The organism is Stenotrophomonas sp. STEN035 (genome assembly GCF_056759935.1).
Genome location: NZ_JBRRDY010000020.1, coordinates 1 through 85,279, shown reverse-complemented (window position 1 = coordinate 85,279; position 85,279 = coordinate 1). Strand labels below are relative to the sequence as shown.

94 protein-coding genes are annotated in these 85,279 nt (G+C 61.3%); 57 read left to right on the top strand and 37 right to left on the bottom strand.

The features are described from left to right. Positions 1–140: 140 nt before the first annotated feature. The 13 genes from ACVOLL_RS12535 to gspE form a co-directional block, all read right to left on the bottom strand. A complete protein-coding gene (locus ACVOLL_RS12535; protein ID WP_481513173.1) occupies positions 141–476 on the bottom strand; it encodes a YegP family protein in 336 nt (111 codons plus the stop codon). A gap of 129 nt (positions 477–605) precedes the next feature. Next, positions 606–878, bottom strand: a complete 273-nt coding sequence (locus tag ACVOLL_RS12530) for a GIY-YIG nuclease family protein (RefSeq protein WP_481513172.1) — start codon at positions 876–878, stop codon at positions 606–608. A gap of 6 nt (positions 879–884) precedes the next feature. After that, a complete protein-coding gene (locus tag ACVOLL_RS12525) occupies positions 885–1,358 on the bottom strand; it encodes a hypothetical protein (RefSeq protein ID WP_481513171.1) in 474 nt (157 codons plus the stop codon). Between the two features lie 121 nt (positions 1,359–1,479). Next, the gene (locus tag ACVOLL_RS12520; RefSeq protein WP_481513170.1) at positions 1,480–2,553 is read right to left on the bottom strand and encodes a 3-deoxy-7-phosphoheptulonate synthase; all 1,074 of its coding nucleotides are present in this window, start codon (positions 2,551–2,553) and stop codon (positions 1,480–1,482) included. Between the two features lie 261 nt (positions 2,554–2,814). Further along, the gene (gene gspM / locus ACVOLL_RS12515) at positions 2,815–3,288 is read right to left on the bottom strand and encodes a type II secretion system protein GspM (protein WP_481513169.1); all 474 of its coding nucleotides are present in this window, start codon (positions 3,286–3,288) and stop codon (positions 2,815–2,817) included. Between the two features lie 35 nt (positions 3,289–3,323). After that, positions 3,324–4,478 (bottom strand): type II secretion system protein GspL, encoded by a 1,155-nt coding sequence (gspL, locus tag ACVOLL_RS12510; protein ID WP_481513168.1) that lies wholly within the window; start codon positions 4,476–4,478, stop codon positions 3,324–3,326. After that, positions 4,478–5,419, bottom strand: coding sequence for a type II secretion system minor pseudopilin GspK (gene gspK, locus ACVOLL_RS12505; protein WP_481513167.1), 942 nt, complete (start codon positions 5,417–5,419; stop codon positions 4,478–4,480). Before gspK ends, gspL begins: the two co-directional genes overlap by 1 nt. Then, positions 5,416–6,030 (bottom strand): type II secretion system minor pseudopilin GspJ, encoded by a 615-nt coding sequence (gene gspJ, locus ACVOLL_RS12500; RefSeq protein ID WP_481513166.1) that lies wholly within the window; start codon positions 6,028–6,030, stop codon positions 5,416–5,418. Before gspJ ends, gspK begins: the two co-directional genes overlap by 4 nt. Continuing rightward, positions 6,027–6,389, bottom strand: coding sequence for a type II secretion system minor pseudopilin GspI (gene gspI, locus ACVOLL_RS12495; protein ID WP_481513165.1), 363 nt, complete (start codon positions 6,387–6,389; stop codon positions 6,027–6,029). Before gspI ends, gspJ begins: the two co-directional genes overlap by 4 nt. Continuing rightward, positions 6,386–6,892 (bottom strand): type II secretion system minor pseudopilin GspH, encoded by a 507-nt coding sequence (gspH, locus tag ACVOLL_RS12490; RefSeq protein WP_481513164.1) that lies wholly within the window; start codon positions 6,890–6,892, stop codon positions 6,386–6,388. Before gspH ends, gspI begins: the two co-directional genes overlap by 4 nt. Before the next feature lie 2 nt (positions 6,893–6,894). After that, entirely contained in the window at positions 6,895–7,323 is a 429-nt protein-coding gene (gspG, locus tag ACVOLL_RS12485; RefSeq protein ID WP_481513163.1) for a type II secretion system major pseudopilin GspG, read from the bottom strand. A gap of 7 nt (positions 7,324–7,330) precedes the next feature. Further along, positions 7,331–8,536 carry a type II secretion system inner membrane protein GspF gene (gene gspF / locus ACVOLL_RS12480; protein ID WP_481513162.1) on the bottom strand — a complete coding sequence of 402 codons (1,206 nt, stop codon included), beginning with the start codon at positions 8,534–8,536 and terminating at the stop codon, positions 7,331–7,333. Between the two features lie 28 nt (positions 8,537–8,564). After that, positions 8,565–10,067 (bottom strand): type II secretion system ATPase GspE, encoded by a 1,503-nt coding sequence (gspE, locus tag ACVOLL_RS12475; protein ID WP_481513176.1) that lies wholly within the window; start codon positions 10,065–10,067, stop codon positions 8,565–8,567. Between the two features lie 316 nt (positions 10,068–10,383). Between gspE and ACVOLL_RS12470 the strand changes: the two genes are divergently transcribed. The 5 genes from ACVOLL_RS12470 (at position 10,384) to trxC (ending at position 16,856) form a co-directional block, all read left to right on the top strand. Beyond that, on the top strand, positions 10,384–10,839 hold the full coding sequence (locus tag ACVOLL_RS12470; protein WP_481513161.1) for a type II secretion system protein N: 456 nt from the start codon (positions 10,384–10,386) through the stop codon (positions 10,837–10,839). Positions 10,840–10,958: 119 nt separating this feature from the next. Beyond that, entirely contained in the window at positions 10,959–12,755 is a 1,797-nt protein-coding gene (gspD, locus tag ACVOLL_RS12465; RefSeq protein ID WP_481513160.1) for a type II secretion system secretin GspD, read from the top strand. Between the two features lie 92 nt (positions 12,756–12,847). Next, positions 12,848–15,733, top strand: coding sequence for a M66 family metalloprotease (locus tag ACVOLL_RS12460; RefSeq protein WP_481513159.1), 2,886 nt, complete (start codon positions 12,848–12,850; stop codon positions 15,731–15,733). A 123-nt stretch (positions 15,734–15,856) separates the two neighbouring features. Next, positions 15,857–16,324, top strand: a complete 468-nt coding sequence (locus tag ACVOLL_RS12455) for a type II secretion system protein N (RefSeq protein ID WP_481513158.1) — start codon at positions 15,857–15,859, stop codon at positions 16,322–16,324. Between the two features lie 85 nt (positions 16,325–16,409). After that, positions 16,410–16,856, top strand: a complete 447-nt coding sequence (gene trxC / locus ACVOLL_RS12450; RefSeq protein WP_481513157.1) for a thioredoxin TrxC — start codon at positions 16,410–16,412, stop codon at positions 16,854–16,856. A 222-nt stretch (positions 16,857–17,078) separates the two neighbouring features. Here the strand turns inward: trxC and groL are convergent, their stop codons facing one another. Together groL and ACVOLL_RS12440 are read right to left on the bottom strand one after the other, a co-directional pair. After that, entirely contained in the window at positions 17,079–18,725 is a 1,647-nt protein-coding gene (gene groL, locus ACVOLL_RS12445; RefSeq protein ID WP_303747597.1) for a chaperonin GroEL, read from the bottom strand. Positions 18,726–18,809: 84 nt separating this feature from the next. After that, positions 18,810–19,097: a co-chaperone GroES gene (locus tag ACVOLL_RS12440; protein ID WP_057626824.1), complete on the bottom strand. Its 288-nt coding sequence runs from the start codon at positions 19,095–19,097 to the stop codon at positions 18,810–18,812. 456 nt (positions 19,098–19,553) lie between these two features. Here ACVOLL_RS12440 and ACVOLL_RS12435 point away from each other — a divergent pair, with 456 nt between their 5' ends. Then, positions 19,554–20,093 carry a hypothetical protein gene (locus ACVOLL_RS12435; RefSeq protein WP_481513156.1) on the top strand — a complete coding sequence of 180 codons (540 nt, stop codon included), beginning with the start codon at positions 19,554–19,556 and terminating at the stop codon, positions 20,091–20,093. Between the two features lie 37 nt (positions 20,094–20,130). Here ACVOLL_RS12435 and ACVOLL_RS12430 read toward each other — a convergent pair whose 3' ends face one another. The 6 genes from ACVOLL_RS12430 to ACVOLL_RS12405 form a co-directional block, all read right to left on the bottom strand. Continuing rightward, positions 20,131–20,301, bottom strand: coding sequence for a hypothetical protein (locus ACVOLL_RS12430; protein ID WP_481513155.1), 171 nt, complete (start codon positions 20,299–20,301; stop codon positions 20,131–20,133). Between the two features lie 455 nt (positions 20,302–20,756). Further along, on the bottom strand, positions 20,757–23,015 hold the full coding sequence (locus ACVOLL_RS12425; protein ID WP_481513154.1) for a hypothetical protein: 2,259 nt from the start codon (positions 23,013–23,015) through the stop codon (positions 20,757–20,759). Between the two features lie 20 nt (positions 23,016–23,035). Continuing rightward, positions 23,036–23,743, bottom strand: a complete 708-nt coding sequence (locus ACVOLL_RS12420; RefSeq protein ID WP_481513153.1) for a PilW family protein — start codon at positions 23,741–23,743, stop codon at positions 23,036–23,038. Continuing rightward, entirely contained in the window at positions 23,740–24,159 is a 420-nt protein-coding gene (locus ACVOLL_RS12415) for a type IV pilus modification PilV family protein (RefSeq protein ID WP_481513152.1), read from the bottom strand. The genes ACVOLL_RS12420 and ACVOLL_RS12415 overlap by 4 nt, the downstream gene beginning before the upstream one ends. After that, positions 24,143–24,643: a pilus assembly FimT family protein gene (locus tag ACVOLL_RS12410; protein ID WP_481513151.1), complete on the bottom strand. Its 501-nt coding sequence runs from the start codon at positions 24,641–24,643 to the stop codon at positions 24,143–24,145. Before ACVOLL_RS12410 ends, ACVOLL_RS12415 begins: the two co-directional genes overlap by 17 nt. Beyond that, positions 24,640–25,047 carry a type IV pilin protein gene (locus ACVOLL_RS12405; protein ID WP_481513150.1) on the bottom strand — a complete coding sequence of 136 codons (408 nt, stop codon included), beginning with the start codon at positions 25,045–25,047 and terminating at the stop codon, positions 24,640–24,642. Before ACVOLL_RS12405 ends, ACVOLL_RS12410 begins: the two co-directional genes overlap by 4 nt. A 187-nt stretch (positions 25,048–25,234) precedes the next feature. Between ACVOLL_RS12405 and cutA the strand changes: the two genes are divergently transcribed. From cutA to ACVOLL_RS12390, 3 genes are read left to right on the top strand one after another with little or no spacing between them, the layout of a single operon-like run. Continuing rightward, positions 25,235–25,558: a divalent-cation tolerance protein CutA gene (gene cutA, locus ACVOLL_RS12400; RefSeq protein WP_481513149.1), complete on the top strand. Its 324-nt coding sequence runs from the start codon at positions 25,235–25,237 to the stop codon at positions 25,556–25,558. A gap of 3 nt (positions 25,559–25,561) precedes the next feature. Then, positions 25,562–27,922, top strand: coding sequence for a protein-disulfide reductase DsbD family protein (locus ACVOLL_RS12395; protein WP_481513148.1), 2,361 nt, complete (start codon positions 25,562–25,564; stop codon positions 27,920–27,922). Next, complete coding sequence (locus ACVOLL_RS12390; protein ID WP_481513147.1) at positions 27,922–28,512, top strand: TlpA family protein disulfide reductase; 591 nt, start codon at positions 27,922–27,924, stop codon at positions 28,510–28,512. The genes ACVOLL_RS12395 and ACVOLL_RS12390 overlap by 1 nt, the downstream gene beginning before the upstream one ends. A gap of 488 nt (positions 28,513–29,000) precedes the next feature. Here ACVOLL_RS12390 and ACVOLL_RS12385 read toward each other — a convergent pair whose 3' ends face one another. Continuing rightward, positions 29,001–29,192, bottom strand: a complete 192-nt coding sequence (locus ACVOLL_RS12385; protein WP_481513146.1) for a hypothetical protein — start codon at positions 29,190–29,192, stop codon at positions 29,001–29,003. Positions 29,193–29,194: 2 nt separating this feature from the next. Beyond that, on the bottom strand, positions 29,195–30,706 hold the full coding sequence (locus tag ACVOLL_RS12380; RefSeq protein ID WP_481513145.1) for an FAD-dependent oxidoreductase: 1,512 nt from the start codon (positions 30,704–30,706) through the stop codon (positions 29,195–29,197). 108 nt (positions 30,707–30,814) lie between these two features. Between ACVOLL_RS12380 and ACVOLL_RS12375 the strand changes: the two genes are divergently transcribed. The 37 genes from ACVOLL_RS12375 (at position 30,815) to ACVOLL_RS12195 (ending at position 60,358) form a co-directional block, all read left to right on the top strand. After that, entirely contained in the window at positions 30,815–31,738 is a 924-nt protein-coding gene (locus ACVOLL_RS12375; RefSeq protein WP_481513144.1) for a LysR family transcriptional regulator, read from the top strand. A gap of 1,450 nt (positions 31,739–33,188) precedes the next feature. Next, positions 33,189–33,752: an NMCC_0638 family (lipo)protein gene (locus ACVOLL_RS12370; protein ID WP_481513143.1), complete on the top strand. Its 564-nt coding sequence runs from the start codon at positions 33,189–33,191 to the stop codon at positions 33,750–33,752. Between the two features lie 517 nt (positions 33,753–34,269). Beyond that, the gene (locus ACVOLL_RS12365) at positions 34,270–34,737 is read left to right on the top strand and encodes a hypothetical protein (protein WP_481513142.1); all 468 of its coding nucleotides are present in this window, start codon (positions 34,270–34,272) and stop codon (positions 34,735–34,737) included. Between the two features lie 398 nt (positions 34,738–35,135). Next, positions 35,136–35,432: a hypothetical protein gene (locus ACVOLL_RS12360; protein ID WP_481513141.1), complete on the top strand. Its 297-nt coding sequence runs from the start codon at positions 35,136–35,138 to the stop codon at positions 35,430–35,432. 1,037 nt (positions 35,433–36,469) lie between these two features. Continuing rightward, entirely contained in the window at positions 36,470–36,862 is a 393-nt protein-coding gene (locus ACVOLL_RS12355) for a hypothetical protein (protein WP_481513140.1), read from the top strand. Between the two features lie 426 nt (positions 36,863–37,288). Next, a complete protein-coding gene (locus tag ACVOLL_RS12350) occupies positions 37,289–37,921 on the top strand; it encodes a DUF998 domain-containing protein (RefSeq protein ID WP_481513139.1) in 633 nt (210 codons plus the stop codon). A gap of 425 nt (positions 37,922–38,346) precedes the next feature. Next, positions 38,347–38,703 carry a transposase gene (locus tag ACVOLL_RS12345; RefSeq protein WP_481513138.1) on the top strand — a complete coding sequence of 119 codons (357 nt, stop codon included), beginning with the start codon at positions 38,347–38,349 and terminating at the stop codon, positions 38,701–38,703. Next, positions 38,673–39,509, top strand: a complete 837-nt coding sequence (locus ACVOLL_RS12340) for an IS3 family transposase (protein ID WP_481513175.1) — start codon at positions 38,673–38,675, stop codon at positions 39,507–39,509. The genes ACVOLL_RS12345 and ACVOLL_RS12340 overlap by 31 nt, the downstream gene beginning before the upstream one ends. Positions 39,510–40,251: 742 nt before the next feature. Then, positions 40,252–40,809, top strand: a complete 558-nt coding sequence (locus tag ACVOLL_RS12335; protein WP_481513137.1) for a DUF3916 domain-containing protein — start codon at positions 40,252–40,254, stop codon at positions 40,807–40,809. Between the two features lie 93 nt (positions 40,810–40,902). Then, positions 40,903–41,457, top strand: coding sequence for a hypothetical protein (locus ACVOLL_RS12330; RefSeq protein ID WP_481513136.1), 555 nt, complete (start codon positions 40,903–40,905; stop codon positions 41,455–41,457). Positions 41,458–41,487: 30 nt separating this feature from the next. Beyond that, positions 41,488–41,919 (top strand): DUF695 domain-containing protein, encoded by a 432-nt coding sequence (locus ACVOLL_RS12325; protein ID WP_481513135.1) that lies wholly within the window; start codon positions 41,488–41,490, stop codon positions 41,917–41,919. Between the two features lie 79 nt (positions 41,920–41,998). Continuing rightward, complete coding sequence (locus tag ACVOLL_RS12320; RefSeq protein ID WP_481513134.1) at positions 41,999–42,442, top strand: hypothetical protein; 444 nt, start codon at positions 41,999–42,001, stop codon at positions 42,440–42,442. A gap of 64 nt (positions 42,443–42,506) precedes the next feature. After that, a complete protein-coding gene (locus ACVOLL_RS12315) occupies positions 42,507–43,268 on the top strand; it encodes a hypothetical protein (RefSeq protein ID WP_481513133.1) in 762 nt (253 codons plus the stop codon). 58 nt (positions 43,269–43,326) lie between these two features. Beyond that, a complete protein-coding gene (locus ACVOLL_RS12310) occupies positions 43,327–43,704 on the top strand; it encodes a hypothetical protein (protein ID WP_481513132.1) in 378 nt (125 codons plus the stop codon). A 58-nt stretch (positions 43,705–43,762) separates the two neighbouring features. Next, positions 43,763–44,209 carry a DUF6678 family protein gene (locus ACVOLL_RS12305; protein WP_481513131.1) on the top strand — a complete coding sequence of 149 codons (447 nt, stop codon included), beginning with the start codon at positions 43,763–43,765 and terminating at the stop codon, positions 44,207–44,209. 397 nt (positions 44,210–44,606) lie between these two features. Beyond that, the gene (locus ACVOLL_RS12300) at positions 44,607–45,053 is read left to right on the top strand and encodes a hypothetical protein (RefSeq protein ID WP_481513130.1); all 447 of its coding nucleotides are present in this window, start codon (positions 44,607–44,609) and stop codon (positions 45,051–45,053) included. Positions 45,054–45,234: 181 nt separating this feature from the next. After that, positions 45,235–45,600 (top strand): hypothetical protein, encoded by a 366-nt coding sequence (locus ACVOLL_RS12295; RefSeq protein WP_481513129.1) that lies wholly within the window; start codon positions 45,235–45,237, stop codon positions 45,598–45,600. An 800-nt stretch (positions 45,601–46,400) separates the two neighbouring features. Beyond that, a complete protein-coding gene (locus ACVOLL_RS12290; protein WP_481513128.1) occupies positions 46,401–46,784 on the top strand; it encodes a zf-TFIIB domain-containing protein in 384 nt (127 codons plus the stop codon). A gap of 423 nt (positions 46,785–47,207) precedes the next feature. Beyond that, entirely contained in the window at positions 47,208–47,753 is a 546-nt protein-coding gene (locus tag ACVOLL_RS12285) for a hypothetical protein (RefSeq protein ID WP_481513127.1), read from the top strand. A gap of 36 nt (positions 47,754–47,789) precedes the next feature. Next, positions 47,790–48,977 carry a serine hydrolase domain-containing protein gene (locus tag ACVOLL_RS12280; protein WP_481513126.1) on the top strand — a complete coding sequence of 396 codons (1,188 nt, stop codon included), beginning with the start codon at positions 47,790–47,792 and terminating at the stop codon, positions 48,975–48,977. Between the two features lie 209 nt (positions 48,978–49,186). Beyond that, entirely contained in the window at positions 49,187–49,528 is a 342-nt protein-coding gene (locus ACVOLL_RS12275) for a DUF2834 domain-containing protein (RefSeq protein ID WP_481513125.1), read from the top strand. 457 nt (positions 49,529–49,985) lie between these two features. Then, positions 49,986–50,408, top strand: a complete 423-nt coding sequence (locus ACVOLL_RS12270) for a DUF1801 domain-containing protein (RefSeq protein WP_481513124.1) — start codon at positions 49,986–49,988, stop codon at positions 50,406–50,408. Positions 50,409–51,487: 1,079 nt separating this feature from the next. Next, positions 51,488–51,778, top strand: coding sequence for a hypothetical protein (locus tag ACVOLL_RS12265; RefSeq protein ID WP_481513123.1), 291 nt, complete (start codon positions 51,488–51,490; stop codon positions 51,776–51,778). Between the two features lie 62 nt (positions 51,779–51,840). Then, complete coding sequence (locus tag ACVOLL_RS12260) at positions 51,841–52,203, top strand: DUF1801 domain-containing protein (RefSeq protein ID WP_481513122.1); 363 nt, start codon at positions 51,841–51,843, stop codon at positions 52,201–52,203. 70 nt (positions 52,204–52,273) lie between these two features. Further along, positions 52,274–52,870 (top strand): SGNH/GDSL hydrolase family protein, encoded by a 597-nt coding sequence (locus ACVOLL_RS12255; RefSeq protein WP_481513121.1) that lies wholly within the window; start codon positions 52,274–52,276, stop codon positions 52,868–52,870. A gap of 225 nt (positions 52,871–53,095) precedes the next feature. Continuing rightward, positions 53,096–53,485 carry a hypothetical protein gene (locus tag ACVOLL_RS12250; protein WP_481513120.1) on the top strand — a complete coding sequence of 130 codons (390 nt, stop codon included), beginning with the start codon at positions 53,096–53,098 and terminating at the stop codon, positions 53,483–53,485. A 315-nt stretch (positions 53,486–53,800) separates the two neighbouring features. Then, positions 53,801–54,628 (top strand): S1 family peptidase, encoded by an 828-nt coding sequence (locus tag ACVOLL_RS12245; RefSeq protein ID WP_481513119.1) that lies wholly within the window; start codon positions 53,801–53,803, stop codon positions 54,626–54,628. Between the two features lie 163 nt (positions 54,629–54,791). Then, positions 54,792–55,169: a hypothetical protein gene (locus ACVOLL_RS12240; RefSeq protein WP_481513118.1), complete on the top strand. Its 378-nt coding sequence runs from the start codon at positions 54,792–54,794 to the stop codon at positions 55,167–55,169. A 262-nt stretch (positions 55,170–55,431) separates the two neighbouring features. After that, on the top strand, positions 55,432–55,932 hold the full coding sequence (locus ACVOLL_RS12235; RefSeq protein ID WP_481513117.1) for a hypothetical protein: 501 nt from the start codon (positions 55,432–55,434) through the stop codon (positions 55,930–55,932). Between the two features lie 73 nt (positions 55,933–56,005). Beyond that, the gene (locus ACVOLL_RS12230) at positions 56,006–56,512 is read left to right on the top strand and encodes a GNAT family N-acetyltransferase (RefSeq protein WP_481513116.1); all 507 of its coding nucleotides are present in this window, start codon (positions 56,006–56,008) and stop codon (positions 56,510–56,512) included. 258 nt (positions 56,513–56,770) lie between these two features. Beyond that, positions 56,771–57,127 carry a hypothetical protein gene (locus tag ACVOLL_RS12225; RefSeq protein ID WP_481513115.1) on the top strand — a complete coding sequence of 119 codons (357 nt, stop codon included), beginning with the start codon at positions 56,771–56,773 and terminating at the stop codon, positions 57,125–57,127. Positions 57,128–57,200: 73 nt separating this feature from the next. Continuing rightward, entirely contained in the window at positions 57,201–57,590 is a 390-nt protein-coding gene (locus ACVOLL_RS12220) for a lysozyme inhibitor LprI family protein (RefSeq protein ID WP_481513114.1), read from the top strand. A gap of 202 nt (positions 57,591–57,792) precedes the next feature. Beyond that, entirely contained in the window at positions 57,793–58,062 is a 270-nt protein-coding gene (locus ACVOLL_RS12215) for a DUF2798 domain-containing protein (RefSeq protein ID WP_481509923.1), read from the top strand. 122 nt (positions 58,063–58,184) lie between these two features. Further along, the gene (locus tag ACVOLL_RS12210; RefSeq protein ID WP_481513113.1) at positions 58,185–58,568 is read left to right on the top strand and encodes a YbjQ family protein; all 384 of its coding nucleotides are present in this window, start codon (positions 58,185–58,187) and stop codon (positions 58,566–58,568) included. Positions 58,569–58,687: 119 nt separating this feature from the next. Continuing rightward, entirely contained in the window at positions 58,688–59,119 is a 432-nt protein-coding gene (locus ACVOLL_RS12205) for a hypothetical protein (protein WP_481513112.1), read from the top strand. A 28-nt stretch (positions 59,120–59,147) separates the two neighbouring features. Further along, on the top strand, positions 59,148–59,480 hold the full coding sequence (locus tag ACVOLL_RS12200) for a low molecular weight protein tyrosine phosphatase family protein (protein ID WP_481513111.1): 333 nt from the start codon (positions 59,148–59,150) through the stop codon (positions 59,478–59,480). A gap of 215 nt (positions 59,481–59,695) precedes the next feature. Next, a complete protein-coding gene (locus ACVOLL_RS12195) occupies positions 59,696–60,358 on the top strand; it encodes a Pr6Pr family membrane protein (RefSeq protein WP_481513110.1) in 663 nt (220 codons plus the stop codon). Between the two features lie 33 nt (positions 60,359–60,391). On the opposite strand, the gene ACVOLL_RS12190 is transcribed toward ACVOLL_RS12195, so the two are convergent. Beyond that, the gene (locus tag ACVOLL_RS12190) at positions 60,392–61,024 is read right to left on the bottom strand and encodes a DUF2306 domain-containing protein (RefSeq protein ID WP_481513109.1); all 633 of its coding nucleotides are present in this window, start codon (positions 61,022–61,024) and stop codon (positions 60,392–60,394) included. 326 nt (positions 61,025–61,350) lie between these two features. Here ACVOLL_RS12190 and ACVOLL_RS12185 point away from each other — a divergent pair, with 326 nt between their 5' ends. From ACVOLL_RS12185 to ACVOLL_RS12170, 4 genes are all read left to right on the top strand, one after another. After that, positions 61,351–63,543, top strand: a complete 2,193-nt coding sequence (locus ACVOLL_RS12185; RefSeq protein WP_481513108.1) for a TonB-dependent siderophore receptor — start codon at positions 61,351–61,353, stop codon at positions 63,541–63,543. A 285-nt stretch (positions 63,544–63,828) separates the two neighbouring features. Further along, a complete protein-coding gene (locus ACVOLL_RS12180) occupies positions 63,829–64,143 on the top strand; it encodes an iron uptake protein (protein WP_481513107.1) in 315 nt (104 codons plus the stop codon). A gap of 12 nt (positions 64,144–64,155) precedes the next feature. Further along, positions 64,156–65,817, top strand: coding sequence for a PepSY-associated TM helix domain-containing protein (locus ACVOLL_RS12175; protein WP_481513106.1), 1,662 nt, complete (start codon positions 64,156–64,158; stop codon positions 65,815–65,817). Next, the gene (locus ACVOLL_RS12170) at positions 65,810–66,133 is read left to right on the top strand and encodes a DUF3325 domain-containing protein (protein WP_481513105.1); all 324 of its coding nucleotides are present in this window, start codon (positions 65,810–65,812) and stop codon (positions 66,131–66,133) included. The genes ACVOLL_RS12175 and ACVOLL_RS12170 overlap by 8 nt, the downstream gene beginning before the upstream one ends. 38 nt (positions 66,134–66,171) lie before the next feature. On the opposite strand, the gene ACVOLL_RS12165 is transcribed toward ACVOLL_RS12170, so the two are convergent. Next, the gene (locus ACVOLL_RS12165) at positions 66,172–67,068 is read right to left on the bottom strand and encodes a LysR substrate-binding domain-containing protein (protein ID WP_481513104.1); all 897 of its coding nucleotides are present in this window, start codon (positions 67,066–67,068) and stop codon (positions 66,172–66,174) included. A 99-nt stretch (positions 67,069–67,167) separates the two neighbouring features. On the opposite strand from ACVOLL_RS12165, the gene ACVOLL_RS12160 reads away from it, so the two are divergent. After that, positions 67,168–67,377, top strand: a complete 210-nt coding sequence (locus tag ACVOLL_RS12160) for a hypothetical protein (protein ID WP_481513103.1) — start codon at positions 67,168–67,170, stop codon at positions 67,375–67,377. A gap of 84 nt (positions 67,378–67,461) precedes the next feature. After that, positions 67,462–67,785 carry a hypothetical protein gene (locus tag ACVOLL_RS12155; protein WP_481513102.1) on the top strand — a complete coding sequence of 108 codons (324 nt, stop codon included), beginning with the start codon at positions 67,462–67,464 and terminating at the stop codon, positions 67,783–67,785. 268 nt (positions 67,786–68,053) lie between these two features. Here the strand turns inward: ACVOLL_RS12155 and ACVOLL_RS12150 are convergent, their stop codons facing one another. Both ACVOLL_RS12150 and ACVOLL_RS12145 read right to left on the bottom strand, forming a co-directional pair. Then, positions 68,054–68,764, bottom strand: coding sequence for a YceI family protein (locus ACVOLL_RS12150; protein ID WP_481513101.1), 711 nt, complete (start codon positions 68,762–68,764; stop codon positions 68,054–68,056). A gap of 90 nt (positions 68,765–68,854) precedes the next feature. Further along, positions 68,855–69,445: a malonic semialdehyde reductase gene (locus ACVOLL_RS12145; protein WP_481513100.1), complete on the bottom strand. Its 591-nt coding sequence runs from the start codon at positions 69,443–69,445 to the stop codon at positions 68,855–68,857. A gap of 131 nt (positions 69,446–69,576) precedes the next feature. On the opposite strand from ACVOLL_RS12145, the gene ACVOLL_RS12140 reads away from it, so the two are divergent. Both ACVOLL_RS12140 and ACVOLL_RS12135 read left to right on the top strand, forming a co-directional pair. Next, complete coding sequence (locus ACVOLL_RS12140) at positions 69,577–70,548, top strand: mitochondrial fission ELM1 family protein (protein WP_481513099.1); 972 nt, start codon at positions 69,577–69,579, stop codon at positions 70,546–70,548. A 362-nt stretch (positions 70,549–70,910) separates the two neighbouring features. After that, positions 70,911–71,396: a YajQ family cyclic di-GMP-binding protein gene (locus tag ACVOLL_RS12135; protein ID WP_481513098.1), complete on the top strand. Its 486-nt coding sequence runs from the start codon at positions 70,911–70,913 to the stop codon at positions 71,394–71,396. A gap of 21 nt (positions 71,397–71,417) precedes the next feature. Here the strand turns inward: ACVOLL_RS12135 and ACVOLL_RS12130 are convergent, their stop codons facing one another. The 3 genes from ACVOLL_RS12130 to ACVOLL_RS12120 form a co-directional block, all read right to left on the bottom strand. Next, on the bottom strand, positions 71,418–72,515 hold the full coding sequence (locus ACVOLL_RS12130) for a helix-turn-helix domain-containing protein (protein WP_481513097.1): 1,098 nt from the start codon (positions 72,513–72,515) through the stop codon (positions 71,418–71,420). Positions 72,516–72,607: 92 nt separating this feature from the next. After that, positions 72,608–73,732, bottom strand: coding sequence for an NAD(P)-dependent alcohol dehydrogenase (locus ACVOLL_RS12125; RefSeq protein WP_481513096.1), 1,125 nt, complete (start codon positions 73,730–73,732; stop codon positions 72,608–72,610). Between the two features lie 13 nt (positions 73,733–73,745). Further along, entirely contained in the window at positions 73,746–75,209 is a 1,464-nt protein-coding gene (locus tag ACVOLL_RS12120; RefSeq protein WP_481513095.1) for a benzaldehyde dehydrogenase, read from the bottom strand. A 222-nt stretch (positions 75,210–75,431) separates the two neighbouring features. Here ACVOLL_RS12120 and ACVOLL_RS12115 point away from each other — a divergent pair, with 222 nt between their 5' ends. Further along, complete coding sequence (locus tag ACVOLL_RS12115; RefSeq protein WP_481513094.1) at positions 75,432–75,995, top strand: DUF1415 domain-containing protein; 564 nt, start codon at positions 75,432–75,434, stop codon at positions 75,993–75,995. Between the two features lie 175 nt (positions 75,996–76,170). Here the strand turns inward: ACVOLL_RS12115 and ACVOLL_RS12110 are convergent, their stop codons facing one another. The 5 genes from ACVOLL_RS12110 to ACVOLL_RS12090 form a co-directional block, all read right to left on the bottom strand. Next, on the bottom strand, positions 76,171–76,848 hold the full coding sequence (locus tag ACVOLL_RS12110) for an HAD family hydrolase (protein WP_481513093.1): 678 nt from the start codon (positions 76,846–76,848) through the stop codon (positions 76,171–76,173). Then, positions 76,848–77,555 (bottom strand): pseudouridine synthase, encoded by a 708-nt coding sequence (locus ACVOLL_RS12105; protein WP_481513092.1) that lies wholly within the window; start codon positions 77,553–77,555, stop codon positions 76,848–76,850. The genes ACVOLL_RS12110 and ACVOLL_RS12105 overlap by 1 nt, the downstream gene beginning before the upstream one ends. Continuing rightward, positions 77,552–78,610: a class I SAM-dependent methyltransferase gene (locus ACVOLL_RS12100; RefSeq protein WP_481513091.1), complete on the bottom strand. Its 1,059-nt coding sequence runs from the start codon at positions 78,608–78,610 to the stop codon at positions 77,552–77,554. The genes ACVOLL_RS12105 and ACVOLL_RS12100 overlap by 4 nt, the downstream gene beginning before the upstream one ends. A gap of 94 nt (positions 78,611–78,704) precedes the next feature. After that, on the bottom strand, positions 78,705–78,998 hold the full coding sequence (locus ACVOLL_RS12095) for a DUF3247 family protein (protein WP_481513090.1): 294 nt from the start codon (positions 78,996–78,998) through the stop codon (positions 78,705–78,707). Positions 78,999–79,168: 170 nt separating this feature from the next. Beyond that, a complete protein-coding gene (locus tag ACVOLL_RS12090; RefSeq protein ID WP_481513089.1) occupies positions 79,169–81,187 on the bottom strand; it encodes an ATP-binding response regulator in 2,019 nt (672 codons plus the stop codon). A gap of 185 nt (positions 81,188–81,372) precedes the next feature. Here ACVOLL_RS12090 and ACVOLL_RS12085 point away from each other — a divergent pair, with 185 nt between their 5' ends. Further along, positions 81,373–81,942, top strand: a complete 570-nt coding sequence (locus ACVOLL_RS12085; RefSeq protein WP_481513088.1) for a DUF3016 domain-containing protein — start codon at positions 81,373–81,375, stop codon at positions 81,940–81,942. Positions 81,943–82,214: 272 nt separating this feature from the next. On the opposite strand, the gene alr is transcribed toward ACVOLL_RS12085, so the two are convergent. Together alr and ACVOLL_RS12075 are read right to left on the bottom strand one after the other, a co-directional pair. Then, the gene (gene alr / locus ACVOLL_RS12080; protein WP_481513087.1) at positions 82,215–83,291 is read right to left on the bottom strand and encodes an alanine racemase; all 1,077 of its coding nucleotides are present in this window, start codon (positions 83,289–83,291) and stop codon (positions 82,215–82,217) included. After that, positions 83,291–84,556, bottom strand: a complete 1,266-nt coding sequence (locus ACVOLL_RS12075) for a D-amino acid dehydrogenase (RefSeq protein ID WP_481513174.1) — start codon at positions 84,554–84,556, stop codon at positions 83,291–83,293. Before ACVOLL_RS12075 ends, alr begins: the two co-directional genes overlap by 1 nt. A gap of 150 nt (positions 84,557–84,706) precedes the next feature. Here ACVOLL_RS12075 and ACVOLL_RS12070 point away from each other — a divergent pair, with 150 nt between their 5' ends. After that, positions 84,707–85,186: a winged helix-turn-helix transcriptional regulator gene (locus ACVOLL_RS12070; protein WP_481509823.1), complete on the top strand. Its 480-nt coding sequence runs from the start codon at positions 84,707–84,709 to the stop codon at positions 85,184–85,186. The last annotated feature ends 93 nt before the right edge of the window (positions 85,187–85,279 follow it).

The following is an 85,279-nucleotide window of genomic DNA, read 5'->3' as shown; positions in this document are numbered from 1 at the left end:
CCCTACGGCGCGGCGAGCGCTCCGCCGTCGCCGGCTCGTGGGGCTCCCCGGCGCCCGCCCGCGGCCCGCCCGGCCCCCGCCACTACAACTGAAAAACCCCGGCTTGTCCGGGGTTTTTCAGCACAGCAGCTACAAAACCGCTACGCAGTCTTGTCCTTGATCGTGGTGCTGGGGCCGTTGCCCTTGACGCTGGTGATGCCGGCTTCGCGCGCGGCCTGCGATGAATACATCTGGCTGCTGCCGATCACCTGGTGGTTGGCCGCTTTCAGATTGAAATGGTAGCGGCCGTCACTGGCGGTCTTGCGCTCGTAGTTCGCTTCATCCGGGCTGTTCTTCTGTACCGAGGCAATACCGTTCTCCGCCCCGGACCGCGCGGTGTAACGTTCGCTGGTCAGGATGACCTCGGCGTTGCCTGCCTTGAGCACGAAATAGAACTGACCGTCGCTGCTCTTGTCCAACTCGTACCAACCTGCCATTGCAATACCCCACTTGAGGATGATGCCGGCACGCTGCCGCCCTGCTACCGCCGCCGCATGCGTGGCTGTTGCCCGGATGACCGGACGTTGGAAGCCGCTAGCTACCGCGGCTACAGGTGCGACTCTACCTCAATCTTCTGTCCGTTCCAGCCAGGCCAGCTTGCGCTCACGCGGCAGCTGCTTGATCTGCCACTCGGCGCGGGATGCGGCCGAGCGGTCGGCGTAGGCGCGACTGGCCAGGATCCGCAGCGGCGGGTGCGCGCGGGTATAGCGCGCACCCTTGCCGGCGACATGGGTCAGGAAGCGGGCCTGCACATCGGTACTGATACCCGCGTAGTAGCTGCCATCACGGCACTCCAGCAGATACAGAAACCACAGCCCCTTCACCTGAGCCTGCCCCATCCCGATTTACAGGCTGGCTGCGTCGGCAATCTTGCACAGACCTTCACCAACTGCCTTGTTGGAGGTCATCTGACCACCCTTGATGCTGAAGCGCACTTCGACGCGGACGCTCCCGTCAGGCTGACGACGCACGGTGGTGCGCAGCGGCACGGTCGAACCGCCACCACCACGGACTGGGTTCTCGGCGGCGATGTAGCCGGTGGTCTCGTTCGGGTAGATACCAATCATGCCTTCGGCTTCAATCGCCGCAACGGTCTTGGCAAACGCGACCGGGTAGCTGACACCTTCATGGTCGGTCGAGGCCAGGAACTGCTTGCCGCTGGTGAAGCCACCAGCCACCGACAGGTTCTGCAGGCAGCCACTGCCCGAATCAAAAACCTCCTTCTTGGCCAGCGCCAGCGACGGGACCAGCATCAAAGCCAGCGCCATGGTGCACATACGAAAACGCATCAGTTCCTTCTCCTTGGAGCGGTGATTCATAGGCTTTCCTGCAGGAGAAGGTGCTCCCCCTGTCCCCACGGCAGGCGGGAGGCCTACCACCTCCCGCCGCGTAAACTACTTGGACTGCCTGCTCTGCGCCAGTGAAACTGTCACGAAATCCTCAGGCTGCCGCCTCCAGCTGGGCGCGACGGCGGGCGCGTACCGCAACCGCCAGACGCTCTAGTACCAGCACGGTGCTGTCCCAATCGATGCAACCGTCGGTGATGCTCTGGCCGTAAACCAACGGCTGGCCTTCGACCAGATCCTGGCGGCCGCCAACCAGATGGCTCTCGACCATCACCCCGACAATGCGCTGCTCACCGGCTTCCAGCTGGGTGGCGATGTCGTCGATCACCTTGGGCTGGTTTTCCGGTTTCTTGCTGCTGTTGGCATGGCTGGCATCGATCATCAGCCGTGCTGGCAGCTGCGACTTGCCCAGCACTTCACTGGCAGCCTGCACGCTGGCAGCATCGTAGTTCGGGGTCTTGCCGCCGCGCAGGATCACGTGGCAATCCGGGTTGCCGCGGGTGGCGACGATGGCGGTGCCGCCTTCCTTGGTCACCGACAGGAAGTGGTGCGGGTGCGAGGCCGCGCCGACCGCGTCGGTGGCGATCTTCACATCACCGGTGGTGCCGTTCTTGAAGCCGACCGGGCACGACAGGCCCGAGGCCAGCTCACGGTGCACCTGGCTTTCAGTGGTACGCGCACCAATCGCGCCCCAGGCCACCAGGTCGGCGATGTACTGCGGCGAGATCACGTCCAGGAACTCAACGCCGGCCGGCAGGCCAAGCCGGTTGATGTCACGCAACAGGCCTCGCGCCACGCGCAGGCCCTTGTTGATGTTGAAGCTGCCGTCCAGGTCCGGGTCGTTGATCAGGCCCTTCCAGCCCACCGTGGTGCGCGGCTTCTCGAAATACACGCGCATCACGATCTCAAGTTCGCCAGCCAGCGCATCGCGCAGCGGGCGCAGACGCTGCGCGTACTCCATCGCCGCCACCGGGTCGTGAATCGAGCAGGGTCCAACCACGACGGCCAGGCGGTCGTCCTCACCGTGCAGGATGCGGTGCAGCGAAGCGCGTGCATCGGCCACGGTCTGCGAGGCCTCCTCGTCGCAGGGCAGCAACGCCAGCAGCTGCGCCGGCGAGGTCAGGGGTTCAAGTTTGCGGATGCGCAGATCGTCGGTATGGGGGGGCATGGGGGGTCTCCAGTTCAAAGCAGTGAATGGTTCGGCCCCAGCGTGGCGGCATGAAAAAAGCCGCCAGGTTCGCTGGCGGCTTTTCGGGAATGCATCTGAAAGTTTCTTCAGGGTAAGCGCAGTCCTTCCTCCGCCAGCGGCTTGGGAAAGTAATACCAAAAATAAAAGCTGGCGCGGGCTGCGTTCATGGGAAGCATTGATAACACGGTTTTTTGTGCGATGCGACAGTTTCAGCGGCAACAGACCCTGCCGCCGTCACGTTCAGGTTCGGGGAACGAGCACCGACACCTCGCCATTCCAGCTTGCATCGGGCTGCTGCGCGAGTGTCAGCTCTTCCACGGAAACGCCCATGCTCTGCAGCGCCTGCAACCACACCATCACATCAGCCGGCGCGCCACTCAACGCAAATTTGATGCGCTGATCCGACTGCTGCACCCCGTTGATTGCCAGCCCATGTTTGTCAGCCGTCGCTGTCAGCAGCGCCGGCAACTGCTCCGGTTTAGGCGTAGCAGTGCGTTGCGCCGCTGCGATCAAACGGGGCGCGTTGGCACGCATATGCGCCTGCAGCTGCTGCTCCGTGGCGACATTGCTGCGGGCCTGCTGCAGTGCTTCGCGGGTCGGCCCCCATGCAGCAAACCAGAACGCCAGCGCAGCCGCAAACGCCAACAACAGCTGTAGTGCGATGCGTTCGCGCGGTGCCAGCTGGCGCCAGCGCGCGACGATCCGATCACGCATGACCTGCATTCCAGGTGTGTTTGAAACAGCCGTGCTCATTGCGCTACTCCAACTACCAATTGCAGACCAGCTTCATCCGATCGCGCCTCCTTCACCCGCAACTGCCGGGCCTGCAGACCTTGCTGCAGCCCGTCCAATGCAGAGTGTTCGCCCTGCAGTTGCAGCAGCAGCTCGCCCTGCCCGGCCTGGTAGTGCATCCGTCGCAGCTGCAGATCCGCAGTGGCCGGCATCGCCTCGGCAACCGCTGCCAGCAAAGCCTGCAGCTGGGTGGCGGAACTGCCTTGGCGTAGATGCTGGTCGAACTGCGCTTTCAGGTCGACGATGCGCCGCTCCCGCGGGAACAAACCCTTGTAGATGGCTTCGTTGGCCTGCCGGTAGCCAGCGGCCTGCTGGTTCAACAACCACGCCTGTGCGCCATCGAATGCAAGCTGCGCCAGCAGTACAGCCGCCAGCGCCCATGCCACTGGTTTCCAGTGATGCAGCCGCATGCTTGAAGCGGGAGCAAATTCTCCCTGTGCCAGATTCAATGCATGCGCGCACTGCCCCGTCATCCACATCGGCTGTGCGCCGCCGAACATCTGTAGATCGACCCTCGCCCCAGCCGGCAACAGCGGCACGTCATCGCGCGCATGGAATACCTTGCAGGATCCCGGCAGCCGCTGCAGTACTGCAGGTAGCTGCGGTGGCGCCAGCGCGAGCCGCAGCCCATTGGCATCGGCCAACAGGCAACGGGAACTGTCCCAGCACAGGCTTGCAGATTCGTTCGGCAGCAGGTCCGCATCCACATGGATTGCACTTACCCGCACACCGTTCTCGCACAGATGGCGCAAACAAGCCTCCAGCAGAGCACGCTTGATGGCCACCACCCGATGCTGACCATCGTGCAGGCGTTCGCCCAAGACCAGATGCATGGCCTCCACCTCTTCGGCGAGCAGCGGCTCCAGCGCATAGGGCAAGGCTTTGAGCTGCCAGTGTCTGCTGCCGGCGGGCAGGCTGACGGCACAACTGGTGACATGCTCAACCGGCACGATCAAGGCGATCGTGCGGCCATTGAGAGTTGCCAGCGCCTCACGCAAAGACAGCTCTGCCGACTGCTGGCCATCGCTCCAGCTGACCAGCAGATCGTCCTGCAGGCTCGCGCTGCACCATGCAGGCAGGAACAGGCATGGCAATGGAGGTTGTCGCTTCATCAATCTTTCTCGGGAAATGCAGGGGGGGCCAACTGCCGGGCAACTACCTGCACGCTGCCCGCGTCGCGGTGCAAGGTACTCAGAAGTCGCAGGCGGCGGTCGCCGATGGCGACTTCAGTGCTGGCGAGGAACCAGTTGCTACGCACCGCCAAGCCGCTGCGTGCCACCAGCCGCCGCTGCAGCAGCGGCTGTGCCAGCACCTCATCGACAGTGGCAAAACCATTGCCAGCGCGAGCGGCGGCCAAGCGTTGGCCATCGGCAAGGCCGAGCCCATCAGCGAGACTGGCCAGCAGCAGCGGCTCGGCGGTATTGAGATTGAGCGCAGCCGTTGCCGGCAACGCACTGACATGCGGCAGCAGGCGCTGGTAAACCGCGTCATCGACGCCGGCCAGCAAGCGCAGCTCGCTGACATCCTGCAGGGCGCGGCGCGCCGGCCGATACGCCGGTTGCCGGCGCTGGTACTCGCGCTCGCTGGACAGACGGATCGCATCCGGCGCCAACGACGGCGCCAACCAGGCCACCAGCTGCCAAGACAGCTGCGGATCCAGCCGCAGCAAGCCCAGCAGACGCTGCAGGCGTGCCAATGCAGCGCTATCCAGTTCGCCGTTCTGTACAACACTGTTGAGATTGAAGCGGCCGGAGAGATCGTCGATCGACACGCTCAGCTGACCACCGTCCACTGGATACACCGGCAAGCCCTGCGCCCAAGCCTCGCCGAGATGATCGATGCCCGCACTCTCGCGCAGATCCGCCGTCAGCACGGCGCTGGCCAACTGCTCACCACCGCGCGCGTACTGCCAGGCCTGGCGCGCATGCAGCTGATTTGCACTGGCACGTATCGACAGCTGCTGACGGGTCACCAAGGCCGCGCATACGGTGGCCGCCAGCGCCACCACCAGCAGCACTGTGATCAGCGCGACGCCTTGCTGCGTCCGCTTCATGGTGACTGCCTCCCGGCATCGCCTGCGGGTAGCAACAGCACACGCCGCAGCACGCCAAACCGCGTGTGCTCAATGCGCACTTCCAACGCGCGTGGCAGTGGCTGCGTATCGGTAGCCTGCCATAGCGTGCGCCATATGCCCTGCCGATCCAGATAACGCCACTGCAGGGCAGTAATGTTCTGCAGAACCTGCTGCCGCTGCGCAACGCTGTCGTTGGCGCGGTCCAGCACCGGCCAGTACTCGCGCAGCAGATACGAGCCTTCATAGCGCCAGTGCACCCGCTGCAATTGCGCGCGCGGCATGCCCTGCGGATTGCTCCAGCCAGCACGCGTCCAGTGCAGGCCCTGTCCGTCGGGATCGCTCCAGAATGCGGGTTCATCGCTACTGTCGTTGGCCAGTACCGGCCGCGCCACGGCCTGCTCTACATCGCGTTCCAAGCTGGTCATCGCCCGCAGCAGTTGCCGCAGTTGCTGCTCCTGCTCACGAGTCTGTGAATCCACACGTATCGCGGACACCAGCAGACGATGGCTGGCAATGCCAATCAGAGCGAAGATCGCCACCGCGACCAGCACCTCCAGCAGGGTGAACCCTACTTCTGGACGCTGTTTCACTGCCCCACCCCGACGAAACCAGTCAGGCTGACGCCACCATCCTCGCTGTCCGCATCCGTCACCCGCAGCTGCACCAGCCGCAGCTGCGGCTCGGCGGTGGCCTGTATCTCGTACCGCACCCGCCAGCGTCGACCGCCCTGTTCTACGACGACATCACTGCTGCCCGGCACCACCGCGCCCTGCAACTGCAGTTCGGCCAGGGTGGTATCGGCCAGCCAGCCGGCCAACGCACGGTTCTCCAGCAGGCGCGCGTTGTGCACATGGCGCTGCAGCGTGACATGCACCATCGCCGCGACCACAGCCAGTACCGCCAGCGCCACCATTACTTCCAGCAAAGTGAATCCACGCGCCGGCTTCATTGCGACGACACCTGCTGCACCCGCGGCTCATTGAAGCCGTCGGCGATGATCCGATAGGCAAGACCGTGCTTGTCAGTGGCAATCAGCGTTGCGCTGAAGGGTGTCGACTGCGCCGAGGACGACAGCACGATCTGCGGCGGCTGTGCATCGGTGCCGGCATCCGCCAATGCAACCGGGGTGCCTTCCACGCTCAGCGTCAGCCGCATTGCCTGCGGCAGCCGACGCGATGACCAGTCCGGCTGCGCCCGCCAGCGCCCATCACGGGCGTCATAGGCGTGCACCTCGTAGCCCTGCGTGCTGATGCGTACGCCGTACTCGCGGTTGTCCTGCACGGCCTCATCGGCGAGCAGGCGCAGCACCGCAGCGAAGCGCTCGGCTTCCTCGCGCAGCACATAGCCATCGCCACGCGCCGCCCCGGACAAGCCGACCGCACCGGCCAGCACGCCAATGATCACCATCACCACCAGTACTTCCACCAGGGTGAAGCCGCGCGCATGCCGCACGCTCAGATGTCCCTGCTGTCCAGGTCAGCGTCCAGCGCATCGCCGCCTTCGCGACCATCGGCACCGTAGCTCCACAAGTCATAGGCGCCCTTGCTACCCGGTGCCAGGTACAGATAGGGCTTGCCCCAGGGATCAACCGGCAGGCGCCCGAGGTAGCCCTCGGGATTCCAGTTGTCGGCACCGCTGGGCGGACGCTGCACCAACGCTTCCAGGCCCTGCTGGGTGTCCGGATAGCGGCGGTTGTCCAGCCGATACATCTCCAGTGCCGAGGCAATGGCCTTGAGATCGCCGCGGGCGACGGTGACCTTGGCCTGGTCAGGCCGTCCCATCACCTTGGGCACCACCAGCGCGGCAAGGATGCCGATGATCACCACGACCACCATGATTTCTATCAAGGTGAAGCCCGCCAGCTGTCTTGCCGATACGTTCATTGCTGTTTCAACCCACCATTTGGTTCAAGGACATGATCGGCAGCAGGATGGCCAGCACGATCAACAACACCACCGCACCCATCAGCACCAGCATGAAGGGCTCGAACACGCCTATCAGCAGGGCGATGCGCGCGGCCAGATCGGTCTCCTGGTTGCGTGCGGCGCGTGCCAGCATCGCGTCCAGGGCACCGGATTTCTCACCTGCGGCGACCATGTGCATCAGCATCGGCGGCAGTGGCGTGTGCTGTTCCAGCGCGCGGGTCAGGCTGCCGCCCTCGCGCACGACGACTTCAGCCTGCAGCAGACCAGCCTTGATGCACTGATTGCCAACCACCTGTGCGGCGATACGCAGCGCATCCACCAACGGCACGCCGCTACGCGCCAGGATTGCCAGCGTGGAAGCAAAGCGCGCACTGTCCAGGTCGCGCAGCAGCAGGCCGAACAACGGCAGCTGCAGCAACGCCTTATCACAGCGCAGGCGCTTGGTCGGCTGCTGCAACGCACGCCAAGCCAGCACACCGGCAACAGCCAGCACGGGCAGCAACCACGGCCCCCACTGGCTGAGCGCGTTGCTGCTGGCCACCAGTCCGCGGGTCAGCAAAGGCAGGGCCTGGCCGGAATCGACGAAGACATCGATCACATCCGGCACCACGTAGCCCAGCAGAAAACCAACGATCAAGCCCGCCACCACCAACAGGATCAGCGGATACAACAAGGCCAGCTGGATCCGCTGCCGTGACTGCTGACGCTGCTCGGTGTAGTCGGCCAGTTGCTCCAGCACCACGCCGAGATGACCACGTTCGCCTGCCGCGACCATGCTCCGATAGATACCCGGGAAGGCACGCGGATACGTCGCCAGCGCCGCAGCCAGGCCGTGTCCTTCCAGAATCCTGCCGCGCACCGCCAACAAGGTCGCGCGTATGCGTGGCTTGCTGGTCTGTGCGGCGACCGCGCGCAGGGCTTCTTCCACTGGCAACGCGGCCTGCACCAAGGTGGCCAGTTGCCGGGTCAACAGAGCCAGATCGGCGCTAGCGATACGTCCGCCGCCGCTAGCACTGGCCGCGCCTTCTCGCACCGCGACCGGCTCCACCTGCACCGGTGTCAGGTTGCGCTCGCGCAACTGCTGGCGTGCCTGGCGTGCACTGTCGGCCTCGACCACGCCCTTGTGGCGGCGGCCATCGGCGGACAAGGCCAGATACTCGAACGCCGCCATCAATCACTACTCCGTACGACCCAGGCACTCACAGGTCACGTCCTACCCGCAGCACTTCTTCCAGCGTTGTCACGCCATCGAGCACCTTGGCGCGGCCGTCGTCCAACATCGATGGTCCCTGTCGCCGCGCCTGCTCAAGCAACTCGGCCTCGCCCGCACCGGCATGCACCAGCGCACGCAGTTCGGGGCCGAACTCGACCAGCTCGTAGATGCCGGTGCGGCCCCGGTAACCCTGGCCTTTGCAGTGATCGCAACCGACCGCGCGGAACAGCAGTGGCCGTTGCCAGGCTTCCATCCCCAACTGCGCGCACTCGGCGCTGGACGCCGGCGTTGCCACCCGACACTGCGGGCACAGCCTGCGCACCAGACGCTGTGCCAGCACACCGAGCAGCGAAGAGGACAACAGGAAGGATTCGATCCCCATGTCGAGCAGACGGGTGACCGCACCGACCGCGCTGTTGGTATGCAGGGTGGACAGCAGCAGATGGCCGGTAAGCGAGGCCTGCACGGCGATGCGCGCGGTTTCGCTGTCACGGATCTCGCCGACCATCAGCACGTCGGGGTCCTGGCGCAGGATCGCACGCAGGCCGCGCGCAAAGGTCATGTCGATGCGGCCATTGACCTGGGTCTGGCCGACGCCATCCAGGTGGTACTCGATCGGATCTTCGACGGTAAGGATGTTGCGCTGACGGTTGTTGATGGCGCGCAGACCGGCATACAGCGTGGTGCTCTTGCCGGCACCGGTGGGGCCGGTGACCAACACGATGCCGTGCGGGCGGCACAGCATGGCCTGCATCACCCCGACATCGCGCACCCGCATGCCCAGGTGCTGCAGCGACAACTGCCCGGATTGTTTGTCCAGCAGGCGCAATACCACCCGCTCGCCATTGGCCGCAGGCAGGGTGGAAACACGGATATCCACCTCGCGCCCACCTACCCGCACCGAGATACGACCGTCCTGCGGCAACCGCTTCTCGGCGATATCCAACCGCGCCATCACCTTGATGCGCGACACCAGCAGCGCTGCTAGCTCGCGCCGTGGCTCGACCACGTCACGCAGGATGCCATCCACACGGAAACGCACCACCAAGCGGCGCTCGAACGACTCGATATGGATATCGGAGGCATGCTCGGCCAGCGCCTCACCGAGCAAGGCGTTGATCAGGCGGATGATCGGCGCATCGTCCTGCTGGTCCAGCAGATCCTCGACCTGCTCCAGCCCTTCCACCAGACTGGCCAGATCCATGCTGTCGCCCAGCTCGTCCGCCATGCTCATCGCGCTGCCGGAATCCTGCTGATACACCTGCTGCAACAGCTGCTCGAACACGTCATCGGCCACTGTCTCCGACGCCAATGGCCGCCCGGCCATGCGCTGTGCTTCAGCCAGCGCTGGCATCGTGGCATCACCACGGCAGGCAAGCCGGGCCTCCACATCATCGATCAACAACACACCATGGCGCCGCGCGAACGCAAACGGCAGGCGCAGCGCAGGCGTACCGGCAACAGGTGCCAGCGACGCAGAGAGCTCCATTTCAGACATCAATGTTGCAAGGTGATATCGCTGCGCGGAGCGATGTCACACTTTCCCCTGTAAAAACGTGCCCGGAAAATGCCATGTTCCGGACAAAAAGGCGTGACTTTGAGCTCGCTTTCCGGATGACGATCACACTTCCGTACGTATCCGCATCGCACTCTCTTACGGACGCAGCTAGAGTACCGGCTTCGCAAAATCCGACACTGCGAAAACAGGGGAAAACCAGACACCTTTGGCGCGACGTTGCCTGAAAAGTGCAGCGAGCTAGCCCCTGTGCGCGCGGATTTTTGCCAAAGGAGATGCCGTAGCACCGATGTTCCAGTCTGATACCTCCAACCTGCTACCGAAGATAGTCGCGATCGTCATCACACTTTCCGCTGCTGCCGCACTGGTATGGCAGGCGCGTCAACTCTATCTGCAGATGAGCCGGCCACCAGTCACCGCCGACACCGCGCAAGCGAGCGTCCCTGCGCTATCACCGCAGGCGCTGCAGCGGCTGTTTGGCAATCCCGCGACGGCAAGCACGCTCAATCTGCACGGCGTGCAGCTGCAGGGCTGCATCGTCGCCGCCGACCCTGCGCAGTCACAGGCACTGATCAACATCGAGGGCGAGGGTGCCTTGAACCTGTTGGTTGGCGACGAATTCCAGCCTGGCGTCGTGCTGCGGCAGATCGCCCATGACCATGTGCTGTTCACCCGCAATGGCGTAACTGGCAGACTCGACTTTCCCGCACCTGCAACAACACAGCCTGCAGGCGGTGCCGAGTGATCCACGCACCCACACTCCAGCTGCTTCGCAGGGCGGCGCTGCTGTCCTTGCTGGCGCTTGCGCCGGCAACACTCAGTGCCGCGCCAGCCAGCGATGCTCCCCAGCAATGGAGCATCAACATGAAGGACACGGATATCCGTGACTTCATCGGTGCGGTAGCCAACATCACCGGTGACACCTTGATCGTCGACCCACGGGTGGTGGGCGAGGTCAGCGTCACTACCCAGGAGCCGATGACGTTGCCGGAAGTGCGCCGCCTGTTCCTGTCGGTGATGACGATCCATGGTTTTGCGGTGATCGAGGAGGAACGCCAGACCCGTGTGGTGCCCAATGACGAAGCGCATGTCTTCGCCGATGGCCGCGGCCGCGGCCCGGATGCGATCGAGACCCGTGTACTCACGGTGCAGCACGGCGTCGCCACCGAATTGCTGCCGATGCTGCGGCCGTTGGTGCCAGCCAATGCACACATGGCAGCGGTGCCCACCTCCAATTCACTGATCATCAGCGACCGGCGCGGCAACATCACCCGTATCGAGGCGCTGTTGCGGCAACTGGATGCACCGAAGCTGCATGGCCACGCCGACTACGAGGTGCAGTTTGCCAGCGTGGAAAGCCTGCAGAAGTTGCTGCAGGCCAGCCTCAGCGCAAGCAACGCTGCTTCCTCCACCAAAGTACTGGCCGACACCCGCACCAACCGCCTGCTGATCTTTGGCCCCGAACAAGCACGGCAGCGCTTGCTGGAGTTGGCCCGCTCACTGGACGTTGATGCCCCCCGCTCCACCACCACCCAGGTGATCCGCCTGCAGCACGGTGACGCCAAGCAGATGGCACAGACGCTGGGCGCCATCGGTGATTCGATCAAGCAGGAAGGTGCCGACAAGCCGCTCCAGACCGCCACCCTGATCCGTGCCGATGAAAGCCTCAATGCCGTCGTCATCCACGCCAAACCCGAGATGCTGCAGGTATTGACCGACATCGTCCGGCAGCTGGACATCCCACGCTCGCAGGTATTGGTGGAGGCAGCCATCGTCGAGATCTCCGGCGACATCGAAGACGCACTCGGCGTGCAATGGGCACTGGATGGCGGCTCACGCAGCAACGGTGCTGGCGGGGTCAACTTCAACAATACCGGCTTGTCGATCGGTACCCTGCTCAGCTCACTGGCCGCCGGCAGTACGCCAACAACCCTGCCATCCGGCGCCATTCTCGGCATCGGCAACAGCAACTTCGGCGCGCTGGTGACGGCGCTGTCGAGCAACTCCAAGAACAACCTGCTATCCACCCCGACCCTGCTTACGCTGGACCACGAACCGGCGGAAATCCTGGTTGGCCAGAACGTGCCGTTCCAGACCGGCTCGTACACCACTACCGGCGATGGCACCAGCAATCCGTTCACCACCATCCAGCGCCAGGACATCGGCGTAACGTTGAAGGTGACGCCGCATATCAACCAGGGCGGCACGCTGCGGCTGGAGATCGAGCAGGAAATATCCTCGTTGGCGGCCACGCCCAGCGGCATCACCCTGTCCGACGTAATCACCAACAAGCGCTCGATCAAGAGCACCATCCTGGCCAGCGATGGGCAGGTGATCGTGCTTGGCGGCTTGATCCAGGATGACGTCAGCCATACCCGCTCCAGCGTACCGCTGCTCGGCAGCATCCCCGGCCTCGGCAGATTGTTCAGCTCCACCAGCGATACCCGGGTCAAACGCAACTTGATGGTTTTCCTGCGCCCCACCGTGATTCTCGGGCAGAGCGCGGCCAGCGACCTGAGCGAACGTAAATATCTGGATCTGCGCCAAGCGCCCGGTGCGCGTGGCAAGTACGCCAATCCTTTGCCTCCCACGCCCGAACAACTGTTCGACCGCGGCCAGGGAGCGCCTGAACGCAAGGCCGCACGGGCACCCGAGCGCTGACAGGTCCATCCATGAGCAGCCCGGCGACCGGTTTGGGGCCGGAGCGCGCTGCTCGGTTTCATTGCTGTACTTCAAAACTAGGGGAGAACTACTTGAACAACGCAATCAATCTGCGTGCGCTGGCGTTGGCACTGAGCATGGTGCTGCTCGCATCCTGTGACAAAAGCGAAACACCGGAAGACAAGGACAACGGCAGCAGCGGCGGCGACACCTCGGTTCCGGTTGTGCCCGAGCAGCCCCCGGCTGGCGGCAACGGTGACGCCGGCTTCGGCAACGATATCGATGTTGGCGGCTCCGGCGGCTCCGGCGGCGATGACAACGATGGCGGCGGAAACAACGGCGGCAGCGATGCCGGCAACGGTGGCGCGACCGTGCCACCGACGCCGCCCACTCCCGATCCCACACCCACGCCAGCTGATCCCTATCCGGAACCCCATTCGGCCCGCTACGACGAAGTGGATCTGAAGGGCTTCTACGACATCGACCCCAGCGGCGCGGTGCGCGCAGTACGCAATGACCTGGTCGGACCATTGTCGGCGATGATCCAGTTCGGGCAGAGCCACACTGTCGACCCCAGTGGCAATGAAGCCAGGAACATGCCACGCCTCACCACCGAGCGCGAAGCGCTGCTGCTGGTCACCCCGGACCCTGCCCTGCAGGACATCGAGGCACTCAACGTGACGGTCTCGGTGGATGGCACGGTAATGGGTACCGCAGAACTGCTGCATCCCAATTCCATGTACCGCTCGGACTACAACAACAACGACGGCCGAGCGGACTACAACTATTCCCGTCGCGCATGGAGCACGCGCCTGCCATGGGACTGGGTCAAGCCCGGCATGAGCCTGAGCATCACCGACGACAAGGCGCGCAGCGGGAACCTGGCCGCCGACAAGATCGATTTCGGCGCACCGGCCGAGCTGGTGGTCCACAACATCCGCCTGGGCATGCTCACCGAGCCACCGGCAGAGAGCGATGCGTTCTGGCTGCTGAAGAACCCCGAGCAGGGCGCTGCCGATTATTTCCAGACCATCCCTGCCGCACGCATGACCGTTGCCTATTACGAGCCGATGAAGCTGGACAAGGTGATGATCGCCAATGGCACCATCTACGACACCGCCAGTGCAAGCGAAGGCGGTGTCTATTCCGGTGACATGCGCGAGAACACCGCCAAATCCACGGTCAGTGTCGGCATCAACCTGGCCAACGTCGGTGCGACCGCATCGGGCATGGCCGGGCAGTCACAGCCGCAGTGGTTCCAGAACGTGGTGGCACACCATGCCGTCGGCATGTACAGCAACGGCAAACAGAGCCACGGCCTGAGCGGCGGCAACGGCATGCTGACGTTGTACTCGACCAGCGGCAATGAGTTCAGCCACGAAATCGGCCACCACTACGGGCTGGGCCACTATCCCGGCCAGTCCGGCGACAACTATTTTCTGTCCGGCCACCATCACGACAGTGGCTGGGGTTACATCGCCTACCGCAAGCGCATGCGCGCCAACTTGCATTGGCGCCAATCCAAGACCGGCGCACTCAGCGGCATGCCGATCTATGACGACAGCTACAGCTTTGCCACCGATGCCATGTCCGGCGGCGGCTTCTCCAGCGGCTTGTCGCGCTATACGCATTACACCGGCTACAGCACCAAAATCGCTATCCAGCCGCGCTTGAACAAACCGGTGCCCGCGCAGAGCTCGGTCACCGGGTACCTGGGCTGGAATGCCGACAGCCGCAGGATGGAACCGGTGACCGGCAAGGTGCCGACCAGCAAGGAGCTGTTCTTCAACTCACCGGACGGCAATTACCTCAAACCCCGACTGGTGGGCGCAGCGGTGTTCACCGTGCTCGGCGGCTACGATCCTGGCACCGGCAAGGCACTGCTCTACCCGGCATTCCGTGGCAACTGGGGCAATGTCTTCGAGCTGCCAACACCGGTCGACAACGCCAGCACACGCCAATGCTGGCTGCAGGTGAGCTTCAGTGGCGGCGGCAGCAAGCGCATTGCCGTGGCCGGCACGATCCTGCAGAACAGCTCGGTCAACAAGCTGCATATCAACCTGGCCCAAGCAGACAACCCGCAACAGGCCAGCCTGCAATGCCAGGACCCCGGGGCCGCAGCCAACACCTTGGCAACAATGAGTTTCCCGCAGAACCTTGCACCCATGAAGGCGCCAGTCGTGGTCGGCAAGGAAGCTGGCTACAGCGCCTTGCGTGCGCTGGAAATACCGGAGCTCGATCAGTTGCTGATCGCGGCAGGTGGCAAGCCGCTGGTCAACCTGGGAGCGCGCGGCAACCTGCTGTATGCCAGCTGGGGCAACAACCCCAGCGGCTTGTCGGCCGAAGCCAAGCAGGTCCGTGATGCCTACATCGCCCAGGAGAACAAGGCCACGCGCCTCAACCGCTGGATGAACCGCTACCGCAGTGATCTGCAGAGCAGCAACAACGCCGCTGCGGTGCAGGCACTCAGGGGACTGCTGGGTACGCTGGGCTTGCAGCAGACGCCGTTGCTGCCCGCCGGCCAGCAGATGCTGGTCACCAACAGCAGACATTGTCTCAAGACCGAACAGGTGGATGGCAAGCTGGCGGTCTACATCGCCGATGCCAGCACCTGCAGCGGTGCCGACAATGAGCTGTGGATGGCCGATCTGCGCGGAGCGATCCACAGCGCGGCATACCCGGCCATGTGCCTGTCCGGCAATGGCGGCAACAATGGCGCGGTCACCTTGAACTCCTGCGATCGAACGTTGGATGCGCAGATGTTCGATTTGAGCGCATTGCCGAAGATCACCCGCAACGGCAGCTGCCTGGACCTGTCCGGCGGCTTCCTCACCGCCGGGCGCGGCAAGCTGATCACCTATGCCTGCAGTGGCGGTGCCAACCAGCGCTGGACCGGGCTCGGCGCCAATGACAACGCATTGCTGACACTACTCAGCCCCAACAACCTGGTTGTACTGCGCGGTTTGAACATCCAGTAACCAGCAACCGCCCGGGGCCACCGTGCCCCGGGCTTTCCACAGACCATGGCCTTTCGAACTCCTTCCCTGCGGCGGATCACATCACTGGGCATCGGCATGTGTTGCTGCCTGGCCGGCATCGCGATGGCGCAACCCCACGCGCACGACCAGCGACCGCCGTTGTACACCGCCAGCGCCACGCAGGCACCGCGACTACTGGCGACCTTCGTGCATCCACAAGCCGAGCAGTCGCTGGCAATCGTTGGTCAGGCCGGCGCGGCATCACAGACGCTGCATGTCGGTCAGGAGATGGGCAATGGCCTGCGTCTGCGTGCCATTGCCCGCGACCACGTCGTGATCGCCCGTGGCTCGCAACTGTTTACCCTGCGTCTGCTCGGCCAAACCGGCACACGCCGGCAGCCAGCGCGCGCGCCGATTCGTCCGTCAACCGGCACCGTCAACGATTCGCCATCAGCCAAAGGTGGAGCGATATTGCGCGCAGACGATCTTGATGCAGTGCGCACCGCCTGCAGCGACACCGCGATGATGGCCGCGCTACCCCACGCGCAGAAAGCCGAACTGTCCGCACTGGGGCTGTGCAACCCGCCCTGATCAAGCTGGACCGGCGGCCTGCGATGGTGGGTTCAGCATCACCGGGCATACTGTTGCCTGGTCCCGCATCCGATGGCTCTTCCAAATGAGCGACACCAGCTCCGATCTGCTGCAGATTGCCTGCCCGCATTGCAACGCGGTCAACCGCGTTCCGGCTGCACGCCTGTCACAGGCACCGTCCTGCGGACGCTGCCATCAATCATTGTTCGTTGCAGCGCCGCTTGCATTGAACGCGGCAAGCTTCGAAGCACACGCCAGCCGCTCACAGATTCCACTGCTGGTGGATTTCTGGGCCAGCTGGTGTGGCCCGTGCCGGCAGATGGCACCGGAGTTCGCCAAGGCTGCCGCGCAGCTGGAGCCGCGTATGCGTTTGGGCAAACTGGATACCGAAGCTGAGCCCGCCATCGCAACGCGCTATGGCATCCGCAGCATCCCGACGATGGTGCTGATCCAGGGCGGCCGCGAGATAGCCCGGCAATCCGGCGCGATGCCGGCCAGCAGCATCGTGCAATGGGCAAGCGCACACCTGTAGTGCCGAGCCATGCTCGGCAGGGGCTTGCCGGGCAATCCCGAACGCCTCACCTGTAGTGCCGAGCCATGCTCGGCAGAGGCCTTTATCGGTAAAGCTCCTGCCGAGCATGGCTCGGCACTACAGCCCTCCCCTTGCCTACGGCAAAGGGAGGGAGCGAAAAACAAAACCCCGCCTTGCGGCGGGGTTTTGTGTACTGCAAGCAGCGGTGAGGCTGCGGCGGACTTAGAAGTCCATACCGCCCATGCCACCCATGCCGCCCATACCGCCGCCGCCCATGGCCGGCTCGTCCTTCTTCGGAGCTTCGGCAACCATGGCTTCGGTGGTGATCATCAGGCCAGCGATCGAGGCTGCGTTCTGCAGTGCCGAACGGGTCACCTTGGTCGGGTCCAGGATGCCGAATTCCAGCATGTCGCCGAATTCGCCGGACGCGGCGTTGTAGCCGAAGCTGCCAGTGCCTTCCTTGACCTTGTTGACGATGACCGACGGCTCTTCACCGGCGTTGGCAACGATTTCGCGCAGCGGGGCTTCCATCGCGCGCAGGGCGATCTGGATGCCGTGGTTCTGGTCTTCGTTGTTGCCCTTCAGGCCAGCCAGTGCGGAAACAGCGCGCACCAGGGCGACGCCGCCGCCCGGGACCACGCCTTCTTCGACGGCTGCGCGGGTAGCGTGCAGGGCGTCGTCAACGCGGTCCTTCTTTTCCTTCATTTCGATTTCGGTCGAGGCACCGACCTTGATCACGGCAACGCCGCCGGCCAGCTTGGCAACGCGTTCCTGCAGCTTCTCGCGATCGTAGTCCGAAGAGGTTTCTTCGATCTGGGTCTTGATCTGCTTGACGCGCGATTCGATGGCAGCGGTATCGCCGGCGCCGTCGATGACGGTGGTGTTTTCCTTGGAGACCTGCACCTTCTTGGCGCGGCCCAGGTCCTTGATGGTGGCCTTTTCCAGCGACAGGCCAACTTCTTCGGAGATCACGGTGCCGCCGGTCAGCACGGCCATGTCTTCCAGCATCGCCTTGCGACGGTCGCCGAAGCCCGGTGCCTTGACGGCAACAACCTTGACGATGCCACGGATGGTGTTGACCACCAGGGTAGCCAGCGCTTCGCCTTCGATGTCTTCAGCGATGATCAGCAGCGGCTTGCCTGCCTTGGCGACGCCTTCCAGCACCGGCAGCAGGTCACGTACGTTGGAGATCTTCTTGTCGTGCAGCAGGATGTACGGGTCATCCAGGTCAGCAGTCTGCGACTGCTGGTTGTTGATGAAGTACGGGGACAGGTAGCCGCGGTCGAACTGCATGCCCTCGACGACGTCCAGCTCGTTTTCCAGGCCCGAGCCTTCTTCAACGGTGATCACGCCTTCCTTGCCAACCTTCTTCATCGCTTCGGCAATGATGTTGCCGATCGACTCGTCGGAGTTGGCCGAGATGGTGCCAACCTGGGCGATGGCCTTGTCGTCAGCGGTGGGCTTGGAGATGTTCTTCAGCTCGGCGACGGCGGCGATCACGGCCTTGTCGATACCGCGCTTGAGGTCCATCGGGTTCATGCCGGCGGCAACAGCCTTGGCGCCTTCGCGGATCAGGGCCTGGGCCAGCACGGTGGCGGTGGTGGTGCCGTCGCCCGCGTCGTCATTGGTACGCGAAGCAACTTCCTTCACCATCTGCGCGCCCATGTTCTCGAACTTGTCAGCCAGTTCGATTTCCTTGGCAACGGACACGCCATCCTTGGTGATGGTCGGGGCGCCGAAGCTCTTCTCGAGCACGACGTTGCGGCCCTTCGGGCCCAGGGTTGCCTTGACGGCATTGGCGAGAACGTTGACGCCGCGCACCATGCGCGAACGGGCGTCTTCACCGAAACGAATATCCTTGGCAGCCATTGCGATTACCTCTGAGTAGAGCCGAGCCGAGCTCGGCTGCTTTTATCGGGAAAGGGGGGTTACAGGAACAGGTGGCGCGGCAGCTCAGCCGATGACGGCAAGCACGTCGTCTTCGCGCAGCACCTTGTACTCGACGCCTTCGGCCTTGTAGGACGAACCGGCGTACTGGCCGTAAATGACCTTGTCGCCGACCTTCAGCGACGGGGCGCGCACCGAACCGTTGTCCAGCGGCTTGCCCGGGCCCACGGCCACGACTTCACCCTTGGTGGACTTTTCCTTGGCCGAATCCGGGATCAGGATGCCGCCGGCGGAGATTTCGTCGGCTTCGATCGGCTTGACCACAACGCGGTCGTGAAGCGGCTTGATGCTCATGAAGGACCTCTTAAGTAATTGATTGGCCTGAAATTCCGGCGACACCAGCTGGGAAACGGGGGAAGGCCGGCATCACGCGTAAAAAGGCCCGTCGTGCGGGCTTGTTTGGGAGATGGGGCTGGCTGGGGGTCTTTCAAGGGCAGGCAGGCAAATTGATTGGCACCTGCCAAACGGGTCCAGCTAGGCTGCTGGCGGACCTTGCCGCACCTGCCGGGCTTGCCCTGAAAGAAAACTGACGCAATCCGGCTCCATCCAGTGATTTCACGGGTGCGGCCCTGCAATCGCCCATCGCCCCAATCGCCAGCCGAACCGAGTTGGACAAAGACGATACGGCTACCTCCGACTGTCGGAAGCAGCACGTCGAGAACCGGCAGGAATACATGGCATGCGGGTGCCATGACGTTATGATCGACGGGTTGTGTACGGATGCCACCTTCAATGTCAAAGGAGAAACGAATGAAAGTGCTGTATCGCTTTGCCCCGTTGCTGCTCGTCCTGCTCGCCGCCTGCAGCCAGCTGACCGGCCCGTCCGCCAGCGAATACATGGACGCCAACATCACCACCTGGAACGGCCTGATTGCCAAGGTCAACGACTGGAGCGGCGGCAACGACGCCGAGCGCCTGACCCAGGCCATGGCAGAGCGCAAAGGCTTGGCCAACTTCAAGTCCCGCCTGGGCAATGCACGCCAGGAAGCGGTGGACATGCGCGACCAGATGAAGGTACTGAAGACCCCGGAAGATGCCACCGAGCTACACGCCAAGCTGGTGACGTCGCTGGAAGAAGCGGTGGTCTGGTACGACGCCATGCTCAAGCTGACCGACCTGCCCGATGGTTTCAGCGATGAGCAGGCAGCGCCGCTGCTTGAAGCCATGGATACGACCGGCACCAAGTTCGACAAGCTCACCGATGAGCTGGACCTGATGCAGGACGCCTACGCCAGGAAGCACCGCATCAACCTGTCCCGCACCGAAGACCCCGCAGCAAGCGAGAGCTGATCGCTGCGGCATCTGCAAACGGCGCGCAGGACGTTGCTCACATGTGAAGCAGCGCCTGCGCCGCCACTTGCTTGGCCTGGGGCGGAGCGATAGTTGGATTCAGCGAGGAGCTGGCGTTGTGGGTCACCAACGCATCCGCAGCTGCGCAGTCCATCTCCAGCTGAAACACCAGAATATGCTTGGCATACGCTTCGTGCCAACGCGCCATTGAGATCCAACAGACAATCTGTCGTCATTGCTGGCCAGGGCCTTGGCGGCGAGCTCGCCATCAATGGACTGCAAGGCGGTGTCTGCCACCTTCAACGCATTGGCCGGAGTCAGTACATCCGGGGCGGCGTTGGCAGCGACAAAGGCCTGCACAGTACCGGCCGTCGTTGCCGCTGGGGGGCGCTGGAAATTGTCTGGCATGCGGCTTCCGGCCGGGCACGGCACATAGCGAATGACGGTCTTGGGACTGCAGGCAGATTGGCATCAGGATGATTTTGGATTCATCTGAAATCTGTCTGCTATACGCCGCTAAAGGTGCTCTACGGCGAGCGTCTGATTCACCAGCTAAACCAAACAATAAGTCCGTTAAAAAAAATGGCGTACTCCGGGGGATTACGGAGCACGCCATGGAAAGAGAGAGCCGCCCAAACCTCAGGCTGAATTACTTTTTTGGAATCACAGGTACCGCGACCACTGCACCGACGCGCTGGCAGGGCTTGCCGGCAACCCGCCGCTGCCGGTGCTGCATACCGGGATCAGGTTCAAGCCACCGCCGCTGGGCACATCGACCGATATGCCTCCCGCCGAGATGGTGGTGTCTGCAGTCTGATTGCTGCCTACCGTCAGGCTGCCGTGGATGGTCACGGTGGCGCCGCTGGTGGACAACTGCTTGCCCAGCATCACGCTGCCACGCAGCTCCCAGCCGGCGATGGCGGCACCGCCTTCAGCGATGAGCGTAGTATTGGCAATCGGTAAGCCCTGGTAAGTCTGCGGCTTGCCATCGGCACCCGGCCCCTCCCACTCCACAAACTGTGACCGGCTGGCGCATAGGTTGCTTGGATAGAAGTTGCCGCCACACACCTTGGCTGCGCCTGCGAAGTTAGGCGCGATGAGATCGCGATGGCCTGCCGTGGTAAGGGTGATATTGCCGCCACAGGTGGCCTGGCTAGGGTCGTTGCAGCCGCGCACCACCACGGTGTTGAGGAGGTCCGTGCTGGTGCCATCGATCTTCACTGATTGATCGAACCACAGCACGCCGGCCGGCATCTTGCTTACGCCATTCAACAACCAGCTGCCGTCGTTCTGGCGAGCGTTCAAGCAACCCTTGTCATTGGTGTTGTTGCAGGTCATCAGCTCCTGCAGGATCGCCAGCTGCACGGCGCTTGGATTCTTCAGCGGGTACACACCGTCAATCGAATCGCCATTGGCGCGCTTGACGTTGCGGATGGTCAACTGCGGCGCGCCGTCAACCGTAGTGAAGGCGTAGTTGGCCATGCTCAGGAAGTTGTCGGCATCCACCGGTTTCACCCGCGCTTCGCAGTACGGGATGCCAGGCAGACCTGGACTGATGCCGGCCTGGTTGGCCTGCACGTTGGCCAAGGGCTTGCTGAGACTGCCGGCAAGGCGGCCCGTACCGGTCACCGTGACATCGGTGTAGGTCATGTTGCCGCCGCCCAGCAGGCTCTTCACCGTGCCCGAAGTCATTGCGATGGCGCCACCGGCCCACAGCGTTTCGTACTTGCCGCTCCAACCCGACACGGTGACGTTGTAGCCCCATAGCTGGCCTACGCTGAGCGTTGCCAACCCAACCGTGCCGCCGGCAATACGAGTGGAGCGGAAGCTCAATGCATCCGGCAAGCTGACATCATCCGCCCCCTTCAACTGCTCGGCGCCTGCGGCACCGGTTACCAGGCCGGTCGCAGGGTCAACCTTCAACAGCGACACGCCAGCGCTGTCCTTCTTGCCGAAATCCAACAGAAACTGGCTTTGATCGGTCAGCGTTACGACCACGTGGCCGCTATTGAACGGCGCAACGGTGCCGGTCACCCATGGCGTACCACCGGTCACCGTGGAGGCAATCAAGCCACCGCCTACTTCAGCCGTGCCAATCATCTGGGTGCCGGAGTAAACACCCGCCGCATAGGCACCGGCCTTGATCGCGTTGTAGTTACCACCGCTGACGCCACTGCCGATCTCAATATTGCGCGCCCACAAGGTGGTGCCACTGGGATTACCCATGCCGTTGACGCGGATGCTGCCTTCCGAATACAGATGACCGTTGTCGGTGATGCCTCCGCCACTCAAAGACACATCACCTTTCACACAACCGGAGATGCGTGCGGTAGAGCCGCCGCCAATAGTCAGGTTGCCGGCAACCACAATGTTCTCGTAGTTCACCGAGTTGGTGACGTCGAACTTGCCGCCGCTGTACTCCAGGTTGCCGTTGAATACCATCGGGGCCTTGGGCATGGATGCACAGACCGGTGGTATGCCCGGCGTGCCGTTGCCCGGCATCACGTCATAAATCACTTCCACCGTAGCGGTGGTCAAGGCGCTGCCGACACCAGCCGTGCCGATCACCTGGGCGCTGACCCGGTAGCGATCGCTGCCAGCAGCCTCCACCGAAGTCACCGTTGCCGCGCGCACGCCCAGCGCTTCCAGACCGCTGACCGGCTTGGCGTCGTTGCCCACCCAGCCCGGCCATACGCCGGTTTCCACCTGCAGCAGGTATAAGCGCAGCGCCTCCACGCCGCGCCAGGCGGCGGCCTGGGCGGCGGTGGCCGAATGGGTTGTGAGCTGTTGCGACTGGGTGCCACGCAACGAATAGATGGTTGCAGCAACCGTGACCGATACCGCCAGGCCCACCATCAATACGATCAACAACGTGGCTACACCGCGCTGTCGCTTGAATGCGGAGAAGCGATTCCTGTCCATGCGTACACACTCCTTATGCATCAGCTGGTCACTGCAAGATTGGGCAGGCAAGCCAAAAACAGATGGCTGCTGGCATCACTGCGCTCCAACGCCAATTGCTGCCCAACTGCTGCACCAGGCGTGGTACTGAAATCCTGCTGCATATAAGGCAGGCATTGGCGCTGACCTTTGAGCGAAAACACGTAGCCTGGGGCCAGAGTCATCGCGCCGACTTCCTCTTCGGCCGATGCAAAGGCGCTGCCATCTTTTTGCACTGGGGTGAAGAACGCGGCGCTGCCGGCCAGCAGCTGGCGTTCGTTGCTGTTCCACGTCGTCGCCTCGGCGTCGCTGCAGGCTTTGGGAGTGAAGCGGTACAAGCCTTCACCATCAACCAATCGCAGGCCCGAGCAGACATAGCCACTGACGGCGAGCTCGGTCTTGTAGCGCCAGACCAACTCCTTACCGGCATCGCGCACGTACAACTTGCTGTTCAAACTGTCGGTGGCCGGAACGCCGAAGCCCGCGCTCTGCAGGTCCATCTGCGCCGACAACAGCGCAGCCGATACCTGACCATCGCGTAGTGCCGAACGCGAGGCGTTGCTGGAAACTTCCACCATGGTTTTGTACAGCGTCATCATCGCGGCGATGGTGATCAGCGAGATCACCAAGCCCACCATCATGCTGATCAGGCTCTGCCCACGTTGCTGCTGGCAGCCTACCCGCGTAGTAGTGCGCTGTCGCATGTTCATTGCCTCGTGGACACCAGCAGATCGGGATCGCTTTCGCTGGCACCCTTGCTGCCGATATCGGCAGCGGCCACTTTCAGGTCTACCCGCTGCGGTGCATCCACCGTGCGTGCAACACCTGCCATGGTCACCGTTGCGGTTGTCGACTCACAGCTGACCGCTGCGTTCTTGGCATCGCCATTGGGTAGCTTGATAGCAAGGGTGTTGCTGCCGCACAAGCCCACACCTTGGGTGTGCAAGCTGTCGCGCAGACGTTCGACCATCAGGTTTTCCACCTTGGCATCGCGCTGGTTGTTCATCACGTTGGCCACCACGTGGGCCAGACCAGCACCGATGATGCTGGTGATAAGCACCCCGACCAGTGCTTCGAGCAGGACGTCGCCGCGTTGGCGACGTGGCGGATCAAAGCAGATCGACATAGAGCGGATCCTGGCTGTTCATGCCAATGGCAATACGCGAATGGGTGGCACTGGTGCTGCAACTGTCGGCACCCGGCAGGCGCTGGCCGCGGTTGTTGAAGGCCACGCAGGACAGCAGATCGGCTGAGGCTTGCAGCTCGTCGGCATCGGCGTAGTCATTGCCACCGATCAAGCGGTAATCGCCACCGCGTGGCAACTCGCCCTGCCACAGCACCTCGTTGCCATCGCCGCGCAATACCTGCAGGCTCCGCTCACTGCGCTGCAACCGCGCCGAGGTGGCGGCGCCGGTGACGTGCTCGGGATTACGCAGGGCCAACGAGCGACTCTGCGATACCGCCTCCCACAGCAGGTTGCGTGCCTGCATCTGCCGGTTGCTGTCGATCCACTGCCGCGCGAACGGCATGCCAGCCAGCGCCAATACCGCCATTACCGCCAGGGTCACCATCAATTCGATCAGTGAAAAGCCCGTGGCGCGCCGGTTCATGGCCAATCACTCACGCCGGCGCAGCTGCCCGAAACCGTGCGCCCATTGCCCGAGTCGAGCTTCAACGTGCAGCCGCTTGCCTTGCCCAGCGCACCGCCGGCGACCGCCTTGAGTTCGTAGCCGCCACTGGTGGCGGTATAGCTGTAGGTGAACTGGCCGGCCTTGGTGCCCGCACTCCAACCCTTCTTGGCTGCTGCGTCACTGGCCGGGTAGCCCAGGGTGCGCTGGCGGTGGTTTTCGACCGTGCTGGACAGCGCCATCAAATCACTTTGCGCTGTACGGATCTTGGCGCGCAGCACGTAGTTCGAATACAGCGGCATGGCGATGCCGGCCAGGATGGCGATGATCGCTACGACGATCATCAGCTCGATCAGCGTGAAACCCCGGTTGTTGTGCTGTTGCATATGCCCCCCTGTAGAGCCCTGCGAACACCTGCATCCGCCGTGAGATGGACCTTCGTAAGAATTGGCCTTCATCCTTTGTCAGATGAAAACCAGGTGAAACTGTGATCGGCCGCAATATACAATTGATGACAACGATGTCAACACTTCCATCCGAAAACGCCGCAATCGCTTCTGCCACAATGGCCGCATGGACGTAAGACTGGTCTTCTGTACCTGCCCCGACGATCAAACCGCGCAGGCATTGGCTCACCACCTGGTAGAGCAGCGTTTGGCTGCCTGCGTGAACTTGTTGCCTGCAATGCGGTCTGTGTACCGCTGGCAGGGGCAGATTGAACAAGCTGAAGAGGTTCAGCTAATTATCAAAACCTGTGTTGATCGGCTGGATGCGTTGAGCGCCGCGATCAGGCTGCACCACCCTTATGAATTGCCGGAGATCGTGGCGATCTCCCCCAGTGCCGGCTTGCCGGCGTATCTGGACTGGATCCGGGCGCAGACCCGGGAGGAAACATAATTAATGATGCTGTTGCGCCAATTTGCCGCTTTCTGCCTGCTTTCCCTGGCCGCCCTGCCGGCGCTGGCCCTCAATGAAAAAGACCTGCTGCCGGTAGACCAGGCCTTTGCCCTGCGCGCCGAGGCGCCCAGCCGCGACCGCATCGAGCTGCGCTGGGACATCGCCCCGGGTTATTACCTGTACCACCACCGCACCAGCGTCAAAGCCGGCCCGGGCTTCACTGCCGGCGCGCTGCAGATGCCGCAGGGCGAGAAGAAGCACGACGAGTTCTTTGGCGATGTGGAGACCTACCACCGCCAGCTCCGCTCGATCCTGCCGGGTACCGCCGACGCGGGCGCCACCAGCGTCACCCTGGAAGTCCGCTACCAGGGCTGTGCCGATGCCGGCGTGTGCTACCCGCCGCAGAAGCGCACCGTCGAAGTAAGACTGCCCACCGCTGGCGCTGCTCTGGCCGCTGCAGCAGCCACCGCACCGTCTGCTGCGCCCATCTTCAACCCACTGGCCGGCAACGCCGGGGGCGGCCTCAACCTGCCCGGCGCCCCGGCCGTGCAGGGCCTGCCGCTGCCCTCGGAAAAGGCCTTCGGCTTCGAGGCCATCGTCGACAACGGCAACCGCCTGCTGCTGCGCTTCTCGCCGGCGCCGGGCTATTACCTGTACCGCGACCGCACCTCGCTGGCGCTGGAAGGCGCAGATGGCGTGCGCGCCGGCCGTCCACAATGGCCGGCTGGCAAGCCCTATCGCGACGAGCATTTCGGCAACGTGGTGGTGTATTTCGACCAGGTCGACGTGCCGCTGCCACTGCGCCGCGACAAGCCTGATGCTACCCCTGCCACCTTGGTTGTCACCTTCCAGGGCTGCCAGACCGACGGCATCTGCTATCCGCCGATGACCCGCCGGGTGCGCCTGTCGCTGCCCGCTGGCAAGATTTCGTCGAAGGAAAAGGAAGAACTGGCTGTCGCCCCCTTGGTGATCCAGCCTTTGCCTGCCGGCAAGAAGGGCGGAGTTCCGCCAATGCCGCTGATCGACCCGGCCAACCCGCCGGCACCGCAACCGCTGGTGGTGCGTCCCGCTGCCGAGGCCGCCAGCTTGGCCGAGGCCGCACCGGATGCCTCGGCTGACAACACCCGCCGCAGTCAGCCGCCCGCCGATACCGCCGGCAATGGCTCGCTGCTGTGGATACTGCTGCTGGCGCTGGCCGGCGGCCTGATCCTCAATCTGATGCCCTGCGTCCTGCCGATCCTGTCGCTGAAGGTACTGGGCGTAGCGCAGAGTGGCGAGAGCCGCCAGCGCGCGCGCAGCCATGCGCTTTGGTATACGGCAGGTGTGCTGGTTGCGTTTGCCGCGATTGGTGGTCTGGTGCTTGCGCTACGCGCTGCCGGGCAAGCCGCAGGCTGGGGCTTCCAACTGCAGCACCCGTGGTTCATCGCCGCGCTGGTGTACCTGATGTTCGCCGTTGGCCTGAGCCTGTCCGGGTTGTTCACCCTGGGCGGCAACGCTGGCCAACTGGGCCAGAGCCTGGCCAAGCGCAGCGGTCCCAGTGGTGACTTCTTCACCGGCGTACTCGCCTGCGTGGTCGCCAGCCCCTGCATCGCACCGTTCATGGGCCCGGCACTGGCCTACGCCTTCACCGCACCGCCGGCCTTGGCGCTGCTGGTGTTCCTTGCATTGGGCCTGGGCCTGGCACTGCCGTTCCTGCTGATCGGCTTTGTACCGGCACTGGCAGAACGCCTGCCCAAGCCCGGCGCGTGGATGGAAACCTTCAAGCATGTGATGGCCTTCCCGATGTACCTCACTGCCATCTGGCTGCTGTGGGTACTGGGCAAGCAGCGCGGTATCGATGCGATGGGCCTGATGCTGATCGGCCTGACCCTGCTCGCACTCGGCCTGTGGTGGTTTGAACGCAGCCGCTGGCATAGCCGCAGGATCGGCATGGTGCTTGGCGCGGTGATCGCGCTGCTGGCCTTGGTGCCGGTATGGGGTGTGACCCGCCTGCCGCCGCCGGGCGCTGCCGTCGCCAGCGCAGGCACCGTGGCTTACTCCCCGCAGATGCTGGACCGCCTGCGCGCCGACAACCGCGTGGTGTTCGTCAACATGACCGCCGACTGGTGTGTCACCTGCAAGGCCAACGAGCGCAATGTGCTGGACCGCGACAAATTCCGCGACACGCTCAAGCGGGTCAACGCGGTGTACATGCGCGGCGACTGGACCAATGTGGACCCGCAGATCAGCGCCTTCCTCGACCAGCACAAGGCGGTCGGCGTGCCGCTGTACGTGGTCTACGGCCCGGGCGCACCGCCGCGCGTGCTACCGACCGTGCTGACCCAGTCCATCGCAGAAGAAGCGCTGCTGCGCGCGGCACGCTGATGCGTCGCGTCGTGTGGTGGGTAGCGGGCATTGCCGCGGCGGCTGGATTGTCGGCTGGCGCGTGGTTGAGCCGGCCCATCTCGGTGCCGTTGCCTTCGATGAGTACGCCGTCAGCGCCGCTGAAATCGGCGACACCGGTACAAGGCGTACGCGTTGGCGAGTTGATGCCGGCGTTCACCCTGCCCGATCTGGATGGCATGCCAGTGCAGTTCCCGGATCGTTTCAAGGGCAAGCCGCTGCTGATCAACGTATGGGCCAGCTGGTGTGCGCCCTGCATTGAAGAGATGCCGGAGCTGGCACGGTTTGCCGCGCGTCATGCGGATACCGGACCGCAGGTGGTTGGGCTGGCATTGGACACTCCTGATGCGGTGCTGGATTTCCTCGGCAATGTGCCGGTGTACTACCCGATCGTGATCGAGACGCCGGGGCCGAATGATGCCAGCGTCAGGCTTGGCAATTCGCAGGGCCTACTACCTTATAGCGTGTTGATCGATGCACAGGGGCGCGTTCTCAAGCAGAAGCTTGGGCCGTTCAAGGCGGGGGAGATTGATGCTTGGGTAGCAGACGTGGAGCCTGCGACAACGCGTTGAATCTGCAGCCTGGGTAAGCACAGCGCACCAGCAGTTGGATTCGCGCGGGTTGCCAAAGCATCCCCTCACCCAACTCTTCAGAGCCTGCCGCCTTTACGCTGACTGGCTCTTGTCCCCGCAAGCGGGAGAAGAAGTACGTCGCTCACGCTCTGCTTTGCACTGCTCTGCTTTGCACTGCTGTGCTTTGCACTGCTGTGCACTGCTTTGCACTGCTTTGCACTGCTTTGCTTTGCACTGCTTTGCTTTGCTTTGCTTTGCTTTGCTTTGCTTTGCACTGCTTTGCTTTGCTTTGCTTTGCTTTGCACTGCTTTGCTTTGCACTGCTGTCCCTTCTCCCGCTTGCGGGAGAAGGTGCCCCGAAGGGGCGGATGAGGGGGCTCCTGGCTTCTGCAAGGTGCTTTGCACCTCACCCTCTCCCCAACCCCTCTCCCGGTGGGAGAGGGGCTTCAAGCAAGGCTTCAAGCAAGGCTTCAAGCAACCGCTTCCGCCTTACTTCTTGAACAACAGCGCCAACACACTCGGCCTTAGTGCCAACTTCATCATCTGCCGAAACTCGGCGGGAGTCAGACTGGTCTTGCACGGCAACATGCCCGCAACACCGTCCATCACCAGCAGCCCATCTTCGGACTTCACGTCGTTGATGCGCACATCCAGCTTCATCGCGGGAGTAGCGACCTTCATGCTCAAGCCTCCCAGTTGCCAAGGCCTACGACTTCACGACCCGCAGCGCGTCCAGAGATCATTGCCTCGGTAAGGTACGAACCGTTCTGGTACAGATCGGAGAACATCGACCCCATCTCACCGGCTTCATACAGACGCGGGATGTGCTTGCCATCATGGTCCAGCACCTCGGACTTGATGTTGCGGCGTGCGCCACCACCCGTGCACACGATCACCGGATCAACCCGCATGCCATAGAACGGTGCCTGCGCGATCGGGTAAAGCGTCTCCGGGCTACGCCCGAAATCCGCATCCTTCTTCGCCGCGCAAGCCGCGTTATAACGCTCCACTTCCGCGCGCAGCTTGACCGGATCGCGGTTGATCTTCACTGCCAGCTCTTCCAGCGTATCAGCCTTCTGGATCCAGCCCTTCTCCACTTCCACCGAGTTGTCATCGGACCACTTGTAGCCACGCACCACCGGGTTCCAACTCATCACTTCCACCACCAGCTTGTTGTACTGGCAGGTGATGGCATCAAAGATCATATGCACCGGCTGCGCACGGTAGTGCGGGGTGTCCACCCAATGACCGTGCTTCTTTTCCTTGTAATGGGTGAGCTGCAGCTCCGCGGTTTCGTTGTAGAAGCGCTCGGTGTTCGCATCCACCTCGATCCAGCTGAAGCTCTGCCAGAAGAAGTTGCGCAGGAAGCCGTTGACGAAGCCCTCCGGCTTGAAGCCCGGCCAGATGCCGCCCGACTGGCCCTGGTTGCGCATATGCCACAGATCGGCGCCGGCCTTCTGCAGGATCTTGATGCCATCCCCGGTGTTGTGCGGCGTGCCCAGCGGTGCCGGGTTGGCGAGGCCGAAGTAGTTGCGCTGCATGTCCAGGTTGGCTTCAAAACCACCGGTCGCCATCACCACGCCCTTGTTGGCGCGGATGGCTACGCGCTGACCGTTCTGCTCGGCGATGACACCGAACACTTCCAGCGTATCCGGGTCCTGCACCAGGTCCTTGAGCGGCGATTCGTATGCGATCTGGATGCGTGGACGCAGGCGGATGTTCTCGCGAAATGCGAGGTATACGCCGGACGGGATCGGCAGGATGGTGGCGGTGCAATGCACGGCCTCACGCGCACCAAACTCCGGGAACTCCAGCACCGCATCGCGCTCGGAGAAGCCGGTGCCGTGGATGAACTGCGCACCAGCCTGGGCCGCACGCTCCTGGATCCACGGTTCCAGCGCTTCCATCGCCTCTGACCACGGCACCAGCATGTCTTCCGGGATCGGGTTGGCCACGCTCATCTTGCGCTGGTATTCGGCCAGCACCTTGGCGTTCTTGGTGATCAGCAACGATTGCCCGGCAACGCGGCTGTTGCCGCCGGTCTCAGCCTCATTGGCCTTCTCCAGAATGAGGATGGACAGATTCGGGTCCAGATCGTGCGCCTCGATGGCAGCACACATGGCCGCCAGGCCAAAGCCGGCGATGACGAGGTCGTACTGCTGATCCCACTGTTTGACGGCGTTGCGACTGGCCATGGTTCCCCTCCGGGAGATTGCGATCAGCCGACTATCAATGCCCTGCCCCTACAACCGCCAACCAATTCGCGTACGATCCACAACCATTGGTTGTAATCAAATATCGCCATGGACCTCCGCCAGCTTCGCTACTTCCTGTCCGTGGTCGAACACGGCAGCTTTACCCGCGCCGCCACGGCTACCGGGCGCACCCAACAGGCCCTGAGCAAGGGCATCCAGGCGCTGGAGCAACAGCTGGGCGCCCGCCTGTTCGAACGCGGCAGCCGCGAGGCCCGACTCACCGCCGTCGGCCGCCTGCTGATGGAACATGCCCAGCCTGCCCACGACGCCGTGCGCCGCTTCGAGGACCGCCTGCAGGAGCTGCAGACCGGCGCCGAAGGCCAAGTACGCATCGGCACCGGCCCCAGTACCGCCGGCTCGCTGGTCGCACCTGCGGTGCTGGCGCTGCGTCGGCATTGGCCAAAGATCGGCATCCACGTCAGCAGCGGCATTCTGCCCGAGCTGCTGCCCAACCTGCTGGCACGCGAGCTGGATGCGGTAGTCACGCTGCACACCTTTGGCGACGGCGACCCCGACCCGCGTATCAAAAGCGAAGTGCTGATGCACGACGAATACCGAGTGCTCGCCAGCGTGCGTCATCCGCTGGCGCGGCAACGCGATATCTCCCCAGTGCAGTTGCTGGAGCAGGCATGGATATTCGGCCGCCGGCTTGGTGCGGTGGAAGGTGCATTCCGCAAGCGCTTCCATGAAGCAGGACTGGAGCCACCACTCAACACGATGGAAAGCGGCTCACCGGAATTCATGCGCGCGATGATCCGCGACGGCGGCTATCTCACCTTGTTACCCAGCCGTCTGGCGCAGGCCGAGTTGCTTGCCGGGCATTGGGTGAAGCTGGATGCACCTGGGTTTGCGTGGCAACGGCCGGTAATGGTTTACACGCGTGACGGCGAGCCACAAAACGCGCCGCTGGCGAGGTTCCTGCAGGCGCTGCGGAATGCGGCGGAGTTAGCGCGGGTGCGGGAAGTGGAGTGAGGGTTTGAGCAAGCGTGGCGGAGCGCTTGGTCAACTCCGGTTTCGCCATGTGGGCTGGATGGACCGCAAGAAGAATCATCGCGATCACGGCATTCCAAGCGCCAATACGCCCGCCGGGAGAGGGGTGTATTCGATATCACCGTGAAGAAACGGCACTAAACCCGGAGGGCGAAGGTAATCACAAGCCGCGCCAAAGGTCGCAAGCCTTTGTTTACAAAGGCAATAAATTCCGTTTAAAACGGACTTTAAAGTTGGCATACTCGGTTTTACACCGCTTTTAGGCGGTCTACTAAGAGTTAGGCATGCCGAAAACACGCACCGGAGCCGAAGTAGCTGCAGGCATGTTGGTGTCAGCGGTCCAGAAGGAATGGGGTTCAGAGCTGGGCACCTCAGCCGCAGATACCACGGAGCATGTCCTAAGTCTCGCGCACGAATTGCTTCGAGCTAGCAAAGCCGGAAACCTCAATAGCGCATTGAGCTCGGCTACCGTCCCCCAGTTCCTCGGAGAGTTATGGGTCATGCGACACCCAGCAATTCAGCCCGCAGCCCAAAGACTTGAATCCTTTGTAGTTCGAGATCAGGATGCCTAACAGTTCATTCAAGCCGAACCCGCTTCGCGGGTCGGCTTAATTCCAGAGTTAGCCCTTATGCACACTGTCGATGCGCTTTTCTCTGTTAGCGCCCCATCCTTCAATGTCCGTGACTTCGTAGAGGCTCATAAGATCCCTACGACATTGGTATGGGTGCAGGGAGAGAACGAGCCTTGGCGTAGCGTAAACACTCAGTCTGGGTTTCAATCGCGGCTCTACTACGGGGCCAATGAAACCTTCACTGGAGCCACCATCAGCGACTTTCTTGCCAACGCCAGTTGGCTACTTGCGTTAGATGTGCCTGGAGTTTCTCGCAGGATCAGCATTGAGGTGGTCGTGGACAACGATCTCAGTTGGTCGCCCTCTTTCGAGATATTGCCTGAGACCCTGGAGCAGCTTCGCACTTCTGAAATATCCATTGAGATAACGTCCTGCTGCAAATTCCAGGGCTAACAGTTCATTCAAGCCGAACCCGCTTCGCGGGTCGGCTTAATTCCAGAGTTAGGCGGCGGTGTATTGGTTGGCTGGCCCTTCTTCTTTCGACAGCAACATCGGCAAGTCACCGGTCGGCTCCGGGTAACAGTTCCAACTGCTCTTGGCAGCGGCAAGCCCGCCACTTCGTCTTACGCTTCACTGCTCTGCCGCAATCATTTCATCGCACTTCGGCGGCAAAGCCCGGCAAGGTTTCCCGGGCAAGCTCCATCCCGCGAGCTGTGGCATGATCGGCTCGCGTTGAGTTGCACAAGCAGGGCAGCATTGGCCCGGAGTCGGTAACTGGCCACAGCCGCCTAACAGTTCATTCAAGCCGACGCCGCTTCGCGGCGCGGCTTAATTCCAGAGTTAGTCTTCCGAGACGAATTATGCGAAAGCTCCTTGCAACTGCGGCACTTCTTCCGGCTCTTGCAGCGGCCTCTCCACCCTCGGATGGCATCAATGACCTTTTCGCGGACACGTGCATGAAGCACTTCTATTCGCAGGACAATCTTCGAAAGGCAATGAGCGACGCCCTGGAGGCTCCTGTCGAAAAAGCAGAGTTCTTTCTTGGCGGCAACCCTGGCAAGGCATGGTTCGTTGTAGCGCCGTCCACCGCATACGTGGTTGCACTCCGCGACGACACTGTCTGCGCCGTTTTTGCGCAGCGCGCCAACCCCGACCAAGTTCGCGCCGGCTTCTTGGCCTTAGTGGCCACGGCCCCGGAACCACTCGTGGCTGAGGCACAGAACGCAACTGGGTTAGGCCCCAACGACGCTCACACTCACACGACGGCGTACTCTTGGTCACGGCCAAAGGACAAAGATGAGCTTCTTTTTATCCTTACTACTTCTGACAGTAACGATGCAACTGCTCAGGCCATGGTTTCAATGTCACTGGTCGGCAAGGCTAACAATTCGTTCAAGGCGATGCCGCTTCGCGGCACGCCTTAACTCAGGCGTTAGCCGATGAGAGCAAGCGTTGCCGCAGCGTTAGTCATGTCCCTCGCGGGTTGCAGCCTTCTGGGGCCCGCAGAGTTGATCGCGACTTACGACATAGCGACGATTTTGTCCAATCCATCTGGGTTTGACGGCAAGCTGATTCGGGTTCGAGGAGCAGCGGTCGTTGGATTTGAGGCTAGCTTCATCTGCCCAGCTCCCGGGACTCTCGATTCACCGGACGGCTCCAAGAATTGCCTGTCGCTCGTGCCAGGAGAGTCCGATGGGGAGGCCTACGACATTAGGCAGCTCGACGGAAAGACCGTAGAGATCGCCGGCCGGTTCAATTCCAAGTCCTTCGGACACATGGGCGCGTACGGGGGTACCATTGCAGTCACTTCGGGCCTGATTACGGGCACCCACAACATGGGAGTGGCACCGCTTCCGCCCCCACTGCCCGGGTCATCGGCTAACAATTCATTCAAGCCGAACTCGCTTCGCGAGTCGGCTTAATTCCAGAGTTAGCCAACTTATGAAGCTCTTCCTCGCCCTGACATTCGCGCTGATTGCTCTTTCGCCGACTCTGGGATGTTGTGCTGACCCTCGCACAGACGAATGCCACTCCAAGCGCGGTGGCGACATCTTGTTCCACTGCAACGCATCTATTTACTCACTTATTGCGTCGCCTGAAAAATTTGCAGAGAAGCGCATTTTTACTATCGGGTATCTCGTCCACGAGAAGGTCGGCTCCCCCTATCTCGGCTTAGCGCCTACTCCCTCAGTAATTAACGCTAGTGACTTTTTGAGCTGCATCCACATCATCGCCTCCTCCGCCAAGCTTGATGGATCAGATGTCCCGTATCCGGCGCAGCCAGGAATCTATGTCGCAGAGGTCTCGGGCAACCTAAAGCTCACGCCGGATTCACTGTGTATTGGTGAGCTACACGATGCAAGGATTTATAATTTACGACTGAACGAGAGTTACGGGGAAGATGGCTAACAGTTCATTCAAGCCGACGCCGCTTCGCGGCGCGGCTTAATTCAGGCGTTAGGCGGCGGTGTGTTGGGTTGGCTGGCCCTTCTCGTTTCGGCAGCAACATCGGCAAGTCACCGGTCGGCTCCGGGCAGCAGCGCCAACTGCTCCTGGCAGCGCAAAGCCCGCTACTTCGTCTTACGCCTCACTGCTCTGCCGCAATCATTTCGTCGCACTTCGGCGGCAACGCTCGGCAAAGTTTCCCAGGCAAGCTCCATCCCGCAAGCTGTGGCATGATCGGTTCGCGTTGGGTTGTACAAGCAAGGCAGCATTGGCCCGGAGAGCGGCAAGTGGCCACAGCCGCCTAACAGTTCATTCAAGCCGACGCCGCTTCGCGGCGCGGCTTAATTCCAGAGTTAGGCCTCATGCAGATCAAGACCGCACATCCGCGTCTCTACTTTGATGGCAACTCCCAGCTCGCAGAGCGCTCTTTCGCTCTGGTACACGGCACGCTTGATGACCTTCGAGCCTTGGGCCAAACGCCTGATTCGGCCCTAGGTTCGCGCTTCACCTTTGTCCAAGAGGAGCTAGGCCCATCTGGAAAATGGGATGCGCTGCTATTCAATGGCACAATCGCCCACAGCCCTGCTCTTGGGCACTTCGCGTTGGCAGATACAGGGGGCGCGCATTGGCTGTCGGAGATCTCCAGCCATGAGGCCTAACAGTTCATTCAAGCCGACGCCGCTACGCGGCGCGGCTTAATTCCAGAGTTAGGGCGCAGATCATGGGTGTCGAGATCATCTTCCCAATCGCTTGGCTTGTAAGCATCGCGTCCATCATCTGGCTCGTGGTTCGATCGCGGTCTGTAGCTACCCGCGCGTACACACTCCCAACCCTTATTGGTTCCGCTGTCATTTCCCTTCTCTGGGCCGCCCTTGATCACAAAGATGGCTACTTCTGGCAATACACGCTAACTTGGTTTGCACCAGTAGTTCTCATACTTGGTAGCCAAGCACATGCTATCAAGTACATGCTTGGGCGCAGTGCAACAGCAGCTGCGCCCTAACAGTTCATTCAAGCCGAACCCGCTTCGCGGGTCGGCTTAATTCCAGAGTTAGGCGGAAATGGAGCAAATCCTCACCTTTGAGGTAGATGACTTTTCTGCCACCGTCAACGACATGACCGTTCCCGTTCATCTGCGGATTTTCAAAGACTCTTCAGGGTATCTGCTTGTTAGCTCTTCGCCCCTTGGGGGCGATTCCTTCAACGGAGACACGTGGCACATATCAGTCGCTGACGCTTTCGCCCAAGCACAGATGCAATTCGGTGTTCTACAAAGCAGGTGGCGCGCGGTTGCCGCCTAACAGTTCATTCAAGCCGAACCCGCTGCGCGGGTCGGCTTAATTCCGGAGTTAGGCGGCGGTGTGTTGGTTGGCTGGCCCTTCTCCTTTCGGCAGCAACATCGGCAAGTCACTGGTCGGCTCCGGGTAACAGTTCCAATTGTTCCCGGAATAGCAAGCTCGCCATTTCGTCTTACGCCTCACTGCTCTGCCGCAATCATTTCATCGCACTTCGGCGGCAGCGCTCGGCAAGGTTTCCCGGGCAAGCTCCATCCCGCGAGCTGTGGCATGATCGGTTCGCGTTGGGTGGCACAAGCAAGGCAGCATTGGCCCCGGGAGCGGTAAGGGTCACCGCCGCCTAACAGTTCATTCAAGCCGACGCCGCTACGCGGCGCGGCTTAATTCCAGAGTTAGGCCCTATGAGAAAGATCTTCGCAACTCTGGCTTTGCTTCTATCAGCTTCAAGCGCGGCCTGTTCCGCGCCTGCGCCGCCGATTGACGTATCTGGCCTCACCGAAGCTTCTATGAACTTCGACCAGGAGGGAGTTGGGCCATTTCTGCACCAGCTGTCTAGCTCCATCACTTCCAACTTAGACGCTGGCGCACTTGCAACGAGAATCGACTCGTTGCCAATTGAGCAATCAGGCAACTGGGAGTTCCACGTCGACTCAGACGGACAGACACAGCGCTTGGTAGTGGTTGCGTTCAAAGACGACATAGACGCTCCTGATCTTGCGTTCTACACGTCGCCGGAACTGGCGGCAAAAATTCAGCAACAGCTGGAGTCATTTGCGCGGGCCCAAGGGTGGTAGGGCCTAACAGTTCATTCAAGCCGAACCCGCTGCGCGGGTCGGCTTAATTCCAGAGTTAGGCGGCAGTGTGCTGGGTTGGCTGGCCCTTCTTATTTCGGCAGCAACATCGGCAAGTCACCGGTCGGCTCCGGGTAGCAGTTCCAACTGTTCCTAGCATCGGCAAGTTCAACACTTCGCCTTACGCTTCACTGCCCTGCCGCAATCATTTCATCGCACTTCGGCGGCAACGCTCGGCAGGGTTTCCTGGGCGAGCTCCATCCCCCAAGCTGTGGCATGATCGGTTCGCGTTGGGTTGCACAAGCAAGGCAGCATTGGTCCGGGGTTCGGTCAGTGACCACCGCCGCCTAACAGTTCATTCAAGCCGAACCCGCTGCGCGGGTCGGCTTAATTCAAGAGTTAGGCCAAAAGATAGACTATCGGAGACTCATGGACAGAGCACAACTCACTCGTTTGCTATTGGTCTTATCAATTCTGTACGCAATTTTTTTCTATTTTATTGGTAGCGCCATAAAGCCCGGCTATTCGCAGCTATCAAACTTCGTGAGCGAGTACAACGCAACGGGTACGGCTCAGGCCAACACGCTCACTTATGCAGGTTTCCTTGTTACTTCCGTTCTCTTGTCAGCTTTCCTTGTCTCGGCCACTCCACTCATTCAAGTATCTGGAGCTAGCCGGTTAGGCTTCTGGCTCTTGTGGTCACTTCCTGCCTCATTCTTCCTTGCGCTATTCGCTCCATGTGATGCCGGCTGTCCAATTGAGGGCTCAATTAGCCAAATCATGCACAATTTGTACGCCATCGTGACTTACTTTGGCATGGGTGTCGGCATTGCTTTGATCTCGCTAGCCCCTAAATTCAGAGCGTTCAAGTGGCGCCGCGCCTTTATGCTTTTGGTCGGCGGTGCCTTTCCAGTGGTTTTTGTGATCATGATCCAGCCGGATGTCGCACTATGGAGAGGCTTGATACAGCGATTGCTCGATGTCGCGATGGCGGTATCACTCGTCCTGATCACCTGGACGCTCGTTTCGTCAGGCCAGAAAGCTCGCCGGGCTTTGGCCTAACAGTTCATTCAAGCCGAACCCGCTTCGCGGGTCGGCTTAATTCCGGAGTTAGGCCGCTATGAAAGCTCTCGCGAGACATGGTGATGGAGCATTAGTTGCAATTGGCACGGCAGTCTGTAGCTTGGGGCTATGGCTTTGGTGGTTCGCCAGCCCTTCGCCTCATCGTTCTATAGAGCTTGTCTTTGCCCTCCCAACGGTGTGCATCGGCCTTATGATTATTGGCGCCACTATCGCTAGCAGTCATCGTCCAACTAGAGGATTCTGGTTCTTGCTTGGGCTCTGTACATCAGTTCTTGCCGCACTTCCGTTTCTTGGGCTTGTCGCTCTCCTTGTACTCGGGGCCGCGACCTAACAATTCATTCAAGCCGACGCGGTAGTTCCTTCGCTTTAGTGGACACCCTGACCTAACAATCAGGAGTATCCCAATGCCCCGTCCAGGCCCCAGAACCACCTATCGCTATACCGATCATTTCAAGGCAACCGCCGTACGCTTGAGCGAGCTGCCGGGCGTCTCCGTAGCCGATGTTGCCGAATCGCTTTACATCCACCCTTTCATGTTGTCTCGTTGGCGCAAGCTTGCCCGCGAAGGACGTATCGTGACCAAGGGTATCGAGTTGGACCAAGCCATCAGTGCGGAGCTCAAGGAGTTGCGCGAAGTGAAGCGCAGATATGAGCGTCTGCAGCTTGAGCATGACATTTTAAAAAAAGCCATCGCGTTCACTTCCAAACAAAAAGCGATGTCTTCGCCTTCATCGCCCATCATCAAGAAGCCTGCCCGGTGAGAACGATGTGCCAGCTGTTCAACGTCAGCACGGCCGGCTTCTATGCTTGGCAGCGCCGGCCGCCAAGCCTGCGCGCGATCGAGGATGACGCTCTTACCAAGTGCATCTACGGCGTACATGCAGCAAGCCGAGGCACCTATGGCAGCCCGCGTGTGCACGCTGCATTGAAGCGCACCGGCGAAATAGTCGGCCGTCGTCGCGTTGAACGCTTGATGCGCCAGGAAGGCATATCCGCACGTTCCGCCGGCTTGTACAAGCAACGACCGGGGCTGAAACACTTCCTCGCCAGCATAGGAAGTCACGCCCACCTGGTGGACAACACAAAGCCAGACCGAGTGTGGGTTGGCGATGTCACCTACCTGAAGGTCGCTGGCCAATGGCGCTACCTGGCCACGGTGCTGGACCGTTGCTCCAGACGCCTGCTTGGCTGGTCGCTTGGAAAGGAACGAACTTTGGCGCTGACAAAGCGCGCGTTGGCTTCTGCCCTACGGACCCGCAGCCCCATCCCAGGAGCCATCTTCCATAGCGATCGCGGCATCGAGTTTCTGGGCAACGAGTTCAGGCAACGACTGCAGCAAGCTGGGTTTCTGCAGTCAGCCAACCGTCCTCGTCGCATGACAGACAACGCACATATGGAATCATGGAACAAATCGATGAAGTCCGATTTCTACCACCAACGCACATTTGAAACCGACGGATCCCTGCTGGCGGCTGTCCGCAGCTATGTAGATTTTTACAACAACCAGCGCCTACACTCGGCACTTGGTTATCAAACACCAGCGGAATTCGAGCGCACCTGCCATTGACCAACAGGTGTCCACTTTCTCGAAGGAAGTCCCAGCCGCTTCGCGGCTCGGCTTAGTTCAGACATTAAGACGCTATCAGGAGTTCTCGCGAGATGGAAAGGGCACAGGCACAGGCAGGCGCAATCGCACAAGCCATTCTGGCGCCGGACCTGAAACGTCAAGAAGATACTCGGCAGAAGCGAGCAGTGGAGACCGCGCGCCTTTCGCGCAAACGCAAGGTAGCTTGGTTTGCTCTCGTTGGCTCGGCCATCGGCGCTGCGGTGGCATACCTCAGCGGAGCGAGCTTTTCGGTCGGAGTGATTTGGGGTGGGCTTGCCAGCTCCGCACTAGGCTGGCTTCTCACACACCGGGCTGCGGCCTAACAGTTCATTCAAGCCGAACTCGCTTCACGAGTCGGCTTAATTCCGGAGCTAGGCCAATGAAGCAAGTGTGCCGTAATCTGATGCTCGCGCTCTTGCCACTGGCTAGTTTTCTTGTGTGGCGGATCGGCATACGGGCCTTTGACTACTTCGGGTGCCAGGACTCCGGTAAGTTCATCGAGCCATGCTTTGCATATGGCCACAACATCCAAGGATGGCTGGGCCTTTCACTTTTCTGGGCTCCACTTCTACTCTTGGTGTCGCTTCCGGTTTGTGGCTGGTTGCTACTCGAGGCCCTTTTGCGCAGGCTCCACTCCAATGGGGCCTAATGGTTCATTCAAGCCGAATCCGTTTCGCGGCGCGGCTCAATCCCGGAGTTAGTCGTGTCCAGAAGACTTGTTCCCCATAGTAAGAAGCTGAGAGGCGTCGCGAGGCGTCTACGGGCAATTCGAAGCTGGCCAGATGAAGTAGCAACCAGATTCCCACCAGACGACGAGCTTCAGCCGGAGAGTCGATACTGGAATTGGAAGATCCCAGTTGACCTCAACTTAGTCGAGAGTCGATGGACAACTGATGAAATCCGCAGGACCTGTGCTCAAAGCCTAATTGACGCGTGTGCCCGCTTGGCTGCGGCGAAACCGACATCAGCCAACGACTACCGTGTAACAGGCGTTCTATGCATTCCCGACATCTTCACTAGCGAACTATGCATCTACCTCTCGGAAGACTACTTCCTATCGCACGTTTCACCTTCCTCAAATGAGTATGGCCAAACAACCCTGGTCGAGGGACGGAGCATCTCGGATGATTGGGGCCTCATATTGCCCGAAGGCTTTTCCGAGGTTGGCCTCACCGTGGACTATCACGACCCCGAGAGCGACTGGCGTCTGGTTGGTGAGCGCTGGTACTTTGGCGAGGTGGCGCAGGAAGCTGACAATTAATTCAAGCCGACGCCGGATCGCGGCGCGGCTCAATTCAGGCGTTAGGGTGCGAACTTGAGTACCGCACGGTTCTTTAAGGAGCATAGCGTCGCAATGCGCCTCGGTGACCAGACAGATCTCCGGCAGCGAATGCAGGAAGCTTACGAGACGGTACGGGACAACTGGCTCGAGAGAAAGGAGTACACGGCGCTAGTAAAGGCCACTGTCGGCAACTGGACGTCAGGAAACTGCGTCGACTACATGCTTCCCGTCACAGCTGCGCTCATCGCGGATAGAAGGCTAGATCTTCATCGTCACCTCTGGACGCGCACAGTGAAGAAGCAGGTCAAAGACTTCTTCCGCCAGCATTCCTTTATCCGTCGTCAGCGGCTGACCTTTCAAATCATCCGTTCCGATGACTTCTCTGGCTTCGATAAATTTGATCAAAATAGCTACTTCGATCACCGTCGGGCCGCCGCATTTCTGCTTGATCGCGTCCTGTCAAGCTTGGAGCTTTGGAGAGCTGAGTTAGTAGGTACTGGACTGTGCCCCCAAGAGCCAGACAACATTGCTGAGAGTCTCCAGTTGCTAAAGCAACCCCAGATTGAGGTCAATCGGCTACCCTCCAACAATGCATTCAAGCCGAACCCGCTTCGCGGTTCGGGTTAATTCCAGAGCTAAAAGCGCTAGGGAGCGTACATGGAAGATCAAAGAGGCTGGGTTCTCGCACGAAAAGAGACAGAAGCCGGACTGTCTTTACTCCGCCTAAAGACGATTGAGCCCGAGTTCGACTTCGGTTCTTTTCCCGAGAGATTTAACGTGATTTGGGAATTCCAATATCCCACCAACGTCGGCACTCCTTCAGCTCCAGACTCCGAGACCATGAAGAGGTTCGAAGATCGAGTCTGTGAGCGCATTGAGTCAGACAATCAGTCTATCTTGTGCATGGTCTTCACCGAGCCTGGATACCGAGAGTACGTTTTCCTTTCCCGAGACATAGACAGCTTTCTCAACGTGCTGAACACGATCCCCCGAGAGCTCGACCCTTATCCCATTGAAATACACCATGAATCGGATAGCGCGTATGAGTTTTACAACTCATACGCACAGGGTATCCGGGGAGCGCCCTGACAGTTCATTCACGCCGAACCCGCTTCGCGGGTCGACTTAGTTCCAGAGCTAGTTTTCCCTCACACGTACCGAAGGCCCAATGAAACTGAAAACTATTGTTATCCTTGGAGCGCTTGCACCATCCTCGGCGTTCGCTCAAGGCAATCAAACAACTGCGGAGAGGATATTCACAGAGTACCAAGAGCGCGCGAGTGCTTTTGATCCTGCGGCAGCTAATCTGTACTGCGATACAGCCATCGTCCGCAACACACGCACCTATCCAGATGGGCAGCAACGAACCTTGGAGCTTCCTGCACCTAAGTACAAAGAGTTGATACGTGCTGCAATGCCCATAGCCCAGGCACGTGGAGACACGAACAAGTACTCTGACGTTTCGTATCAGCAAGAGGGCACCAACGTACGTATCACGGCAACTCGCTATTCTGAACTCAAGCGCTACTCAAGCCCGCTCTCTTTGCTCGTCGGTGCATGCAACGGGGGGAACTGGATGGTTCTCGAGGAGCTCAGCGAGTCACGTCCTTGACGGCCAACAATTCATTCAGGCCGACGCCGCTCCGCGGCACGGTTTAATTCCGGAGTTAGCCCTCATGCTCACTTTCGATGAAATCGTCGATGGTTACATCGGTACCCGCGAGCGCTCTGGGGCACTCCACTCAGGACCTTACGTTTACCCGGAGGATTTCCATGGGGCCGAGACCCTGAGCTTCAACGCGTCGTGCCCAGAGGAGCTTTCAAAGGCACAGAATCGGCTGCGCCTCGGTCGATGGAGGGAGGCGCTCCCTTGTATGTCGGCAAAGCACTTGGTTCTAGCAGGACCACGGCTAAACCAAGAAATCTTCGATGCGGCGACTCAAGTCAAGGGACTTGAGATCCTGGTTGTCTATCAAAGCAGCGTTGAAAGCATTGAGTCGATCTCAAATGCATATGCTCTGATTGGCACAAGGCTCAAAAGCAGCAAGTCAATTTCAAGCTACGACCCACTTGGCCAACTACCCAATCTGAGGTCACTAACATTGGACAACCCGAAAGGCCTGGGAAATCTCGACTTCATGACATCCCTGTCTGCAATCGAGGACTTTTCCATTTTTAACGGCCCAGACAGATGGCTAGTTGTTGATAGTCTTCTTCCGCTACAACGCCTGCAAAAACTCCAGCGAATTGTTCTTAGCGGGGTAAAGATCTCCAACGGAGGCCTCCGCCCACTTCACGGGCTGCCGCTGCTCGAAAATGCCATGCTCAGCTACGCTTTCAAGGCAGGCGAGTTCGCCGATTTCCGGGCAGCCACTCCTGCGCTGCGGCAAGGGAGCCCCTTCAGAGCAGACCTTATCGCGGAGTTCTGTGAGGGCTAACAATTCATTCAAGCCGAACTCACTTCGCGGGCCAGCTTAGTTCCGGAGTTAGGTTGCGATGACAAATTCAGCCGAAGGCTTCGCAATCCAAGCCCTACTCTACGCGCTTGAAGTATTTGGCTTCTTTGCCGTCACAGTCCTTCCTGCTAGGACCTTCATTGTTCTCCGTCGCTACGCGTGGGCAACGCGTTCCGGGGTATTTCGCTGCGCCGCATTCCTACTACTGGCAGCAGCTGGCATCGCAGCCATTGCGCTTTCCGGTAGTCACCTAGTTCACGTAAGTCGCTGCCTCTTGGGCTTCTACTGCGGCGCGAATGCCGCCGGCGGCTGGATTTCGCTCGCAGGCATTGGCTTTTGGTATATTGCGTTTGAGTTGGTTGCCGTTCTTGTTGGACACACCGCGCTAAAACGCCCTGCACCTCAACCTAATAATTAATTAAATCCGAGCCCGTTTAGCGGGGCGGCTTAGTTCCAGAACTAGGCAACATCTACATATGACAGACATCTGGATAGACATTGCCGGCCAGAACTACCGTCCCTCTCTGATGCAAGAAGAGAGAGAGGTCAAGGCTACCTTGGCCAGAGATTTTTCAGCGCGCTTGCTCAATAACACAAAGTGGCGGGAGCTCCTTGCCGCGCTCGAGCACCTCTCAGTTTCGTACCTCATCAAGTTCGTGGATGTTTCGTCCGCGAAGCATGGAACCTTGTCGCATAGAACTGACCGGTTCTGTGACAGCCAATGGGGGCTAGTACCAATCCTTTCTGTTGAATGGATAGAAATCGAGCATCCAGCTACTGAAGTCCTTGAACTAGCAAGCTCACTCAATCTCCCCCACAATCTCGAGCCGGACAGCATCAGGATCATCGCTCATTTGCGAAACGGTGAGAAAATGCCGCCTAACAATTCATTCAATCCGATGCTGCTTCGCGGCTCGACTTAACTCCGGCGTAAGCGCGCAATGCCACTTTTCACTTATATCGTGACGTACAAAGGAGCCAGTCATGTGGCTCAAGGGAGCCACAGCAACTTCACTGGCTTCACTTCCACCTGGGCATCAAACATCCCGCAAGGCGCCCTCCCCGGTCTCAACCCTTCACTGTTCAGGCAGTTGGCGACGATAGCATACGAGGATACGTTCACTCCCGTCTCGTGCGCCAAACACGTCTGGCGCAAGTCCTTCGAGCTTGGCGGGGCCACATTGACCGTTGTTGCCGTACAAACTCAGCAGTGACCACAATTCACTTGGCAGGAAAACCTGCATGCTGGTTGCGCCCTATCAATTCATTCAAGCCGACCACTGATTCGCAGCGCCGGCTTAATTCGAGAGTTCCGCCACCATGACGGATTACTTACGCCTCAGAATCGAGCCAGATGACGATGGCACTGCCGAACTTCACGCCGAGGTGAGCTCAAATGGCTTCTCTGGCGTGGGATCGGCTTGGTTTAATTTGGGCCACTTAGCTGATTTTGCGCAGTCTCTTGGCAACGCCTTTCCTCTCAAAAGCGCGCTGGAGTTAAAGGGCGGCTACTGGGGAAAGGACGGCACAGGCCTTACCCAGGAGCACCTGGGCATCTGCTTTTACCCAGTCGGCGGCTCCGGCAGAATTGGCTGCCATGTCAGGCTCGCGACTCCTGTCCTACCGGACGACCGGCCAGAGGAGCAGCATTCCGTGCGGGTTGAGTTGTTTACGCATTACCAAGAACTGCAGGAATTTTCTGGAGCACTTCGACGGTTGGCACAAGGAGAGACATGTGAGGCCATTCTAGGCAAACGCGCGGCCTAACAATTCATTCAAGCCGAACTCGCATCGCAGGTTGCCCCAGCCCGAGAATCAGGTCGCGCAAGAAATGTTCGAATTTCGAGTAACAAAGTACGACCCTAGGTTCCGCGGCCAGGATGGCGCCTACCTACATGACGACTGGACCTCGGCCAGTGACATTGGTCGGTCGTTCGATGGAAACCTGTTGACCAGCGCCGAGTACCAGCGCATCGAGAACGCATACATTGAAAGTGCGTTGGCATTTCTCCGTGAGTCTGGCGCAGCTTCGCTGACGATCCGCGGCTTCGAGTATCACGGTAGCGCACCTTTGCCTTTTGGAGAGGGAACAGAGGTCTCGCGAGAGCAAACTGAAGCGATCGTAAGCTGCGTGTTGCGAGAAGAGTTTTGGTGCAGACTGGAAAGTCCAGATTTCTTCATCCACATCGGGTATGACTACTACATGTACATTGGTGTGTCAGTTGATTGCCCAAAAGCAAGAGCTATCACAGTCAGTCTTGGGCTTTTCGTAGAGCCGTTCCAGTCACCCTACGGTGGTTCAGATGCAGCCTAACAATTCACTCATGTCGAACCATCTGCGCGAGTCGGCTGGTTCCAGATTCTGGGCTCGGCAATGTACCCTCGCGATGTGATGGTTCAGCCGGCAGAACCGAGCAAGGAGACAACTATTCGGTTACGCAAATCGAGCGATCACGTCCTTGATATCCTTCGTCACCACCTACCGCCAAAATACGAACTCAACTGCCTAAGGCGTGTTGTAGTCGAGCTCGGAAGCAAAAAGGCTCCAGATCAAGATGCCTACCGGGATAGTGGCCTCGGCGTCGGCCTCTACGCACTCCCAAACTTCGACCTTGAGCGGTACTTTGCCTTGCCTCTCGAAGAACAAGAAGAAGAGATCCTTCATTGTGCTGAGAAGAGCCTCGTAGATCTGGCGCTAAGGTTCGGCACAGACCCCAGGGCCGCTTCGATTGGCAGCGCTGCAAGTCAAGCACTCCCACTTCAGACTGGAACTGGAGCTAAAGTGCTCCAAGACCCATCCCAGCCGCAAGTTAAGAGTTCGAATCATTAAAAGGTTCGCCCCTGGTGGCGTGTTTGTGCGTAGCGAGGTGAGGAACAAGACAGGTGATTTGCTTTCATCTAGTGAACTCTTTTCTTCTGGATGGGTGGTGACGGCAGACCATAGATTTCACAACAGTAGATGGAAGGGAAACACACTCGAAATCAAAGATGGGTCTGGAACGACAACCGCAGAAGTACCCTGTGACCCCTACCTCGTGCCCTAGAAACCCATTCAAGCCGACGCCGCTTCGCGAGCCGGCCTGATTCCCCAACTTTCCCTCATGGAAAAATCAAATGAAGTGTCCGAAGTGCGACTCAGAACTAAAGCCGATTGTTCACGAGAACGTGGAGATCGATCGGTGCTCCGGCTGCGGCGGTCTATGGTTTGATGCATTCGAGCATGAGGAACTCAAACAACTCGATGGTTCCGAGCGCATCGACTATTCGCCCAAGAGCACCGTTCCATCCAACACCGGAGCAGGCAAGTGCCCCAGGGACCAGCAGCCGCTGTTTGGCATAGTGGTGGCGGGCCAGCCGCATATCTCGTACGAGTCTTGCGGCTTCTGTCACGGCGTCTTCTTTGACGCCGGCGAGTTCAAAGACTTCAAGGAAGAGACCCTTGGAGAGCGCTTCCGTGCGATCTTCGGAATAGTACGGGTGGCCCCAGCTGAGGGCTGACAATTCATTCAGGCCAGCGCCGCCTCGCGGCGCGGCTTAGCCCATATGTTGAGCCCCAAAGCATGCCCGCAAGTCTGCTCACAGAGATCATCTTCCGTGGTGCCTTCGAGGTCGTGCTGTATGGTCTCGGTTACATTATTGGCCGGCTCGTCGTCCCAGTCTTCTCGTTCGGCTACTACGGTGTCGAACCCTGGGACCTCATGCACCGAAAGACGTCCAAGAGCCATTCTGGGCGACCACTCCCTCGGAATATTTCAGCTGGCACAGCGTTTGCGATCGGCTTTTGCACACTGGCGGTAGCATCAGCAACCGCCTATTTTGTATGGCGTGCGGCGGGTGTCTGAAAGTTCACTCAAGCCAAGCGCGCTACCCAGCGCCAGCTCAGTACCAACGTTGTGCCGCAGAACATCCATGGAGACTACTTTGAAGAAATTGCTGCTACTTATCGCACTGTTCTCCCAGCCAGTTTTCGCCCAGGAGGAATCCAAGCCATCCACCTTCCATCGTTTGCTTATGTTCAACGACAAAAATGAATTGATGGTTGTCAAAGTCAAGAACTCAACTCGCTGGGTAACGCCCGGCTGGTATCAAGACAACCGTCTGACCATCAAGGAAGGACTTGATGAGCTCGCGGGCAGCTATGGACTGAGGATTTCCACTCCAAGCTTGAGGGGAGTGTTCACGCTGAAAACTGATCAGAACAATGAGATCTCAACGAGGCTCGTGTACTCAGCCAGGGTTGAAAGCGGCGAGGCAAAAGCACCAGAAATAATTGAGGAGATCAGGTGGTTGAGCACAAGCGCGGCAATGGACCTGATCACCTTCCCGCACATCAATGCACAGATAGAACAACTTACGAAATTCCCGGACACACTATGGGGCGGTGCCCAGTTGATGTACCAGGAAGATGGCGTTTATAGATCCAGAACCACTGAAGCCTTCTACCCACTCGGCAATCGGCTACCTTAAAACCCCTTTCCAAACCTCTTCTGAAAGCACTGACGCATGCAAGCGACTTCGATGTTTGTTCGAAACTTGGCGTGGTTCAACTGCGCCGCACTGTCCGCCGCACTCTTGGTCGCGGGTTGCACCGGAGCGGCCATGCCGGCGAAAGATCTTGGGGCAGATATCGACGAGGTCGCCGCAACGCTGATCGAACAGCCTTTGCTTCACTCGACCTCGATCGCAGTTGTATATCGGGGCGAGGAGATCATCCGTCATCGCGGCGATATGGAAAGCAGCAAACCTGGGCCTCCAACCGATGCGACGCTCTACGAAATCGGCTCCTTGAGCAAGACGCTGGCCGGGGCGCTGATGGCGAATGCTGTTCTGGAGCGCAGGCTCAGCTTGGATGACGATATCCGGATGTATCTGGAAGGGGACTATCCGAACCTGCGGTACAAGGACGAAGCCATCCGTGTCCGCCACCTGCTGTCGCATACCAGCGGCTTGCCGAACATGCTGCCAGAACGCACCAACACCGTCCTCGCCGACTTCACCGATCAGCGTACGCCCGGCGAGCTCAATGCCATCTATGCGAACTACGGTAAGGCTGACTTCTTCAGGGACCTGCGTGCCGTCGAAATTGGCCGCGCGCCCGGAAAGGAGTACTCGTATTCCAGTACCGGAACCGAACTGGTGGCGCATATCCTGGAAGTCGTCTACAAACGCGACTACGAGTCGCTGCTGCGCGGGTTCCTGCAAGATTCGGCGGCGATGACTGATATCAGAATCCGGCTTGAAGATACTGATGTCATCCGGCTTGCGCCCGGCTATCACAGTGACAATCCGGTGCCGGCCACGCCGATGCCGCAGCTGCCCTGGGGTGCGTCAGGAAACATGAAAGCAACCGTTCCGGAAATGGCGAAGTACCTGAGATTCCAACTGACCAACGGGCCAGCCGTAGAGGAATCCCATCGTACGCTGGTCAACTTCGATCCCGAGTTCAGCATCGGCTATTTCTGGAACATCGTCAGCGGCGACCGCTTGAAAGGCACTTACTACGCCCACCATGGCGGCGTACCCCGTTCGCAGTGCTATATCTACATCATCCCGAAGTACGATCTCGGCATTTTCGTCATCACCAACCAGAGTGGTGACCAAACCGCTCGCGCCATGGAGACGGCGATCGATACGTTGGTTGAGAGAATCGCCGCGCGGGAGAACTCCGCCGGTCATCGGCTGTCCCAATAGCGCAAACAGGCCCCGGCCTCTTTTCTGTTTGCTGCACTCATTCTGGCGGTCTCCATATGTGGTAGCGCCGCCAAACAGTTCACTCAATCGGAACTTCCTTCGTTACGCCGGCAACATGGCAGGTTAAGCTCGGTATGGCACCGGCGCCACTGCGTAGGCCGGCTGAACTCAGGCGTTGAACCACATTGGGTAGCATTGTTGGCACGTATATGTCCAAATCAAAAACCCTCGTTACTGTTTATCTTCTCTTATCCGTCATCGGTTTGGTCGCGACCTGGTACTACAACCTTCAACACTTCGTCGGAAGCGGCAGCATCGAGTTCGGCCCCTATCTCCAAAGCGCTACGGTCAATCCAGCTGCAACGGCAATTACTGTTGACATCTACTTCTCCGCGCTTGTGTTTTCCATCTGGGCATTTCGAGAGTCAAAGCGTGTTGGCATGAAATGGCCGGCGGCATATGTAGTGCTTTGCTTTGGCGTTGGTTTGGCTTTCGCATTCCCACTATTTCTTGCATTTCGTGAGCGCGCGATCATGCGAATTGGGCAGTGATGTCGCCTGAGGAGTGGTTGATACCGACCCGCCACGGGTCGGCTGAACTCCGGCCGTGGAACTCAATGGCTGCTCCTCACAAGATCGTTCTGCATTCACTGCAAAGCTGTCCACCTGACTTCGACGTACTGGTAGCAGATTGGATACGCCAAGGAGTCAAGTACGTAGCGGTTAACGGCGTTGACGCAGCCAAGATTGAGGACGCAATCGATGAGGTGTGCGTCGGTGACGGCTCAACTCCATGCTTCATGCTTCATGCTTCATGCTTCATGCTTACAGCCTCTCATAGTGCAGACGAGGCGCTAGATGACGTGGTCTTTCTTGCGCAGCATTTGCCTGGCGACCTCTCCAGCTCCTCAATGGTGGCCTCGTCTATCCAAACCAGAACCCTACCGGCGTGACGTCACTCCAACGCCAACCCGAACCAAAGGCCAAGAACCTCTGCTCGAGAATGCTCATGAAGCCCTTCGCAGATCCCGCCGTTGCGGCACACTTCCAGTCGTACCCTCCCGTCGTGCGAAAGAAGATGCTTGCACTACGAGAACTTGTCTTTGCGACCGCCAAGAAGGTCGATGGTGTAGGCCCGTTGCAGGAAACGCTGAAGTGGGGAGAGCCTGCTTACCTCACCGCCCAGACCAAGAGCGGGAGCACCGTTCGCATGGACTGGAAGGCCAAGTTCCCTGATCGGTATGCTATGTACTTCCATTGTCAAACCGGGCTCATCGAAAGCTTCAGATGTATGTTTCCCCACGACTTCACGTTCGAAGGGAACCGCGCGCTTGTCTTTGGCCTGTCGCAGAAGCTGCCTACCGATGCGCTAACGTTCTGCATCCAGGCTTCGCTCACATATCATCTGCGGAAGCGTGCGCTTCACCGGTAAGCACTGAACGCGGCGTACCCCACTGGTCAAGCGGACATACCGACGGTACGCCGACAACTCCAAGTCTAGGTCGCCTTCGAAATGTGCGTACTCTTTCAACAGCTGGACGCCGATGGCGATCCCAATTTGCCATTCGGGCGATACGCCAGATACTTGGAACGCAACAGGGACCGATTCCCCGCGTCTGCGTTCAAACTGGCTTCTGGTCCGCTTCTCAACGCAGCAGATCCCCGCTGCCTGCACGATCCCTGGTTGGAGTCGGTGCGCTTTGAAGAGCCGGCCAAGGGTAAGCGACGCCACATTCGACCCCTCAGTCTTCGCGTGCGCCTGCTTGGTGCCCGGAACGACCGCCACTTGGAGCTCTTCTATCCCAAGCTGTACTCATACAAGATGAAAGATCCAGTAGCGCCCGGCGGACATCATGATTGGCGTTGCAGTGAATTGAGACTCAGCAAGGCCGGCAACGTGCTCCATGAGATTGAGGGGCTGCCCCGTCCGGCGCCCATGCTACATGGCTGATCGAAGCATCAGATGCTCGGCTATGATCACTTCCATTGGATGCAACCTGACAATGCGCTCAAGTGAAATCCGCTTCGCGGCTCAACTCAGGAAGTAGGCCTGCAGATGAGACATCAAGGAGCCCGTAGAACGGCTGAGTCGGCGTTGTTGGAAGCGACTGACGTTCGCACAGTTGTTCGGGCACTGTTTCGCCGCCGTAACGACTACAGTCAGGTCACCCTCGACGAATTGCCCGCCGAGCTTGCTCGGTTCGGAATCTTGACAGTCAAAGACCTCCGGATTCTCATGAAGAAGCATAGGCGCGCCCTGCTGGCAGATTAGAACTTCGAGATGAGCCGCGCCGAGACTCTATGCCTATCTCAAGAGCTTGGCTTCACGGGCCTTGATGTTCTTGCAGGAAAATCCTGGCTTGCCCTACCGGGGTTCGTACGCCAAGCCATGGAACTGGAGTTCGGCCAGGAGGCCGCTGTCCATGTCACGACTCAGCGGGACTAACAACGCATTCAGGCCAGTGGCCTCTCGTGCCGCGCCCCTCAATCAGACATCGACGCAGGTGAAGCATGTCGCAATACTTTGTCCACAACGGCTACAGTGGCTGGGCTTACGGCACTCCAAGTGACCCTCAACGGGTCTCGGCGGAGGATGCTGCCGAGCTGATGCGGCGGGCAAATCTCAGTTCTGACCAAGTTGCACTTGTCCTGCCACCAGCCCAGTACGCCGAAGCAGGCGACGGCATCTTTCAGGTCACCGGCGGCAACCGTTTTCTATTTTCCGGCAACTACGAGGGATGCGTTGACGTCAATCCAAGCAAGGTCAGCGTGCCTCCCGTCATCAACTGGACGACAGCTTAACCATTCAATCAGGCCAGCGCCGCTTCGCGACGCGGCATAACCCAGAGATGAAGCATCACGCCATGGCCACAAAGACCGTTCAAGCACTTCTGGATGACATTCGTCTGCTCGGCGATGAGCAGTACGCTTTGGTTGAATCTGTTCGTGCGCTGGTTGGAGAGACTGTTCCGTCCGTATCGGAGGAGGTGAAGTACGGCGGCATACTTTTCACTTCTGGGGTGCAGTTTTGCGGTGTCTTTGCCTACAAGCAGCATGTCTCAGTTGAGTTCGGCAGTGGCGCAAAAATTCCCGACACCCTCGGCTACCTTGAAGGCAACGGGAAGGGTCGAAGACACATAAAGCTGCGCTCGGCAACGGACATCAAAGCAAAGAGCTTGGCCAACTACCTTTTATTGGCGCTGAAAGCCGCGAACGGTGGTTCCTGAAAATTCCGCAATTGCCTGCCGACATCCATCGGCGGCTGCGCAACAGCCAAGCCTCTCGGACCCATCCAACATGCAAGTCACGCTCATAGGCGACTCGATCCGACTGAACTCCCAGTCGTCCGTTCGCGGCAATCTGCCAGGCAACGTTCAACTATGGGGACCGTCGATCAATTGCGAATCGTCCCGCAAGGTGGCTTTGGAAATCGTTGATTGGGTAGCGCCAACGACAGCAGACATCGTGCACATCAATTGTGGACTTCACGACATCCGGCTTGACCCGGGCGTGGATCGCCCAACATGCTCCATCCATGAGTATGCGGCCAACCTTGAATCGATCTTCAGCTACTTGGTGTCTACCGCCCCAATCGTCATATGGGCGACAAGCACACCCATCGATGAGGCCATGCATAACAGCAGCAAGCTCTCGAAGCGATACCTAACCGATCTCATCGAGTACAACCGTGCTTCGGTGGCGCTGGCGCTTGAATTCGGATTCCACATCAACGACCTCCATAAGCGCCCATCGTCTTCCAGTCCGAGGAATCTATTGCTTCCCTACGGATTGCATTTCAATGCGACCGGCAATGCGCTGATCGGCAAGATCGTCGCAGATGCGGTTCTTGCGCACGGTGGTCAACAGGGGCATTTCCAAAGTAAGCAGAGATGAGCATTGGCTCTCGATCTGGGGCCTCGCCATCAACCTGAACCCAGACTTCCAAAGAACTGGTCCCGCAGACAAAGGCACTTCGACCAGGTTCCATCGGAACCTCCAGCTTCACGCGGGGTATCTTCGAGATACCATTCGGCATCGAAACATCCTGAAGTCACTCACCGCCCGCTCCAACTTGGTTCGTGAACAGCGGCATTACCTTCACCACCCCCGGTATATTGAATGTTTGAATTTCTTGCTCTTCCAGTCTTTCTGACTTTCGTGGTCCTACTTGCAAGCATTGCTCTGTTCAAACTTCGAGCTCGTTTCGCCAACTGGCCGATTCTCTACCGTGTCGTGTTATCGGCACTGATCGCGTCTTTCGCTCCAACATTCTTCGTAGCTGGCCACGGCGGAATTCCGCTTCCCAGCATCACTGGGTTCATTATCTTTATCACGAACATGAGAATGGATGCTCTCGCTGACCTCCACCTGTCGGTCATGGGCATTGGAACACCCGGCACGGGAATTTACCTCCCTCCATTCCTCGTTTGCTTCATGCTTATTTTGATCGTCGCCTGTACAAAGTTCAGGAATCGCTCACCGGCCATGAAGCCTTCGCGCCCTTGGTAACCCTCCAACAGCCTTTCGGGATGAAAGCGTCTTTGCAAACCGCCCCACCTGGGAGCTATCGATTGCAACACTTCAATCGCCTCACTTCGCAGCAACTCGCCATCGCCGCCGGATCGGCACTGCTGATGGCAGGTGCCCTGCTTGCGCAAGGCACACGCGTGGGCTATCTGCCACTCGGACTTGCCATCCTTTGCGCCATGGGCGCCTACGTGAGATCCGGGCGTACCTGATGGAGCACGCGTGGCAAAGACCTTACACAGCCGCGCTCCGTCGTCACTGCCGAACTCCCTGCTTGAGACTGATCAGAACCTACGCATGAAACGACTCCTGCTGCTCGCACTTGTTCTCGCGGTGTCCTCACCTGCTGACGCCATCGTCATCCGGCATGATGTCGATGACGCGAAGTATCGGATTCCGGCCAGCGAATTTCCCGCTCTGGTTGACATGCCCGGCGAGGGGCACGGTAGCTTGATTGCACCACAGTGGGCGGTGACTGCCGCGCATACGCTCCCGCAGCATGCCGAGCTCAAGCAGGTCGTCATCAACGGGCTGCCCCGTGAGGTTGAGCGCGTCATCATCCACCCGGGTTACAAGACGCTGCCGCAGGCGCTTATCGACCAGGCCACGGCCAGCGGCGAGGCAATGTTGATCGTGGTGTTTCTGGCATCATCGGATGACATCGCACTGATCAAGCTACGCCAGCCGGTGACCGACGTGGCGCCGGTGGCACGCTACCGGCACGACGATGAGGCTGGCCGGATCATCAAGCTGATCGGCAAGGGGGCTACCGGCACCGGTGACATCGGGCACGACCCCAGCGGCCCCAACCGCACCGAACTTCGCCGCGCCTTCAATAAAGCAAGCAGCGCATATGACCGCTGGCTCTGCTACGTGTTCGACGCACCACCTTCGGCCTTGCCACTGGAAGGCGTGCTCGGAAACGGCGACAGCGGCGGCCCTGCGTTGATACAGAACGGGGAGCAGTGGTTGCTCGCCGGGTTGGGCTCCTGGAAGGTTGTGCAGGGCAACGTGCTGACCGCACGGCCCGGACGCTATGGCCAGGTCGCCTGCAATGTCCGCATCAGCCACTACGCTGATTGGATCGACAACGTGATCTCGGCGCGGCCTTCAGCCGCTGATTGAGCCTGCCCCGAGTCCCCCCGCGCATGCGCCCTGGCCCGCCGAGCAGCGCGAATGCACTGATTCATCCGCCCCACCTTTCCAAAAAGGCGGAGTGGTTCCAGATTCGCTTTCCGCAACCGGACATAATCGTCGCCCCCTATTCAGCATGTCGTATGGAGCGTCAATGAAACCGGTCTGTCTCGCTCTGCTCACATCCGCCACGCTTTGGTTCACCCTGCCCACGGCGCAAGCCCAAGCCGTGTACAAGTGCAGCAGCCCGGAAGGTGCAACCACGTACCAGTCCATTCCGTGCCGCGAGGGAGAAACCTCCCTGCGCCGCTATGCATCGCCTTCAACGTCCAACCCCACGCAAGCGCTATCCACTGCTCCGGTCGGACCTGGCCAACGGCGTGCCCAGGTCCGCTATACGACCACCGCAGCCAACGAGAGCTGTGATGGTGCCAAGGCAATGCGCACCGCCGCGCTGGCCGCGGCGGGGTCACAGGCGACGGCCAATATGCGCGCCAGCATGGACCAGCAGGTCAGCGCCGCCTGCAGATAGCAGCCTATGGCAACGGCCACCCGCATCTGGGGACGGTAGACGAGCTGCTGCCAACAGCAGTACCGGCTTGCAGCGGTTGGCGCCGGCAAAAGCACGTTGTCCGCACAGCAGATACGCGAAGCTGGCTTCGCTCGCCCTGAAAAAATGATTGAACAGCTCCCCACCACGTTCAATGATCACCGGGCTCGCTTCGCCGCCCCTCACCGGGCATTCCGGGTTCTGTCGGCAGCAACAAGCCGTTGTCGCTCCAGGAGGCAGTGCAATGCGATTCCCCAGGCAGGTGCTCGCGCTCTCGCTGCTTCTCCCCTTGGGCAGTGCCGCCAAGGACGACAACGCACTGAAAGTCGACAGCTCCCAGGTTGTGGGCCTGACCGCCTTGCTGGAAGCGCAGCCACGACACCCTGAGGCGACCAGCATCCGCGCTTTGTTGCTTGAATGGGAAGACAGCACCAAGGACGTGGTGGACTACGTCTGCCCGGATGTACTGGCGCCGGTACCCGCCAATGGCATCCCGAATGGTCCAGAGTTGTTGGCGCAGTTCATCTTCGGCAGCGCCGCCTTCCAGATCGCCAATCCATCACAGAAGGGCGCGCTGCAACCGTCGCAACTCGCGGGCATGCGCAGCATGCTGAAGGCCTACAAGGCGTTGCTGGCCACCGATCCGGCCGCACGTATCCCCCGCTTTGATGCGCTTGTAGCCATGGATACCGGCGGCACACTCCCTGCCTACCTTGAACCCATCGTTACCCTTGGCTGCAAGTAACCGCGGCTCGTGCAGCCAAACCGATATGCTTCCGCATCCGAGTCACCCCCTGTAGACGCCACACCCTGATCCCATGAATATCCAGATCCGCCAGGAAACACCCGCCGACATCGCAGCCATCGACGCGGTGACCGTCGCCGCCTTCGCCAACGCTGAGCACAGCAGTCACACCGAACAGTTCATCGTGGCTGCATTACGCCGCTCCGGGCAGCTTGCTGTCTCCCTGGTTGCGGAGCAGTCCGGCGCAATCGTTGGCCACGTTGCCGCCTCGCCGGTAACCATCGATGACGTCGACATCGGCTGGTATGGGCTGGGACCGGTGTCGGTCATACCACTGTTGCAAGGCCAAGGCATCGGCACGCAACTGATCGAGGAAACGCTCAACCAGCTTCGTGCGCTCGATGCTGCCGGCTGCGTGGTGCTGGGCGAGCCGGCTTACTACGCGCGGTTTGGGTTCGAAGCGAACGCGGCGCTCGCGCTTCCCGGCGTACCCGCCGAGTACTTCCAGGCGCTTTCATTCGGCGGGGCGATGCCACAGGGGGCGGTCGCTTATCACGCCTCGTTCTCGGCAACGGAGTAAGGCTCAACTGAGAGCGCGTGCGCCAGGATGCAGAGGGGGCAGATCAAGCCGTTTTCACCGCCGTTGGCGAGTTCCATTCGCGTGGAAGTCGCCAAGAAAACCCAGACTGCGATACCTTGCTGCCCTGGGCATTCGTTGGCAGAGTGATGCCCGTTTCAATCACCCGATCAGCCGCAATCCAGCTGATCTGTCACACCCGCTCACAGAAAGGACTCCCGAATGCGAGGCGCCAGCTCACACACCGTCGCTCGTAGCGCGATGCAACCGCAAACCTTGCTGCGCCACAGCCGCATTGCCCTGCTTGGTTTGCTGTTCACTTGCCTGCTGGCCGCCTGCGGCAAACCCGTGCCTGCAGACAAACAGGACTATGTCGGCACGTGGGAATCGAACACCACCTTTCTGTTCATCGACGCAAGCGGACGTGTTGCCTACAAGCACAAACCCAGCCCATCGACCAGCAAGTCACTGGATGCACCGATCAAGGCCTACGAAGGCGATGACTTCATCGTCGGGGTTGGGCCGGTAACCACCCGCTTCGTGGTGTCGGCTCCCCCGCATCAAGTGGAAGGCCGCTGGAAGATGACGGTCGACGGGCAGGAGCTCACGCGGCGCTGAGCCGACTGCCCCTGGAAATCCGCGAAGACGATCACCACGGCAGCTGCGGCTGCCACAGCACAGGCACTGCACGATGCGACCCAATGTAGTTTCCCTGTTGTTGCTTGCAGGTTTGGCGTGGCCCGCTGCCGCCACGCCGCTGGACCACCAGCAGGCCTATAACGACTGCCTGGCCAAGGCCGGTGGCATCAACAACGGCACGGTGGAGGCCTGCTCGTCGGTGACCTCGGAGCATGCAAAAGCGGAGATGACACGCCTCTACCGTGCCATCAACAGCAAATTGCTTGCAGAGAACGCAAACGATGCAGCAAAGCTTGAGCGTGCCCAGAAAGCCTGGCTGGTGTACCGGGATCTGCACTGCGAACTCGCTGGTTCCTATGTCGGATCGCCGATGTATTCGTTCTGCCCCATGCAGCTGAACATCGACCGCGTCATTGAACTGCGCGAGTTGGTCGGGCAATGAAGCCCGTTGCTTCGTCGGCTGCAACGTAGAGGCGCTTGCCAGAAACCCAACCAGCTCCTACCATCTGCGCGTCCTCGCGGCTCACGCGATGGCCGTAAGCGTTCACGTCAATCAACGCGCCAATCAACTCCGGCATTGCCGGGGCTGTTCGCCCATCCATGGGCGGAAGGCGCCATTGCTTGACCGGATCCAGGAGATCACTGTGAACGCTACAGACAAAACCACCATCGCATTTGGCATTCCCAAGCTTCCCTTGCGCTACGGCGCCTTGGTCATGCCCTTGCTGCTGTCGATCCTGATGACCTGCGTCGTCTCCCTGATCAGTACCTTGAAGAGCATCGGCATGTCGCCGTTGCTCGGCTCCAAGTGGCTCGCTGCCTGGGGCATCTCGTGGCTGGTCGCCTTCCCCATCCTGCTATTGCTGTTGCCAGTGGTACGCAAGGCGACTGCGGCATTGGTACGGTCGGCCTGACAATCCAAACTCCCGGCCCGCCTCGCGGGCCGGCTCCCTCCTGCCCCGCGCCGTGGGCGATGGTGCCAGGCACTGGAATGCACGCATACTCGAATTCCTGATGCGCCTCACCGACACCCACCATGACCGACCCTTACAACACCTCCTCCAGCCGCACGGCACCCGCCCTGCTCAACGATGCGATGATCACCACTGCATTGGAGCTGCCGGGCTACCGCGCCGTGCGTAGCCTGGGCCTGGTCCGCGGCATCACCGTGCGCTCACGTTCCATCGTTGGCAATTTCCTCGGCGGTTTGCAGACCATCTTCGGCGGCAACATCACCATCTACACGGAGCTGTGCGAACAGGCCCGCGATGAAACCTACCGCGACATGGTCACCCACGCCCGCCAGCTTGGCGCCAATGCAATCATCGGCGTGCGCTATGACGCCACCGAGCTGATGACCGGGCTTACCGAAGTGCTCTGCTACGGAACTGCGGTGGTGGTGGAAGCGGAGAACCGCTGACCGCTGACCGCTGATCCCCTGGACTCCGCTCAGGCCCAGGGCATGCCTGCGGCGGTTGCGTCGACCACATGCTGCCAATCTCGCTTTGAAACCATCTGCGGCGCAGCCCGCTCTCCACCGTGAAGGATCACATGCGAACGAAATTACTGGCCCACCTGATCGGCTTAGTAGTGATCGTGCCGAGTACGTTGGTGGCGTTGTTCTACAGCGCATTGGGCGCGATGTTCGCGGCGGAGTCGATACAACGCCAGCAACATCTTGGCAGCGCCGCGCTGGTATTGGCCTGCCTGAGCGGCGGCTGGCTCGGCATCGTCGCATTGTGGCGTGCCTATTTCGTGCTTGGCACTGGCCTGCTGACCTTCAACAAGACCTTTATCTGGATCGGTTTCGGCTGTGGCAGCTTGGTTTCTTTGACGCTGATGGGAATGGTGAACGGTTCGCTGCTTTTCAGGGCACTATTTTTCGGCTGGCCGCTGCTGGCTGTTGCCGCGTTCACTGCAATGCTCCTGCGCCGCCGCATCGATGCCGCATCACCCATAACTCGCGCCTGATCAGGCGCTGCATCCTGGTAGAGCCGTCATGCCACGCAACGTCCTTTTCATCTGTACCCAGAATCGTCTGCGCAGCCCCACTGGTGAACAGGTCTTCGCCAACTGGCCGGGTATTGAAACGCAATCAGCCGGATTGGGAAATGATGCCAATACGCCGGTGTCACCAGAACTACTGGTTTGGGCGGACCTGATCTTCGTGATGGAAAAATCCCATCGCAACAAGCTGTCCAAGAAGTTCCGTGCGCACCTGGATGGCAAGCGGGTCATCTGCCTGGATATACCGGATGACTACGACTATATGGACCCGATACTGGTGCAGCTGCTCAAGCAGAAGGTGACACGGTTCCTGCCAGCGGGGTGAGTGGCACTACGGCTTGGCCAGGAGGGAGCATCAGCTTCGGAGCTTTCCTGCCCACGGCGCCAGTGGTGCTTGCGTCGCCCTCTCCCCAACCCCTCTCCCGTGCAGGGAGAGGGGCTTTCAGCAGCTGCTGACCGCCGAGCCAGCTTGCTTGCGGGCTGAATGCACGTACTGCGCTACTCTGCCTACCTGGCCAGTTGAACTCCATCGGAGAGCAGATGCAGACCAAGCCTCACCCGCTCGACAGAACGATGCTGGCAGCACTGGCAGTCGTCGCATGGACAGCACTGTTGCTGCAGCTCTACCTGTCGATCGAACTGGCGTTATCCAACGGCCGTGGCGTCATCCACGGCACGCTCGCTTTCCTCGCCTATTTCACCGTACTTACCAATCTGTTCGTCGCGCTTGCAGCCAGCTTGCCGCTTGTCGCAGGGACAACAGGTCCAGGCCGGTTCTTCGCCAAACCCGAGGTACTCGGCTGTGCGATCACCTCGATTGTCATGGTTGGTGCGGGCTACCACGTGCTGCTGCGCAATGCCTGGAGTCCGCAGGGTTTGCAGCTGCTTGCCGACTACCTATTGCACTACGTGGTGCCACTCTGCGCGCTTGCCTATTGGGTGGTGTTTGCGCCGCGTACCCGACTTGCCGCGCTCGCGCCACTGGCATGGTGCATCTATCCGGTCGCCTACTTCATCTACGCGTTGATCCGCGGCGAGCTGACCGGCATGTATCCGTACTACTTCATCGATGTCGCCAAGCTTGGTTTTGCCAAGGTGCTGGCGAACTCGGCGGCGATGCTGGTGGCCTTCCTGCTGGTTGGCATGGCGGTGCACTTCATTCCGGTACTACGTGGCGCTGCCCGCTCGCCCACTGAGCCTTGAATCGCCTGTCAGTCCAACTGGCAGCGGGAAGCATCACCCCGCCGGAGCTGCCATCGACAGCACTCTTCCCCGCCACCGCGTCCACGCGCTCGACAGTGCGCCATGCAACAGCAGGGGCAACACCCAGCTGCTCCACAACAGCAGTGCGATGGCATCCGGGCTGGGCGCACGCCCGCTCGCTATCCACGCCGGCAACAACAGCCGGAACACCACCGGCGCCAGCGTGACCAGATAGGCCCGTGTCATCCAGCGGCGATGCCGTGCGACCTTGCCACGGCGGATGCTGACCATCGCCACCAAGGCCGTCAGCAGCCAGGCCAGCGCGGTCCCTGCGAACGCGGTGGTGATCGAGGCAGGTGCCGGCGAGGTGGCGATCAAGCCCACCGCTGCTGCACAGGCCAGCAGCATGCCGCTGATATAGCTGCGCCCCAACCAACGATGCAGGCGCGGCCAGGCACGCGGCCAGCGGGTAAGAAACTGCAGTGGGCCGAGCACGATGCCCAGCACACCACCGCCGATATGCAGCCACAACCAACCGCGGCGCGACCAGTACATGGTGTAGTGCTCGGGGTCCACATGCCGGTATTGGCCATGGATGGCGAGCAGGAAATGCAGACTCAGCGCCGCCAAGGCCAGCCAGAGCAGTGCCCAGGCGAGGCGTTGCATGAGACCACGACGTTCAACATCTGCGTGAAGCGCGTTGGACATCTTCACCTCGGCTCGGGCGTCGGCCAGAGCATACAAGGACCAGCCAGAGCGGGTGGATCGGTCTCCATTCGGGCTTGGCGTTGTCGGCGTACACCGGCTGGCAACGCCAGCCGACGCGGTTCTTCGTAGGAAGCTGACCGCCCGAGTGGTTGCAAATTGCGAATCATTCGCATTTAATTTCTCACTAACATCGCCGCCCGCTTGAGCGCAGTTGCCACCCGCAACGGAAGCGGGACCGCCCCGCCCGTGGTCAATCCGTTATCTAAATACGTTCAGGCTCGCTCATGCACCCCAGTCAACCCCTCGCCCGCCCGGCTTACGCCGCCGGTTCATCGTTCCCGTTCCGCAGCGCCGGCAATCGTCTTAAGGCCGCCATCTGCCTGGCTCTGGCCAGCAGCTGTGGCTCTGCCTTGGCCGCGCCGCAGAGCGCGTCTGGCACCGCCTCCGGTACGGAAAATGACACCGCTACCCAGCTGGACACAGTGCGCGTGGTGTCGCAGCGCGCCAACCGGGTCAGCAACGGTGCCACCAACCTGGACCTGGATATCAAGGAAACCCCGCAGTCGATCAGCCTGGTCAGCGGCGAGCAGATGCAGCAGTTCGGCATCGACAACATCAACGACGCGCTGCGCCTGGCCACCGGCATCCAGGTGGAGGAATGGGAAACCAACCGCACCAATTACGTCGCACGCGGTTTCGATATCAAGAACACCCAGATCGACGGCGTCGGCCTGCCCAATGACTGGGGCATCGTCACTGGTGCAATGGATGCTTTTGGCTACGAAAAGCTCGAGGTGATCCGCGGCGCCAATGGCCTGCTCACCGGCGTGGGCAACGCATCCGGCACCATCAACTACGTGCGCAAGCGCCCCACCAACGAGGCCAAGGGCCAGTTGGGCGTCAGCGTCGGCTCGTGGGGCAAGCGCCGCGTCGAGGTCGACTACGCCACGCCGTTCACCGAGGACGGCCGTTGGGCCGGTCGTGTGGCGGCTGCGCATGAAGACGCCGACTCCTACCTGCGCGGCTTCAATACCGACCGCAACTTCTTCTACGGCGTGGTCGATGGCCAGATTGGCGACAACGGCACGCTGACCGTGGGTTATTCGTGGCAGAAAGCCAATAGCGACCAGAACATGTGGGGCGCGCTGACCTTCGTCAACGCCGACGGCACCCAGGCTTCATGGCGGCGCAGCGCCTCCACCACCCAGGACTGGACTTATTGGGATACCAAGACCGAAACCGCCTTCGCCGAGTACAGCCACCAACTGGGCGCGGACTGGCAGGTCAAGGCGTCGTACAACTACCGCAAGACCGGCAGTGACGACCAGTTGTTCTTCGCCTACACCACTACCGGGCTGAATCCGCTGACCGGCGAAGGCCTGCTTGGCTGGTCGTACAAGGGCATCGACCAGGGCAGTTCGCACCTGGGCGACATCACCTTGAATGGCCGGTTCCAGCTGTTTGGCCGCGAGCAGGAAGCCATGTTCGGCTTCAGCGTCGCCAAGAGCGAGGAGACCACCTGGGACCACCCGGTTGCCAGCACCGATCCTTCCTTCGGTGCACTGCCAGCGTTCCCGTATGCCGGCAATGTCGTCGCCGAACCACAGTGGGGCCCGCGTACCAGGTCCAACTGGACCAATCAGCGCCTGAAGCGCGGCTACGGTGCAACCCGATTGAGCTTCACTGACAGGCTCAAGTCGGTGATCGGCTTCAACTGGGCCGAGTACCACCGCGATGGCAACAACGGCGTAGCCTTCAACCAGACCGAAGACAACATCAGTCCCTATGCCGGCCTGACCTGGGACTTCAATGACAGCGTGCTTGGCTATGTCAGCTACTCCGACATCTACCAGCCGCAGGACCAGTACGACATCAAGCATGTCTACCTGGACCCGACCAAGGGCGTGAACTACGAAGTCGGCCTCAAGGCCGAATGGCTGGACCGCCGCCTGCTGACCACGCTGGCGCTGTTCAAGGCCAAGCAGGAGAACCTGTCCACGTATGGCGGCTATGACTTCGCCACGGCCAACTACTGGTATTACGGCGTGGATGTGGAATCCAAGGGCGTGGAGTTCGAAGCCACCGGCAAGCTCAGCGACAACACCAACCTGGTATTCGGCTATACCCAGTTGAAGATGAGCAACCAGGACGGTGGCAGCACCTATACCTGGGTGCCGCGCCGCACCGCCAACCTGATGCTGACCTCACGCCTGCCGAACTATGAAGCACTGTCGTTCGGCCTGGGTGGCCGTTGGCAGAGCGATACCTCCACCAAGGAAAGCTACACCAACATGGTGGTGCGCCAGGGCAGCTATGCCGTGCTCAACGCCTTCGTCGCCTGGGACGTGCTGCCCAACGCAACGATACGCGCCAACATCAACAACCTCACCGACCAGAAGTACATCAACAGCCTGTACCAGATTGGCTACTACGGTGCACCGCGGAACTACCAGTTGAGTTTTGACTGGCGTTTCTGAGGACGGCGGATAGCGAAGCAGTCATAGCTTTGGCTTTTGGCTTTTGGCTTTTGGCTTTTGGCTTTTGGCTTTTGGCTTTTGGCTTTTGGCTTTTGACTTTTGGCTTTTGGCTTTTGCTCCATCCCCTCTCCCCTTGCGGGAGAGGGTGCCCAACGGGCGGGAGAGGGGTAGCACTTCACTGCCAACCTTACCCCCTCCCTGACCCTGACCCTGGCCCTCTCCCCAACCCCTCTCCCGCAGGGAGATGGGCTTCAAGCAACGCTTCACCCGAACCGACACGACACCATGTCCCAACCAACCACCATTGCCACGCCCTCCCGCTCACGACGCCAGATCGTGCTGCGCGTATTGGCTGCCATGTTCGGCGGCTACGTCTTCGCATGGGGCACGGTGGCGTTGGCAACCTGCCTGTTGTTCGCCGCAAAACTGGACTTCCACGATGCAGAGTTCCTCGGTGCCTTCATCGGCCTGCTCGCCTACGTGACGGTGTTCCTGTGGAGCATCGCGACCCAGCGCCTGCTGCGCGTCTGGGTCGCCCTGTTCGGCGGCGGACTATTGATGGCGGGCGCTGCATCGCTGGTCCAATCCCTGCTCGCATGACCGGAGAAGCCCATGTTCAATAGTTTCCGGCAAGCAATGGCGTGGCTGCACACCTGGTTCGGCTTGGCACTGGGTTTCGTGTTGATGGCGGCGTTCTTCTTTGGCGCGCTATCGGTCTTCGACCGCGAAATCGATCGTTGGGCGATTCCCGCCACCCGCATCGAAGCGCAGCCGATGCCGTCCTTCGAGAAGGTACTGCGCCCCGCATTTGAGCGCATGCAGCCGAACAAGGAAGCCATCGATGCGATGCGCCCGCGCGTCAACGGGCCGATGCCCGCGCACTTCGACAAGGTCGCCAGCTGGAGTGCCTACACCACCCACCGTGACCCAGTGCTGGCCCTGTATGCGGGCTACCAGGTGCCCAATGCCAAGGACCCGGAAGAGCTGATCTGGGCCTACGCCACCATCGATCCGCGCGATGGCAGCGTACTTCCCGACGACCACTTGAAGATCGGCAGCGGCTTCTTCTTTCCGCTGCACTACGGCCTGACTCTGGACTGGAAGAACCTGGGCATCTGGATCGTCGGCTTCTCCGCACTGGTGATGCTGGCCGCGCTCATCAGCGGCGTGGTGATGCACCGGAAGATCTTCCGCGAATTCTTCACTTTCCGCCCAGGCAAGGCCAGGCTGCGCAGCGTGCTGGACCTGCACAACCTCACCGGCGTGGTGGCGCTGCCGTTCCACTTTTTCTTCGCACTGACCGGCCTGCTGATCTTTGCCGGCACCTATTACTTTCCGGTTGGTCACACCCAACTGCATGATCTGCACGACCTGCACGAACGGATGGAAGCGCAGGAAACCGGCCTGCCGCATCAGCGCGCGGGTGTTGCCGCTGGGCTGGCATCGGTGGATGAGATGGTCGCGCAGGCGCGGCGGCGCTGGGAAGCCAATGACAAGGCCGGCGATGTCGGTTTCCTGGTGTTGCAACATGTTGGCGATGCCAATGGCTATGTCAGCGTGTACCGCGCCGGCACCGACCGCATCGCATTGGTCGGCGATGGCATCCACTTCAAATCCACCGACGGGAAACTGATCCGCGAAGATCCAGCCGCCACGCCGGTGGCACGCATGGCCGAGTTCCTCACCGGCCTGCACCTGCAACACTTCCGCCATTGGCTGCTGCGTTGGCTGTACGTGTTCGGCGGCCTTGCCGGTGCCGTGTGCATCGCCACCGGCTTCATCTTCTTCGTCGAGAAACGCAAGCGCCAGCACGCCCAACAAGGCAGCCAAGGCGCACGCATCGTAGACGCGCTGGCCGTGACGACAGTGACCGGCATGGTTCTGGCCACGCTCGGCATCCTGATTGCCAACCGCCTGCTCCCCGAGGCCCTGCCCGGCCGTGGCAACTGGGAGCGCTATGCGTTCTGGGCGGTGTGGGCGCTGGCACTGGTGCATGCGGGTGTGCGCGGTGCACCGGTGGCACGCGGCCTGGCCAACCCGGCATGGCGCGAACAGACCTGGGCCATCGCGGTGATGGCAGTCGCAGCCGTGGCCTTGAACTGGATCACCACTGGCGACCATCTGCTGCGCACGCTGGCGCGCGGCTATTGGCCGGTGGCGGGTATCGATCTGTTCCTGCTCGGCAGCGCCGCCATCGCTGTTATTGCTGCGAGCAAGCTTGGCCAGCGCGCGCACCCAAAACAGATCGCACACCAGGACAACGCTCATGCATGAATCTCTGTCCGCCAACCTGATGCTGGCTGCCGCGCTGTTGAGCAGCCTTGTCGGCATGGCATGGCTGGCGTTGTCGATGCAGGTGCATGCATTGCAGGTGTGGCCGCGCCCGCCATTGCCGGCCACCCTGCGTTTGCTGCGCATCCTCGGCAGCTTCAGCGTCTGCGTTGCACTGGTGCTGTGCCTGGCAGTGGATCACGCCACGATGGCGGTGCTGGTCTGGGTGATGGCCTTGAGCGCTGCGGCGATGTTGGTGGCGTTTACGTTGTCTTCGCGGCCACAGCGCTTGCGCGTTTTTGCGCCCTGGATCAGGTAACAACGCAGTCAGCAGGCAATGCAGGCTGACTGCCGACGTCAGCGCTGTTCGCCCATGTGCTCGCGATACGCAGCAGCTTCCGCATGCAGCCATTCGCGGAATGCCTGGAAACCGCGGTGGTCGGTCGAGCGCTCCGGATAGACCAACCAATGCGACCACGCGGTCTTCAAGCGCTGATCGGACAGCAACAGCAACTGACCCGACTGCAACAGCAGCTGCGCGCGCGTTACCCGCCCGAGTGCTACACCCACGCCCTCCAGCGCAGCACGATGGTGCGACTCGGAATCATCAAAGATCGCAACGTAGCGCTTGGGCGCCTCTGCACCGGTCAAGGCGAACCAACGATCCCATTCGCCATCCGGGTCGCCCAACAGCGGCCACTCCGACAATGGTTTCGCACCGATGCCGCCCATGCGCTCCACCAATGTCCGGCTGGCCATTGGTACCAACCACTCGTCGATCAAGGGCTCGGCGATCACCCCCGGCCAACGGCCATCACCGATGCGCATCGCCCCATCGAACTGCAGTTGCCGCTCGAAATCGATCAGCAGTTGGTTGGACTGCAGGTTGATCTCGATCTGCGGATGCGCCGCAACGAATCGACCCAAGCGCGGTACCAACCATGCCGATGCCATCGTCGGCACCGCGCTGATCGACAACACGCAATCACGCCGCGCCTGGAACGGACGGAATACCTCGTTGATCGCATCCAGGTGCGGGCCAACCTGATCGAGCAGGCGCCGCCCTTCCTGCGTCGGCGCCACACCGCGCGCCTGCCGTAGCAGCAGCGGATAGCCGAGCCGCTGCTCCAACTGGCGCATCTGGTGGCTCAAGGCACTGACGGTGACGTTCATCGCCTCGGCCGCGCGCGACATGTTGCCCATGCGTGCGGCGTGCACGAAACCCTGTAGGAACTGAAGTGGGGGCCTGGACATTTGACTTGAGTTTTTCTCAATACGTATTTGAGGGATGCTCGCTTTTACTGACTATAGCCCGGAACTAACCTCAACCCACTCTCAACACGGAGCAGGGAAATGAGTGTTTATACCGATCTGCTGTTCATGCATGGGCATATCGCCAATGTCGAGCTGGCCAGGCAATTGGCGGGCCAAGACGGCACCGCCGCCGCAGCCGAGGGGGCAAGCGACATTGGCAAGACGCGCAGGGATGAGCGCGGCCATGAACCCGCAGACGCCCCCGCGCGCGCGATGCCCCTGCCAACGGGTGCCTGCTCGAATCGTTGAAGCCTGCCCGTTCCGATCCGCGTCCAACAGCACAGGCCCGCCTCTCCGCCATCAACCGCGCCGCTACTTGGTATGGTTCGACAGATGAAAACCCACCACTGGCGCGGCCGAGCGGCCGCCTTGCTCACCACCGTCGTGATTCTGTGCATCATCTCCAACCCGGAACTGGCTACGTTGGTGCCTGTGCTGGATGCATTGGGGCTGGAAGTGCTGCTCGCGCTCTTCTCCGCACAGCTGATGGTGATTTTTTCGGATGTGCTGCTGCCGTATGCGCGGCATTTTCATCAGCGTTGGGGCAGGCGCGCGTTGAAGCCGGTTGGTGATGCGCTGCTGTGTGCAGCCGGCGGCTATCTGCGGCAGTTGGTGGGGCACGTACGACTTGCAGGGGTGCCAGCGCGCGTTGCTTGAGCGCCAGTTTGTAGGAGCGGCGTAAGCCGCGAAGCTGACGGTATTGAAGCCATCCGCATTTTTGCCAACTGATGATGTATCGGCTTCGCGACTTACGCCGCTCCTACAAAGGCGAGGAAGCCATGTTGCGGATTGCTTGACGCGCTTTCGCCTACCCTCACCCCAACCCCTCTCCCGGCGGGAGAGGGGCTTCAGGGTTTAACGACAAAGGCCCGCCAATGGCGGGCCTTTGCATTTGTTGCGTGCTGCGAAGAAACCGCTGGCGCGATTACTTGGCGGCAGCTTCCTCGGCCTTCGGGATCGAGGCTTCGGTGGTGATGCGGATCTTGACGTCGTCGCTGACGGCCGGGGCGTAGGCGCCCACGCCGAAATCGCTGCGCTTGATGGTGGTGGTGGCATCGAAGCCGACCGACGGCACCTTGGCCATCGGGTGCTCACCGGCACCGTTGACGGTCACGTCCAGCACCACCGGCTTGGTGATGCCCTTGACGGTCAGGTCGCCGGTCACGGTCAGCTTGTTGGTACCAGCGGCTTCCACCTTGGTGCTCTTGAAGGTGGCGGTCGGGAACTTGGCGGCATCGAAGAAATCGGCGCTGCGCAGGTGCTCGTCGAACTTGGCGGTGAAGCTGTTCAAACCGCTCAGCGGCAGGGTCACTTCCACGCTGGACTTGCCGACGTCAGCGGCGTCGTACACCAGGGTGCCGTCCGCGTTACCGAAGTGCGCGCTCGGGTTGGAGAAGCCCATGTGGCTCCACTGCACCAGCACGTCGGTGTGGGTCGGGTCGAGCTTGTAGGTGCCGGCGGCGATCTGGATCGCAGCAGCTTCCGGGGCAGCCGGTGCAGCAGCAGCCGCTTCAGCCGGCGCAGCTGCGGTTTCGGCCGGGGCGGCAGCCGGGGCAGCGGTGTCGGCCGGCTTGGAGCAGGCGGTGATGGCAGCGGCCAGGGCCAGCGGGAGCAGCAACTTGGACATAGCGGACATGGGTCTCTCCTTGGAGGTGATAGACGGGATTATTTTCAACAAGCACGGCGTCAGCCGGTGTGACGGACGCCGCGTGGAACACTTCAGCAATCAGGCAATGCGCGCGGCTTCGTCGAAGGAAAGCCGCGGCAAGCGCGGGAAGATGCCGGACGGGTCGCCATAGCCCAGATTGACGAGGAAATTGGACTTGATGGCGGTGCCGGCAAAAAACGCTTCATCCACCTTGGCCGGGTCGAAGCCCGACATCGGGCCAGCATCCAGGCCCAGCGCGCGCGCGGCCAGGATCAGATAGGCACCCTGCAGGCTGCCGTTGCGGAACGCAGCCTCGTGGCGACCTTCGCGCGGGCCGTCAAACCAGGCCTTGGCGTCGGTGTGGGGGAACAGGTACGGCAGCTTCTCGTGGAAATCCAGATCGAAGCCAACGATCGCCGTGACCGGGGCAGCCAGGGTCTTGGCCAGATTGCCCTCGGACAGGGCCGGGGCCAGCTTCTGCTTGGCTTCAGCCGATTTGACGAACACGAAGCGTGCCGGGCTGGCGTTGGCGGAGGTGGGTGCCCACTTCAGCAGGTCGTACAGGGCGCGCAGCTGGCTGTCCTCGACCGGACGGTCCTGGAACGTGTTCTGGGTGCGGGCGGTGCGGAACAGCTGGTCAAGCGCGGCATCGTTGAAGATGTCGGACATGGAAACTCCGTGATGAATTGGCTACGGTCGTGACATTGCACCGGTCAGCCCGGGACAATGACACGCCGATCAGAGGTCGCAGTGTAGAGCCCTCTGGCTGTTGCAACACCCAGCCTTTTTGAAACGAATTAATGCCATACGCGAAACGATCGACGCTCCCCTGGACGATCACCGACGGCCGCGCCGGCAATGTGCGCCAGGCGGTGGCGTTGGCGTCTGCGCTGGGCCTTGGTGGCCAGCAACGCCTGCAGCTGCAGCCGCAGGCACCCTGGCGCTGGCTGGCGCCGCGCCTGTTGCCGGGCGCTGCGCGCGCTTTTGGACCGCAGTTCGCGCAGTTGGCCGGCAATGCGCCGGCGCTGGCGATTGGTTGTGGCCGGCAGGCCGCTGGCGCATTACGGGTGCTGCGCCAACACGGCAGCCGCACCGTGCAGATCCTCGACCCACGTATTTCCCCGCGCCACTGGGACCTGCTGGTGGTGCCCGAGCACGACCGCCTGCGCGCGGACAACGTGCTCACCCTGCTGGGCAGCCTCAACCCGGTCAGCGATGACTGGCTGGCCTGGGGCCGGGCCGCGTTCTCCAGTTTCGAGCAACTGCCGGGGCCGCGCACCGCCTTGTTGGTCGGCGGCCCTACCGATCATGCACCGTGGCAGGACAGCGACATCCAGCCACTGTTCCAGCAACTGGCCGCGCGCATCCGCGCCGATGGCGGCAGCGTGCTGGCCACCACTTCGCGCCGCACCCCGCGCGCGGTGACGGCCGCCTTGCTGCGTGCCTTCGACGATGTGCCCGGGGTGATCTGGGCCGATGGCGGCGATGGCTCCAATCCTTATGCCGGGCTGCTGGGCTGGGCCGACCGTATTGTCTGTACGCCGGACTCGGTCAACCTGCTGTCGGAAGCCTGCGCCACCCGTGTGCCGGTTGGGGTGTTGCTGGGTACACGTGCGCAGGGGCGGATGGCGTCCTTTCAGCAGGCATTGCGGGAGCGTGGACGGTTGTTGGATGGGCTGGCTGCGTTGGATGCCGACTTGGGTGTGGAGGTAGAGCCCTTGCGCGAGACCAGCCGGATTGCGGCTGAGGTGAAGCTCAGATTGAGGTTGTGAGCGACTCTGGCCCTGGCTGTTGCTCTAGCTGTTGCTCTAGCTGTTGCTCTAGCTGTTGCTCTAGCTGTTGCTCTGGCCTCTGCCATTAGCTCGTCATTCCCGCGAAGGCGGGAATCGCTCTTGGCTCTTGGCTCTTCGCCCTTGGCTCTGGCTTCGATTCCTCCGTACGAAAGAGGAACCAAGGCACAGCAAATGCAGGAGCAAGAGCAGGAGCGATTCCCGCCTTCGCGGGAATGACGAGCTGAAAGCAAGCAGGGCCAAAGCCAAGCTCAAAGGCAAAGGCTCTGGCAAAGGCAACGGCAGCCTCCCCTCCCCGCCAATCGCCTAGAATGGCGCCTGATTTTCTGATTGGAGCAGGCCCCATGCCTTCTTTTGACGTCGTATCCGAAGTTGACAAGCACGAGCTGACCAACGCCATCGACCAGGCCAACCGCGAGCTGTCCACGCGCTTCGATTTTAAGGGTGTGGCCGCAAGCTTCGAGCAGGATGGCGAGAAGCTGATCAAGCTCACTGCGCCCACTGATTTCCAGCTCAAGCAGATGTCGGACATCCTCAAGCAGCGCCTGGCCGCGCGCAGCATCGATTTCCGCTGCATGGAGTTCGGCGATATCGAGACCAATCTGGGTGGCGCACGCCAGCAGGTGACGGTCAAGCAGGGCATCGAGCAGAAGCTGGCCAAGCAGATCGCCGCCAAGATCAAGGAATCCAAGATCAAGGTCGACACCCAGATCAACGGTGACAAGCTGCGCGTCAACGGCAAGAAGCGTGACGATCTGCAGGAAGTGATGGCGCTGCTGAAGAAGAGCGATTTCGAACAGCCGCTGCAGTTCGACAACTTCCGCGACTGATGTAAAGCCGTTGCAGCAGGCTCAACCGGCCTGCTGCAGCTTGCGGTACAAGGTGGTGCGCGAAATACCCAGCTGACGTGCCGCTGCGCTGAGATTGCCGGCATGCGCCGCCACCGCTTCACGCACCGCCTGTGCGCCCTGGGTGCGCAGCGAACTCGTCGCTGCCACCGCAACCGCCTTGGTACTGGCCCGCGCGCGCACCGGCCCGCGCAGATACTGCACCTGCAAGGCGCTATCCGCGTGCAGCGGCACCCGATGCACCGGCCCGGCCTGCAGCAGGCGGCGGCGCTGGTGCATGCTGGCTTCGGCAAACACGCCATCCAGGCGCATCAACGGCAATGCGCCGCTGCGCGGCAGGCCAAGAATGCGCCGCGCCACACTGTTGGCGGCACGCAGCTGGCCGTCCTCGCCCACCGCCAGAACACCTTGTAGCGGCGTGCCCAACCAGCGCGCATCGTGCTGCACGGCCAGCAGATGGCAATCGCGCTGTTGCTGGATCAGCTGGTTCTCGATCGACAGTGCGGCCTGACGGAAGTAACCACGCAGCAGTTCGCTGTCACGCTCGCCGATGCCGGTGATATCCAGCGCACCCAGCACCTCGCCATCGGCACCGTGCAGCGGCACGCTCAGGCAATAGACCTGCGAAAACTCATCAAGATAATGCTCGTTGCCGCGCACCAGCGCCGGTGCGTCCTCGGCCAGTGCGCAGGACGGTGCGGTGGTGCCGACCTCGATCTCGCGCACGCGTCGGCCGACCTGGATCGGCCGCAGAATCGCTTCATCGCCAAGACCGTGCTCGCGCTGGGCAATGATCAGGCCATCACGGTTGACGCAGAACAGGGTCCAGCGGCGGCCACCGAACGCCGCCCATAGATCGTCCATGTCCTGGCGTACGCAACGGGCAAGCAAGCGGTCTGCCGGATCGTCCAGACGCAGCTGGCGTTGTGCCAGCGACGAATACTGCGGCGCCTGTTGTGGGCACACGCCCGCTTGTCGCGAGCGCTCCCACGAGCGCAGCACGGCCGGTGCCAGCAACTGCGCAGGCAGGCTGCCACCCTCGGCGAAGCGCTGTCGCGCCGCTGCCAGGCGTTGCTGCTGTTGCACGAGCGTGGTGGCCATGGGCGTCCTCCAGACAACTGCGCCCAGCCTACACCTCGCTCGCTGACTGAATCGCCATCGCGAGCCAGCACGGCCCGCGATGGTTTGTTCCATCAACCGATCTTGAGTATCGGCTTCAAGGTGATGCCCTTGGTGCTGTCTTCGGCGGCCTGGTTGATCTGCTCCAGCGGATAGAACTTGACCAGCTTGTCGAACGGGAAGCGGCCCTGCTGATACAGCTGTACCAGCTGCGGAATGAACACCTTGGGCACACTGTCACCTTCGACGATGCCGCGGATGCTGCGGCCGCCCAGCAGCAGGTTGTTGATGTCGAACGCGGCCTTGGTGCCCAGCTTGGGCGCACCCACCACGCCGATCACGCCCAGACCGGCCAATGCCTCGATGCCCTGCTCCAACACCTCCGGGCGACCGGTGGACTCCAACGCGAAATCAACACCACCGCCAGTAATCGTACGCACCGCCTCGATCACATCCACCTCGCGGCTGTTGATCGTGTGGGTGGCACCCAGTTCCTTGGCCAGCTCCAATCGCGACGGCACCACATCGATGGCGATGATGGTGGTGGCACCTGCCACGCGGGCAGCCATCACCGCGCTCAGGCCAACCGCACCCGCACCATAGGAAGCAAAGCTGCTGCCGGCGCGGACCTCGAGCGAGTTGATCACCGCACCGGCACCGGTCTGGATGCCGCAGCCCAGCGGGCCCAGCAGTTCCAGCGGCGCGTCGACGGGCACCTTGATCGCATTGTTCTCGCGGCTGAGCGCATAGGTGGCGAACGAGGACTGGGCGAAGAAATGATCGTGCAGCGGCTGACCGTGCGGGTCCTGGATGGCGGTGCTGCCGTCCAGTTCGCCACCGCCGAAGTTCAGGCCAAAGAAGTCCTTGCAGTAGGCACCGTGGCCGCCGCTACACGGATTGCAGTGGCCACAGGCACCGTAGGTGAGCACCACATGGTCGCCGACCTTCAGATCCTTGACGCCCGGACCCAGCGCTTCGATCACGCCCGCACCTTCGTGGCCGAGCACCGCCGGCAGCGGCACCGGGTAGTACTGGTCACGCACGATCAGGTCGGTGTGGCACAGGCCAGTAGCAACGACACGCACCAGCACTTCGTCATCCTTGGGCCCGCGGATGCGCGCTTGCTCGATGGTGAACGGCTTTTCCTTCTCACGCACCACTGCCACGGTGATGTCACGCAGTTCTGCAGATGCACTCATGGGTTTCTCCTGTTCAGAGCGGATAGGCCGGGGCTTCACCTTTGATGGTCAGCCATTGCCATTGGGTGAACTCTTCGATGTTGGCGGGGCCGCCGATGCTGCTGCCATTGCCGGAGGCGCCAACGCCACCAAACGGATTGATGACTTCGTCATTCACGGTCTGGTCGTTGATATGCAGGATGCCGGTATGCAGCTGTTCGCCCAGCTTCAAGGCACGGCCGACATTGCTGGAGACGATCGCCATCGACAGGCCGTACTCGGTGTCGTTGGCCAACGCTGCAGCCTCTTCATCGCTGTCGAACGGCACCACCACCGCCACCGGTGCAAAGATCTCCGCGCGGAAGGCGGGATTGGTCTTGTCCACGCCGCTGAGCACGGTCGGTTCGAAGAACAGATCCTGGTAGCTGCCGCCGGTTTCCAGGGTTGCGCCGGCCGCTGCCGCCTCGGCCACCACGCGCGCGGCATGGTCACGCTGCTGCGCGTTGATCAAGGGACCGAGCGCGACATCGGCAACGGCCGGATCACCGACCGTCAGCGACTGCGCCTTGGCGATGAGCTTCTCCAGGAACTGGGCATAGATGCCGCGTTGCACCAGCACGCGGCCGGTGGCCATGCAGATCTGCCCCTGATGCAGATAGACGCCCCAGGCGGTATTGGCGATGGCCAGGTCGATGTCGGCATCATCGAGCACGATCAGCGCATTCTTGCCGCCGAGCTCCAGCGACACTTTTTTCAGATGCCGACCCGCTGCTTCGCCGACCTTGCGGCCGGCAGCAGTGGAGCCGGTGAACTGGATCATGGCGATATTGGGATCGCTGGTCAGCGCCGCACCCGCTGCACCGTCACCCGGCAGCACGTGCAGTACACCGGCCGGCAGCCCGGCCAGTTCAAACAGACGGGCGATAACAAAGCCACCGCAGACCGCCGTGCGCGGATCAGGCTTGAGCACCACCGCATTGCCCAGCGCCAGCGCCGGTGCCACCGCGCGCATCGCCAGGTACAAGGGGAAGTTGAACGGGGAGATCACGCCCACTACACCCAGCGGACGCCGCCGGGCCAGGTTGAGCCGCCCCGACGCCGACGGCAGGATCTCGCCAACACTGCGCGAGGGCAGCGCTGCGGCCTCCTGCAGTGCCTTGCTGCTCACCTTGTTCTCGAAGCCGGCCTTGAGCTTGGTCGAACCGGACTCACGCACCAACCAGTCGATGATCTCGGCGGCGTGTTCATCGGCCAGCTGCGCGGCACGACGCAGCACCTGCGCGCGGGTTTCATAGGGTGCATTGGCCCAGTCGCGCTGTGCCTTGGCGGCGGCAGCAGCCGAGCGCGCGATCTGCGCCGGGTCTGCCATTGCGATACTGCCGAGTACCTTGCCGGTGGCCGGCTCGATCACGTCCTGCTGACCGCTACCGGCCTGCCATTGACCATCAAACTGCTTGCCCGCCCATAACGCGGGGGGAAGAAATGCCTGTTCTGCCATTGCCTGTACTCCTAGCGTGGTCTGTGCCGACATTGAATACCTGCGCCCGGCAGCTGCCTATTAGCCTTCGGCGAGAACCTTGCAAGCCGCTGAAAGCATGGGAATTTCAACAATGCACGGTGTCCAGTTTGTGGACAGTGAACGCCATTGCGATGACAGCACGACGGCAGCCAACGCCGAGGACCACTACAATCGCCTGCCCTGCCAGCCTGAGCGCCAGCCATGAACGAAGAAGCCGCCATCGATCCCATCGCCGTCACCCGCAACTGGCTGGAAAAAGCGGTGATCGGATTGAACCTGTGCCCGTTCGCCAAGGCGGTCTACGTCAAGAACCAGGTCCGTTTCGTGCTCAGTGATGCGACCACGCCGGAGGCACTGCTGGAGCAGCTTGCCGAGGAGCTGCTGCTGTTGCGCGATACCCCGGTGGAGCAGGTCGACACCACGCTGATCATCCACCCTGAGGTTCTCGGAGATTTCCTGGACTACAACGATTTCCTGGAAAACGCCGATGCGGCGGTGGAAGCGCTGGATCTGCAGGGCATCCTGCAGGTGGCAAGTTTCCACCCGCAGTACCAGTTCGCCGGTGCTGCGCCGGATGATGTGAGCAACTACACCAACCGTTCGCCCTACCCGACCCTGCACCTGCTGCGCGAGGACAGCGTTGAGCGTGCGGTGGCGGCGTTCCCGGATCCGGACGTGATTGTCGAGCGCAACATCGCCACGCTGGACCAGCTGGGCGTGGAAGGCTGGCACCGTGTGTTGGCCGGCGGTGAAGGCAACGCCTGAAAGATGACCTGTAGTGCCGAGCCATGCTCGGCAAGCAGCGCGTCGTTGTAGTGCCGAGCCATGCTCGGCAGAGGCCTTTACCGGTAATGCCTCAAGCCGAGCATGGCTCGGCACTACGTTGGGCATTGCTGGTAAAGCCCCTTGCCGAGCATGGCTCGGCACTACCGGTGAGGCGTCAGGCTGCGCTTACCGGCAGCCATTGCTGCAGTAGCTCGCGCACGTCGTGCAGCGAGGCGGTGATGTGGTGGCCGTAGCCGCGCACTTCTTCGTCCGGCTCCAGCAGGTCCGGAATCTGGATGGTGGTCATGCCTGCGGCCAATGCGGCGCGTACGCCGGTTGGGGAATCTTCCAATGCCAGGCAAAGTGCCGGAGCGATGCCTAATCCACGCGCGGCGTGCAGGTAGATATCTGGGGCCGGCTTGGAATGGGCGACATCGCTGCTGGTGGCAACAAACTGGAAATACTGCAGCAGCCCAGCCGCTTCCAACTTGCGTTGGGCAAGCGGTGAACGCGTCGCGGTGGCCACCGCGCGCGGGATTTCGTACTCGCGCAGCAATTCCAGCAACTCGATGATGCCCGGCCGCAACGGCACGCCGGCATCAACGATGTCGGCATAGCGCGCATAGGAATCGGCCAGCAGTGCGTCGGTACGTTCCATGCCCAACACATCGGCCAGCTTTTGCCGGGTGGTCGCGTCGGAGGAACCAATCAAGGACAGCAGCAGCGGGCGCGGCAATGCATAGCCATGATCCTGCGCGGTCTGTTCCAGACAGCCCATCAGCGCACGCTCGCTGTCCAGCATCAGGCCGTCCATGTCGAACACCAGCGCCTGCGGGCGGGCCAACAATTCCATCAGGCCTGTTCTCCGAACAGCACGGCCAGATCGGCGGCATCGAGCTGACGCCATTGGCCTTCAGGCAGATCGCCCAGGCCCAGTCCACCAATGCGCGAACGGTGCAGCGCCTGCACGTGGTTGCCCACCGCGGCGAACATGCGCCGTACCTGGTGATAGCGGCCTTCGTGCAGGGTCAGTCGCGCCGCGCGCGCGCCCAGCACCTCAAGTTCGGCGGGCAGCAAGGGCTTGTCGTCCGATTCCAGCAGCAGTGCGCCGCTGGCGAACTGTGCGGTCTCGGTGCCGCTCAGGTCTTCCGCCAGCTGCGCTTCGTAAACCTTGTCCAGCTTCGACTTCGGCGACACGATGCGGTGCAGCAGCTGGCCGTCATCGGTCATCAGCAACATGCCAGAGGTATCACGATCGAGACGGCCGACGCTGGACAGCACCGGGTCGCGATCACGGAAACGCTCGGGCAGCAGCTCATAGATCAAGCGGCCGTGATCCTTGGTGGAGCAGGTATAACCGGCCGGCTTGTGCAGCATCAGGATCAGGCCCGGCGGCGGGTCCAGCACCTCGTCATCGATGCGGATGTTGTCGTGCTCCACCTTGTCGTCGGCATACAGCACATCGCCCTGCGCATCGGTGACGCGGCCTTCGCGGAACATCTGCTGCACCTGCTTGCGGCTGCCGTAACCAAGGTTGGCGATGTGCTTGACCAGCTTCATGCGCGGCCCCGGGTGCCGACGATGACCTTGAAACCATCTCGCTCGGCGGCAACACGCACCTGGCCGAAGCTCTCGGTCAGGATCTGCTCGTAGGGCAGATGGCGGTTGGCAACCATGAACAACTGCCCGCCCGGGCGCAGCGACTGCGCAGCCACGGCGATGAAGCGACGGCCGATGTCGGGCCGGTCTTCGCGCGCAGGGGTGTGGAACGGCGGGTTGGAGACGATGAAGTCGTAGCGGCCATCGATGCCGGCAGTGACGTCCTGCCAACGGAAGTCCAGCTTCACCTGCTCGCCGACCTCGGCCAGGTTGTGGCGGGCCAGGGCCAACGCGCGCGCCTCGGCTTCGTACAGATCCAGCGCGGTGACCTTGGGGCAGCGTGCCAGCACTTCGGAGGACAGATAGCCCCAGCCGGCGCCCAGATCGGCGCCACGGCCGGCCAGATCCGCCGGCAGCTGCTCCACCAGCAGGGCCGAAGCCGGATCGATGCGGTCCCAGGCAAACACGCCGGGGCGGCTCAGGAAGCGGCCATCGACGATCTTGCGCGGTGCATCCAGCGCAGCCCAGCGCTTGTGCAGCGCCTCGTCGTGCTGGCCTTCGGCCGGCAGCGACCAATAGGCACGGCAGTGGTTCTTGGTCAGCGTGCCGCCCAGCCCGGCCAGCTGCTGCAGGTCGCTTTCGCCGGAGCGTGCGCCTTCATTGTTGGACTGGCAGGCGAGGATGATCCCGCCCGGGGCCAGTTTGCTCAGGGCCTGGGCAAACAGCGCGCGGGCTTCGTCGCGCTGCCGCGGCGGCAGCACCAGTACCAGCGCGTAACGCTCGTCGGACTGCTCCAACGCCTGCTCATCGCGCACTTCCCAGCCACTGCGCTGCAGCGCCTCGGCAAACGGGCGGAAGCTCTGCGAGCAGACCAGCTGTGCGCTGTCAGCATGCTCACGCAGCGGCCAACCATCGCGCGCGCGCAGGAACAGGACCGGCCCCTGCGGCCAGCGCAGGCCAGCCTTGGTGAACGGGAGGAACAGGGTTTCCAACGGAGCGTCGTGCGGAGCAGGCATGCCGGTAATTCATCTAGCAGGGCCGACCATTCTACCGGGCCGACCCCGGTCACCGGCCGCAGCCAGCTGAATGAGGGCTCGCGCCCGCGCTGGATCAGGGTTCGGCGGCCGGCAAATGCTGCACCTGGAGCACGCTGTCCAGCCACACCACATGCTGCTGGCAGGCCCGCAACAGGTCTTCCAGCCGCACCGTTGCGTTCACCCCGGGCTCCTCGTTATGGTCGGCAAAGTGCTGCAATGCTGGCTGCGCGGTGACCGTACCGGCCACGCGGCTGCCATCCTTGAGGACCAGCATTACCCGCGCCTGCTCCGGCAACTGGCCGAGCAGCGCCTCCAGCGATGCGATCAGCATCGGGTCGGAGTAGACATGGGGCGCGTACAGGGGCATGGCAGCGTCCATGAGTGAACGCCGTCACAGTACCGTTTTCCCGCGTGAAATCCGCGCAAAGACTTTGTGGGAGCGGCCCCTTCCACATAGCATCTGAGGAGTCACCCGCAATCCGCTGCAAGTCCCCTGGCGTCGGCTTTTTCCCCCAGTTGGAAGAGAAACCAAATATTTCAGCGCGGCAAGCGCGCATCGCGGATCGCCGAAATCAGCTGCGCCACGCTGTATGGCTTGGCCAGATGCCCCTGGAAACCAGAGGAGAACGCGCGCCGCCGATCATCTGCGCGAGCCAGCGCGGTCACTGCCACTGCCGGCAGCTCTTCACCACCAACACCCAGGGTCTCGCGCAGGGTGTGGATCAGGCCGTAGCCATCCATGCCCGGCATGCCGATATCGCTGATCAACACATCGAACGCGGTATGCCCGCGTAGATCCAGCAACTCCAGCGCCTCGGCGGCCGTGCCGGCGGTGACCACCGATGCGCCCTGCTCTTCCAGCAGGCGACGGATGTAGCCCAGCATGTCGACCTGGTCTTCCACCGCCAACACGCGCAGGCCCTGTAGAGCATTTGGCACCAGCACCTGCTCACCGATGCGGCCACGTTGTACACGCCGGCGCGGGTGGCGTGCCGCTTTCTGCGCCTGGAACTCGGGCAGGCACACGCGGAACGTGGCGCCTTTCCCGGGCCCATCACTGGCCGCTGAAACCCTGCCGCCGTGTAGTTCGGTCAGCTGTTGGACGATGGCCAGACCCAGCCCCAGACCACCATGGCGACGGGTAGTGGTGCTGTCGGCCTGGCTGAAACGACTGAATAGATGCTCCAGGAACTCCGCCGCGATGCCGTCACCATCGTCCCTGATCTGTACCACCAGATACCCGCCTTCGTGCTGCAGGCTGATCTCGATCCGGCCTTCAACCGGGGTGAACTTGATCGCATTGGACAACAGGTTGCCCAGAATCTGCTGCAGACGGGTGGCGTCGCCGAGCACCGGCTGCGGCAGCTCGGGCAACTCCAACAGCACCGTCTGCGCCTTGCCTTCGGCCACCAGTTCCTGCGCGCGCACTGCTTCGCGCAGCTGCTCGGACAGATCCAGCACTTCCACTTCCAGCTGCACCTTACCCAGCAACATGCTGCTCAGGTCGAGCATGTCCGACATCAGGTTCTTCTGCGTCATCGCACTGCTGGCGATCACTTCCATGCCGCGCCGCATCGGGTGATCGGCTTCCATGCGCTGCAGCAGCAGCTCGCTCCAACCCAGTACCGTGGTCAGCGGTGTGCGCAGTTCATGCGACAAGGTGGCGAGGAATTCATCCTTCATCCGCGCCATACCTTCGGCGGCGTTGCGCGCTACGCGCTCGGCGGTGAGCAGATCTTCGCGCGCCATTTCAATCTCGCGGCGCTCGGTGATATCCGGGCTGTTGCCAGCCAGGCCAATGAAGCGGCCATCGGCCGAGAAGCGCGGGACGGCGTTCATTTCCAACCAACGCCATTGCCCATCGTGACGGCGCACGCGGGTATTGGCGTGCAGCTCGGTTCGGCCGTTCAACGCGGCCTGCAACTCGTATTCGAACGAAGCACGTTCGTCCGGATGCAGAAAGCGCTGCCAAGGGTCCGGCCCCAGATCCTGATCAGCTGGTAGCCCGAAGAAGGTGAAGAAGGCGGTGTTGACGAAGCGCAGCTGGCCGCGGTCATCCACCACCCAGACCGGCATCGGCAGACCGTCTGCCAAGGCACTGAAACGCGCCTCGCTTTCAGCCAGTTCGGTTTCAATCCGCTTGCGTGCGGAGATATCAAACAGAAACACCGCTACCTGGTGTTTGTCGGGCTTGCCGATGCGTACCGCTTCCACCGAATACCAGCGCGACGGCTCCGACACCTGACGCTCGAACTGGCTGATCCCACCCTCACTGACCACCCGCCCAAAAGCCTGGAACCAGTCCGCCTCCATCGCCGGCACCACCTCACTGGCGCGGCGACCGGTGACATTGCTCAGCCCGGTGACCTTCTGGAAACCAGCATTGACCTTGCGATAGATGAAATCCACCGCGACACCGTGCTCAAACACCAGCTCTATCACGCAGAAACCGCTGGCCACTGCATTGAATACCTCCCGATAGAGGCTGGAGCTTTCCAGGTCCTCTTCATCCAGAGACAGCAATGACAGGTGTGAGTCCGGGTTGGGGGCAGGCATTGTCGGAAAGGTGAAAGGGCGCGGCAAAATGAGGGAGATGTACCCGGCAGTCTGGGCGAGAAACCATCCACATGCTGTGATGATGAACCATCGCGCAATCCACGACTGCGAACTGGCACAGGATTCATTGCAGCGTAATGCTGTCGGCCCCACACTTCTATCATCAAAGTCCACAGGAGCACGTCATGAAAACACTGACCGTTACCGGACTTGTCCTGGCCTGCCTGCTGGCTGCTGGCGGCGCCGATGCCAAGCCGCGCACTGTTTCCGATCCGCAAGCCCCGCGTGCCCTGCCTGCTGAAGGCCCGGTGCAGGTGCAGTGGACCGACCCGGCCCAGTTCACCGAGCTGCGTTACAGCCGCAACCGCTGGGATGCCCAGCGCGGCGACTGGGTGGAGGATCTGGCCGAGTACCTGCGCAAGCAGGCCAGCAAGCAGTTGCCGGAAGGGCAGAAGCTGGACGTGACCATCACCGACATCAAACGCGCTGGTGATTACGAGCCTTGGCATGGCCCGCGTCTGGACGATGTGCGCATCATGCGCGACATCTATCCGCCGCGTATCTCGCTGCAGTTCACCTTGACCGACGCCAATGGCCAGGTCATCGACCAAGGCGAGCGCAAGCTGTCCGACACGGGTTATCTGCTCAACAGCAGCCTGCCCAACAACACCGACCCGCTGCGGTACGAAAAGCGTCTGCTCAATGATTGGGTACGCCGCGAACTGCAGAGCGATCGCAGTACTGCAGGCTTGTAATTCGTAAACGCATAGATAGGAAACAGCAAAGGGCCGCAATGCGGCCCTTTTTGTTTCACCTGTAGTGCCGAGCCATGCTCGGCAGAGGCTCTATCGGTACGCTGAAACTTGTGGGAGCGGCATACGCCGCGAAGCTGGTGATCCAAGCGATCACAGATATGCCAGCAACTTCATTGCCGCCAGCTTCGCGGCTGACGCCGCTCCCACAAATGCAAAATGCAAAATGAAACGGGCCGCGACGCGGCCCGTTTCATTCATTGCACCCGGCAATCTCACTCCGACAAATACACCCGCGGCGTGCGCTTGAGACTGCACGGCAAGCGATAGGCGCTGGTATTGCAGCGCGGTGCCAGCTCCGAAATGGTCGGCGCATTGCCCCACAACTGCACGATGCTGCCACGTGCGGCCTGCGGGTGATCGGTCAGGTCCACGGTCAACATGTCCATCGACACACGGCCAATCAGTCGCCCCGGTACGCCATCGATCAACACCGGCGTGCCATTGGGTGCGAATTGCGGATAGCCATCGGCGTAGCCCATCGCCACCACGCCTACGCGCGTTGGCTTTTCAGCAACAAAACGCGCGCCATAACCCAGCGGTTCGCCGACGGCGAGTTCACGCACCGCGATCACCCGCGACTGCAGGGTCATCACCGGGCGCAGCTGCGCGGCATGCGGACTGGGCTGCGGATACAGCGGATCGGCGCCGTACAACATCAGGCCCGGGCGTACCCAGTCACTGCGCACATCCGGCCAGCCCAACAGTGCCGGCGAATTGCACAGACTGGTTTCACCGGCCAAACCTTCTGTCGCACGAACGAAGACATCGAGCTGCTCGCGGGTGCGGTTGCTGTCCAGTTCATCGGCACGCGCCAGGTGGGTCATCAACACCAGCGGGCCTACCTGCGGCAGAGCGCTCAAGCGCGCATGTGCGTCGCGGAACTCTTCCGGCGACAGGCCCAGCCGGTGCATGCCGCTGTCCAGCTTGAGCCAGATACGCAGCATGGCATCGGTCTTGAACGCTTCCACTGCTTCCAGCTGCCATGACGTGGCCACCACTACCCAGAAGTCGTGTTCGACGATCAACGGTAGCTCGGCCGCGTCGAAGAAGCCTTCCATCAGCAGGATCGGGCCACGAATGCCGGCCTGGCGCAGCTCCAGCGCTTCTTCGATGCAGGCCACGCCAAAGCCATCGGCCTCGTCCTGCAGCGCGCGTGCGCAAGTCACGGCGCCGTGGCCGTAGGCGTCCGCCTTGATGATCGCCAGCGCCTTGCCACCGCCGAGCTGGCGGGCCAGCCGGTAGTTGTGGCGCAGTGCGTCCAGGTCGATCAGTGCCTGTGCCGGGCGCATCAGTGCTGGCCCTTGCCGTAGCGGAAGATATCCAGGCCTTCGGTGCTGATCTGCGGCTGCTTGCCGCTCATCAGATCGGCCAGGTAACGACCGGAGCCGGCCGCCATGGTCCAGCCCAGGGTGCCGTGGCCGGTATTGAGGAACAGGTTGCGATACGGCGTTGCGCCGATCACTGGCGTGCCGTCCGGCGTGGCCGGGCGCAGGCCAGTCCAGAAGCTGGCCTGCGACAGGTCGCCGCCGTCCGGGTACAGGTCCTTGACCACCTTCTCCAGCGTGGCGCGACGGCGCGGCTCCAGCGACAGATCGAAACCGGCCACTTCAGCCATGCCGCCAACGCGGATGCGGTCTTCGAAGCGGGTGATGGCGATCTTGTAGCTTTCGTCGAGGATGGTCGAATTCGGTGCCATCGCTGCGTTGGTGATCGGCAGGGTCAGCGAGTAACCCTTCAGCGGATATACCGGCAGCTGCATGCCCAGCGGTGCCAGCAGCTGCGGCGAATAGCTGCCCAGCGCGAGCACGTAGTGGTCAGCGGTCTCCAGCTTGCCGTTGATGCGTACGCCGGTAATGCGGTCGCCATCGGTCTGGATCGAAGCGATGTCCTGGTCGAAGCGGAACTCGACACCGGCCGCTTCGGCCAGCGTCGCCAGCTTGTTGGTGAACAGCTGGCAGTCGCCGGTCTGGTCCTCGGGCAGGCGCAGCGCGCCGACCAGCATCTCGGTCTTGCCGGCCAGCGCTGGCTCAACCCGGGCGATGCCCTGGCGGTCCAGCACTTCGTAAGGCACGCCGTACTCGCGCAGCACCTCGATGTCCTGCGCGGCGGCATCCAGCTGCTGCTGGGTGCGGAACAACTGGGTGGTGCCCAGCTGGCGGCCTTCGTAATCGATGCCGGTGGCGGCGCGCAGCTCGTTGATGCAATCGCGGCTGTAGTCGGACACCCGCACCATGCGCGCCTTGTTGACCGCATAGCGGGCCGAGGTGCAGTTGCGCAGCATCTGCCACAGCCAGCGGTACTGGGCGATGTCGGCGGTCGGGCGGATCGCCAGCGGCGCGTGTTCCTCGAACAGCCACTTGATCGCCTTGAACGGCACACCCGGCGCAGCCCACGGCGAGGTGTAGCCGAACGACAGCTGGCCGGCATTGGCAAAGCTGGTTTCCAGCGCCGGGGCCGGCTGCCGATCCACCACGGTGACCTCAAAGCCGGCCTGCCGTAGATACCAGGCACTGGTCGTGCCGATCACACCGCTGCCAAGCACCAGAACGCGCATTTTCATTCTCCGGACCACATCATTCCCTGCGCACGGGACGGCAGGGGCTAGGAACGGCGCAGTATATTCAGGGTCAACCAGTGTTTTTAGCTGTATTGATATGCCTGATCAGGGTAATTTCCTGTTTCGTTCATCATAAGCAGAGCCACCATGGCCACCCGCAGCCGCGAACTGGACAAGATCGACCGCAAGATCCTGCGCATCCTGCAGCAGGAGGGGCGTATCTCCTTCACCGAGCTGGGCGAGCGCGTCGGCCTGTCGACCACGCCCTGCACCGAGCGCGTGCGCCGGCTGGAGCGAGAAGGCGTGATCACCGGCTACTACGCGCGGCTGGACCCCGCCTCGGTCAAAGCCAGCCTGCTGGTGTTCGTGGAGATCAGCCTGGCCTACAAATCCGGCGACATCTTCGAGGAGTTCCGGCGCGCGGCGCTGAAGCTGCCCAACGTGCTGGAATGCCATTTGATGTCCGGTGATTTCGATTACCTGCTCAAAGCGCGCATCAATGAGATGGCCTCCTACCGCAAGCTGCTGGGCAGCACCCTGCTGACCTTGCCGCACGTCCGCGAATCCAAGAGCTACATCGTGATGGAAGAAGTAAAAGAAACCCTGTGCCTGCCCATAGCCGAGTAGTGGGGGGGGGGCGGGTGCGGGGGGTGGGGGCGGGCGGGGGGGGGGGACCTGGGGGGGATGGGGGGGGTGAACGCCCCGCGGCACGCCACGCCC

Excerpts from the sequence above, each read along its gene's own strand:
- ACVOLL_RS12535 (WP_481513173.1), bottom strand. The coding sequence starts at position 476 with ATGGCAGGTTGGTACGAGTTGGACAAGAGCAGCGACGGTCAGTTCTAT.
- ACVOLL_RS12530 (WP_481513172.1), bottom strand. The coding sequence starts at position 878 with ATGGGGCAGGCTCAGGTGAAGGGGCTGTGGTTTCTGTATCTGCTGGAG.
- ACVOLL_RS12525 (WP_481513171.1), bottom strand. The coding sequence starts at position 1,358 with ATGAATCACCGCTCCAAGGAGAAGGAACTGATGCGTTTTCGTATGTGC.
- ACVOLL_RS12520 (WP_481513170.1), bottom strand. The coding sequence starts at position 2,553 with ATGCCCCCCCATACCGACGATCTGCGCATCCGCAAACTTGAACCCCTG.
- gspM (WP_481513169.1), bottom strand. The coding sequence starts at position 3,288 with ATGCGTGATCGGATCGTCGCGCGCTGGCGCCAGCTGGCACCGCGCGAA.
- gspL (WP_481513168.1), bottom strand. The coding sequence starts at position 4,478 with ATGAAGCGACAACCTCCATTGCCATGCCTGTTCCTGCCTGCATGGTGC.
- gspK (WP_481513167.1), bottom strand. The coding sequence starts at position 5,419 with ATGAAGCGGACGCAGCAAGGCGTCGCGCTGATCACAGTGCTGCTGGTG.
- gspI (WP_481513165.1), bottom strand. The coding sequence starts at position 6,389 with ATGAAGCCGGCGCGTGGATTCACTTTGCTGGAAGTAATGGTGGCGCTG.
- gspG (WP_481513163.1), bottom strand. The coding sequence starts at position 7,323 with ATGAACGTATCGGCAAGACAGCTGGCGGGCTTCACCTTGATAGAAATC.
- gspF (WP_481513162.1), bottom strand. The coding sequence starts at position 8,536 with ATGGCGGCGTTCGAGTATCTGGCCTTGTCCGCCGATGGCCGCCGCCAC.
- gspE (WP_481513176.1), bottom strand. The coding sequence starts at position 10,067 with ATGGAGCTCTCTGCGTCGCTGGCACCTGTTGCCGGTACGCCTGCGCTG.
- ACVOLL_RS12470 (WP_481513161.1), top strand. The coding sequence starts at position 10,384 with ATGTTCCAGTCTGATACCTCCAACCTGCTACCGAAGATAGTCGCGATC.
- gspD (WP_481513160.1), top strand. The coding sequence starts at position 10,959 with ATGAAGGACACGGATATCCGTGACTTCATCGGTGCGGTAGCCAACATC.
- ACVOLL_RS12455 (WP_481513158.1), top strand. The coding sequence starts at position 15,857 with ATGGCGCAACCCCACGCGCACGACCAGCGACCGCCGTTGTACACCGCC.
- trxC (WP_481513157.1), top strand. The coding sequence starts at position 16,410 with ATGAGCGACACCAGCTCCGATCTGCTGCAGATTGCCTGCCCGCATTGC.
- groL (WP_303747597.1), bottom strand. The coding sequence starts at position 18,725 with ATGGCTGCCAAGGATATTCGTTTCGGTGAAGACGCCCGTTCGCGCATG.
- ACVOLL_RS12440 (WP_057626824.1), bottom strand. The coding sequence starts at position 19,097 with ATGAGCATCAAGCCGCTTCACGACCGCGTTGTGGTCAAGCCGATCGAA.
- ACVOLL_RS12435 (WP_481513156.1), top strand. The coding sequence starts at position 19,554 with ATGAAAGTGCTGTATCGCTTTGCCCCGTTGCTGCTCGTCCTGCTCGCC.
- ACVOLL_RS12430 (WP_481513155.1), bottom strand. The coding sequence starts at position 20,301 with ATGGCGCGTTGGCACGAAGCGTATGCCAAGCATATTCTGGTGTTTCAG.
- ACVOLL_RS12425 (WP_481513154.1), bottom strand. The coding sequence starts at position 23,015 with ATGGACAGGAATCGCTTCTCCGCATTCAAGCGACAGCGCGGTGTAGCC.
- ACVOLL_RS12420 (WP_481513153.1), bottom strand. The coding sequence starts at position 23,743 with ATGAACATGCGACAGCGCACTACTACGCGGGTAGGCTGCCAGCAGCAA.
- ACVOLL_RS12415 (WP_481513152.1), bottom strand. The coding sequence starts at position 24,159 with ATGTCGATCTGCTTTGATCCGCCACGTCGCCAACGCGGCGACGTCCTG.
- ACVOLL_RS12410 (WP_481513151.1), bottom strand. The coding sequence starts at position 24,643 with ATGAACCGGCGCGCCACGGGCTTTTCACTGATCGAATTGATGGTGACC.
- ACVOLL_RS12405 (WP_481513150.1), bottom strand. The coding sequence starts at position 25,047 with ATGCAACAGCACAACAACCGGGGTTTCACGCTGATCGAGCTGATGATC.
- cutA (WP_481513149.1), top strand. The coding sequence starts at position 25,235 with ATGGACGTAAGACTGGTCTTCTGTACCTGCCCCGACGATCAAACCGCG.
- ACVOLL_RS12395 (WP_481513148.1), top strand. The coding sequence starts at position 25,562 with ATGATGCTGTTGCGCCAATTTGCCGCTTTCTGCCTGCTTTCCCTGGCC.
- ACVOLL_RS12390 (WP_481513147.1), top strand. The coding sequence starts at position 27,922 with ATGCGTCGCGTCGTGTGGTGGGTAGCGGGCATTGCCGCGGCGGCTGGA.
- ACVOLL_RS12385 (WP_481513146.1), bottom strand. The coding sequence starts at position 29,192 with ATGAAGGTCGCTACTCCCGCGATGAAGCTGGATGTGCGCATCAACGAC.
- ACVOLL_RS12380 (WP_481513145.1), bottom strand. The coding sequence starts at position 30,706 with ATGGCCAGTCGCAACGCCGTCAAACAGTGGGATCAGCAGTACGACCTC.
- ACVOLL_RS12375 (WP_481513144.1), top strand. The coding sequence starts at position 30,815 with ATGGACCTCCGCCAGCTTCGCTACTTCCTGTCCGTGGTCGAACACGGC.
- ACVOLL_RS12370 (WP_481513143.1), top strand. The coding sequence starts at position 33,189 with ATGCGAAAGCTCCTTGCAACTGCGGCACTTCTTCCGGCTCTTGCAGCG.
- ACVOLL_RS12365 (WP_481513142.1), top strand. The coding sequence starts at position 34,270 with ATGAAGCTCTTCCTCGCCCTGACATTCGCGCTGATTGCTCTTTCGCCG.
- ACVOLL_RS12360 (WP_481513141.1), top strand. The coding sequence starts at position 35,136 with ATGCAGATCAAGACCGCACATCCGCGTCTCTACTTTGATGGCAACTCC.
- ACVOLL_RS12355 (WP_481513140.1), top strand. The coding sequence starts at position 36,470 with ATGAGAAAGATCTTCGCAACTCTGGCTTTGCTTCTATCAGCTTCAAGC.
- ACVOLL_RS12350 (WP_481513139.1), top strand. The coding sequence starts at position 37,289 with ATGGACAGAGCACAACTCACTCGTTTGCTATTGGTCTTATCAATTCTG.
- ACVOLL_RS12345 (WP_481513138.1), top strand. The coding sequence starts at position 38,347 with ATGCCCCGTCCAGGCCCCAGAACCACCTATCGCTATACCGATCATTTC.
- ACVOLL_RS12330 (WP_481513136.1), top strand. The coding sequence starts at position 40,903 with ATGCGCCTCGGTGACCAGACAGATCTCCGGCAGCGAATGCAGGAAGCT.
- ACVOLL_RS12325 (WP_481513135.1), top strand. The coding sequence starts at position 41,488 with ATGGAAGATCAAAGAGGCTGGGTTCTCGCACGAAAAGAGACAGAAGCC.
- ACVOLL_RS12320 (WP_481513134.1), top strand. The coding sequence starts at position 41,999 with ATGAAACTGAAAACTATTGTTATCCTTGGAGCGCTTGCACCATCCTCG.
- ACVOLL_RS12315 (WP_481513133.1), top strand. The coding sequence starts at position 42,507 with ATGCTCACTTTCGATGAAATCGTCGATGGTTACATCGGTACCCGCGAG.
- ACVOLL_RS12310 (WP_481513132.1), top strand. The coding sequence starts at position 43,327 with ATGACAAATTCAGCCGAAGGCTTCGCAATCCAAGCCCTACTCTACGCG.
- ACVOLL_RS12305 (WP_481513131.1), top strand. The coding sequence starts at position 43,763 with ATGACAGACATCTGGATAGACATTGCCGGCCAGAACTACCGTCCCTCT.
- ACVOLL_RS12300 (WP_481513130.1), top strand. The coding sequence starts at position 44,607 with ATGACGGATTACTTACGCCTCAGAATCGAGCCAGATGACGATGGCACT.
- ACVOLL_RS12290 (WP_481513128.1), top strand. The coding sequence starts at position 46,401 with ATGAAGTGTCCGAAGTGCGACTCAGAACTAAAGCCGATTGTTCACGAG.
- ACVOLL_RS12280 (WP_481513126.1), top strand. The coding sequence starts at position 47,790 with ATGCAAGCGACTTCGATGTTTGTTCGAAACTTGGCGTGGTTCAACTGC.
- ACVOLL_RS12275 (WP_481513125.1), top strand. The coding sequence starts at position 49,187 with ATGTCCAAATCAAAAACCCTCGTTACTGTTTATCTTCTCTTATCCGTC.
- ACVOLL_RS12270 (WP_481513124.1), top strand. The coding sequence starts at position 49,986 with ATGAAGCCCTTCGCAGATCCCGCCGTTGCGGCACACTTCCAGTCGTAC.
- ACVOLL_RS12265 (WP_481513123.1), top strand. The coding sequence starts at position 51,488 with ATGTCGCAATACTTTGTCCACAACGGCTACAGTGGCTGGGCTTACGGC.
- ACVOLL_RS12260 (WP_481513122.1), top strand. The coding sequence starts at position 51,841 with ATGGCCACAAAGACCGTTCAAGCACTTCTGGATGACATTCGTCTGCTC.
- ACVOLL_RS12255 (WP_481513121.1), top strand. The coding sequence starts at position 52,274 with ATGCAAGTCACGCTCATAGGCGACTCGATCCGACTGAACTCCCAGTCG.
- ACVOLL_RS12250 (WP_481513120.1), top strand. The coding sequence starts at position 53,096 with ATGTTTGAATTTCTTGCTCTTCCAGTCTTTCTGACTTTCGTGGTCCTA.
- ACVOLL_RS12245 (WP_481513119.1), top strand. The coding sequence starts at position 53,801 with ATGAAACGACTCCTGCTGCTCGCACTTGTTCTCGCGGTGTCCTCACCT.
- ACVOLL_RS12240 (WP_481513118.1), top strand. The coding sequence starts at position 54,792 with ATGAAACCGGTCTGTCTCGCTCTGCTCACATCCGCCACGCTTTGGTTC.
- ACVOLL_RS12235 (WP_481513117.1), top strand. The coding sequence starts at position 55,432 with ATGCGATTCCCCAGGCAGGTGCTCGCGCTCTCGCTGCTTCTCCCCTTG.
- ACVOLL_RS12230 (WP_481513116.1), top strand. The coding sequence starts at position 56,006 with ATGAATATCCAGATCCGCCAGGAAACACCCGCCGACATCGCAGCCATC.
- ACVOLL_RS12225 (WP_481513115.1), top strand. The coding sequence starts at position 56,771 with ATGCAACCGCAAACCTTGCTGCGCCACAGCCGCATTGCCCTGCTTGGT.
- ACVOLL_RS12220 (WP_481513114.1), top strand. The coding sequence starts at position 57,201 with ATGCGACCCAATGTAGTTTCCCTGTTGTTGCTTGCAGGTTTGGCGTGG.
- ACVOLL_RS12210 (WP_481513113.1), top strand. The coding sequence starts at position 58,185 with ATGACCGACCCTTACAACACCTCCTCCAGCCGCACGGCACCCGCCCTG.
- ACVOLL_RS12200 (WP_481513111.1), top strand. The coding sequence starts at position 59,148 with ATGCCACGCAACGTCCTTTTCATCTGTACCCAGAATCGTCTGCGCAGC.
- ACVOLL_RS12195 (WP_481513110.1), top strand. The coding sequence starts at position 59,696 with ATGCAGACCAAGCCTCACCCGCTCGACAGAACGATGCTGGCAGCACTG.
- ACVOLL_RS12190 (WP_481513109.1), bottom strand. The coding sequence starts at position 61,024 with ATGCAACGCCTCGCCTGGGCACTGCTCTGGCTGGCCTTGGCGGCGCTG.
- ACVOLL_RS12185 (WP_481513108.1), top strand. The coding sequence starts at position 61,351 with ATGCACCCCAGTCAACCCCTCGCCCGCCCGGCTTACGCCGCCGGTTCA.
- ACVOLL_RS12180 (WP_481513107.1), top strand. The coding sequence starts at position 63,829 with ATGTCCCAACCAACCACCATTGCCACGCCCTCCCGCTCACGACGCCAG.
- ACVOLL_RS12175 (WP_481513106.1), top strand. The coding sequence starts at position 64,156 with ATGTTCAATAGTTTCCGGCAAGCAATGGCGTGGCTGCACACCTGGTTC.
- ACVOLL_RS12170 (WP_481513105.1), top strand. The coding sequence starts at position 65,810 with ATGCATGAATCTCTGTCCGCCAACCTGATGCTGGCTGCCGCGCTGTTG.
- ACVOLL_RS12165 (WP_481513104.1), bottom strand. The coding sequence starts at position 67,068 with ATGTCCAGGCCCCCACTTCAGTTCCTACAGGGTTTCGTGCACGCCGCA.
- ACVOLL_RS12160 (WP_481513103.1), top strand. The coding sequence starts at position 67,168 with ATGAGTGTTTATACCGATCTGCTGTTCATGCATGGGCATATCGCCAAT.
- ACVOLL_RS12155 (WP_481513102.1), top strand. The coding sequence starts at position 67,462 with ATGAAAACCCACCACTGGCGCGGCCGAGCGGCCGCCTTGCTCACCACC.
- ACVOLL_RS12150 (WP_481513101.1), bottom strand. The coding sequence starts at position 68,764 with ATGTCCGCTATGTCCAAGTTGCTGCTCCCGCTGGCCCTGGCCGCTGCC.
- ACVOLL_RS12145 (WP_481513100.1), bottom strand. The coding sequence starts at position 69,445 with ATGTCCGACATCTTCAACGATGCCGCGCTTGACCAGCTGTTCCGCACC.
- ACVOLL_RS12140 (WP_481513099.1), top strand. The coding sequence starts at position 69,577 with ATGCCATACGCGAAACGATCGACGCTCCCCTGGACGATCACCGACGGC.
- ACVOLL_RS12135 (WP_481513098.1), top strand. The coding sequence starts at position 70,911 with ATGCCTTCTTTTGACGTCGTATCCGAAGTTGACAAGCACGAGCTGACC.
- ACVOLL_RS12130 (WP_481513097.1), bottom strand. The coding sequence starts at position 72,515 with ATGGCCACCACGCTCGTGCAACAGCAGCAACGCCTGGCAGCGGCGCGA.
- ACVOLL_RS12125 (WP_481513096.1), bottom strand. The coding sequence starts at position 73,732 with ATGAGTGCATCTGCAGAACTGCGTGACATCACCGTGGCAGTGGTGCGT.
- ACVOLL_RS12120 (WP_481513095.1), bottom strand. The coding sequence starts at position 75,209 with ATGGCAGAACAGGCATTTCTTCCCCCCGCGTTATGGGCGGGCAAGCAG.
- ACVOLL_RS12115 (WP_481513094.1), top strand. The coding sequence starts at position 75,432 with ATGAACGAAGAAGCCGCCATCGATCCCATCGCCGTCACCCGCAACTGG.
- ACVOLL_RS12110 (WP_481513093.1), bottom strand. The coding sequence starts at position 76,848 with ATGGAATTGTTGGCCCGCCCGCAGGCGCTGGTGTTCGACATGGACGGC.
- ACVOLL_RS12105 (WP_481513092.1), bottom strand. The coding sequence starts at position 77,555 with ATGAAGCTGGTCAAGCACATCGCCAACCTTGGTTACGGCAGCCGCAAG.
- ACVOLL_RS12100 (WP_481513091.1), bottom strand. The coding sequence starts at position 78,610 with ATGCCTGCTCCGCACGACGCTCCGTTGGAAACCCTGTTCCTCCCGTTC.
- ACVOLL_RS12095 (WP_481513090.1), bottom strand. The coding sequence starts at position 78,998 with ATGCCCCTGTACGCGCCCCATGTCTACTCCGACCCGATGCTGATCGCA.
- ACVOLL_RS12090 (WP_481513089.1), bottom strand. The coding sequence starts at position 81,187 with ATGCCTGCCCCCAACCCGGACTCACACCTGTCATTGCTGTCTCTGGAT.
- ACVOLL_RS12085 (WP_481513088.1), top strand. The coding sequence starts at position 81,373 with ATGAAAACACTGACCGTTACCGGACTTGTCCTGGCCTGCCTGCTGGCT.
- alr (WP_481513087.1), bottom strand. The coding sequence starts at position 83,291 with ATGCGCCCGGCACAGGCACTGATCGACCTGGACGCACTGCGCCACAAC.
- ACVOLL_RS12075 (WP_481513174.1), bottom strand. The coding sequence starts at position 84,556 with ATGCGCGTTCTGGTGCTTGGCAGCGGTGTGATCGGCACGACCAGTGCC.
- ACVOLL_RS12070 (WP_481509823.1), top strand. The coding sequence starts at position 84,707 with ATGGCCACCCGCAGCCGCGAACTGGACAAGATCGACCGCAAGATCCTG.